The 114,101-nt window shown below is 72.6% G+C and carries 98 protein-coding genes, 1 pseudogene and 1 riboswitch (2 of these 100 cut by a window edge); of the genes and pseudogenes, 33 read left to right on the plus strand and 66 right to left on the minus strand.

The annotated features are described in order from the left end of the window. Positions 1-1,400, plus strand: the 3' portion of a protein-coding gene (gene purB / locus ACIPN7_RS00280; RefSeq protein WP_400536805.1) for an adenylosuccinate lyase. Its footprint begins 97 nt before the window's first position; 1,400 of the gene's 1,497 nt are visible here — the last part of the coding sequence; its start codon lies beyond the left edge, outside the window; its stop codon occupies positions 1,398-1,400. A 66-nt stretch (positions 1,401-1,466) separates the two neighbouring features. On the opposite strand, the gene ACIPN7_RS00285 is transcribed toward purB, so the two are convergent. Beyond that, complete coding sequence (locus ACIPN7_RS00285) at positions 1,467-3,092, minus strand: AbgT family transporter (protein ID WP_400536807.1); 1,626 nt, start codon at positions 3,090-3,092, stop codon at positions 1,467-1,469. 87 nt (positions 3,093-3,179) lie between these two features. On the opposite strand from ACIPN7_RS00285, the gene ACIPN7_RS00290 reads away from it, so the two are divergent. The 3 genes from ACIPN7_RS00290 (at position 3,180) to ACIPN7_RS00300 (ending at position 6,510) form a co-directional block, all read left to right on the plus strand. After that, a complete protein-coding gene (locus ACIPN7_RS00290) occupies positions 3,180-4,598 on the plus strand; it encodes a M20 family metallopeptidase (protein ID WP_400536809.1) in 1,419 nt (472 codons plus the stop codon). A gap of 104 nt (positions 4,599-4,702) precedes the next feature. Then, positions 4,703-6,088: an acetamidase/formamidase family protein gene (locus tag ACIPN7_RS00295; RefSeq protein ID WP_400536811.1), complete on the plus strand. Its 1,386-nt coding sequence runs from the start codon at positions 4,703-4,705 to the stop codon at positions 6,086-6,088. Positions 6,089-6,138: 50 nt separating this feature from the next. Continuing rightward, on the plus strand, positions 6,139-6,510 hold the full coding sequence (locus ACIPN7_RS00300) for a serine/threonine protein phosphatase (RefSeq protein WP_400536813.1): 372 nt from the start codon (positions 6,139-6,141) through the stop codon (positions 6,508-6,510). 65 nt (positions 6,511-6,575) lie between these two features. Here the strand turns inward: ACIPN7_RS00300 and ACIPN7_RS00305 are convergent, their stop codons facing one another. Together ACIPN7_RS00305 and ACIPN7_RS00310 are read right to left on the minus strand one after the other, a co-directional pair. Beyond that, entirely contained in the window at positions 6,576-8,900 is a 2,325-nt protein-coding gene (locus tag ACIPN7_RS00305) for a hypothetical protein (RefSeq protein WP_400536815.1), read from the minus strand. Then, entirely contained in the window at positions 8,897-11,725 is a 2,829-nt protein-coding gene (locus ACIPN7_RS00310; protein WP_400536817.1) for an MMPL family transporter, read from the minus strand. Before ACIPN7_RS00310 ends, ACIPN7_RS00305 begins: the two co-directional genes overlap by 4 nt. A 126-nt stretch (positions 11,726-11,851) precedes the next feature. Between ACIPN7_RS00310 and ACIPN7_RS00315 the strand changes: the two genes are divergently transcribed. Then, positions 11,852-12,547, plus strand: a complete 696-nt coding sequence (locus ACIPN7_RS00315) for a TetR/AcrR family transcriptional regulator (RefSeq protein ID WP_400536819.1) — start codon at positions 11,852-11,854, stop codon at positions 12,545-12,547. Position 12,548: 1 nt separating this feature from the next. Here ACIPN7_RS00315 and ACIPN7_RS00320 read toward each other — a convergent pair whose 3' ends face one another. Together ACIPN7_RS00320 and pgm are read right to left on the minus strand one after the other, a co-directional pair. Continuing rightward, positions 12,549-13,544, minus strand: coding sequence for a glycoside hydrolase family 6 protein (locus ACIPN7_RS00320; protein ID WP_400536821.1), 996 nt, complete (start codon positions 13,542-13,544; stop codon positions 12,549-12,551). 187 nt (positions 13,545-13,731) lie between these two features. Continuing rightward, complete coding sequence (gene pgm / locus ACIPN7_RS00325) at positions 13,732-15,417, minus strand: phosphoglucomutase (alpha-D-glucose-1,6-bisphosphate-dependent) (protein ID WP_400536823.1); 1,686 nt, start codon at positions 15,415-15,417, stop codon at positions 13,732-13,734. Between the two features lie 142 nt (positions 15,418-15,559). Here pgm and ACIPN7_RS00330 point away from each other — a divergent pair, with 142 nt between their 5' ends. Beyond that, positions 15,560-15,895, plus strand: a complete 336-nt coding sequence (locus tag ACIPN7_RS00330; protein ID WP_400536824.1) for a rhodanese-like domain-containing protein — start codon at positions 15,560-15,562, stop codon at positions 15,893-15,895. Between the two features lie 3 nt (positions 15,896-15,898). Here the strand turns inward: ACIPN7_RS00330 and ACIPN7_RS00335 are convergent, their stop codons facing one another. Both ACIPN7_RS00335 and ACIPN7_RS00340 read right to left on the minus strand, forming a co-directional pair. After that, positions 15,899-17,545, minus strand: coding sequence for a glycoside hydrolase family 10 protein (locus tag ACIPN7_RS00335; protein ID WP_400536826.1), 1,647 nt, complete (start codon positions 17,543-17,545; stop codon positions 15,899-15,901). A 249-nt stretch (positions 17,546-17,794) separates the two neighbouring features. After that, the gene (locus tag ACIPN7_RS00340; RefSeq protein ID WP_400536828.1) at positions 17,795-18,106 is read right to left on the minus strand and encodes a GNAT family N-acetyltransferase; all 312 of its coding nucleotides are present in this window, start codon (positions 18,104-18,106) and stop codon (positions 17,795-17,797) included. A gap of 118 nt (positions 18,107-18,224) precedes the next feature. Between ACIPN7_RS00340 and ACIPN7_RS00345 the strand changes: the two genes are divergently transcribed. The 3 genes from ACIPN7_RS00345 (at position 18,225) to ACIPN7_RS00355 (ending at position 21,590) form a co-directional block, all read left to right on the plus strand. Then, entirely contained in the window at positions 18,225-19,448 is a 1,224-nt protein-coding gene (locus tag ACIPN7_RS00345) for an MFS transporter (RefSeq protein WP_400536830.1), read from the plus strand. Between the two features lie 109 nt (positions 19,449-19,557). Next, on the plus strand, positions 19,558-20,019 hold the full coding sequence (locus tag ACIPN7_RS00350) for an NfeD family protein (RefSeq protein ID WP_400536832.1): 462 nt from the start codon (positions 19,558-19,560) through the stop codon (positions 20,017-20,019). Positions 20,020-20,117: 98 nt separating this feature from the next. Beyond that, a complete protein-coding gene (locus tag ACIPN7_RS00355; RefSeq protein WP_400536834.1) occupies positions 20,118-21,590 on the plus strand; it encodes a flotillin family protein in 1,473 nt (490 codons plus the stop codon). Positions 21,591-21,675: 85 nt separating this feature from the next. Here the strand turns inward: ACIPN7_RS00355 and ACIPN7_RS00360 are convergent, their stop codons facing one another. From ACIPN7_RS00360 to ACIPN7_RS00375, 4 genes are all read right to left on the minus strand, one after another. Further along, on the minus strand, positions 21,676-22,983 hold the full coding sequence (locus tag ACIPN7_RS00360) for an MFS transporter (RefSeq protein ID WP_400536836.1): 1,308 nt from the start codon (positions 22,981-22,983) through the stop codon (positions 21,676-21,678). Between the two features lie 296 nt (positions 22,984-23,279). After that, positions 23,280-24,368, minus strand: a complete 1,089-nt coding sequence (locus tag ACIPN7_RS00365; protein WP_400536838.1) for a hypothetical protein — start codon at positions 24,366-24,368, stop codon at positions 23,280-23,282. Between the two features lie 81 nt (positions 24,369-24,449). Further along, positions 24,450-25,958 (minus strand): hypothetical protein, encoded by a 1,509-nt coding sequence (locus ACIPN7_RS00370; protein WP_400536840.1) that lies wholly within the window; start codon positions 25,956-25,958, stop codon positions 24,450-24,452. Positions 25,959-26,183: 225 nt separating this feature from the next. Beyond that, positions 26,184-27,368 carry a VIT1/CCC1 family protein gene (locus tag ACIPN7_RS00375; protein WP_400536842.1) on the minus strand — a complete coding sequence of 395 codons (1,185 nt, stop codon included), beginning with the start codon at positions 27,366-27,368 and terminating at the stop codon, positions 26,184-26,186. A 130-nt stretch (positions 27,369-27,498) separates the two neighbouring features. On the opposite strand from ACIPN7_RS00375, the gene ACIPN7_RS00380 reads away from it, so the two are divergent. Continuing rightward, the gene (locus ACIPN7_RS00380) at positions 27,499-28,107 is read left to right on the plus strand and encodes a ribonuclease H (RefSeq protein WP_400536844.1); all 609 of its coding nucleotides are present in this window, start codon (positions 27,499-27,501) and stop codon (positions 28,105-28,107) included. A 14-nt stretch (positions 28,108-28,121) separates the two neighbouring features. Here ACIPN7_RS00380 and ACIPN7_RS00385 read toward each other — a convergent pair whose 3' ends face one another. The 10 genes from ACIPN7_RS00385 to ACIPN7_RS00430 form a co-directional block, all read right to left on the minus strand. Further along, entirely contained in the window at positions 28,122-29,648 is a 1,527-nt protein-coding gene (locus ACIPN7_RS00385; RefSeq protein WP_400536846.1) for an adenylosuccinate lyase family protein, read from the minus strand. 481 nt (positions 29,649-30,129) lie between these two features. Next, a complete protein-coding gene (locus ACIPN7_RS00390) occupies positions 30,130-30,270 on the minus strand; it encodes a hypothetical protein (protein WP_377228178.1) in 141 nt (46 codons plus the stop codon). A gap of 131 nt (positions 30,271-30,401) precedes the next feature. Then, on the minus strand, positions 30,402-31,385 hold the full coding sequence (locus ACIPN7_RS00395; RefSeq protein WP_400536848.1) for a branched-chain amino acid ABC transporter permease: 984 nt from the start codon (positions 31,383-31,385) through the stop codon (positions 30,402-30,404). Then, positions 31,382-32,287, minus strand: a complete 906-nt coding sequence (locus tag ACIPN7_RS00400) for a branched-chain amino acid ABC transporter permease (RefSeq protein WP_400536850.1) — start codon at positions 32,285-32,287, stop codon at positions 31,382-31,384. The genes ACIPN7_RS00395 and ACIPN7_RS00400 overlap by 4 nt, the downstream gene beginning before the upstream one ends. Further along, positions 32,287-33,036 carry an ABC transporter ATP-binding protein gene (locus tag ACIPN7_RS00405; protein WP_400536852.1) on the minus strand — a complete coding sequence of 250 codons (750 nt, stop codon included), beginning with the start codon at positions 33,034-33,036 and terminating at the stop codon, positions 32,287-32,289. Before ACIPN7_RS00405 ends, ACIPN7_RS00400 begins: the two co-directional genes overlap by 1 nt. Further along, a complete protein-coding gene (locus ACIPN7_RS00410; protein WP_400536854.1) occupies positions 33,033-33,830 on the minus strand; it encodes an ABC transporter ATP-binding protein in 798 nt (265 codons plus the stop codon). The genes ACIPN7_RS00405 and ACIPN7_RS00410 overlap by 4 nt, the downstream gene beginning before the upstream one ends. After that, a complete protein-coding gene (locus ACIPN7_RS00415; protein WP_400539124.1) occupies positions 33,827-35,131 on the minus strand; it encodes an ABC transporter substrate-binding protein in 1,305 nt (434 codons plus the stop codon). Before ACIPN7_RS00415 ends, ACIPN7_RS00410 begins: the two co-directional genes overlap by 4 nt. Positions 35,132-35,292: 161 nt before the next feature. After that, positions 35,293-36,174 (minus strand): dioxygenase, encoded by an 882-nt coding sequence (locus ACIPN7_RS00420; RefSeq protein WP_400536856.1) that lies wholly within the window; start codon positions 36,172-36,174, stop codon positions 35,293-35,295. Continuing rightward, a complete protein-coding gene (locus ACIPN7_RS00425; RefSeq protein ID WP_400536858.1) occupies positions 36,167-38,002 on the minus strand; it encodes an FAD-dependent oxidoreductase in 1,836 nt (611 codons plus the stop codon). Before ACIPN7_RS00425 ends, ACIPN7_RS00420 begins: the two co-directional genes overlap by 8 nt. A gap of 126 nt (positions 38,003-38,128) precedes the next feature. Beyond that, positions 38,129-39,118 (minus strand): helix-turn-helix domain-containing protein, encoded by a 990-nt coding sequence (locus ACIPN7_RS00430; RefSeq protein ID WP_400536860.1) that lies wholly within the window; start codon positions 39,116-39,118, stop codon positions 38,129-38,131. 145 nt (positions 39,119-39,263) lie between these two features. Here ACIPN7_RS00430 and ACIPN7_RS00435 point away from each other — a divergent pair, with 145 nt between their 5' ends. Continuing rightward, entirely contained in the window at positions 39,264-39,974 is a 711-nt protein-coding gene (locus tag ACIPN7_RS00435; RefSeq protein WP_400536862.1) for a histidine phosphatase family protein, read from the plus strand. Positions 39,975-40,007: 33 nt separating this feature from the next. After that, positions 40,008-40,499 carry a PH domain-containing protein gene (locus ACIPN7_RS00440; protein WP_400536864.1) on the plus strand — a complete coding sequence of 164 codons (492 nt, stop codon included), beginning with the start codon at positions 40,008-40,010 and terminating at the stop codon, positions 40,497-40,499. Positions 40,500-40,517: 18 nt separating this feature from the next. On the opposite strand, the gene ACIPN7_RS00445 is transcribed toward ACIPN7_RS00440, so the two are convergent. Then, positions 40,518-41,243: a MerR family transcriptional regulator gene (locus ACIPN7_RS00445; RefSeq protein ID WP_400536866.1), complete on the minus strand. Its 726-nt coding sequence runs from the start codon at positions 41,241-41,243 to the stop codon at positions 40,518-40,520. Positions 41,244-41,285: 42 nt separating this feature from the next. Here ACIPN7_RS00445 and ACIPN7_RS00450 point away from each other — a divergent pair, with 42 nt between their 5' ends. Beyond that, positions 41,286-41,768, plus strand: a complete 483-nt coding sequence (locus ACIPN7_RS00450; RefSeq protein WP_400536868.1) for a DUF6194 family protein — start codon at positions 41,286-41,288, stop codon at positions 41,766-41,768. A 136-nt stretch (positions 41,769-41,904) separates the two neighbouring features. Here ACIPN7_RS00450 and ACIPN7_RS00455 read toward each other — a convergent pair whose 3' ends face one another. From ACIPN7_RS00455 to ACIPN7_RS00465, 3 genes are all read right to left on the minus strand, one after another. Next, positions 41,905-42,627, minus strand: a complete 723-nt coding sequence (locus ACIPN7_RS00455) for an MOSC domain-containing protein (RefSeq protein WP_400536870.1) — start codon at positions 42,625-42,627, stop codon at positions 41,905-41,907. A gap of 89 nt (positions 42,628-42,716) precedes the next feature. Next, complete coding sequence (locus ACIPN7_RS00460) at positions 42,717-43,892, minus strand: metallophosphoesterase family protein (RefSeq protein WP_400536872.1); 1,176 nt, start codon at positions 43,890-43,892, stop codon at positions 42,717-42,719. A 75-nt stretch (positions 43,893-43,967) separates the two neighbouring features. Beyond that, positions 43,968-45,371 (minus strand): amino acid permease, encoded by a 1,404-nt coding sequence (locus ACIPN7_RS00465; RefSeq protein ID WP_400536874.1) that lies wholly within the window; start codon positions 45,369-45,371, stop codon positions 43,968-43,970. A 40-nt stretch (positions 45,372-45,411) separates the two neighbouring features. On the opposite strand from ACIPN7_RS00465, the gene ACIPN7_RS00470 reads away from it, so the two are divergent. Further along, positions 45,412-46,779 carry an NAD(P)/FAD-dependent oxidoreductase gene (locus ACIPN7_RS00470; RefSeq protein ID WP_400536876.1) on the plus strand — a complete coding sequence of 456 codons (1,368 nt, stop codon included), beginning with the start codon at positions 45,412-45,414 and terminating at the stop codon, positions 46,777-46,779. 146 nt (positions 46,780-46,925) lie between these two features. Continuing rightward, positions 46,926-48,116, plus strand: a complete 1,191-nt coding sequence (locus ACIPN7_RS00475) for a low molecular weight phosphatase family protein (RefSeq protein ID WP_400536878.1) — start codon at positions 46,926-46,928, stop codon at positions 48,114-48,116. On the opposite strand, the gene ACIPN7_RS00480 is transcribed toward ACIPN7_RS00475, so the two are convergent. After that, positions 48,098-49,192, minus strand: coding sequence for a hypothetical protein (locus tag ACIPN7_RS00480; RefSeq protein WP_400536880.1), 1,095 nt, complete (start codon positions 49,190-49,192; stop codon positions 48,098-48,100). The genes ACIPN7_RS00475 and ACIPN7_RS00480 overlap by 19 nt on opposite strands. 224 nt (positions 49,193-49,416) lie before the next feature. Here ACIPN7_RS00480 and ACIPN7_RS00485 point away from each other — a divergent pair, with 224 nt between their 5' ends. Together ACIPN7_RS00485 and ACIPN7_RS00490 are read left to right on the plus strand one after the other, a co-directional pair. Continuing rightward, on the plus strand, positions 49,417-50,169 hold the full coding sequence (locus tag ACIPN7_RS00485; RefSeq protein ID WP_400536882.1) for a VOC family protein: 753 nt from the start codon (positions 49,417-49,419) through the stop codon (positions 50,167-50,169). Between the two features lie 88 nt (positions 50,170-50,257). Beyond that, positions 50,258-51,220: a sulfotransferase family protein gene (locus ACIPN7_RS00490; RefSeq protein ID WP_400536884.1), complete on the plus strand. Its 963-nt coding sequence runs from the start codon at positions 50,258-50,260 to the stop codon at positions 51,218-51,220. A gap of 7 nt (positions 51,221-51,227) precedes the next feature. Here ACIPN7_RS00490 and ACIPN7_RS00495 read toward each other — a convergent pair whose 3' ends face one another. The 7 genes from ACIPN7_RS00495 to ACIPN7_RS00525 form a co-directional block, all read right to left on the minus strand. Then, the gene (locus tag ACIPN7_RS00495) at positions 51,228-51,833 is read right to left on the minus strand and encodes a uridine kinase (protein ID WP_400536886.1); all 606 of its coding nucleotides are present in this window, start codon (positions 51,831-51,833) and stop codon (positions 51,228-51,230) included. Positions 51,834-51,872: 39 nt separating this feature from the next. Continuing rightward, on the minus strand, positions 51,873-52,364 hold the full coding sequence (locus ACIPN7_RS00500; RefSeq protein WP_400536889.1) for a CoA-binding protein: 492 nt from the start codon (positions 52,362-52,364) through the stop codon (positions 51,873-51,875). Further along, a complete protein-coding gene (locus ACIPN7_RS00505) occupies positions 52,361-53,758 on the minus strand; it encodes an O-acetylhomoserine aminocarboxypropyltransferase/cysteine synthase family protein (protein WP_400536891.1) in 1,398 nt (465 codons plus the stop codon). Before ACIPN7_RS00505 ends, ACIPN7_RS00500 begins: the two co-directional genes overlap by 4 nt. Next, a complete protein-coding gene (gene acs, locus ACIPN7_RS00510) occupies positions 53,755-55,791 on the minus strand; it encodes an acetate--CoA ligase (protein WP_400536894.1) in 2,037 nt (678 codons plus the stop codon). Before acs ends, ACIPN7_RS00505 begins: the two co-directional genes overlap by 4 nt. Beyond that, a complete protein-coding gene (locus tag ACIPN7_RS00515; protein ID WP_400536896.1) occupies positions 55,788-56,624 on the minus strand; it encodes an ABC transporter permease in 837 nt (278 codons plus the stop codon). Before ACIPN7_RS00515 ends, acs begins: the two co-directional genes overlap by 4 nt. Further along, positions 56,617-57,645: an aliphatic sulfonate ABC transporter substrate-binding protein gene (locus ACIPN7_RS00520; RefSeq protein WP_400536898.1), complete on the minus strand. Its 1,029-nt coding sequence runs from the start codon at positions 57,643-57,645 to the stop codon at positions 56,617-56,619. The genes ACIPN7_RS00515 and ACIPN7_RS00520 overlap by 8 nt, the downstream gene beginning before the upstream one ends. A gap of 81 nt (positions 57,646-57,726) precedes the next feature. Next, a complete protein-coding gene (locus ACIPN7_RS00525; RefSeq protein WP_400536900.1) occupies positions 57,727-58,584 on the minus strand; it encodes an ABC transporter ATP-binding protein in 858 nt (285 codons plus the stop codon). A 329-nt stretch (positions 58,585-58,913) separates the two neighbouring features. Between ACIPN7_RS00525 and ACIPN7_RS00530 the strand changes: the two genes are divergently transcribed. Continuing rightward, the gene (locus ACIPN7_RS00530; RefSeq protein ID WP_400536902.1) at positions 58,914-62,327 is read left to right on the plus strand and encodes a S41 family peptidase; all 3,414 of its coding nucleotides are present in this window, start codon (positions 58,914-58,916) and stop codon (positions 62,325-62,327) included. A 36-nt stretch (positions 62,328-62,363) separates the two neighbouring features. Here the strand turns inward: ACIPN7_RS00530 and ACIPN7_RS00535 are convergent, their stop codons facing one another. Further along, the gene (locus ACIPN7_RS00535; protein WP_400536904.1) at positions 62,364-63,209 is read right to left on the minus strand and encodes a class I SAM-dependent methyltransferase; all 846 of its coding nucleotides are present in this window, start codon (positions 63,207-63,209) and stop codon (positions 62,364-62,366) included. Between the two features lie 182 nt (positions 63,210-63,391). On the opposite strand from ACIPN7_RS00535, the pseudogene ACIPN7_RS00540 reads away from it, so the two are divergent. From ACIPN7_RS00540 to ACIPN7_RS00560, 5 genes and pseudogenes are all read left to right on the plus strand, one after another. After that, positions 63,392-63,550, plus strand: a pseudogene (locus ACIPN7_RS00540) (cation transporter); the annotation flags it as partial. Positions 63,551-63,709: 159 nt separating this feature from the next. Further along, positions 63,710-64,666 (plus strand): AraC family transcriptional regulator, encoded by a 957-nt coding sequence (locus tag ACIPN7_RS00545; RefSeq protein ID WP_400536907.1) that lies wholly within the window; start codon positions 63,710-63,712, stop codon positions 64,664-64,666. 123 nt (positions 64,667-64,789) lie between these two features. Further along, complete coding sequence (locus ACIPN7_RS00550; protein WP_400536909.1) at positions 64,790-65,584, plus strand: amino acid ABC transporter substrate-binding protein; 795 nt, start codon at positions 64,790-64,792, stop codon at positions 65,582-65,584. A gap of 53 nt (positions 65,585-65,637) precedes the next feature. Further along, entirely contained in the window at positions 65,638-66,297 is a 660-nt protein-coding gene (locus tag ACIPN7_RS00555) for an amino acid ABC transporter permease (protein ID WP_400536911.1), read from the plus strand. Further along, complete coding sequence (locus ACIPN7_RS00560; RefSeq protein WP_400536913.1) at positions 66,284-67,237, plus strand: amino acid ABC transporter ATP-binding protein; 954 nt, start codon at positions 66,284-66,286, stop codon at positions 67,235-67,237. Before ACIPN7_RS00555 ends, ACIPN7_RS00560 begins: the two co-directional genes overlap by 14 nt. Before the next feature lie 93 nt (positions 67,238-67,330). Here ACIPN7_RS00560 and ACIPN7_RS00565 read toward each other — a convergent pair whose 3' ends face one another. Next, complete coding sequence (locus ACIPN7_RS00565; RefSeq protein WP_400536916.1) at positions 67,331-68,518, minus strand: MFS transporter; 1,188 nt, start codon at positions 68,516-68,518, stop codon at positions 67,331-67,333. Between the two features lie 68 nt (positions 68,519-68,586). Between ACIPN7_RS00565 and ACIPN7_RS00570 the strand changes: the two genes are divergently transcribed. Then, positions 68,587-68,892, plus strand: coding sequence for an ArsR/SmtB family transcription factor (locus ACIPN7_RS00570; RefSeq protein WP_400536918.1), 306 nt, complete (start codon positions 68,587-68,589; stop codon positions 68,890-68,892). 25 nt (positions 68,893-68,917) lie between these two features. On the opposite strand, the gene ACIPN7_RS00575 is transcribed toward ACIPN7_RS00570, so the two are convergent. The 6 genes from ACIPN7_RS00575 to ACIPN7_RS00600 all read right to left on the minus strand — a co-directional run bounded on the left by ACIPN7_RS00575 (position 68,918) and on the right by ACIPN7_RS00600 (position 75,602). Beyond that, on the minus strand, positions 68,918-69,700 hold the full coding sequence (locus ACIPN7_RS00575) for an ABC transporter ATP-binding protein (protein ID WP_400536920.1): 783 nt from the start codon (positions 69,698-69,700) through the stop codon (positions 68,918-68,920). Further along, positions 69,697-70,701 carry an ABC transporter substrate-binding protein gene (locus tag ACIPN7_RS00580; protein ID WP_400536922.1) on the minus strand — a complete coding sequence of 335 codons (1,005 nt, stop codon included), beginning with the start codon at positions 70,699-70,701 and terminating at the stop codon, positions 69,697-69,699. The genes ACIPN7_RS00575 and ACIPN7_RS00580 overlap by 4 nt, the downstream gene beginning before the upstream one ends. Continuing rightward, a complete protein-coding gene (locus ACIPN7_RS00585; protein ID WP_400536924.1) occupies positions 70,698-71,567 on the minus strand; it encodes an ABC transporter permease in 870 nt (289 codons plus the stop codon). Before ACIPN7_RS00585 ends, ACIPN7_RS00580 begins: the two co-directional genes overlap by 4 nt. Continuing rightward, a complete protein-coding gene (locus ACIPN7_RS00590) occupies positions 71,564-71,857 on the minus strand; it encodes an MTH1187 family thiamine-binding protein (RefSeq protein WP_400536926.1) in 294 nt (97 codons plus the stop codon). Before ACIPN7_RS00590 ends, ACIPN7_RS00585 begins: the two co-directional genes overlap by 4 nt. A 110-nt stretch (positions 71,858-71,967) precedes the next feature. Beyond that, a riboswitch (TPP riboswitch) is annotated at positions 71,968-72,070 on the minus strand. A gap of 134 nt (positions 72,071-72,204) precedes the next feature. Beyond that, positions 72,205-73,185, minus strand: coding sequence for a Gfo/Idh/MocA family protein (locus ACIPN7_RS00595; protein ID WP_400536928.1), 981 nt, complete (start codon positions 73,183-73,185; stop codon positions 72,205-72,207). Positions 73,186-73,295: 110 nt separating this feature from the next. After that, positions 73,296-75,602 (minus strand): immune inhibitor A domain-containing protein, encoded by a 2,307-nt coding sequence (locus ACIPN7_RS00600; RefSeq protein ID WP_400536930.1) that lies wholly within the window; start codon positions 75,600-75,602, stop codon positions 73,296-73,298. 257 nt (positions 75,603-75,859) lie between these two features. Between ACIPN7_RS00600 and ACIPN7_RS00605 the strand changes: the two genes are divergently transcribed. Continuing rightward, the gene (locus ACIPN7_RS00605; protein ID WP_400536932.1) at positions 75,860-77,107 is read left to right on the plus strand and encodes an MFS transporter; all 1,248 of its coding nucleotides are present in this window, start codon (positions 75,860-75,862) and stop codon (positions 77,105-77,107) included. Here the strand turns inward: ACIPN7_RS00605 and ACIPN7_RS00610 are convergent. Next, complete coding sequence (locus tag ACIPN7_RS00610; RefSeq protein ID WP_400536934.1) at positions 77,088-77,648, minus strand: septum formation family protein; 561 nt, start codon at positions 77,646-77,648, stop codon at positions 77,088-77,090. The two genes, ACIPN7_RS00605 and ACIPN7_RS00610, sit on opposite strands and share 20 nt — an antisense overlap. A 263-nt stretch (positions 77,649-77,911) precedes the next feature. Here ACIPN7_RS00610 and ACIPN7_RS00615 point away from each other — a divergent pair, with 263 nt between their 5' ends. Next, positions 77,912-79,219 carry an endonuclease/exonuclease/phosphatase family protein gene (locus ACIPN7_RS00615; RefSeq protein WP_400536936.1) on the plus strand — a complete coding sequence of 436 codons (1,308 nt, stop codon included), beginning with the start codon at positions 77,912-77,914 and terminating at the stop codon, positions 79,217-79,219. Positions 79,220-79,368: 149 nt separating this feature from the next. On the opposite strand, the gene ACIPN7_RS00620 is transcribed toward ACIPN7_RS00615, so the two are convergent. From ACIPN7_RS00620 to ACIPN7_RS00635, 4 genes are read right to left on the minus strand one after another with little or no spacing between them, the layout of a single operon-like run. Further along, positions 79,369-80,133 (minus strand): ABC transporter ATP-binding protein, encoded by a 765-nt coding sequence (locus ACIPN7_RS00620; protein ID WP_400536938.1) that lies wholly within the window; start codon positions 80,131-80,133, stop codon positions 79,369-79,371. Further along, a complete protein-coding gene (locus ACIPN7_RS00625; protein WP_400536941.1) occupies positions 80,130-81,152 on the minus strand; it encodes an ABC transporter ATP-binding protein in 1,023 nt (340 codons plus the stop codon). The genes ACIPN7_RS00620 and ACIPN7_RS00625 overlap by 4 nt, the downstream gene beginning before the upstream one ends. Beyond that, the gene (locus tag ACIPN7_RS00630) at positions 81,142-82,131 is read right to left on the minus strand and encodes a branched-chain amino acid ABC transporter permease (protein ID WP_400536943.1); all 990 of its coding nucleotides are present in this window, start codon (positions 82,129-82,131) and stop codon (positions 81,142-81,144) included. The genes ACIPN7_RS00625 and ACIPN7_RS00630 overlap by 11 nt, the downstream gene beginning before the upstream one ends. A gap of 13 nt (positions 82,132-82,144) precedes the next feature. Beyond that, a complete protein-coding gene (locus ACIPN7_RS00635; RefSeq protein WP_400536945.1) occupies positions 82,145-83,581 on the minus strand; it encodes a branched-chain amino acid ABC transporter permease in 1,437 nt (478 codons plus the stop codon). Between the two features lie 317 nt (positions 83,582-83,898). Between ACIPN7_RS00635 and ACIPN7_RS00640 the strand changes: the two genes are divergently transcribed. Further along, a complete protein-coding gene (locus tag ACIPN7_RS00640) occupies positions 83,899-86,088 on the plus strand; it encodes a S9 family peptidase (protein WP_400539126.1) in 2,190 nt (729 codons plus the stop codon). A 4-nt stretch (positions 86,089-86,092) separates the two neighbouring features. Here ACIPN7_RS00640 and ACIPN7_RS00645 read toward each other — a convergent pair whose 3' ends face one another. The 3 genes from ACIPN7_RS00645 to ACIPN7_RS00655 all read right to left on the minus strand — a co-directional run bounded on the left by ACIPN7_RS00645 (position 86,093) and on the right by ACIPN7_RS00655 (position 88,878). Then, a complete protein-coding gene (locus tag ACIPN7_RS00645) occupies positions 86,093-87,361 on the minus strand; it encodes a glycoside hydrolase family 3 N-terminal domain-containing protein (RefSeq protein ID WP_400536947.1) in 1,269 nt (422 codons plus the stop codon). Between the two features lie 55 nt (positions 87,362-87,416). Further along, complete coding sequence (locus ACIPN7_RS00650; protein ID WP_400536949.1) at positions 87,417-88,556, minus strand: threonine aldolase family protein; 1,140 nt, start codon at positions 88,554-88,556, stop codon at positions 87,417-87,419. A 118-nt stretch (positions 88,557-88,674) separates the two neighbouring features. Continuing rightward, the gene (locus ACIPN7_RS00655) at positions 88,675-88,878 is read right to left on the minus strand and encodes a cold-shock protein (RefSeq protein WP_036971009.1); all 204 of its coding nucleotides are present in this window, start codon (positions 88,876-88,878) and stop codon (positions 88,675-88,677) included. Between the two features lie 337 nt (positions 88,879-89,215). Between ACIPN7_RS00655 and ACIPN7_RS00660 the strand changes: the two genes are divergently transcribed. Both ACIPN7_RS00660 and ACIPN7_RS00665 read left to right on the plus strand, forming a co-directional pair. After that, on the plus strand, positions 89,216-90,493 hold the full coding sequence (locus ACIPN7_RS00660) for an ABC transporter substrate-binding protein (protein WP_400536952.1): 1,278 nt from the start codon (positions 89,216-89,218) through the stop codon (positions 90,491-90,493). Between the two features lie 163 nt (positions 90,494-90,656). Then, positions 90,657-91,406, plus strand: coding sequence for a hypothetical protein (locus tag ACIPN7_RS00665; RefSeq protein WP_400536954.1), 750 nt, complete (start codon positions 90,657-90,659; stop codon positions 91,404-91,406). 24 nt (positions 91,407-91,430) lie between these two features. Here the strand turns inward: ACIPN7_RS00665 and ACIPN7_RS00670 are convergent, their stop codons facing one another. Continuing rightward, entirely contained in the window at positions 91,431-95,495 is a 4,065-nt protein-coding gene (locus tag ACIPN7_RS00670) for a TM0106 family RecB-like putative nuclease (protein ID WP_400536957.1), read from the minus strand. A 408-nt stretch (positions 95,496-95,903) separates the two neighbouring features. Between ACIPN7_RS00670 and ACIPN7_RS00675 the strand changes: the two genes are divergently transcribed. Continuing rightward, positions 95,904-96,821 carry an excalibur calcium-binding domain-containing protein gene (locus ACIPN7_RS00675; RefSeq protein ID WP_400536959.1) on the plus strand — a complete coding sequence of 306 codons (918 nt, stop codon included), beginning with the start codon at positions 95,904-95,906 and terminating at the stop codon, positions 96,819-96,821. Positions 96,822-96,948: 127 nt separating this feature from the next. On the opposite strand, the gene ACIPN7_RS00680 is transcribed toward ACIPN7_RS00675, so the two are convergent. The 14 genes from ACIPN7_RS00680 to ACIPN7_RS00745 form a co-directional block, all read right to left on the minus strand. After that, positions 96,949-98,349, minus strand: coding sequence for a hypothetical protein (locus ACIPN7_RS00680; protein ID WP_400536961.1), 1,401 nt, complete (start codon positions 98,347-98,349; stop codon positions 96,949-96,951). A gap of 2 nt (positions 98,350-98,351) precedes the next feature. After that, the gene (locus ACIPN7_RS00685) at positions 98,352-98,969 is read right to left on the minus strand and encodes a SigE family RNA polymerase sigma factor (RefSeq protein WP_400539128.1); all 618 of its coding nucleotides are present in this window, start codon (positions 98,967-98,969) and stop codon (positions 98,352-98,354) included. A gap of 507 nt (positions 98,970-99,476) precedes the next feature. Beyond that, a complete protein-coding gene (locus ACIPN7_RS00690; RefSeq protein WP_400536963.1) occupies positions 99,477-100,877 on the minus strand; it encodes a hypothetical protein in 1,401 nt (466 codons plus the stop codon). Beyond that, the gene (locus ACIPN7_RS00695) at positions 100,874-101,449 is read right to left on the minus strand and encodes a SigE family RNA polymerase sigma factor (RefSeq protein ID WP_400536965.1); all 576 of its coding nucleotides are present in this window, start codon (positions 101,447-101,449) and stop codon (positions 100,874-100,876) included. The genes ACIPN7_RS00690 and ACIPN7_RS00695 overlap by 4 nt, the downstream gene beginning before the upstream one ends. 179 nt (positions 101,450-101,628) lie before the next feature. Continuing rightward, positions 101,629-102,444 (minus strand): amino acid ABC transporter ATP-binding protein, encoded by an 816-nt coding sequence (locus ACIPN7_RS00700; RefSeq protein ID WP_400536967.1) that lies wholly within the window; start codon positions 102,442-102,444, stop codon positions 101,629-101,631. After that, the gene (locus ACIPN7_RS00705; RefSeq protein WP_400536969.1) at positions 102,441-103,415 is read right to left on the minus strand and encodes an amino acid ABC transporter permease; all 975 of its coding nucleotides are present in this window, start codon (positions 103,413-103,415) and stop codon (positions 102,441-102,443) included. Before ACIPN7_RS00705 ends, ACIPN7_RS00700 begins: the two co-directional genes overlap by 4 nt. A gap of 90 nt (positions 103,416-103,505) precedes the next feature. Continuing rightward, the gene (locus ACIPN7_RS00710; protein ID WP_400536971.1) at positions 103,506-104,435 is read right to left on the minus strand and encodes an ABC transporter substrate-binding protein; all 930 of its coding nucleotides are present in this window, start codon (positions 104,433-104,435) and stop codon (positions 103,506-103,508) included. Positions 104,436-104,729: 294 nt separating this feature from the next. Next, entirely contained in the window at positions 104,730-104,906 is a 177-nt protein-coding gene (locus ACIPN7_RS00715; protein ID WP_400536973.1) for a methionine/alanine import family NSS transporter small subunit, read from the minus strand. Beyond that, on the minus strand, positions 104,903-106,465 hold the full coding sequence (locus ACIPN7_RS00720; protein WP_400536974.1) for a sodium-dependent transporter: 1,563 nt from the start codon (positions 106,463-106,465) through the stop codon (positions 104,903-104,905). Before ACIPN7_RS00720 ends, ACIPN7_RS00715 begins: the two co-directional genes overlap by 4 nt. A gap of 96 nt (positions 106,466-106,561) precedes the next feature. Then, a complete protein-coding gene (locus ACIPN7_RS00725) occupies positions 106,562-107,830 on the minus strand; it encodes an FAD-binding protein (RefSeq protein ID WP_400536977.1) in 1,269 nt (422 codons plus the stop codon). Positions 107,831-107,895: 65 nt separating this feature from the next. Continuing rightward, positions 107,896-108,186 (minus strand): STAS domain-containing protein, encoded by a 291-nt coding sequence (locus tag ACIPN7_RS00730; protein WP_377230302.1) that lies wholly within the window; start codon positions 108,184-108,186, stop codon positions 107,896-107,898. Positions 108,187-108,539: 353 nt separating this feature from the next. Then, on the minus strand, positions 108,540-109,007 hold the full coding sequence (locus ACIPN7_RS00735) for an aminoacyl-tRNA deacylase (protein WP_377230301.1): 468 nt from the start codon (positions 109,005-109,007) through the stop codon (positions 108,540-108,542). A gap of 74 nt (positions 109,008-109,081) precedes the next feature. Next, positions 109,082-109,402: a DUF2087 domain-containing protein gene (locus tag ACIPN7_RS00740; protein ID WP_400536981.1), complete on the minus strand. Its 321-nt coding sequence runs from the start codon at positions 109,400-109,402 to the stop codon at positions 109,082-109,084. 3 nt (positions 109,403-109,405) lie between these two features. Beyond that, positions 109,406-111,268 carry a M15 family metallopeptidase gene (locus tag ACIPN7_RS00745; protein WP_400536983.1) on the minus strand — a complete coding sequence of 621 codons (1,863 nt, stop codon included), beginning with the start codon at positions 111,266-111,268 and terminating at the stop codon, positions 109,406-109,408. A gap of 316 nt (positions 111,269-111,584) precedes the next feature. On the opposite strand from ACIPN7_RS00745, the gene ACIPN7_RS00750 reads away from it, so the two are divergent. The 3 genes from ACIPN7_RS00750 to ACIPN7_RS00760 all read left to right on the plus strand — a co-directional run bounded on the left by ACIPN7_RS00750 (position 111,585) and on the right by ACIPN7_RS00760 (position 113,505). Then, positions 111,585-111,863, plus strand: a complete 279-nt coding sequence (locus ACIPN7_RS00750; protein WP_400536986.1) for a hypothetical protein — start codon at positions 111,585-111,587, stop codon at positions 111,861-111,863. A gap of 189 nt (positions 111,864-112,052) precedes the next feature. Continuing rightward, positions 112,053-112,589, plus strand: coding sequence for a hypothetical protein (locus ACIPN7_RS00755; RefSeq protein WP_400536988.1), 537 nt, complete (start codon positions 112,053-112,055; stop codon positions 112,587-112,589). 238 nt (positions 112,590-112,827) lie between these two features. Beyond that, positions 112,828-113,505, plus strand: a complete 678-nt coding sequence (locus ACIPN7_RS00760; protein ID WP_400536990.1) for an HNH endonuclease family protein — start codon at positions 112,828-112,830, stop codon at positions 113,503-113,505. A 67-nt stretch (positions 113,506-113,572) separates the two neighbouring features. Here the strand turns inward: ACIPN7_RS00760 and ACIPN7_RS00765 are convergent, their stop codons facing one another. Further along, on the minus strand, positions 113,573-113,986 hold the full coding sequence (locus tag ACIPN7_RS00765; protein WP_400536993.1) for a hypothetical protein: 414 nt from the start codon (positions 113,984-113,986) through the stop codon (positions 113,573-113,575). Beyond that, on the minus strand, positions 113,983-114,101 hold the 3' end of the coding sequence (locus ACIPN7_RS00770; RefSeq protein ID WP_400536996.1) for a hypothetical protein. Its footprint extends 337 nt past the window's final position; only the last 119 of its 456 coding nucleotides appear in the window; the start codon falls outside the window, past its right edge; the stop codon is at positions 113,983-113,985. The genes ACIPN7_RS00765 and ACIPN7_RS00770 overlap by 4 nt, the downstream gene beginning before the upstream one ends.

Consider the following 114,101-nt stretch of genomic DNA (forward strand, 5'->3'; position numbering starts at 1 on the left):
GCCCCCTGGACGGCCGGTACCGCAAGGCCGTCGCACCGCTCGTGGACCACCTGAGCGAGGCCGCGCTGAACCGCGAGCGCATCCACGTCGAGGTGGAGTGGCTCATCACGCTGTGCAACGGTGCGCCCGGCGTCGACGCCCCGGTGGTGCCCGGTGCGCCCACGCTGACGCAGGCAGAGATCGAGTACCTGCGCGCGATCCCCGCGACGTTCGGCGCGGACGAGATCGCCGAGCTGGCCGAGATCGAGCGCGAGACCGTGCACGACGTCAAGGCGGTCGAGTACTTCATCAAGCGCCGCATCGCGGCCGCCCCCGAGGCGCTCGGCGAGACGAGCCTGCCCGCGGCCAGCGAGCTGGTGCACTTCGCCTGCACCAGCGAGGACATCAACAACCTGTCGTACGCGCTGATGGTGCGGGGCGCGGTGCGGGAGGTCTGGCTGCCGGCCGCGACCGCCGTCGTCAACCAGCTCGCGGACATGGCGCGCGAGCACGCCGCCGCCCCCCTCCTCAGCCGCACGCACGGCCAGCCCGCCACGCCGTCGACCCTGGGCAAGGAGCTCGCCGTGCTGGCGCACCGCCTGCGGCGTCAGCTCCGGCGCGTCGAGGGCGCCGAGTTCCTGGGCAAGCTGAACGGCGCCACCGGCACCTACGGCGCGCACACGGTCGCCGTCCCGTCGGCCGACTGGCCCGCGGTGTCGAAGGCGTTCGTCGAGGGTCTCGGGCTGGACTGGAACCCGCTGACCACGCAGATCGAGTCGCACGACTGGCAGGCCGAGGTCTACGCCGACGTCGCCCGCTTCAACCGGATCCTGCACAACCTCGCGACCGACGTGTGGACCTACATCTCGCTCGGGTTCTTCACGCAGATCCCGGTGGAGGGCGCCACGGGCTCGTCCACGATGCCGCACAAGGTGAACCCCATCCGGTTCGAGAACGCCGAGGCCAACCTCGAGATCTCGTGCGCGCTCCTGGACACGCTCTCGGCGACGCTCGTGACGAGCCGCCTGCAGCGCGACCTCACCGACTCCACGACGCAGCGCAACATCGGCCCGGCCTTCGGGCACGGCCTGCTCGCGATCGACAACGTGTCGCGCGGCCTGGACCGGCTCGCCGTGAACGAGACCCTGCTGCGCGAGGACCTCGACGCCAACTGGGAGGTGCTGGGCGAGCCCGTCCAGTCCGCGATGCGCGCGGCCTCGGTCGCGGGCGTGCCCGGCATGGAGAACCCGTACGAGCGCCTCAAGGACCTCACGCGGGGCCAGCGCGTGGACGGCGCACGGATGCGCGAGTTCGTCGCAGGCCTGGGCCTGCCCGGCGACGTCACGGCTCGCCTCACGGAGCTGACGCCTGCCACGTACACGGGCCTGGCGGAGCAGTTGGTCAAGGACTACCTGGACTGAGAAGGAGGTGCAGCGCCGGGTGGGGGCCGAGGAACGAGGCACCCGCCCCGGAGCGGAACCGCAGTCTCAGTCCGCAAGGGCAGAGCCTGTCTGGTCCAGGAAGATCCCGTTACCCGGCCCGATCGGCAGGTCGAGGAAGAAGAACACCGACAGGATCGCCGCCCACACCAGCCAGAAGGCCACGGTGAAGGGCAGCAGCCGCGCGATCACGGTGCCGAGGCCTGCCTTCGGCTCCCAGCGCCGCAGGAATGTGAGCAGCACGATCATGTACGGGTTCAGCGGCGTGATGATCTGCGTCGCGGAGTCGCCCACGCGGAAGGCCGCCTGCACGAACCCCGGCTCGTACCCGATGAGCGCGAACATCGGCACGAAGACGGCCGCCATGATGGTCCACAGCGACGAGCCCGAGATGATGAACAGGTTCAGCAGGGACGCGAGCAGCAGGAAGCCGACGATCGCGCCGTAGCCGGTCAGCCCGCTCGACTCCAGGCCCCCGGCCCCCGCGACGGCGATCCACTGGCCCACGCCGGACCAGTTGAACAGCGCGATGAACTGGCCCAGCACGAACGCCAGCACGAGGAACCCGGCCATGTCCTTGACGGACTGCTCCAGCAGGCGGGGGACGTCCTTCATCGAGGTGACGGTCCTGGTCACCACCCCGTAGACGATGCCGGGCACCATGAACAGCACGAAGATCACGAAGGTGATCGAGCCGAGCAGCGGCGACTCGGGCAGGAACCCGCCGTCCTCGTTGCGCCACGGCGAGCCGGGCAGCACGAACGCGACCGTGAGCACGGCGGCCACGAGCAGCAGCGAGCCGATCGCGAACGCCAGCCCGCGGCGCTCGGTCGTCGTGAGGTCGGCGATGACGACCGGCTCGTCGTGGGCGCCCGCGCCGGGCCGGCCGTCGTCGGGCACCACCGTGCCGGCGAACCGGGCCTCGCCGACCGGGACCCCCTGCCGCACCAGGCGCGGCTCCAGCACCTTGTCGATGAGCAGGCCGGCGAGCACGGACAGCAGCACCGCCGAGACCACGTTGAAGTACCAGTTCGACAGCGGGTTCACGGGGTCGCCGGGGTTCGGCAGGATCTCGGTCACCGCCGTCGTGATGCCGGAGAACAGCGCGTCCAGGCTGGTGACGGCGATGTTCGTGGAGTATCCGGCGCCCGCGGCCGCGAACCCGCCGAGCAGGCCCGCCACGGGATGGCGCCCGGCCGCCTGGAACACCATCGCGGCGAGCGGCGGGATGACGATGAAGGCGCTGTCGGACATGACGCTGCCCATGACGCCCACGAGACCCACGGCGTACGGGAGTGCCCAGCGAGGCGCCGAGCCGAAGACGGCGCGGACGCCGGCGGCGAGCAGGCCCGTCTTCTCTGCCACTCCGACCGCGAGCCAGATGGTCAGCACCGTGACGAGCGGCGGGAAGCCGATGTAGTTGGTGCCGATGTTCGTGGTGAACCAGGTCAGGCCCTCGGGAGTGAACAGCCCCTGGATCTCCGTGACCTCGTCGGCGCCCGGGACCTGCACGGTCACGTCGGCGAGCGCCATGAACGTGGAGACGAGCGCGATCACCAGGAACAGGATGAGGAAGAGCGTGAACGGTTCGGGCAGCCGGTTGCCGAGCCGTTCGACTACACCCAGGAACCTGTCCGCACGGGACGGTCGGACGGGCGATGCTGCGGTGCTCAATGCGGTCTCCCTTGATCTCCGGTGGTCAGGCAGCCTAGGTCCGTAATGTAAAGGGTGATTTTTCGGTCGTGTAACGCTTTCCATACGATGGACCGCATGAACCGCCCCACCCCGCCCAGCACCGCGTACCTCGACCACCTGGTCGCCGAGACCGCCGGGCGGCGGGCCGCCCTGGCCGGCGCGGCCCCGGCGGGGTCCAGTTCGGGCGGGACGGCTGGTGAGAGCGCGGCCCGGGCCGACGTCGGCGCGCCCGCCGACCTGGTCACCGCCGTCGAGCGGGCGGCGGACCGGCTCGAACCCGAGCTCGCGGAGATCGTCCGGCGGCTGCACGAGCACCCCGAGCCGGCCTTCGAGGAGCACCGCAGCGCCGCGACGCTGGTGGAGGTGCTCGCCCGGCACGGCGTCGAGGCGGAGCTGGGCTCCCACGGGGTGCCGACGGCGTTCCGGGCCGAGTTCGGCGACCCGGCCGGGCCGACCATCGCCATCTGCGCCGAGTACGACGCGCTGCCCGGCATCGGGCACGCCTGCGGCCACAACGTCATCGCGGCGTCCGGCGTGGGTGCGTTCCTCGCGCTGCACGAGGTCCTGACGTCGGGTGGTCCGGGCGGCGGCTCGGCCGGCTCCACGGCCGGTGCGGTCCCGGCGGGCCGCGTCGTCCTGCTCGGGACACCGGCGGAGGAGGGGCACTCCGGCAAGGAGGTCCTGGCCCGCAACGGGGCGCTGGAGGGCATCGACGCCGCGATCATGGTGCACCCGTACGGGCTCGACGTCGCCGACCAGGTCTGGCTCGGCCGCCGCCTGCTGACCTGGACCTTCACGGGTCGGCCTGCGCACGCCTCGGCCCAGCCGTACATGGGCCGCAACGCGCTGGACGCCGCGACCCTCGCCTACCAGGGCATCGGCCTGCTGCGGCAGCAGATGCCGCCCGTGGACCGCGTGCACGCGACGATCGCCGAGGGCGGCACGCGGCCCAGCATCATCACCGAGCGCGCGGTGGTGCACCTGTACGCGCGGTCCAAGTACCCCGACACCCTGCGCGACCTCTCGCGCCGCCTCGACGACATCGCCCGTGGTGCTGCCCTGATGACCGGTACCGAGGTAGAGATCACCTGGGACGACGGCGCGCACCCGAGCCTGCCCGTGCGGACCAACGAGGCGCTGACCGGTCGCTGGGTCGCGGCCCAGCGGCGTCGCGGGCGCGACCCGCTGCCCGCCGGAGTACTGTCCGAGACCCTCGCCGCGTCCACCGACTTCGGCAACGTCTCGTTCCGCATCCCGGGTATGCACCCGCTCGTCCAGGTCTCCGACCCCGGCATCGCGCTGCACACCGCCGAGTTCGCGGCCGCCGCCGCGACCCCGGCGGCGGTCTCGGCCGCCGTCGACAGCGCCGCCGGGCTGGCCGCGACGGCCCTCGACTACCTGGCCGACGCCGGGCTGCGGGCCGCCATCCACGAGGAGTTCGCCGCGCAGGGCGGTCCCGTGGACGTGGTGCGCTACTTCGACTGACGGTCGTCGCCGTAACGGCCCGCACATCCGGGCGAAATCTCCGCTTCCTAGCGTCAGGGGCGCGCGGTGCCCGACCGCGCGCCCGACCGAAGGAGCGTGGACCCGTGACACCTCGCGGACAGCATGACGGACGTACGGCTGCACAGACGCTGGTCTCGGCACTCGGCAGGCGCCGGTTCCTGCAGGCCGCACTCGGCGTGGGGGCGGGATCGGCGCTGGCCGCGGGCTCGGCTGCGCCGGCGTCGGCCACGACGGCCGCGGCGGGTGCCTCCGCCGCGCGGGGCGCGGACGGGCGGGACTCCGGGAAGTTCTCCGGGATCCTGCAGCCCGGCCGGGGCCGCATCCGTGGCGACGTCTACCTGAGCTCGGACACCGACGACGTCCTGTGGGGCTACGTCCCGTCGGTGCACGCCGACGCCGTGGCGCGCGTGCGCTCGGGACGGACCATCACCATCGACTCCGTGTCCCACGAAGGCATCCTCGAGGACCAGGGACGGGACCCGGTCGCCTGGTTCGCCGAGCACGGCGTCCACCGCCGCGAGGTGCTCGACGACGCCGCCGCGATCGCCGCCGGGTACTCCCGGACGACGCGGAACTTCGACGTCGACGGGCCGCACGTCGTGACCGGACCGGTGTTCGTGGAGGGGGCCGAGCCGGGCGACGTGCTGAAGATCGAGACGCTGGAGGCGACGCCCCGCGTGCCGTACGGCGTGGTCTCGTCACGCCACGGCAAGGGCGCGCTGGCCGCGACCGCCGCGGGCGCCCCCGCCGGGATCACGCTCGACGAGGTGATGCCGCCCATCGGGACCGACGGTCGCGGCTCCGGCGTCCCGACCGAGTACGGCAACGTGTCCGTGTTCGCCGAGGTGCACGGCGACCACGCGACCATGGGCTCCGGCCGGGGACGGGTGCGGTTCCCGCTCCGGACCTTCTTCGGGATGATGGGCGTCGCCTACGCCGAGACGACCAGCCTCACCGCGCCCGAGGCCAACTCGATCCCGCCGACGCTGGGCGGCGGCAACATCGACATCAGCCACCTCGGCGCCGGTTCCACCTTCTACCTGCCGGTCAGCGCCGAGGGCGCGCTCTTCTACGTCGGCGACCCGCACATGGCGATGGGCGACGGCGAGGTGGCGCTCACCGCCATGGAGGGCTCGCTGCGCGGGACGTTCCGGCTCACGGTCTGCAAGCCCGGTTCCGGGGACGCACCGTCGGTCGCGTACTCGTACCCCTTCGCCGAGACCGCGGACGCGTGGATCCCGATCGGTCTGTCCGACCCGGACGGCGCGGTGGGTGGCCAGCTCAGCGACCTCGACGTCGCGATGCGGCGGGCCGTCGTCAACGCGCTGGACTTCCTGGAGCACGACCACGGCCTGGACCGGGCGGTCGCCTACGCCTACCTCTCGGCGGCGGCCGACTTCGCCGTCTCGCAGGTCGTCGACCGGACGGTGGGCGTGCACGGGCTGATCCGGAAGTCCGACCTGGGCTGAGGCGACAAAACAGTGGGCGCCGGGGCAAGGGGCAACCATAGGGTCGAGCCATGACGATGCCGGAGACAGCCCCTGTCGACACCTGGCTCGCGGTCACGCGGGAGGACGGCGAGACCGTCGGTTACCTCGAACCGGTGACCGAGGACTACGCCGACGTGATCCCGCGCAACCGCCTCGGCCACGCCGTGGGCGACGTGTGCGACTACCACGCGGCCGAGGAGCTGGTGCTCGATCGCGGCCTCCGCGAGCTCGCGGAGCACTGGCTGCTCGACGGCGCGGGTGCCGAGCTCGCGATCAGCGAGCTCTCCCCCGCCGGCATCGTGCTGCGCGACGCCTACCTGGCGAAGGCGCTGGTCCCGCTGGAGGCAGTGCACGTGCCCTGGCCGGACACGACAGGCCGCCTGCGCCGCGTCAACGACTGAGTGCGGGATGTTCGCCCTTTCCAACCTTCTGGAAGGGCGAGCATCCCGCACTCGGCGGACGTGGGTCAGGCCGTGCGGAGCAGCTCCGCGACCCGGACGGTGCGTTCGCGCGCCACCATGAGTGTCGTGACGACCAGACCCGCGGCGGCCCAGAGGACCATCGCTGCGATCGCCATGCCGATGCCGCCCGTACCGGGCTCGATGAGCCGCACGAGGCCCACCTGGGCCGGACCCACCGGGAGGAACCCGGCCAGGCCGTCCAGCAGGCTCGGCACGGTCGACACGACACCCGTCGCGATGACGAGCACCGCGATCAGGAGGCTCACGCCCCGGCCGACGTGCCCGAGCGCTGCGGCGAGCGCCTGGTTGACCGCGACGAACGCGACCGACACGAGCGCGCCGAAGCCCATGGCGGCGAGCCAGCCGTCGACGTCAAGGCCCTCGATGCCGGCCAGGATCGCACCCGTCGCGAGGCCCGTGAACAGGCTGATCGCGGCCGGGATCGCGAACGTCCCGAGCATGAGCCGGAACGCGCCGCGCGTGGAGCCGCGAGCGTGCAGCGGCACCGGCGGGAACACGATCATCAGCGCGAGCGCGCCGAGCCAGAGCGCCAGCACCGCGAACATCGGGCCGGTCGCGCCGGTGTTGAGGTCGGTGACCTCGCCGTCGGTCGCGACCGGGTCGGCCACGACGGAGGCCAGGGACTTGCGCTCCTGCTCCGTGTACGACGGGATCTCCTCGGTCGCCTGACCCAGGCCGTCCGAGAGGTCGGACGCGCCGCCGGCCAGCTCGCCGACACCGTCGGCCAGGCCGTCCACACCGGTGGCGAGCTGGTCGGTGCCGGTGCCCAGCTCGGTGACGCCGCCGGCCAAACCATCGACGCCCGTGGCGAGCTGGCTCGACCCGGCCGCCAGCTGACCGGCACCGGTGGCGAGCTGCGACGCGCCGGACGAGATGCCGCCGGCGCCGGTGGAGAGCTCACGCGCACCGGCGGACAGTGCACTCACACCGCCGGCCGCCTGGTCGGCTCCCGCTGCCAGCTCGTCCAGGCCACCGGAGAGCTGATGCGCGCCACCGGCCAGTCCCGAGACACCGCCCGAGACCTTCTCGGTGCCGGCAGCGAGCTCCGCTCCGCCGCCCGCCAGCCCGGCGATGCCGGCGGACAGCTCATAGAGGCCTGTCGGGTTTGCACCGTCACCACCGGGGGTACCGGCGAGACCGGCCATGCCGACGGCAAGCTCGTCAAGGCTCGCCTGGTCTTCGCAGAGCGCCAGGAATCCGGGATTGACCGTTCCCAGATCGCACGACTGCTTGATGCCGTCGACCAGCTTCTGGACGCCGCCAGCCAGCTTGGTTGCGTTCGTGGGGAGCTGCTGCGTCTTCTGGGCCGTCTCCGCGAGGCCGCCGGCAAGATCCTTGGCTCCCTTGTTGGCACCCGCCGCACCGGTGGCGAGCAGGTCCGCGTTGTCGGCCAGTTCGCCCGCGCCCACGGCGGACTGGCCCGCACCCGCGGCCAGCTGGTCCACGCCCGCTGCCGCCTGGTCCGCGCCTGCCGCCCACTGCTCGGCGCCCGAGGCCCACTGCCCCGCACCGCCGGCCAGGCTGGAGACGCCGTTGCCGACGCCGGCCACGCCGGCCGCGGTCTGGTGTGCTCCGTCGGCGAGCTGCTGCGCGCCCTTGCCCGCCTCGGTCGCGCCGTCGGCGAGCTCACCCGCGCCGTCGGCGAGCTGCTGCGCGCCCTTGCCCGCCTCGGTCGCGCCGTCGGCGAGCTGGCCGGCGCCGTCGGCTGCCTTGCCCAGCTCCTCCGAGAGCGTGGAGAAGCCGACGAGCACGTTGTCCACGTACGTCTCGGTGAGGGTGCTGCCGAGCACGCCGGTGGCGGTCTGCGCCACGACCTGCGCGAGGGCGTCGTCGAGCACCCGGCCGTCCGGGGCGGTGGCGACGTCGATGGTCGCCTGCTCCGCCTTCTCCGGGTCGTCACCGCTGAACGACGTCGCCGCCGCGGAGAAGCCCTCCGGGATGGTGATGACCGCCGCGTAGGTGCCGTCGACCAGGCCGTCGGCCGCCGTCGCCGCGTCGGAGATCTCCCAGTCGTAGCTGGCGTCCGACGCCGGGATGGCCGCGGCCTCGCCGGCCGCGGCGTCGGCGGTCTCGCCGCCGCTCACCAGGCCGGCGGCGAGCTGACGGCCGAGCGGCACGGTCTGGCCGTCGATCTCCACCGGCTCGTCGAGGTTCACGATCGCGGCCTTGACGGTGTCGAGCCGGTCCTGCGGGTTCCACAGGGCCGAGATGAGCAGGCCCAGGATCATCAGGGGAAGGAGCGCCACTGCCACGGCGCGCCACGGGTTGCGGATGGGCTCGGGCCGGAGCCACCTCGTTGCGGTACTCATGCCCGCACCTCCTGCTCGGTCACGTCGGTGTTCTGGTCAACATGGGCACCGGCCGTCGCTCGGTCGCCCGGGGTCACGTCCAGCGCCTGGGCGCCGGCCGGGGCCAGGTCGGTCGCCGCGAAGCCGGTCGAGCCGAGCAGCACCGCGACGCCCGCCCTCTGGGCGGCGGCGACGGCCTGTGCCAGCTCGGCACGCGCCGCCAGGTCGCCCACCGTCTCGGTGGCGTCCACGACGAGCACCTTCGGCCTGTCGCCCAGGGCCCGCCGGACCGCCGCGGCGGGAGACCCGCCCTCGGCGGCCGCGTCGACAACCGCGACGCGGTGCCGCACGGACGAGGCCCGCTCGGGCAGCACCAGACCCCCGGTCTTCGCCACCCCGCCCGACACCTTGATCCGCCCGGCCACGGCCAGCAGGAATGCGCTGACCGGCGCCGTCGCGTCGCCGTGGACCAGCAGCGTGCCGCCGTCGGGCACCCGCACGCTCACCGGGCCGACGATCGTGCCGGACGGACCGTGCACCTCCAGGTCCCCGGCTGCGACCGCGTCGGTCGCCCCCGGCTCGGGCCAGTCCGCCAGCGACAGCTCGCGGGTCAGCCCCTCGCCCTCGACGTCGAACGAGGGCAGCACCCTGTCGAGCCACTTCGGCATGTACCAGGCCTTCTCGCCCAGCAGCGCGAGCACCGCGGGGACGAAGACCATGCGCACCACGAACGCGTCCACGGCCACGCCCACGGCGAGGCCCAGCGCGATCGGCTTGAGGTTCATGTCGCCGTGCGGCACGAACGCCACGAAGACCGCGATCATGATGATCGCCGCGGCGGTGACCACCTTGGCGGAGCCCTGGAACCCGGTGGTGATCGCGTGCTTGGCGCTGCCGCCGTGCACGTAGTCCTCGCGCATGCGGGACACGAGGAACACCTCGTAGTCCATGGCGAGGCCGAACAGGATGCCCATGAGCACGATCGGCATGAAGCTGATGACCGGCCCGGTTCTCGTCACGTTGAGCGCCTCGGCGAGGACACCGTGCTCGAAGACGAGCGAGACCACGCCGAACGCCGCGCCCACCGAGAACAGGTACCCGATCGTCGCCTTGATCGGAACGGCGATGGACCGGAAGACCATCGTGAGCAGGATCAGCGAGAGCCCCACGACGACCAGGGCGAAGGGCAGCAGCGCGTCGCCGAGCTTGTCCGACACGTCGATGCCGACCGCGGTGAAGCCGGTGACGGACAGGTCCACGCCGTACTCGTCGAGGAAGTGGTCGTGCAGCGAGCGGATCTCGCGCACCAGGTCCTCGGTCTGGGCAGAGGTCGGGCCGCCCTCGGGGACCACCTGGATGATGCCGGTGTCCGCCGTCTCGTTGGGCGTCGACAGCGGCACGTCGGCCACGCCGGGCAGGTCCGCGATCTCGTCGCCGATCTGGTCCATGAGCGCCACCGGGTCGGTGCTGGTGACGATGGACCCGGTCACGATCAGCGGACCGTTGAACCCGTCGCCGAAGTGCTCGGAGACCAGGTCGTACGTGACGCGCGCCGGGTCCTCCTTGGCCATCACGCCGGCGTCCGGCAGGGCGAGGCGGAGGTCCAGCGCGGGGTAGCTCAGCGCGCCCATGGCGGCGATGACGAGCACCACGGTCAGCGCCGGGATCTTGGTGACCACGCGCACCCAGCCGGTGAAGAACCGGTTGGGCCTCTGCTCGGGCAGTGCCACGGCCGCGGCGCGCGGGCGGGTCGCCTCGGGGTCGTCGTTCGCCGCCGCGGCCGCGGCGGCGCGGGCCGCCGCACGCCGCTCCTTGCGCGACGGCCGGGGCCGCAGCCGCTCCCCGGCGAAGCCGAGCAGCGCGGGCAGGAGGGTGAGCGACACCAGCACGGTGACGCCCACGGTGACGGCGGCGGCGACACCCATGATGGTGAGGAACGGGATGCCCGCGACGCCGAGGCCGACCAGCGCGATCATCACGGTGAGGCCCGCGAACACGACGGCGGAGCCGGCCGTGGCGGTCGCCCGCGCGATCGACTCGTGCACGTCGAGGCCCTTGCCGAGCTGCTCCCGGTGCCGCGAGACGATGAACAGGGCGTAGTCGATACCGACCGCCAGGCCCAGCATCACCGCCAGCATCGGGGTGGTCGAGTTGATCGGGCCGAGCACGGTGGCGGCGAACAGCAGGCCCATCGAGGCGCCGACGCCGAGCAGCGCGTTGAGCAGCGGGAGCCCCGCGGCCACGAGCGAGCCGAGGGTCAGCACGAGCACCACGAGCGCGACCAGCAGGCCGATGCCCTCGGTCAGCGTCATCTCGGGGAACTTGGACGAGAAGAGCTGGCCGCCGAGGTGCGCCTCGGCACCGGCGGGCAGGGCCTGCGCCAGCGCGTCGGTCTCGACGCCCAGCGCGTCCTTGGTCTCGTCGGTGATCGAACCCTGGTCGCCGTCGAGCTGGATCGTCAGGAGGGTGGCGCGCTCGTCGTCGGACACCGAGGCGGGCATCAGGTCGTCGTACGGCGAGGTGACCACCTCGACCTGCGAGACGTCCTCGAGATCCGCGACGCCGTCCTCGATGGCCGTGCGCATCGCGTCGTCGTTGATGGTCCCGCCGTCGGGCGCGACCACGATCACCTGCGCGGAAGCGCCGCTGACCTGCGGAAAGGTTGCAGCGAGGCGATCGAGCGCCTCCTGTGACTCGGTGCCGGGGATGGACACCTGGTTGTCGAGGCCCTGTTGCAGCAGGCCGGCCGCACCGCCCACGAGGACGAGTGCCACGACCCAGCCGGCTACGACGAGCCGACGGGCGCGGACGGCCCAGCGGCCGAGCGAGTAGAGAACGGAGGACACGCACACTCCTGGACGAGGCGGGGACCGATGTGGGGACGTTCGATGCACCACTGTATCCGATACACGAGTGCATCGGATACATGGATGTATTGATAGACTGGCCACTCGATACCCCGAGGAGCTGCTGTGACCACCGAGCCCGCCAGCGACGTCGGCTCAGGGTCGTCCGTCGAGCGCGCGTTCGCCACGGCCCTGACCCCGCGACGTGAACGAACCCGCGAACGCCTGCTCGACGCCGCCTTCGCGGTCTTCGCCCAGCACGGCATCCGCGGCGCGTCGATCGAGGCCGTCTGCGAGGCAGCCGGTTTCAGCCGTGGTGCCTTCTACTCGAACTTCTCCAGCAAGGAGGAGCTGTTCCTCGCGCTCGCCGAACGGGCGATGCGCCGGCAGCTCGTCTCGCTGGAGTCCATCGGCAAGGACCTGGAGCCGAACCTCGTCCGCTGCGGCGCCGTGGACCACGACGCGATCGGCACCATCCTCTCGGTGGTGGTCACGAATGTCGGGGACGCCCAGCAGTGGGCGCTGATGCGCGCCGAGCTGGAGCTCCTCGCCATGCGCGACCCGGCCGTCGGCCGGCCGTTCCTGGCACAGGAGGAGACCCTCCGCACCGAGCTGGGCGCCGCGATCGAGCGGATCCTCCAGGACTTCGGCCTGCGGTTCACGGTCGACCAGCGCACGGCGGTCGACCTGCTGCTCAGCGTGTACGAGTCGTCCGCACGGGCCGCCGTCGTCGCCAACCCCACGCACGAGGACGGCGATGCCGCACCCGGCACCGCCGTCCTGAGCCAGCTCGTCAACCTCCTGGTCACGGCCGCCGACTGAGCTACCAGCTCGCGTTGGCCGCCAGCTCCAGCGCGATCTCCTGCCACCACGCGCCGGCCGCCGGGCCGCCGTTGCACGCGCCGTCCGACTCGCCGGGGAGCTTGACCCACAGCAGCGCGTCGAGCGCCGTCGCGTCGTCGACGAACCGGGGCTGCTCGCCCAGCGCGCGACCGCGCGGGTTGCACCACTCGCCGTTGGAGCCGTTGCCGTTGCGCGACGTGTCGATCACGTAGGGGCGGCCGCCCACCTGGGACGACACCTGCTCCGCATAGGCCTGGGTGGCCGCGGTGGTCTGGTAGTTCGACGTGTTGAGCGCGAAGCCGACGGCGCCCGAGAAGCCGATCAGCTGCAGCCGCCGCGCGGCCTCCGCCGGGCTCAGCCAGCCCGAGTGCCCGGCGTCGACGTAGACCCGCGCGCCGGCGTCGGTCAGCGACGCGGCCGCGTACCGCAGGTACCCGACGCGGTCGCCCTGGCCGTCGCAGTCGCCGAGCTGGGCCAGGGCGTCCGGTTCGAGGACCACCACCGGGTTGCCCTCGATGCCGCTCGCCACCGTGTCGACCCACCGCGCGTACTCGCTCTCCGGTACCCCGCCGCCGGAGTGGTTGCCGCAGTCGCGGCCCGGGATCGCGTACACGGTCAGCACGCCGGTCGCGCCGGCGTCCGCGGCCCGGCCCGTGTAGTCCATTACCTCGTCGCGGGAGTGGTCGGCGTCGGCCCAGCTGCCGACCCAGTACGACTGCGGGGTCAGGGCGATCTTCGCCAGCAGGTCCTTGTCGGTCCCGCTCGCCGCCGCCCAGGCCGCGTACGCCTGGGTGTTCGTGTCCACGTAGAGGTCGGACGCCGCGGGCGCCGCCTCGAGGCTCGTCACCCCGAGGCTGGTCACCCCAAGGCTGGTCACCCCGGCGGTGGCGCTCTGCGCCGTCAGGGTCGCGGTGGTCACGAGGGCGAGTGCTGCGGCCAGGGCCGCCGTTCGGGTACGGCGTCGTGCACGGGACATGGCGCTCTCCGTTCGTCCGGGTCCACGCCCGGCCGGAACGGCCGAGGCGTGCCCGCGCGACGCTAGGAACACGGCACCGGCCGGGGAACCACACGAATCGTTTAAGCCGCCGAGCCAGGCCCGGTCGACAACCTGTCAGACGTACGGGTCACCGGGGTGACCCGTACGTCTGACACGTCGGAGCAGGTCAGGCCAGCGCCGCGTCGACCAGCGTCCGCGCGGCATCCTGCACCTGGGTGAGGTGCTCCGCGGACACGAACGACTCCGCGTAGATCTTGTACACGTCCTCGGTGCCGCTGGGCCGCGCGGCGAACCACGCGTCCCTCGTCTTGACCTTGAGCCCGCCAACCTTCGCGCCGTTGCCGGGCGCCTCGGTGAGCTTGGCCGTGATGGCCTGCCCCGCGAGCGTGGTGGACGAGACGTCGGACGGCGACAGCGCGCCGAGCCGGGCCTTCTGCTCCCGCGTGGCGGCGGCATCGACACGGGCGTACCAGCTCTCGCCGTACCGCCCGACCAGGTCGGCGTGGTGCTCCGAGGGCGACCTGCCCGTGGTCGCCAGGATCTCCGAGGCGAGCAGCGCGAGCAGCAGGCCGTCCTTGTCGGTGGACCAGACGCGGCCGTCCTTGCGCAGGAACGACGCGCCCGCCGACTCCTCCCCGCCGAAGCCGACGTCGCCCGAGAGCAGTCCCGGGACGAACCACTTGAAGCCGACCGGCACCTCCACGAGACGGCGGCCCAGCCCGCCCGCCACCTTGTCGATGAGCGCCGACGACACGAGCGTCTTGCCGATCGCCGCGTCGGCGGGCCAGCCGGGGCGCGCCCCGCCGTACAGGTACTCGATCGCCACGGCGAGGAAGTGGTTGGGGTTCATGAGGCCGTCGGCCGTGACGATGCCGTGCCGGTCGGAGTCCGCGTCGTTGCCGGTCGCGACGTCGAAGGGCGCGGGACCGTCGCCGGCGGTCATCCGCTGCACCAGCGACGCCATGGCGTACGGGGAGCTGCAGTCCATGCGGATCTTGCCGTCCCAGTCCAGCGTCATGAACGACCAGCGCGGGTCGACCTGCGGGTTGACGACGGTGAGATCGAGGTCGTACCGCTCGGCGATCGCGCCCCAGTACTCGACCGACGCCCCGCCCAGCGGGTCGGCCCCGATCCGCACCCCGGAGGTACGGATGGCCTCCAGGTCGAGCACGCTGGCGAGGTCGTCCACGTACGTCGACAGGAAGTCGTGCCGGTGCGTGGTCTCGGCGGCGAGCGCCTGGTCGAGCTGCACCCGCTTCACCTGCCCGACGCCGGTGCGGAGGATCTCGTTCGCCCGGTCGGCGATCCACCCGGTCGCGTCGGAGTCGGCGGGCCCGCCGTGCGGCGGGTTGTACTTGAAGCCACCGTCGCGCGGCGGGTTGTGCGACGGCGTCACCACGATGCCGTCCGCGAGGCCCAGGCCCGGAGCGGCCTGGCCCGGGGTCCCCTCGGCGAACCGCGTCTGGTTGTGCAGCAGGATCGACTGGCTGACGGCGGGCGTCGGGGTCCACGAGTCGCGCGCGTCGACCATGACGTCGACGTCGGCCGCGGCGAGCACCTCCAGCGCCGTCCGCCACGCCGGGTAGGACAGCGCGTGCGTGTCCCGGCCGATGAACAGGGGTCCGTCGGTGCCCTGACCGCGCCGGTACTCCACGATCGCGGCGGTGATCGCCACGATGTGGTCCTCGTTGAAGGCATGGTCGAGGCTCGACCCGCGGTGCCCGGACGTACCGAAGGCCACCTGCTGGCCAGGGTCGCCCGGGTCCGGGGAGAGGTCGTAGTAGGCCCCGACCACCCGGTCGACGTCGATCAGGTCGCTGGGCTGGGCGGGAGTTCCGGCACGCGCATCCATACGCCCGATACTGCCAGGTCCGGGCGGGTCCGTCGTCGCCCACGCCCGCGTTCGCCCCCTGGCCCCGCGTCCCCCCGCGTTCCGCGTTCGCCCTGAGGAGACGGCGGCCCGGCGCCGCCAGCCGCCGTCGTAGGCTGGCGACATGTTCCCGCCGATGCAGCCCGAGATCCCCTCGCTCCACCCCAGCGAGCTCGACCCGTCCGCCCCCGTCCCCGCCGGCTCCGTCCTGCTGGACGTGCGCGAGCAGGACGAGTGGGACGCCGGGCACGCCCCGGGCGCCGTGCACATCCCGCTGGGCGACCTGCCCGTGCGGTACGGCGAGCTCGACGCCGACGCGCCGGTCCTGGTCATCTGCCACTCCGGCGGCCGGTCCGCCCGCGCCACCCAGTGGCTCAACGAGGCGGTCGGCCTCGAAGCGACCAACCTCGACGGCGGCATCGTCGCCTGGGCAGGCGCGGGCCTGCCGGTCGAGCGCTGACGCCTACTCGCCGACGCGCGGCTGGCTCGGGTCGGTCTCGTTCCAGACCCGGTCCAGCGCGGTGACGACGTAGGTGTACGTCCTGCCGCGCTCCGCCGAGGTGTCGAGCCACGACTGGACGCGCCCGCTCACCGCGCGGAACGTGCCCACGAGGTTCGCCGGATCGTTCGTGTCGACCGACTCGGCGGCGCCGTCCACCCGGTAGACGGCGAACGACGTCGCGCGCGCGTCCTTGTTGCCGATGTCGGCCAGGTGGATCCGCACGCCGTCGCTCACGCGGCGGGCCTTGGTGAGCACCGGGGTGACCACCGGGTCGGCGGGCAGGTGCGGCATCGGCGGCACGAGGGCCGGGTGCTGGTAGTGGTCGGCGACGACCTTGGTCATCGCGCCCTGCGGGTCGGCCGGCACGTGCACGGCCGAGTAGTAGACGTTGCCGTGGATCGGCCCGACGTCGCGGCTGACCTCCCGGCAGAGGTCGAGGTGGTTGGTGAGCTCGTCGGGGTCGGTGAAGACCCCGCTCGTCACCTTGTAGAGCGCCTCGCCCACGTAGAGCTGCGTGCCCGACTGCGCGGCGACCTCGGCCCACCACGGCACGAGCTTCGCGTAGTCGGCGACGGCCAGCCCGATCTGCCAGTAGATCTGCGGGTTGACGTAGTCGAGCCAGCCCTCGAGCACCCACTTGCGGGTGTCGGCGTAGAGGTCGTCGTACGACTCCTGCCCGCCGGTGTCCGAACCCAGCGGGTCAGTCGTGGAGTTGCGCCAGATCCCGAACGGGCTGATCCCGAACTTGACCCAGGGCTTGGTCTCCTTGATGCGGACGCTCATCGTCTCGACGAAGTGGTCGACGTTGTTCCGCCGCCAGTCCTCGATCGTGTCGAAGCCCGCGCCGTACTGCTCGTACGTGCCGATGTCGGGCAGCACGTGGCCGTCCACCGGGTACGGGTAGAAGTAGTCGTCGAAGTGCACGCCGTCGACGTCGTAGTTCTCCACCGCGTGCAGGATCGACTGCTGGATGTGCTCCTGCGCCGCGGGGATGCCCGGGTCGAAGTAGAGCCGGCCGTTGTACTCCCAGACCCAGTCGGCGTGCTGCCGGGCGGGGTGCTCGGGGACGAGCTGCGACAGGTCGGTGTCGATCGAGACGCGGTACGGGTTGAACCAGGCGTGCAGCTCGATGTTGCGCCGGTGCGCCTCCTCGACCATGAACGCGAGCGGGTCGTACCCCGGGTCCTGCCCCTGCGTGCCCGTCAGGTACTTGGACCAGGGCTCGTACGGGCTGTCGTAGAACGCGTCGGCCGTGGGGCGCACCTGCACGAACACGGCATTCAGCCGGTGCTCCTCGGCCACGTCGAGCCAGTGCAGGAACTCCGCCTTCTGGGCGTCCGCGTCGAGGCCGCTCGTCGACGGCCAGTCGATGTTGGCCACGGTGGCGATCCACATGGCGCGCAGCTCGCGCTTGAGACCGAGGGCCGACGACGGCTCCGGCGTCGCGTTGCCCGTCATGGCCGGGGCGCCGAGCGCCGTGGCCGGGTCGAGGGCCGCGATCGTGACACCGATCGCGGCGGCCGCCGTGCCCGTCGCCGCCATGGTGAGGAACTCACGGCGTCCGATCCCCGACATCACCCCCGCCTGCCGTTCCTTCAGGAGCGACATGGTGCGCGCATAGGCTGGCAGATCGGTCGCCTCACGGCGGGCGGGGTGCCTCACGTGCTTGACCTCCGGTGCTGGCTGCTGGGGGTTGGTGCCGTGGTGCTCGGTGATGTGGTTTTGCTAGGTTGGCCGGCGTCGATCGGCCACACTGAGGTGACGAACAATGCCACCGGGCGACGCCGTGGGGAAACTCTCGCACATGTCGCGTCGGATGTGAAGTTTGCACAGTGAACAGGATTGTGAAACTTACTTTCACACCTCCGGGACCGGCGCTCCCAGCAGGTCGTCGTACTCGGGCGAGTGTTTGCGCACGTAGGCCTTGATGTACGGGCACAGCGGCACGATCTTGTCGCCCGCCTCGCGCACCATGCCGAGCGCCGCCTGCGCGAGCCGGCCCGCCAGGCCCTGCCCCGCGAACTCCTCGAAGACCTCGGTGTGCACGAAGTACACGACACCCGGATCCGTCTCGTAGACCGCGAAGCCGGCCAGGGTGCCGTCGACGCGCACCTCGAACCGGGACTCGTCGGGGTTGTCGACCACTGTCACCTGGGGCTCGTCCGTCATGGGGCCCATCGTGCGGCACCGGCCCGCCGGTTGCCAGCCCCGTCCGGCCGATCGCGCCGTGAGCCGGGTCACCAGGAGACGCGGGGCCGGTGTCAGTGGTCGGTGCGAGACTCGACCCGTGCCCCAGACCGCCGCCTCACCCCGCTCCAACCCCTACGCGGCGGTGCTCCGCACCCCGGGCGCGCTCAAGTTCTCCGCGGCCGGCGCGCTGGCCCGGCTCCCGATGTCGATGGTCGGCATCGGCGCCGTGCTCATGGTCCAGGGTCTGTACGACAGCTACGCCATGGCGGGCCGCGTCGCGGCGGTGCTGGGCCTGGCACAGGCGTTCCTCGCACCGCAGATCGCCCGCTGGGTGGACCGGCGCGGTCAGCGGAAGGTGCTGCTGCCCGCGCTGCTGGTCTCCGTCACCGGGCTGGGCGGGCTCGTCACGGCCGCCGTGCTCGGCGCCCCGGAGTGGGTGCTGTGGCCGCTCGCCGCGATCGCCGGCGGGAGCCAGGGCTCGTACGGCTCCATGGTCCGGGCCCGCTGGAACGGGGTGCTGGACGACCCCCGCGGTCTGCACACCGCGTACTCGCTGGAGTCGTCGATCGACGAGCTGGTCTACATCGTGGGCCCGGTGCTGGCCACGACGCTGGCGACGGCGGTGGCCGCGCCGTCCGCCCTGGTGGTCGCCGGGATCGCGGCGCTGGTCGGCGGCCTGCTGTTCCTGGTGCAGCGGTCCACGGAGCCGGCCGTCGTGGCCGCCGACGCCGAGGTGCGGCGACGGCCGGTGGTCCTCGTGCCGGGGATGCCCGTGCTGGTGCTCGTCTTCGTGGCCATGGGCATGATCTTCGGCTCCATGGAGGTCGTCACCGTCGCGTTCGCGGAGGAGCAGGGCAGCAAGGGTGCCTCCGGCCTCGTGCTCGCAGTCTTCGCGCTGGGCTCCATGGTCGCGGGACTCGTCTACGGCGCCCGGCACTTCACGAGCCCGGCGGTCCGGCGGTTCGTGATCGGCATGGCCGCGCTCGGACCGGGCGTGTCCCTCTTTCTCCTCGCGCACACGCTCTGGGCGCTGGCGGCCGCGATGTTCGTGGCCGGCCTGGCCATCGCACCCACCGTCATCACCGGCAACGGCCTGGTGCAGGAGATGGTCGGCAAGCACCAGCTCACCGAGGCCCTGACGTGGGTGGGCACGTCGATCGGCATCGGCGCGTCGCTCGGCGCGTCCGTCGCCGGGCTGCGCGTGGACGACGCCGGGGCGACCGCGGGCCTTCTGGTGCCCGTCGCCGCGGCCTGGTTCGCCACCCTGCTGACGCTGGCCGCGGCCCGCACGCTGCGGCGCCAGTCCGCGGCGCGGGAGTAGCGCCCGCGCACCGCGGACGGAGCGGAAGTTCACCCCTTTTATCAGGAGATGACATTTCATTTCCTGATAACTTGCGGGCGACTCCCAGAATCTTCACGAACGGACGCGCATGATCGTCTTCATCGTCATCGGTCTCCTCGGACTCGCCCTCGCGCTCGCCTCACTGCTGCTCGGCGACTTCTTCGACCTGGCCGACGGCGCCATCTCGGGCACGTCGCTCGGCGCGGGCGCCCTGCTCTTCGGCGCGACCGGCACGGTGATCCTGTCCAACGGGCTGCCCGTCTGGGTGGCCTACCCAGCGGGCCTCGTGGTCGCCGTCCTGGTGATCGTCCTGGTCAACGTGCTGATCAAGCGCCTCAAGGCCGGCGAGGACGGCGGCCCGGTCTCCCTGGTCGGCGCGCAGGGCAGCGTGACCTCCGACGTCGACCGCGGGCACGGTGAGGTCTCGCTGGACGCCGCCACGGAGCTGGAGACCCGGCTCGCGTTCTCGGACGAGCCGATCGAGCAGGGCACGCGCGTCGTCGTCGTCGAGCAGCACGGTGCCCGCGTCAAGGTCGAGCCCGTGCGCTGAGGCCCCCCGGCACCACCGTCCCCCGCCCCTCCCCCGAACGCACCCTCGGCCGGGACCGCTTGACGGCTCGGCCGGCACACCCCACCCCAGGAGCCGAAATGACCGGTCAACTCATAGGTGTCATCGCCGTCGCCGCGGGCGTCCTCGCGATCTTCCTCGTCCTCGCGTTCGTCGCGAGCCGGATCCGGCGGGTGCCGCCGAACGAGGCGCTGATCGTCGTGGGCCGCGGCGCGGGCAAGTCCGAGGCCCAGACGGCGAGCCAGCGGGTGGTGGTCGGGGGCCGGGCCTTCGTGTGGCCGGTGCTGCAGCAGGGCTTCTCGATCTCCCTCGAGCAGCGGCAGATCGGCATCACCGTCGAGGGCGTCGACAAGAACCGCATCAAGATCGCGATCAAGGCGTCGATCAACTTCAAGGTGCGCGGCGACGAGGAGGGGGTGCGGCGTGCCGCACAGCGCTTCCTGTCCCAGCAGCACCTGCTGACCGAGATCATCAAGGAGTCCCTGGAGGGCTCGCTGCGGTCGATCGTCGGCGACATGACGATCGAGCAGATCATCTCGGACCGCAAGGGCCTGTCCGACCGCGTGGTGCAGTCGACCAAGACGGACCTCTCGGAGCAGGGCCTCCAGGTCGATCTGCTGAACATCTCCGACATCTCGACGCCGGGCTCGGACTACCTCGCGAACCTCGGCCGCGCCGAGGCCGCCAACGCCCGTCAGCTCGCCGAGGTGTCCGAGGCCGAGGCGAACCGTGCGTCCGAGTTTGCCGTGATCGAGGCCGCCGAGCAGATCGCCGAACGTCAGAAGGCGCTCGACCTCAAGAAGGCCGCCATCAAGGCGGAGACCGACAAGGCGAACGCCGAGGCGGAGGCCGCCGGCCAGCTCGCCCGGGCCGAGCAGGACCGGCTCGTGGCCCAGCAGGAGCGCGAGGCCATGGCCGAGAAGGCGCGCGTGGAGCAGGAGCGCCTCGACATCGAGGTCCGCAAGCCCGCGGAGGCCAAGGCGTACGCCGAGGTCCAGGGTGCGAACGCCCGCCGCGACGCCAACAACGCGGCCACCGAGGCCGAGGCGTTCAAGCGCACCACGATCGCCCAGGCGAACAAGACGGCGGCGCTGCAGGACGCCGAGGCGTCCGCCGAGTCGGTCCGCCGCGCCGGTGAGGCCGAGCGCGACCGGCAGGTCGCTCTCGCCGCCGGTATCGAGGCCGAGGGCCGGGCGCGCGCCGCCGCGGTGGAGGCCGAAGGCCTCGCGGAGGCGACGGCCACCGACGCCAAGGCCGAGGCCCTGCGCAAGTACGGCGAGGCCGCGCTGGTGCAGGAGCTCATCGAGCGCCTCCCGGACATCGTCCGGGCCGCCGCCGAGCCGATCGCCTCGATCCAGGGCATGACCGTGGTCTCGACCGACGGGGCCTCCGCGCTCACCAAGAACGTGGCCGCGGTGCTCAGCGAGGGCCAGGGCGTCATCAAGCAGCTCACGGGCGTGGACATCAACAGGCTGATCTCGGGCCTGGCCGGTCCGATCAACGGCAACGGGGCGGGTACCGTCGACGGCGGGAGCGTCGCCGACCAGAACTGACCCACCCCGCAGGAGTTGTCAGACCCCCAGGTCCCTCGAGGGACCTGGGGGTCTGACACGTCAGGAGCACTGTGGGTCAGGAGCGTCAGGGCTCCGGGTGTCGCGCGTCGTAGCGCCAGAACCGCGGCGTCAGGCGGACGATCAACCAGAGCAGCACCACGCACGTGAGCCCGCCGGCCACGGCCGCCCAGCCCTCGCCGAACCAGGTCGCCTCGGCGCCGAGCACCATCTCCCCGAGACGCGGGCCGCCGGCCACCACCACGATGAACACGCCCTGCAGCCGCCCGCGCATGTGGTCCGGGGTGGCGGTCTGCAGGATGCTCTGGCGGAACACGGACGAGATGCTGTCCGAACCCCCGGCGAACGCGAGCGCGATCCCGGCAGCCACCACGGCCCAGACGATCGTCCCGTCGGGTGACCCGCGGCCCACCAGCACCAGCACCAGCCCGAACGCGGCGATCGACACGCCCCACGCCGTGATGGCCCAGACGATGATCTGCCCCTGCTTGCGCAGGCGCGTCAGCCCGCCGGAGAACACGCTCGCCAGGATGCCGCCGACGGCGAAGGCCGCGGCGAGCACACCCGTCGTCGTCTCGCCGCCCCCCAGGTAGATGACACCGGCCGCGGGCCACAGCACCCGCGGGAACGACAGCACCATGGCGCAGATGTCGACGAGGAACGTGGTGCGCACGTTGGGCTGGGTGGCAAGGTAGCGCAGACCGTCCAGGACCGAACGCAGCCCGACGGCGCCCACCCGGCTGCGGCCGTTCCCGCTCCCGCCCTCGTCCATGCCCTCCGGCAGTACCGGCGGCAGGCGGAACACGGCCCAGAGCGCCGCCAGGAACAGCACCATGTCCAGCGTGTACGCCCAGGCGTAGCCGAGCTGCGCGACGAGGAGCGCGCCGATGAGCGGCCCGCCGGTCAGCGCGACGTTCATCGAGAGCGACGCCAGGGCATTGGCCGCGGGCATGAGCTCCTTGGGCAGCAGCCGCGGGATGATCGCCGAGCGCGCGGGGTTGTTGATCGCGAACGCCGCGCTCTGCACCGCGACCAGGCCGTACAGCAGCTCCACGGACTCCAGGTCGAGCCAGGCCTGCGCGGCGATGCCGGCCACGACCAGCCACAGGACCGCCGAGGAGATGAGCGAGACCTTGCGCCGGTCGTAGTGGTCCACCAGCGCCCCGCCGTACAGGCCCAGCGCTACCAGCGGGACCAGCGAGAACAGCCCCAGGACGCCGACGGCGAGGGTGGACCCGGTCAGGGCGTAGACCTGCAGGCCCACCGCGACGATGGTCACCTGCGTGCCGATGTTCGAGATCGACAGGCCGAACCAGAGGCGCCGGTAGTCCGGCGACACCTTCAGGGGCGTGGTGTCGGCGAGCAGATGGCGCATGGTGGTCCGATCGTATGCCCGGGCAACGCCGTCGGGCGGCGTCGTCCGTATGACGTTCACCGCACCGCGCGCCCGGCTGTCGAGCCCGGACATGACAGAGCGGGCGCCCAGGTCACCCCCCGATGCCCTGAGCTCCCGCTCTGTTCTGTCCGGTCCGTGGGCCGGGGCGCCCCCCAGCGGCGCCCCGACCTCACGAACCTCCCCGACCCGGGCTGAACCGGTCCCGCCTCACGAGCCCCTTGACAAGCTCATCGGCAGGACCGCGCCCGGGCCGTTGCCGCCCGTCGCTCCGTGGTTCACACCACGTAACGACGGCGACGTATACGGAGCACCACGATGCCCAGCCCCAGAAGGAGCGAGACCAGCGCGAGCTGCCCCGTGATCATGGGGCCCGTCCGGGCAAGGGTTTCGCCGGGAACGTCCACCGGCACCACCTGCCCGTCGGGCCTGTTCGATGTGCCGATGAGGTAGCCCTCGTGCGCGCCGCCCGCCAGGAGCGGCCGGTCGTAGGCCGTCGGCACGACGGCCGCCTTGTCACCCCAACTGAGGTCGACGCCGGCGTCCTCGGCGCCGGCGTCCCGGACCGGGTCGCCGGACGACGCATCGGCGTCGGCCGCGTCGGCGGTACCGGGCGCGGCGTCGGCCGCGGCGGTGCCGGGCGCATCGACGGCGCCAGGAGCCGCGGTGCCGAACCAGTCCCCGGCGGGGTGGGTGATCCCGGGGACGTCCGCCCCGGGAAGTCCTGTCTCGTGCCCGGGCCGCGAACCACCGGTCCCGAGCGGGTCGCGGCCAGGTCGGCCGGGTCCGGGCGCGCCCGGCTCGTGCGTGCCGGGCCCACCGGTCGTGGACTCACCGATACCGGGCTCACCGATACCGGGCTCACCGATACCGGGCTCGACGACGTCGGGGTCACCCGCGTCGGGGTCGAGGATGCCGGGGCCGTCGATGCCGGGATCGGTGCCCGGGTTGTCGATGCCGGGCTCCTCCGTGCCGGGCCCCTCCGTACCGGGCTCCTCCGTACCGGGCTCACCCGCACCCGGCTCGGCGCCGGGCACCTCGGTCTCGACCGGCAGAAGACCCTCCAGGATCCCGTCGACCAGGCCGTCCTCACCGAGCGTCCCGTCGAGGACCTCCTCGACGACGCCGGAGACGTCGGCGTGCACGACGGACTCCGCGGCGTCGTCCGCCGGAGCAACCTCCGCGGCGCCGTCGGCCGACCCCTCGGGCGCAGCAGCAGGCGAGGCAGCACCCTCGATCGTCTCGGGGGCTCCCTGAGCAGCATCCGGCAGAGCGTCGCCCACGGCGTAGGCCGAGGCGGCGCCGACGACCACGAGGCCGCCCGTCACGAGCGCGGTGTACAGCGCCCGTCGGAAGTTCTTGTGCATGGGTCTCTCCTTGCCTGGCGTGGAGCCGACGGCACGTGCGCCGTCGGGTGGTGCCGCACACGCGTGCGCGGACCAGCCAGGTCAGGCAGGAGAGACGGGGATGTCCGTGTAGCTGCTCGCCAGCTTGGCGCGCGACTCGTCGGTCGACACGCGCCAGGAGCGCGCCCGGAAGACCAGCAGGGCGGAGAGCACCGCCAGGGCGTCGCCGCCCGGCACCTTGAGCTGCGGGGCGCCGCCCAGGGCGCCACCGGCACTCCCGGCGGACGCCGCGGTCCCCACGCCGCCGGCGGCGAGCGGGAGGCCCGCGCCCAGCAGACCGGGGCCGCCCGTCTCCACGACGCCCGCCGTCACGACGCTCAGCGCGTCGACGGCGTCCGCAGGGGCGGGCGCACTCATCAGGTCGAGCATCGCGTGCTGGACCCCGGCTGAGGTCCAGACCACGACACCCGCGGCGTCACCGGGGGTCTGCAGCGCCCCCGGGTACGTCGGCTCTGTGGGGTCGTCGGCCCGCTGGGTCGGGACCACCGTCGTCGGCCCGCCCGCCGCAGGCGCGCTCGTGGCCGGCTCGGTCGGCAGCACGCCCGGCGCCGGGACGAGCGGCTCCACGATCGGGTTCAGCGGCTCGACGACCGGGGCGAGCACCTCGCCGACGGGGGCGACCGCCTCGCCGACCGGCGTCAGCACGGGCGCCAGGGCGTCCGTGACCGGAGCGGTCACCGGCTCGAGCACCTGCGTGATCGGGGCGGTCACGCCGCCCACCACGCCGGTCACCGGGGCGAGCACGTCGACCACGGGAGTCAGGAGGCCGCCCGTCACGGGCGCCAGCGGCTCGGTCACGGCGTCGAGCACCGGAGCGAGCGGCGAGACGATCTGCCCGACGACGCCTGTCACCGGGGCGAGCACCTCGCCGACCGGCTCGGTCACCGGGGTCAGGACGTTGCCGACCTGCTCCGTGACGGGCTTGAGGACCGGGTCGGAGACCTGCTCGACAACCTCGGCGACCTGCTCCACGGGCTGCTCCGTGACACCGGCGACGATCTGGCCCACGGGCTCCGTCACCGCGGTGACCGGCGTCGTCACCGGCTCCAGCACGCTCCCGGAGACCGCCGCGACGACGTCGTCGACGGCCTGGGTGACGGGTTCCGCCGCCTCCCCCGCCGACGACGGCGCGGCCGGCGTCGGCTTCCCCGCCGACGACGGCGCGGGCTCGGCGGGAGCCTGCTCGGGAGCGGTGGCCGCAGGCTCGGCCGGCTCCGGCGCGGGCGCAGCGGCGGGCGCGGAATTCTCCGGCGCGGGGGTCGCGGACCCCGGCGCGGCCGGCTTGGTCGCCGACGCGGTGCCGCCCGTCGCGGCCTGGTCGATCTTCGTGACCGACCCGAGCGCCTCGGTGGTCTGCACGACGGTCTGGACCGTCGCCTCCACCGTGTCGCCGAGCACCGAGCCGAGCGACGGGCGCTCGGCGGCGCTCGACGGGGCTGCGAGGCCGACGCCGAGCGCGACACCTGCGGCGCCGAGCGCGAGGCTGCCGACGGCGCGCACGACGACGCGACGGAGGTGGTCCCCCGTGCTCGTCAGCGCGTCCTTCGACATCGGTCTCCCGCTCTCCGACCCGAGACGGGCCGCTCAGCAGACATGCATACACATCAAATCTGCGGGGCGTTCCGAGGTTCAGCAACTACATACCTGCGGTTTGCGGATCGAGAATATTGTGCATGGGTACCGGCGTATGTCGGAAGAGGCACGATATCCCAGTCATTCCGGTGCATCCCGGGCTACCGGCCGGGCGACGGAGCAGGGCGGGTGAACTCGCCGGGATCACCCGACGGTGGCCCCGAACACCAGCCCGAGGACGTACGTGGCGGCGGCCGCACCGAGCCCGATCGCGAGCTGCCGCAGCGCCCGGGTGAGCGGGGAGGTACCCGACAGCAGACCCACGACAGCGCCCGTCACCAGCAGCGCGATCCCGACCAGCGCGGTCGCGACGACGACCGCCGCCAGCCCGTCGAGGCCGAAGAGGTAGGGCAGCACCGGGACGACCGCACCCGACGCGAAGAACAGGAAGGACGACACCGCCGCACCCCACGCCGTCCCGTGCGTCTCCAGGTCGTCGACGTCGGCGGCGGCGCCGCTCTCCGCGGCGGGCTCCAGGAGCAGCCCGCCCGTCGAGGGCGCCACCGCGAGCCGCGCGAGCACGGCGTCGGCACGCGCCGTCGCCTCCTCGCTCGCCATGCCCCGCGCCCGGTACACGAGCGCGAGCTCGTTCGCGTCGACGTCGAGGTGCGGCAGCGCGTCGTCGGCCGTGGGCGACGGCGACGACGCCTCGAGCAGCTCGCGCTGAGAGCGCACCGACACGAACTCGCCGGCGCCCATCGACAGCGCGCCCGCGAGGAGGCCCGCGAGCCCGGTGAGCAGCACGGTGCTCGTCGCGACCCCGGAGGCACCGATGCCGAGCACGAGCGCGAGGTTGGACACGAGCCCGTCGTTCGCGCCGAAGACCGCGGCGCGGAACGTGCCCGACAGACGGTTGCGGCCCCGGGTGGCCAGCGCCCGCACCACCTCCTCGTGGATCTGCTCGTCGGCCGCCATGGTCTCGGTGGCGTCCGCGTCGTGCGCGTACGAGGACCGGGCCTCGGCCCGCTGGGCGAGCGCCAGCACGAAGACGCCGCCGAACCGGCGGGCCAGGAAGCCGAGGCCGCGGGTCCGCAGGTCGCCGCGCACGGGCGCGCCGACGTCGGGACCCAGGAGGTCGAGCCAGTGCGACTCGTGCCGCTTCTCCGCCCGCGCGAGCGCGAGCAGGATCTCCCGCTCCTCGCCCGTGCGCCGGCCCGCCAGGTCGCGGTAGACCGCGGCCTCGGCCCGCTCGTCGGCGAGCAGCCGGCGCCACCGCCGGATGTCGGCGGGGGTCCGGGGGCGCGAGGGGTGCAGCCCCTGCGCGCGCTGTTCGGGCGTGGGTGTGCTGCCGGACGAGCGACGGGCGGGGTCGGAAGGTACGTGAGGCACACAGCCATCATGCCCGTGGATCGCCGGTCATGGGTTTCGTAGGCCCTTGGCCTCGGTTTCGCCGCGCCGAACTCTCGAACGGCGTCCACCCCCGGCCAGGCGTCCGGATTCTCGGGCAGAAGGATGCACAATGGACGCCGTGATCATCGTCAGCACGCACGGGTCGGCCGCGCCGGGCGGCGCGATCGGATGGGCGTGGATCAACCACGCGGGCGGGCAGTTCGACTCGGGCGGCGCGGCCCAGGGCAACGATCAGGTCGCCGCACTCTCAGCTCTGCTCCGCGCCATCGACGCGCACCCCGGCAGCGAGCCGCTGCTCGTGGAGTCCGGCTCGCAGTACGCCGTGCGGTCCGTGTCCGAGTGGTCCGAGGGGTGGAAGCGCAACGGCTGGCGCTCCCCCGCCGGCGAGCCCGTGCGGAACGTCGGCCTGGTGCAGGACATCGACCGTGCCGTCACCGAGCGCACCGGCCCCGTGCGGTTCCACTGGGTGCGTGGTCACGTGGGCAACCCGTACAACGAGCGGGTCGACCAGCTCGCGGGGTTCGCCGCGGAGGAGTGGGCCGCGGGACGCGGCGGCGTCGGCGAGATGCTGGTGCCGGACGCCGGGATGATCCCCGACGCCGAGCTGCGGGACGGGGGCCTCACCGTCGAGACCCGCGAGAGCGCGCCGCCCGTGACACGGCCGACGCCGGTGGTGACCGGCGCCGGCCGTACCTGGGAGTCAGGCACTCTCTTCTAGCAGGCGAGCAGGACCTACAGGCCGACGAGCAGGAGCTCCTCCGGGGTCCGCGCCGCCGTGGCGACCCTGGTGTCGTCGACCGGGCGGACGGCGTCGTCCCCGGTGCCCGCCTCGTCGGCGGGCTCGTGGGCCGCCGCACGGACGAACAGCGGGACCGGCTTGGCGGTCCGGGCGCTGAACTCCAGCCGGTCGGCGACCGCACGGGCGTGCTGCGCCATGTCGTGCGCGATGGTGACGCTCTCGCCGAGGTACGCGCTCGGGTCGATCAGGCGGCAGATCTCGTCCCGGTCGAAGTACGCGCTGACGGTCGCGTTCCGCACCAGCAGGTCGAGGAACTGCGCGTCGCCCACGGCCGACTCCTGCGCCACCTCGTACACGACCTCGTGCGCCTTCTGCCGGCCGATGCGCTCGCCGAGCTCCATCATGAGCGACTCCGAGCCGATGAGGCCCTCGCTCAGCGCCAGGTTGGCGCGCATCCGCTGCTCGTCCAGCTCGAGGCCGTCGAGGATCACGTCCAGGCGGGTCAGGATGTCGCCGGCCAGGACGGCGGCGCGGGAGACCGTCGACTCCAGGAGGTCGGTCATGCCGCCGTTCGCCTCGTGGTCGTGCTGCATCGACTCGAGCGCGGGCGCCGCGAGGGCACGCAGCTGGGCGCTCATCGACAGCAGGTCGAGCGCGAGCTGCGGGTTGCGTTTGTGGGGCATCGTCGAGCTGCCGACCGTGCCCTCCGGGATGGGCTCGAACGCCTCGCCGAACTCCGGCTGCATCATCGAGTAGATGTCCTTGCCGATCTTTCCGGCCGTGCCGGCGACCTGGCCGAGGACGAGCACCAGCTCGACGATGCCGTCGTTGATCGCGCGCGACGGCACGGGCATGGTGCCGAGCCCGAGGTGGTTGGCGACCCGGCGCTCGACCTCGCGCCCCGCGGGACCGAACGACGCGAACGTGCCGACGGCGCCACCCATGAGCACCCGGAAGAGCCGGTCCTCGAGGCGCTCGAGCCGGTCGGTGTGCGCGGTGAGCTCGTCGATCCAGACGGCGACCTTGAAGCCGAACGTGACCGGCACCGCGTGCTGGCTGTGCGTGCGGCCCGCCATCGGAACCGCCGCGGAGGCCTCCGCCAGCTTGGACATGCCGCGCAGCACCTTGGCGAGCAGGTCCTTGACCGCCCGGTGCGCGTCGCGCAGCACGAGCACGTCCGCCGTCTGCGTGATGTTCTGCGTCGTGGCGCCCCAGTGCACCCAGCCGCCGTACTGGCGCCCGACCACGCGGGCGAACTCCTCGATGAGCGGCATCAGGGGGTGGCTGGCGGACGCCGTCTCCGCCGCCACGCGGTCGAGGTCCAGCTTCTCGATCTGCGCGGCCCGGGCGATCGTCTCGCCGGCCGGCTCCGGGATCAGGCCGATCTCGGCCTCGGCGAGCGCGAGTGCGGCCTCGACGTCGAGGCGCGCCTGGAATCGGTTCTCGACGCTGAAGAGGTGCGCGATCCCGGCGTCGGGAACGCGGCCGTCCGTGAAGTGTCGAATCGATTCGCCATTCATTCCTGGTAACCCCACTCGGTTCTTGTGTCGTACGTGACTGGACGTGCTCTGCTGGGCTCGTACCCCGTCTCGGGGTCGGGCCGCCGGCGAGTTCCCTGTTCCACGTCGTACCGGCCGCCGCGGGACCTAGCCCGCCTGCTCACCGTGCCGAACTCGCTGTGCTTCATGCGCCTGCATCGACTCGCCGTACCGTCTTGCTCCACCGAATTGTGGGAGAGGATGCGCACCCCAGGCTAGCGGAAGTGTTTCCAGAATGTAACGGGAGTGAGGTCCGTCACATGAATTTAGGGTGACATCCGGCCCGGGACCAGGCCTTCTGGTGGGTGCGGGTGAACTTTGCCGCGTCTCGTATCGCGGGACGACGGCGACCGGACATCGGCCGCCCGGACGACGCAGAGGGCCCGGCCGCATGCGCCACGACGTGGCGTGCGGCCGGGCCCCCTGTCGTGGGCACCAGCTCTCGGCGCGAGCCGCTGCGCGGTCAGCCCGCCGCGGCGTCGTCGGCCGGCGTCTCGCGTTCCTCGTGTTGGGACCCGTACGTGTCGGTCACGCTCCGGTGCATGAGCGTGGTCCGGCGAGGGTTGGCGATGGAGTGGTACTGGGCGTCGTCGGCGTCCGTCATGGGTCCTCCTCCGGTGCAGGCTTACGGCTACGCTGCACGTGGTTCACCCGCTGGTCTGCGGATCATCCATCCTCGTTGATACCGAGTCGCGCGTCGACTGAAGAGGCTGTGACGTCGGCCTCACCGCGCCGTCAGATCCGTACCCGGTACGTCGTGGGGAAGAGCTCGAGCCGCCCCGCCACCAGGCCCCACAGCCCGCGCGGCGCGAGGAGCACGACGGCCACCGCCACCACGCCGAGCACCACCAGGTACCAGGTGCCCAGCGGCGCGAGGGCCTGCTGCAGCGCCCAGTAGAGGACGGCCCCCACGATCGGCCCCTCGATGGTGCCGATGCCACCGACGACGACGATGAAGATCATCGCCGCCGTCCAGTTCACGGAGTAGATCGACCCCGGGGTGACGCCGAGCGTGCTCAGCGCGATCAGCGCGCCCGCGAGGGCGGCGCCGGCCGATCCCGCGACGTAGACGATGCGGCGGCCCCGGTCCACGGCCACGCCCAGGCTGCTCGCCGCGACGCGGTCGTCGCGGATCGCCGTGAGCCCGAGTCCCACCCGGGACCGCATGAGCAGGGAGGTCCCGAGCACGACGGCGACCACGAGCGCCAAGGCGAACCAGTAGACGAAGGCCACGCGGTCGACCCGGTCAGTACCGCGGAAGGCGCTCAGGGACAGCCCGCCGCCACCGCCGAGGCCGTCGATCTGCATCGTGACGAGGCGGAACACCTCGGCCACCACCCACGTACCGATCGCGAAGTACCCGCCGGCGAGGCGGAACACCAGGTAGCTCGTCGGCAGGGCGAGCGCGGCGCCCACGAGGCCGGCCGCGAGGACGGCGGCCCACGGCGGGGCGCCGACGGCGTCGGCGAGCTGGATCAGGGCGTACCCGCCCACGCCGACGTACGCCTGCTGGCCCACGCTCACCATGCCGCCGTACCCGGCGAGCAGGTTCCAGGTGGTACCGAGTATCACGAGGGCGAAGAGCATGACCAGGCTGGACAGCGCGCCGAGGGTCACGACGTAGGGGACGACGGCGGCGAGGAGCACGACGACGAGCAGGAGCACCCCGCTCCCGATGAGGGAGCCGCGGCCGCCCCGGGTGATCGTCGGGACGCTCATGCCGGCACGCTCCTCGGCAGCAGGCCGCCGGGCCGGACCACCAGCACGGCGAGGAAGACGAGGTGCCCGGCGAGCACCCCGGACTGCGGGTCGATCTGGGCGCCGACCGTCTGGGCGAGGCCCAGCACGATGCCGCCCAGGAGCGTGCCCCACAGCGACCCGAGCCCGCCGATGATCACGGCCTCGAACGCGAACAGCAGCACGAGGTCGCCGTAGCCGGGCGAGAACTGCGTGCTCATGCCGACGAACACGCCCGCGAGCGCCAGCGTGGCGAACGCGAGGGCCGTCGCCACGGCGTAGGTGTGCTTCGGGTCGACGCCGTACATCGCGGCGGCCCCGGCGTCGTCGGCGACGGCGCGCATGGCGCGGCCCGTGGCCGTGCGCGCCAGGAAGACCTGGACCCCCGCGATCACCGCGGTGGCCACGACCAGGGTGATCAGCGGCAGCAGACCCACGGAGAGCGGGCCGAGCGGCACGCCCGCAGAGGCGAGGTCACCCGTGGGGATCTTGCGGGTGTCCGCGCTGAACACCTCCTGGAGCAGGCTGGTCAGGGCCACGGCGACGCCGAACGACACCAGCAGCGGCGCGAGCTCGCCCGCGCCCGGTGCGCCCGGACGGCCGGCGCCGTCCCCGCGCACCTGCGCGAGGGCCGGGTTGAACAGGCCGCGCTGCATCGCGTACCCGAGCGCCGCGAACACGGGCACCACCACGACGACCGCGAGCCACAGGGGCAGGCCCTGCTGGACCAGGACCAGCGACAGGTAGGCGGCGAGCACCGCGAGCACGCCGTGCGCCAGGTTGACGATGCGCATCACGCCGAAGATCAGCGACAGGCCGCAGGCCAGCAGGGCGTACTGCCCGCCGAGCAGCACGCCCTGCACGCCGGCGTTGAGCCAGTCCATCAGGCCTCCGTGGGTCTCGGGGCGGGGGCGGGGGCGGGGGCCGGGGTGGGGGCGATGCCGAAGTAGGCGTCCGCCACGGCCTCGCGGTCCAGGCCCGCGGCGGGGGCCTCCAGCACGGTGCGCCCGCCCAGGAGGCACTGAACGCGGTCGGCGACGCGCAGCGCCTGGTCCAGGTCCTGCTCGACGACGAGCGCCGTGGTGCCCTCCGCCGTGATGCGGCGGACGGCGTCGTAGATCCGGGTGACGACGGACGGCGCGAGCCCGAGCGACACCTCGTCGAGCAGCAGCACGCGCGGGTTGGTCAGGAGGGCCCGGCCGATCGCGACGGCCTGCTGCTGGCCGCCCGACAACACGCTGCCGCGCCGGTCCCGCAGCTCGGCGACGTGCGGGAACACGTCGTACACGGCACGCAGGTCCCACGGCCCGGGCCGCCCCGGGTAGCGGCCCATGAGCAGGTTCTCCTCGACGGTGAGCGAGGGGAAGAGGCGGCGTCCCTCCGGCACGAGCGCGACGCCGCGCCGCACCCGCCGGTGCGCGGGTACCCGGGTGACCGGTGCGGCGTCGAGCAGCACGGTGCCCGCCGTGGGCAGGTGGGTGCCCGCGAGCGCCGCGAGCAGCGTGGACTTGCCGGCGCCGTTGGCGCCGAGCACCGCGAGGGTCTCCCCCTCGGCGAGGGTCAGCCCGACGCCGTCGACCGCGAGCAGGTCGCCGTACCGGACCTCCAGGCCGGCCACCTCCAGGACGCTCATGCCGGCTCCCCCGGTACGGAGTCGGGCACGGAGTCGGGCACGGAGTCGACGGTGGCTCCCAGGTACACCTCGACCACCTGCGGGCTGCGGATCACCTCGTGCGGGTCGCCCTGCGCGATCACCTCGCCGGCGGCGAGGCACAGCAGGCGGTCCACGACGTCGAGCAGGGCGTGCAGCACGTGCTCGATCCAGACCACGGCGACCCCGTCGTCCCGCAGGCGGCGCACCAGGTCCACGACCTGCGGCAGCTCGCGGTCGGTGAGGCCGCCCGCGATCTCGTCCAGCAGGAGCAGGCGCGGCCCGGTCGCGAGCGCCCGCGCGACCTCCAGCCGCTTGCGGTCCAGCAGGCGCAGGCTGCCCGACAGCGTGTTCGCCGCTCCGGTCAGGTCCGTCGTCTCGAGCGCGTGCCAGGCCCGGTCCCGGGCGTCCCGGGCCGTGCCGCGCGAGCCGGCACCGCCGTGCCGCCGTCCGGCGAAAGACGCCCCGACCAGCACGTTCTCGTAGACGGTGAGGCCGCTGAAGGGGCGCGGCACCTGGTACGAGCGCGCGACACCCCGGTCGGCGCGGGCGGCCGCGCCGAGCCGGGTGACGTCCTGGCCGTCCAGCGTCACGGTCCCGGCATCGGCCCGGAGGGTGCCCGCGACGACGTCGAGCAGGGTGGTCTTGCCCGCGCCGTTCGGGCCGACGAGGCCCAGGGCCTCGCCGGCGGACACCTCGAACGACACGTCGCGGGCCGTGACCACCCGGCCGAAGCGCTTGGCGACGCCGGTCACCCGCAGCAGGGGTTCGGTCACCGGAGCGGCTCGACCTCGCCGCCCGTCGGGATCTCCGGGGCCAGCGTGTTGGAGACCACCACGAGCTCGTAGGGGTTCTGGCCCTCGTCCGCGCCGTCGTCCAGGCGCCACTGGCCACCGACCAGCGGGGTCTTGGCCACGTACGGGGGCACGCTGTCGTCGACGCCCCAGGCGATGTCGCCCACGACGGTCGAGACCTCCAGCGTGGACAGGGCCTCGGTGATCGCCTCCGGCTCGGTGGAGCCGGCCTCCTGGACGGCCGCGACCGTGATCTCGAACAGGGCCTCGGCGAAGCCGAGGGGCTGCGTCCACTGCTTGCCCGTGTCCGCCTCGTACTGGTCGGCCAGCTCCTGCGCGGTCTGCCCGGTCAGCGAGGAGGCGAACGGCGCCGTGGGGTGCCACCAGACCTCGGAGGTGAGGCCGTCGCCCGCGTTGCCCAGCGCCTCGACCGACGACGGGAAGAGCAGGGCCTTGCCGATCGTCGCGACCTTGGGCCGGTAGCCCTGCTGGCCGGCCTGCTGCCAGAACGTGGTGAAGTCCGGCGGGATCGGCACGCCGACCAGGATGTCGTGGCCCTCGAACGCGGAGAGCTGCGCCGAGAAGTCCTGGGTGCCGTTCGGGTACAGGCCCGGGTCGTCGATCGTGACGCCGGTGTCCTTCGTGAGGGCCGGGAAGTTGGCGCTCCACGCCTGCCCGTCCGGGTCGTTCGGGAACAGGCCGGCCGCCTTCTGGTTGGTGTCCACCTGGCTCCAGATGTCCGCGTACACCGCGGACACGTCCTCCAGGCCCCAGAACGCGTGGTAGCTGTACTTCAGGTCGGCGGGCTCGTCGCCCTCCCGGATCGCGAACGGCTGCCACGGCGCGACCGTCGAGATGCACGGGACCGAGTTGGCCTCGCACTGCTCCGAGACGGGGTTGGTGATGTCCGGCGTGGACGACGTCAGCACCAGGTCGACGCCGTCGCCGTTGATCAGCTCGGCCGCCACCTCGCCCGCGCGGGCGGAGTCGGACTGCGAGTCCTTCACGATGATCTCGACGGTCTGCTCGGTGCCGTCGACGGTGACCGGGTTGTCCGCGAACCACTTCTCCATGGACTCGATCACGTAGGTGTTGGCCTCGCCGAACGGCGCCGACGAGCCCGTCTCGGTCGAGACGAAGCCGATCTTCAGGACGTCGTCGTCCCCGCCGCCGACCGTGCCGCCGCCCACGTCACCGCAGCCCGTCAGGGTGGCCGCCAGCGCTGCCGTCGACGCGCAGACCACCAGCGCCCGCGTGTTCAGGGGCCGTCCGTTGCCAACCATCGTCGTCACTCCAAGTCTGTCGTCGAGCCTCTGGCTGTCAGACCCACAGGTCACTCGGTGACCTGTGGGTCTGACACGGGGATTGCGACTTGCCGGTAGTGCGTGGTGCGGGTGGTTCGGGTGGTGCAGGTCTCTCGGGTGCGCCGGGTGGGCCCGGTGGGTCAGTCGGCCGGGGCGAGGACGACGTCGAAGCGGGTGCGGGCCCACGTGCCCTCGACCGCGCGGCCGTCGGGCGTCGGCGTGCCCGCGGGCAGCTCCTCGAAGTCCATGACGAGCGAGTCCTTGACGCCGAACACCGAGTCCGACGCGAGCAGCTCGTCGCCGCGCACGAAGATGTGGGTCACGAGCGTGCGCAGCCCGGGCGCCGTCACCATGAAGTGCAGGTGCGCGGCGCGCAGGGGCGAGCGGCCCGACGCCGCGAGCAGCGCGCCGACCGGCCCGTCGTGCGGGATCGGGTACGGCGTGGGCGTGACGCCCCAGAAGCGGTACCCGCCGTCGTCGGCCGAGTAGAGGTGCGCGCGGCCCGCGGTGCGCGCGTCGCCGTACTGGACGTCGTAGAAGCCGTCCTCGTCCGCCTCCCACACCTCGATGCGCGCACCGGGCACGGGGTTGCCCGAGGTGTCGGTGACCGTGCCCTCGACCCAGCAGGGCTGCCCGGTCGCGCCGCCCGCGATGTCGCCGCCGTTCTCGATGCGCGGCGCGTCGTCCACGAAGAACGGGCCGAAGACCGTGGCCTCCGTCGCGTTCTCGTACGCCGCGTTGTTGATTGCGATGGTCTGCATGGAGGCGCCCAGCACGTCGGACAGCAGGATGAACTCCTGCCGCTTGTCGTCGGTGACGTGCCCCGCGGCGGTGAGGAACTCGATGCCCCGGTTCCACTCGTCCTCGGTGAGCCGCACCTCGCACAGGAACGCGTGCAGGTGCCGGGTCAGCGACTGCATGACGGTCGCCAGCCGCGCGTCGCCGGCACCCGCGAAGGACGCCGCCACCCGGTCGGTGAGCTCCTGCTCGCGGGCCGCCTGCTCGGCGTCGGGCTCAGCCATCCTGCCCGCCCCGTCCGAGCACCGACCGCAGGGCGTCGCCCAGCGCCCCCGCCGGGTCGTCGGCCAGGCTCTGGGCGCGCCAGGCCACGTGCGCGTCCGGGCGGACCAGGATCGCGCCCGACTCCTCGACGCCGCGCATCTTCGCCCAGTCGTAGTAGGTGTCGATGACCTCGCGGCCCGGCCCGATGACGACCGCCTCCAGCGGCACGCCGAGCTCCTCGGCGACCTTCGCGGCGGCGTCGGCCCAGGCCTCGCCCGCGATGCCGGTCACCAGCGTGAACTGCCCGTACGGGACCAGGTCGTGCGTCGAGCGCTTGTGCCCGTCGACGTCGGCCACCCACACGTGCGGGAACCGCGCGCCCGGAACCGTGGACTGCTGGTAGTAGAGCTCCGGGTCGCGCTCGTCCACAGGCTGGGGAGAACCGTCGGGGACGATCGCGGCCGACGTGTAGAACTGGCCCATGTCCACGCCGTGCGCGTTGAACTCGTAGTGCTTGAGGTCCATCGCCTCCACGAGCGCCGCGCGCTTGGCCGCGCCGGCCGGGGTGTTCGCCTTGCGCTCGTCGATGGCGGCCTGCATCGCCTCCGGCGTCTCGGCGTCCAGGACCCCGAGCACCTCCATGAACCGGAACTCGCCGCCCGACTTGTTGGCGCGCAGCACGATCTGCTCGGCGACCGGCGCGCGCTCGGCCGAGTAGGTCTCCAGCAGCGACGGTGCCGCCTGCCCGTTCAGCACGGCCGCGATCTTCCAGGCCAGGTTGTACGAGTCCTGGACCGAGGTGTTGGAGCCGAGTCCGTTGCTCGGCGGGTGCCGGTGCACGGCGTCGCCCGCACAGAAGACGCGGCCCTGCTGGAGGTGCGTGGCGTACATCTGGTTGTTGCCCCACAGCGAGTAGCCCGTGATCTCGACGTCCAGGTCCTCGACGCCCACGAGCTGGCGCACGATCTCGGTCGCCGCCGCGTCGTCGAGCTGCGGCGGCTCGCCGGCGATGTCGTAGCCCCAGACGATGAGCCACTCGTTCCACGGCCGGACCATGCGGACCAGGCCGGCGCCGATGCCGCCGACGTCGGAGCCGGGCTGCAGCACCCAGTACAGGACCGAGGGGCGGTGGCCCACGAGGTGCGTGAGGTCGGCCTTGAACGTGATGTTCATGGAGCCTGCGATGTCCATCGCGCCCTCCATCGGCAGGCCGATGTCCGCGGCCACCTGGGAGCGGGCGCCGTCGCCGCCGATCAGGTACTTCGAGCGGATCGTGTACTCGGTGCCGGTGACGCGGTCGAGCACGCGGGTGCTCACACCGTCGGCGTCCTGCGTGTGGCCCAGGTACTCCGTGGAGAACCGCGACTGGGTGCCCCGCTGGGTCGCGTTCTTCACCAGGATCGGCTCGAGGTAGGTCTGCGGGATGTCGACGGTGAGCGACGGCGAGGCCAGCCGCGCGTCCGCCTCGCGGGCCGGGTGGGTCTCCCAGGTGAGGATGCGGCCGATCTCCTCGCCCGCGATCGTCGTGCAGAACACCGTGTCGCCCACCAGCTCGTGCGGCGTCGCGTCCGCGAGCACCTGGTCCTCGATGCCCAGGTCGCGGAAGATCTCCATGGTCCGCTGGTTGGTGATGTGCGCGCGGGGCGTGTTCGCGGTCCAGCGGTACTTGGTGATCATGATGTTGCCGATCCCCAGGCTGGACAGGAAGAGCGCCGCGGACGCGCCGGCCGGGCCGGAGCCCACGACCAGCACGTCGGTCTCGACCACCGTGCCGCGTCCCTCCGGGGTCGGGCCGGCGGCGGTGCTGGGCAGTGCGGTCTCGGTCTGACCGTCGTCGAACTCAGGCATGCGCACAGGGTGCCGCGTGCCCCGACCTGGGAAAAGGGCGGGCCATGAAAGTCGGCGGAAATCATCAAGGCAGGGTGTTCGCCGGCCCCTCGTGCGCGGCCGCGCACCGCGCGGCCCGGTGCGTGCTCAGCGCCGCGTGGCGAGCGCGTACCTGCGGGCCTCGGACGGCGACATGCCCGCCTGCTCGCGGAAGACGCGCGAGAACTGCGCGGCCGACGAGAAGCCGCAGCGCCGGCCGATCGCCTCGACGGTCTGCTCCGCGTACGACGGCATGCGCAGCATCCGGCTCGCCATCTCCACGCGCCGACGGGCGACCAGCCGCGGCACGCTCGTGCCGTGCTCGGCGAGCACGCGCGAGAGCTGCCGCTCGCTCAGGCCGATCGCGTCGGCGATACGGCGGGCCGACATGGTCGGGTCGCGCAGCCACTGGCGCACGTACCGCTCGGCCGCGGCGAAGTGCGCGCCCGCGGCCTGCGCCCCGGACACCTCCGGCCGGACCAGCACGGCCGTGACGAGATCGAGCACGGCGGCCTCGTCGGCCGCGCCGTCGCCGTCGGGGCCCACCGCACGGGCGACCAGCTCGGCGAGTGCCGCGGCGTGGGCGCTACCGCCCGCCGCCGGGGACGGCGCGCCGAACTCGATCACCTGGGCGGTGCGCGGCATGGTGCCGCCCGCGGAGCGGAACACGTCGTACGGCACCTTGACCGCCAGCTCCTCCAGCCCCTGGGAAAAGCCGCGCAGGAACGGCCGGTCGGCGTCGCACACCAGGAGCTGGCCGGGCCGCAGCCTGCGGACGCCGTCGTCGTGGTGGAAGAACGCCTCGCCCCGGAGCGTGAAGTAGAGGGCCACGGACTCGGTGGGGCGGGTGCGGACCGTGCGCGCCGTGCGTTCCACGGCGTGGGGGTTGGCCTCGACGTGCGCCAGGTGCAGCCGGTCGAGCTGGAGGTTCGCCTCGGAGGCCTCCAGCGCCGAGTCGTCCTCGAGCATGCGGCACTGCAACGCGACGAGGGCGTCGGCGTTGTGCTCCTCCCACAGCTCGATCCGCCGCGCCGCGGGCAGGCCTCGCGTGGAGAAGCGGTCGACGGCGCCGCGCGACGCCGGTGTGGCACGACTCACGAGCCCCACAGTAGGTGCAGCGCCCGGCCCGCACCAGGATTCGTCGCCCTCGACCGGCGTGTTGTCCGTGGCGTGTTCGCCCAGGTCAGGGCCGCTGGCGGCGACCAGGGGTGCGCTCGGCCGCCGGACGCAGGATGCTCGTGCCATGCCCGACGAGACGTTGCCGCCCCAGCCCACCGCGCCCCAGCCCACCGCGGCCCGGCCCCCGGCCCTGCGGCCCACGCGCGACCCGCAGCTCGTGCTGCTCCGGCACGGCCAGACCGAGTGGAGCGCGAGCGGGCAGCACACCGGGCGTACCGACCTGCCGCTCACGACGGCGGGCGAGGCGCAGGCCCGGTCCGCGGGGGCGACGCTGGCCGCCTACGAGTTCGCGGCCGTCTACACGTCCCCGCGGACCCGGGCCCGGCGGACGGCGGAGCTCGCGGGACACCCCGGCGCCGTCGTCGACGAGGACCTCGCCGAGTGGGACTACGGGCCGGTCGACGGCCGCACCTCGCGCGACGTCTCGGAGATCCTGGGGCGCGACTTCCAGATCTTCGAGGACGGCGTCCAGGTGCTGCCGCCGTCCGCCGAGCACGGCGAGGGCCGGCCGGGCGAGACGCTGGACCAGGTTGCCGTGCGCGCCGCCCGGGTCATCGCCCGGGCGGAGCTCGTGCTGGCGGGGTCCGGGCCGGGGGGCGGCGGCGACGTGCTGCTCGTTGCGCACGGGCACCTGCTGCGGGTGCTCGCCACGGTGTGGCTCGGCGTCGACCCGCGGCTCGGGGCCCGGTTCGAGCTCGGCACCGCCGCCGTCTGCCTGCTGGGGTACGGGCACAGCCTGCGCACGATCGAGGGATGGAACCTGGCCGCACAGTAGATCCAGTTGGCGCAGTAAGGCAGTATTCGCGGCATGAGGGAAGAGCACCTCGCCGAGGGCGAGACCATCGTGTTGCAGCTCCGCACTCACCCGAAGAAGATCGTCAAGCCGATCCTGCTGCTCCTGGTGCTGGTCGTGATCCTGATCGCCATCTGGGTGCTGCCGCTGCCGGTCGACCCGATCGTGCTGTGGTTCGCGACGGCGATCCTCGTGGTGCTCGGCCTGGTCGCGTCCGCAGGTCCGTTCCTGCGCTGGCGCACCACGCGCTACATCATCACCAACCAGCGGGTCGCGCTGCGCACGGGCATCCTGACGCAGACCGGCCGGGACATCCCGCTCTACCGGATCAACAACGTCACCTTCGAGAAGCAGCTCAGCGACCGGATCTTTGGCTGCGGCACCCTCGTGATCTCCGACGGCACGGACCAGCCGGGCATGGTGCTCGACGACGTGCCCGACGTCGAGCAGGTGCAGCGCACCCTCCAGGACCTGGTCCGCCAGGGCAAGCTGCTCAGCGACGACTGACCGGCCCGGGCCCGGCCGTCAGGTGCCGGCCGGGTCGAGGACCGCGGCCAGGTCCGCGCCCGCGCGGAGCAGCGCGACCGTACGGGTGGCGATCTGGTCGAGGCGCCGGTCCAGGATCAAGCGGGCCTCGGCGATCCCCTCGTCGACGCCCGGAAGACGGCGCAGACTCCCGACGACGTCGCGCACGGCCGGGATCCCGTACCCGCTGCTGCGCAGTGCGGCCACGATGCGCGCCTCCCGGATCGCGGCCGGCCCGTACTGCCGGGCACGCAGGGTCGTCACGCGCTCCGGGACCGCCAGCCCCTCCTGCTCCCAGAACCGGAGCGTGGACGTGCGCACCCCGAGGGCCGCGGCGAGCTGGGTGATGGTCATGACGTCGGCGTCGGGCCCGGACTCCTCGCCCTCGATGGCGCCGAGCGCCGCCCGCGCCCGCAAGGCCTCGTCGCGTTCGCCGGCGAGCCGGACGTGCACGGCACCGATCGCGGCGGCGACGTCGGTCAGGGTTCCGGTCATCGCCTCGGCGAGCAGACGACGCGCGACCACCGGTCCGGCGGCGCTCGCCAACCCCCGGTACGCGCGCAGCGCCCGGACGTGCTCCGGCCCGTACGAGCGGTAGCCGTTGGCCGAGCGCGCGGCCGGCGGGAGCACGCCCAGCCGCTCCAGGTCGCGGACCTGTTGCACGGACCAGCCGGACTCCCGCGCGACGTCGGCGGTGCGGAGCGGCCGGGAGGCCTGAGGTGTCATGCGCTCAACCCCACAGAAGCACTTGAAGGTGATGCTTGAACCATGACATCACGAGCAGGCCTGACCATCGAGCAGATCATCGGCGCGGTACGCGAGCTCGACGGCGCACTCGTCGTCGCGCCCGCCGTCGGCGACGCCTCCGTCCCGGAGCTGGCCTGGGGCGACGCGTTCTTCTACTACGCCCCCGACGGCGAGATGCCCCGGAACGTCCAGCCGTACGGGACGATCGTCACCAAGAACTACCCGGACGACACCACCTCGGACCTCGACCCCGCCGGGCGCTGGCGCGTGAACGTCCACGTCGGACGCACGCGGCTGGCCGAGCTCATCGGAACCGTCGAGCCCGGGCAGGGTGGGCCGGCACCGAGTCCGGACACGGCCGACGTCGTCCAGCCGCACCCGGTGTACGGGACGGTCGGCTGGGTGTCCGTCGTCAACCCCGGACCCGCGACCGCCGACACCGTGCGCCAGCTCCTGCGCGACGCGCACGACGCCGCGCGTGCCCGCTTCGAGCGCCGTCACTGACGGCCGCGGACGGGGAGATGCTTGCGCCCCCGGGTGGGTAACGGAGAGGTAGCAGTGCTACGTCTCCGTTACCCACCTGGCTGCGTATCTCTTCCGCCGGAGGATCGGGCGGGGCAGACGAGCCGACCGGTACCCGTCAGTCGACGACGGCGCGGCTCGCGGCCTGCTCGCTGCGGCGGTGCATGTCGACGCTGAGCCGGATCTCGCCCGCGGCGTGCGCGTTGAGCAGCCGCTGCGCCAGCGCCTCAAGGCTCTCCGGGGCGGGCTCGTCCGTCTCGTCGGAGCCGGCGGCGTCCCGCACGCCCGCAGCGCGCGCCAGGCCGTACTGCGCGCCGAACCAGTCCGCGACGGTCACCCCGTGCAGGGGGTGGTGCACGACGTCGACGGTGTCGCCCGCGCCGAGCTCGCCGTTCTCGATCACACGCAGGTAGGCACCCGTGCGGTTGGCCTGCGTGAACCGGCGCACCCAGCGCTGCTCGCCGAGCCGCCGTCCGAAGGTCTGGCAGGGCGTGCGCGGCTGCGTGACCTCCAGCAGCGCCGAGCCGACCTGCCACCGCTCGCCGATCACCGCGGCGTTCACGTCCAGGCCGCTGACGCGCAGGTTCTCGCCGAAGAGCCCGGGCGTGACCTCCCGGCCCAGCTCGGCGGACCAGTGGTCGGCGTCCTCCTGGGCGTAGGCGTAGACCGCCTGGTCGAGGCCGCCGTGGTTGGCGCGGTCGGCCTGCACGTCCGCGTAGAGGCCGTAGGGCCGCACCTTGACCCGGCCCTCCACGGGACGCTTGTCGATCGCCGTGACCCCGACCGTGCCCGGGTCGGGATGCAGGACGTACACGCGACAGACCGCGAGGAGCTCAGCCATGCGCACATTTTCTCATCCGCGCACCACCCCACCGACCTGTCACACCCACAGGTCACCCGGGTGACCTGTGGGTGTGACACGTGCGGGGGTCACGGCAGCGGGAGCGGCTCCATCCACTGGTCGTTGGCCGTCAGGTCGATGCCGTACTCGCCGGCGAACCGCATCCGGGTCCCGGCCAGCACGCCGTCGACCGACTCGTCGAGGTCGTAGACCCGTGCGCCGCGCAGGCGGTTGCGCTCGGCGCCGCCCAGCCCGTACGTCCCGAACCCGGTGTTCCCCGCGTACCCGAGCAGCACGCCGTAGTAGTCACCCGAGTAGGTGTTCACGTGGTCGTGGCCGCAGAACACGCCGCGGACGTCGCCCCGGTGCTGGATCGCCGAGAACATGCCGGAGTTGAAGGGGCCCGGGCACTCGTCCTCGTTGCGCTCCCCCTCGATGCGGTGCCGTGCCTTGCCACGCTCGTGGTCGGCGTCCGTGCGCCCGTCCACCGAGCCGAACCACATGAACCGGTACTCCCACAGGGGGATGTGGATGAACATGAGGGCCGGCACCACGTACCCCGCACGGCGCTCCACCTCCACCGACGTGTCGTAGTACCACTTCACCTGGTCCATGCGCAGCCAGTCCCAGTGGGGGTAGCCGTCGAAGTCCTGACCCGCGAGGGTGTCGGGCGCGTACCGCCCGGAGTCGAGCAGCCAGACGTTGAACGCGGGACGCCCGCCCCGGCCCTCGATCAGCAGGTTCGAGTTGCCCTGCCCGGTGACGCCGCGCGCCGTCGGGCCGTTCACGTTGTAGCGGTAGGACCGGTAGAAGGCCAGCATGTCGGCCTCGTCCAGGCCGCTGTTCGGCGTCGAGTCCTCGTCGTGGTTGCCGAAGGTGATGGCCCAGGGGACGGCGCGCTCCTCCATGGGCTGCACCACGTTGTTCATCGCCTGGTGCATCTCCAGCGGGGTGTCGCAGCCGCCGGTGATGTTGTCGCCGTTGAGGATCACGAGGTCCGGCCGCTCGTCGTCGAGCACCGCACGCATGAGCTCCAGGGTGCGGCGGTCGATCTTCTCGTCGTCCTGCGTGTCGTTGAACTGGACGATCTTGAACTTCCCGTCCCGCCCGAACCGCAGCGACCGCTGCGGGTGCCGGCTCAGCTCCGCGGCCTCCGCCGGGGTCGCTCCGCCGGCAGCCGCCACGGTCGCGACGCCCGCCGCGCCGAGGCTGCTCAGGGACAGGAAGGTCCGGCGGTCGACGCCGTCGGCAGTGTGCTCAGTCATGCCGACGACGATCGAGGGCCCCGCTGGCGGGCGCCCGACCACCGGGTGGACCCCCGGTGACGGTCTGCTGAACGCCTACCGCACGCGGCGCAGCGCCCGCGCGATCACGTAGACCACCAGGATCAGCACCACGAGGCCGGCGGTCGCGGCGATCTGCGGCCGGGCGGCGGCGTCGGACAGCATGAGGCCCACCACCGCGACGAGCGCCACGAGCGTGGCCCACGACAGCCACGGGTAACCCCAGGCCCGCAGGCGCAGTATCTCGCCGCGCTCGGCCGCCGCGGCCTCCAGCCGCGGGCGCAGCCGGAGCTGCGAGACGACGACCAGCAGCCACACCACGAGCAGCGCCGAACCGACGGCGTTCAGCAGCACCCCGAGCAGCGACTCCGGCAGCAGGTAGTTGAGCAGCACCGCGACGACGCCGAAGAACACCGAGACCAGCACCGCGACCCACGGCACGTCGCGGCGGGAGACCCGGGTCGCGAGCGCCGGGGCGTCCCCGCGCCCGCCGAGCGAGAACAGCATGCGGGACGTCGCGTAAACGTTGGCGTTGAACGCGCTCAGCAGCGCGAGCACCACGACGACCTCCATGAGCCGCGCGGCGCCGTCGAACCCGGCCATCTGCAGCACCGACACGAACGGGGACTCGAGACGGGCGGCGTCGGTCCACGGGATCAGGGCGACCATGATCGCCACCGAGCCGACGTAGAAGAACAGGATGCGCCACAGGATGGTGCGGGTGGCGCTCGCGACGGCAGACTGCGGGTCGCGCGCCTCGGCGGCCGCGATGGTGACGATCTCGATGCCGCCGAAGGCGAAGACGACGGTGAGCAGCCCGGCCGCGATGCCGGGCAGGCCGGCCGGGGCGAACCCGCCGTAGGAAACCCACTCCCCCAGGACGCTGCCGCTCACGGGCACGACGCCGACCACGATCAGCACCCCGAGCACCAGGAAGCCGACGATCGCCAGGACCTTGACGGTGGCGAACCAGAACTCGGCCTCGCCGAACTGGCGCACGCCCACCAGGTTGATCGCCCCGAACACCGCGACGACCGCGGCCGCGACCGCCCACTGCGGCACCGCCGGCCACCAGCCGTGCACGATCCCCGCGACGCCGGTCACCTCGACGCCGAGCACCATGACGATCGTGAACCAGTACAGCCAGCCCAGCAGGAACCCGGCCCAGCGGCCGAGCGCGGCCTCCGCGTAGACGGAGAACGAACCGCTCGACGGGAGCGCCGACGCCATCTCCGCGAGCATCCGCATGACGAGCACCACGATCGCGCCCGCTATGGCATAGCTCACGAGGACGGCGGGGCCCGCCGCGGCGATGCCGAGGCCTGAGCCGAGGAACAGGCCCGCACCGATCGCGGAACCCAGACCCATCATGGTCAGGTGGCGCGTGCGCAGGCCATGGGCCAGCTGCTCGCTGCGGGCGGTGGTTTTGGCGGGGTCGCTCTGGTGGTCGGTGGTGCTCACGACCGACCACGGTAACCCGGGCGGTGAGAGACTCGTGCTCGTGACCGAATCTGCACACACCCCCGTGCACGACCCTGAGGACGACGAGGACTACGGCCTCGAGAAGACCCTGAGCGAGGACCCCGATCCGCTGCCGCACGTGGTCGTGGTGGGCGGCGGGTTCGCCGGCATGGCCGCGGTCCGGGCGCTGAAGGACGCACCCGTGCGGATCACGCTGATCGACCGCCGCGTCTACAACACCTTCCAGCCGCTGCTGTACCAGGTCGCGACCGGCGGCCTGAACCCGGGCGACGTCACCTACTTCCTCCGCGGCCTGCGGCTCAGGCAGAAGAACGTGCACGTGGTCCACGAGCACCTGGTGGAGGCCGACCACGCCGCGAAGAAGATCCGCCTGCTCAACGACCACTGGATCAGCTACGACTACCTCGTGGTCACCGCGGGCGTCACCACCAACTTCTTCGGCACGCCGGGCGCCAAGGAGTTCGCGTTCCCGATGTACTCGCGCTCGCAGGCGATGCGGATCCGCGACAACCTCTTCATCCGCCTGGAGAAGGCCGCGAAGTCGAAGCGCGCCGACGACGGCCTGCGCGTCGTGGTCGTCGGCGGCGGCGCCACCGGGGTCGAGGTGGCGGGCGCGCTCGCCGAGCTGCGCACCGCGGGCCTCGCGCCCGCCTACCCGGAGATCCACGGCGACGCGTTCGAGGTCAAGGTGGTGCAGCGCGGCGGCGAGATCCTCAAGTCGTTCGCGCCCAAGCTGCGTTCGTACGCGGCCCAGGAGCTGCGGCACCGCGGGGTCTCGCTGCACCTGGGCGCCGGGGTGGCGGCCGTGGAGCGCGAGGCCGTGGTGCTCACCGACGGCACCCGGATCCACGCCGACCTCACCGTCTGGTCCGCCGGCGTGCGCGTGCACGACGAGGTGACCGACTGGGGCCTGCCGCAGGACGAGGGCGGCCGCATCAAGATCGGCGACGACATGCAGGTCGTGGGCCTGCCGGGCGTGTTCGCCGCGGGCGACATCGCGATCTCGCCGTCGGACCTGCCGCAGCTCGCCCAGCCCGCGATCCAGGGCGGCCTCATCGCAGGCCGGAACATCCGCGCCCTGCTCGACGGCGAGCCCCTGCAGGAGCTGCGCTACGTGGACAAGGGCACGATGGCGGTGATCGGCCGCCGCGCCGCGATCGCCGAGATCAACCTGCCCGGGGGCCGGTCGCTGCGCATCACCAAGGGCCTGGCGTGGATGGTGTGGCTGTTCGTGCACATCATGTCGCTCGTCGGACCCCGCAACCGGGTCACGACGCTCGCGGGCCTGGTCACGCGGTACGGGTTCCCGTTCCACCGGCGCCCCGTCCCGATCGTGGGCGACGTGCCGACCGTGCGGCCGCCCCGGTCGGGGAGCCGGCGGCCCTGAGCGTTTCACCCCGTACGCCCCGCCGCAGTGCCCGCTGCCCGGACATCGCCCGCTCACGTGACAGACTCGGCGCGCTGCCCGGCGAAACGGCGCGGTAGCCTCACTCCTGGCGCTCGGCCACAACGCCGTCGGCCAAGGAGAAACCCATGACCCCGGACGAGCTGCGCTCGGCACAAAAACTCACCATGGCGAACCCCGAGCGGTTGCGTCTGCTGGCCCGGCTGCTCACGCACCCCGAGGGCCGCTGCACCGCCGAGGACCTGGTGCTGCGTGCCGCGCCGGAGGACCCGCGCCCGGGCGGGCCGGAGGCCGGTGACCTGCCGCAGGGCGTCGCCGCCGCACGGGCCGCCGCGGACGTGGAGGAGCACCTCGAGGCGCTGGTCGCGGTGGGGCTGGTCGCCGTCGTCGGGCCCATGCCCTCGGACGCGGCGCTGTACCGCGTCTCGTCCCGCGGGATCGCGCGGTTCGGGTCCGCGGCCCTCGCGGCCCCGCGGTACCCCGGCGAGGCGACGCTCGACGCGCGCGACCACGACGCGCTCCTCGACCGCCTGGTCGACACGCTCGCCGTCACCTTCGCCGCCAACGCGGGCGCCGGGACCGTGGACCGGCTGGTCCGGGAGTCCTACTCCGCGCTGAACAGGCAGGTGCAGTCGTCCGAGCAGGTGCCGGCGCTCACCGCGTGGCTCGCGACGGACCGGCTCGCCGCCATGACCGAGGTGACGCACGGTTCGCCGCGGGACGTGCTGTTCGTCTGCGTGCACAACACCGGCCGGTCCCAGATCGCTGCGGCGGTCACTCGGCGCCTCGCGGGCGACCGCATCCGCGTGCGCACCGCGGGCACCCGGCCGGTGGCCGAGCCCGACACGATGACGGAGACGGTGCTCGCCCGCCGCGGCCTCGACGGGCTCATCGAGTTCCCGCGCGAGCTCACGGACGACATCGTGCGCACCTCCGGGGTGATCGTGACGATGGGCTGCGGCGACGCGTGCCCCGTCTTCCCCGGGCGCCGCTATCTCGACTGGCCCCTGGACGACCCGGCGGGCCGGCCCATCGAGGAGGTCGAGCGGATCGTCGACGACATCACCGCGCGGGTGCGGGCGCTCGTCGCGGAGATCGACGCGGCGGACGAGCCGGCGGCCGCGGCCGGGGTCGCCGCCGGGTTCGCGATCGCGGCGTCCGGCGTCGCGTCGTCCGACATCGCGCCGGCGGAGCCGGTGGCCGCCGACGGCACGTTCGGGGCGGAGCAGCAGCGCGGCTGGCTCCCCCGGCTGGCCCGGCGGCCGTGGACCGTCGTCACGACAGCGCTCGGCGCCAGGGGTCAGCGGAAGGCGCGGTAGCCGGTCGGCTCGACCTCGGGTCCCCAGGTGTCCAGCGCCCAGGCCGCGGCGTCGCCGAACGCGGCCGCCAGCGCCGGGAGGTCGTCGCGCAGGTTGAGCGCGCCCCAGCGCCAGCGGGACACCATGAGCTGCCGGTAGGACGGCGACCTGCCCGCCGGGCCGACCAGCTCGCGCCCCGCGACGGTGCTCTTCCACAGCCAGCCCGTGACGAGGACCAGGTAGATCGCGCACGCCTGCCGCACGGAGGTGGCCCAGCCGGGTCCGGACACGATGTCGGGCGCATGCTCGGCCAGGCCTGCGGTGAGCTCGTCGAGGAGCATGTCCGTGAGGCCGGGCGGCGGGTCGAACACGCACCAGCAGGTGGCGAAGGGCAGCAGCCCGTACGCGGCGACGAACGCGGCGTGCTGGACGTCGGTGCCCTCCAGGTCGAGGAAGCGCCAGCCGTCCGGGCCGAGCACCGCGTTGTCGGGGCAGGTGTCCGTGGGCGAGACGATCGCGGCGGCATCGGGGGTGCGCAGGTGCTGGGCTGCGGCGAGCTCGGCCTCGATCGCGGCCCGGCGCGCCGCCGTGCCCGGCACGTCGAGCAGGCGGTCGAGCCCGGCCCGGAGGTCGGCGTCGGCGTCCCACGGCTCGGCGGCGGCCAGACGGCTCCGCGCCTCGTCGACCCGGCCGCGGGAGCCTCCGGTCGTGCGGCCGAGCGCGCGGGCCCAGGTCCGGGCACCGTCCCACGCCGCGTCGCGGTCGTCGCCGACGAGCAGGTCGGCAAGGGTGGGCAGGTCGCCGAGGTCGGACATGACGACGAGGTGGTGCTCCGGGTCCTGCGCGAGCAGGGTCGGGGTGCCGGGACACAGGTCCAGGCCGACGGCCTCGCGGACGAACGCGCCGTCGTCGGACAGGAAGCGCTTGACGATCACCGTGGCCGGGGCGCCCTGGTCCGTCCCGTCGACCCGGCAGCGGAGCACCTGCGAGCGGGCGGAGCCGCCCAGGTCGACCGGGTCGGTCAGGCGGACGCCGCCCGACGGCGGGAGTGCCGCCTGGGTCAGTGCTGCCTCGGCGAGGGCGACGGTGTCGTTCACCGGGACAGTGTGTCCGCTGCTCACCGGGCAGGACCACACAATTCACAGGACTGTGGACAACATCTGTGGATAACTCCGCGGGGGTGCCCGTCACCAGTGGTGTGCGCTGTGGATAACCCGGTGGACAGCGCGGCGCAACTTATTCCGCTGGGGAGTGTCGGTGACCGGGTGCAAGGTAGGAGTCCGAAGCGTTCCTCGTGCGACGACCTCCCGAAGGGCTGGCCATGACCGAATCGACCTCCACCGGAGCAGAGACCGACCGACCCACGCCCGAGGGGGTGGGCGTCCTGCGCTCGGTGGTCCTCGACGTCCCCGACCTCGGCACCGAGGCCGACTTCTGGACGGCCCTGACCGGCGGGACCGTGAAGTTCACGGACCACGACTGGATCACGGTCAGGACCCCCGACCAGTGGGACGTCGCGTTCCAGCTCGCACCCGACCACGTTCCGCCGCAGTGGCCGGGACAGGAGCACCCCCAGCAGGCGCACATCGACCTGTACGTGCCCGACCTGGCCGCCGCGAGCGCCCGCGCGGTGGAGCTCGGGGCCACCGTGCTGCGGGAGAACGAGCGGTGGATCACGCTGTCCGACCTCGCGGGGCACACCTTCGACCTGTGCCTCAAGGAGGAGTCCGACGGCGTGACCGTCATGGGTCCCACCTTCGACTGCGCGGACGCGTCCGCCCTCGCTCTGTTCTGGTCCCGGATCCTGGGCACCCCCGTGGCGTACGACGCGGACGGTGTCGCGATGCTCGGCGGCCCCCGGCCGGTGCTGTTCCAGTCGGTGGAGAACTACAACGCACCGCAGTGGCCGGACCCCGCGCACCCGCAGCAGGTGCACCTGGACATCGGCGTGCCCGACCTCGACGCGGGCGAGGCCGCGGTGCTGGCGCTCGGGGCGACCCGGCTGCCGGGCGAGGGCTCGGGCTTCCGGGTGTTCGCCGACCCGGCGAACCACCCGTTCTGCCTGGTGCTCTGACCGGGAGGGTCAATGTGCGGCTCCGGGAAGCGCAGGGCCACCCGCCGTGCCACGGTGGGTGGCGGTAGGCCGCGCGAACGGAGTCGGGATGCTCACGGTGCGAGGGACGGGCACGCAGCTCGCCCGCCGCTGCGCCACCGCGCTGGAGAAGCACGCGGGGCTTCGGGTCACACGCGTGCCGCGCGCCCGCGACCACGGGAGAGGTGCGGACGGCGCGGCGACGGGAGGAGCGGGGACGAACGGAGCGGGCCGGCCCGGGAAGGGCCGGATCCGCCCGCCACGGGACCCGGCCGACCGTCTGCTGGTGGCCCCCGTGTTCGTGCTCTCCGCACCCCGGTCCGGGTCGACGCTGCTGCGGGTGGTGCTGGACAGCCACTCCCGGGTGCACGCGCCCATCGAGACACACGTCCGGCGGCTGTCCGTCGATCCCACGACGCCGCTGGTCCGCAGGGCGATGGAGGCCCTGGGGCACAACACCGCCGACGTCGAGCACATCCTGTGGGACCGGATCCTCCACCGGGAGCTGCTGCGCAGCGGCAAGGACGTCATCGTGGAGAAGACGCCCAGCAACGTGTTCGCTGCCGACCGGTTCGCGACCTGCTGGCCCGACGCACGCTTCCTCTTCCTGCTGCGCCATCCCGTGTCGATCGCCCGGTCGTGGCACGACGCCGACCCGGCGCGGCGGCCCATGAACCGCGCCGTCCTGCACACACTGGAGTACATGCGGGCGCTGGACGACGTCCGGCAGCGGCTCCCCGGGCTCACCGTGCGCTACGAGGACGTCACCGAGGACCCGGCGGCCGAGTTCCACCGGATCTGCGACTTCCTCGACCTGCCGTGGGAGCCGGGCATGATCGCCTACGGCGAGCAGGACCACGGCGACTTCCACAAGGGTATCGGCGACTGGCGGGACAAGATCCGCAGCGGCACCGTCCAGCCCGGGCGCAGCATCCCGCGCCCCGGTGCGATCCCGCGCGAGCTGCGCCCGATGTGCGAGAGCTGGGGCTACGTCGAGGCGAACGCCGCGAGCGACGACCGAGGTCAGGAGTGAGCGAGCGTCAGGCGTGCACCAGCGCCGGGTGCTCGGGATGGTCGACCCGGACCAGCAGGTCGGGCACGCCTGCGATCTCCCGGTCGTACCGCTCGTAGGCCGGGATCGCCCACTCCTCGTCCGGCGGTGTCCGGCGCCGGAGCGTCGCGGGCTTGATCGCGAGGTGCACGGCGACGTCCACGTCGAGCCCGCGGCCGATCGCGAGCGCGCCGTCGAGCACCAGGACGGCGCCAGGACCCGCGCCGACGTACCCCGCCCGCGTGGCCCGGTCGGTCTCGGGGTCGCGCAGGCTGGGCAGGTACTCGCCCCGCTCGACGACGCGCGTCAGCACCTCGCGGTTGAGCGCGGCGACGTCGATCCAGCCGTCGAGCAGGCTGTCCGGGTCCTCCCGCCCGTGCTCGAGCCGCAGGGACCGCGGGCGGAGGAAACCGCCCACCCCGACCCGCGCGACGGGCCGGCCGAGGGCTTCCAGGGGTGCGACGAGCGCGTCGGCCAGCCGTTCCGGGCGCGTGGACGGGTGCCCGTCGACCAGCAGCCGGACCGGGGTGCCGGTAGGGGCACCCCGGCCCAGCACCAGGTCGACGAGCCGCTCGACGAGGAGCGGCTCGCTCACGGGTTCGACGCGTGCGCTCATCGTCCGGCGGGCGGAGCCCTAGCGCTCCGCCCGGCGGGAGCTGATCACGCCCGTGTCGAAGCCAGCCAGGTGCAGCCCGCCGTGGAACCGCGCGTGCTCGATCTTGACGCACCGGTCCATCACGACGTTCAGCCCGCCGGCCTCGGCCTTGCGCGCCACGTCCTCGTGCCACGACCCGAGCTGCAGCCACAGGGTCTTCGCCCCGACGGCCAGCGTCTCGTCCAGCACGGTCGGCAGGTCCTCGTGCCGCCGGAAGGCGTCGACGAGGTCGGGCACGACGGGCAGGTCGGCGAGGCTCGGGTACACGGGGTGCCCCAGGATCTCCGTGGCCCGCGGGTTCACGAAGTACACGTCGTACGGCGACGAGGAGAGCAGGTAGGTGGCCACGAAGTAGCTCGCGCGCGCCGGGTTGGCGGACGCCCCGACGATCGCGATCGACTGTGTCGAGCGCAGGATCCGCAGGCGTTCCGGGGCGCTCGGGCCCTGCCAGGTCCGCGTGGTCTCGCTCATCGGTTCACTCCGGTCGCCTTGGTCAGTGCCTGGTCGAGGTCCCAGAGGATGTCCTCGACGTCCTCCAGGCCCACCGAGATGCGGATGAGGTCCTCGGGCACGCCCGCCGCCTCGAGCTGCTCGGCGCTCAGCTGCTGGTGCGTGGTCGACGCCGGGTGGATCACCAGGGTGCGCGCGTCGCCGACGTTCGCCAGGTGCGACGCGAGCTGCAGCGACTCGATGAACAGCCGGCCCGCCTCGCGGCCGTCCGGGAGCGGCAGGTGCTCCTCGACGGGCACCACGGCGCCGACCGGGGCGTCCGTGGCGAGGGCCAGGCTCTCGGCGTCGGGCCCGGCGCCCGGCGAGGGGACCTGCAGGCCGAACGCGAAGACCGAGCCCGGCCCGAGCGGCAGGTACTTCTGCGCCCGCTCGTGGTGCGGGTGCGTCGGCAGCCCGGCCCAGAGCACGTAGGAGACGCGGGGGTCGGTGTCCAGCCACTCGGCCACGGCGCGAGCGTTCGCCAGGTGCGCGTCCAGGCGGTGCGGGAGCGTCTCGACGCCCTGCAGGAGCTGGAAGGCCGACTGCGCGGACAGCGCCGGGCCGATGTCGCGGAGCTGCTCGGAGCGCAGCTTGGTGAGGAAGCCGTACTCGCCGAAGTTGCCCCACCAGCGCACGTCCCCGTAGGACGGCACGGGCTCGGTCATCTGCGGGAACTTGCCGTTGCCCCAGTCGAACCGCCCGGACTCCACGACGACGCCGCCGAGCGTCGTACCGTGCCCGCCGAGGAACTTGGTCACGGAGTGGATCACGATGTCCGCGCCGTGCTCGATCGGCCGCACCAGGTACGGCGTGGCGAGGGTCGCGTCGACGACGAGCGGGATGCCCGCGGCGTGCGCCACCTCGGCGAGCCCCTCCAGGTCGGCGATCTCGCCCGACGGGTTGGCCACGACCTCGGTGTAGAGCACCTTGGTCTCGGGGGTGATCGCCGCGGCGTAGTCCGCGGGGTCGGTCCCGGGCACGAACGTGGTCTCGACGCCGAACCGGCGCAGCGTCACGTCGAGCTGCGTCACCGTGCCGCCGTAGAGCTGGGCCGAGGCGACCACGTGGTCCCCCGCCCCGACGAGCGCGGCGAAGGTGATGAACTCGGCCGACATGCCGGACGCCGTCGCCACCGCGCCGATGCCGCCCTCCAGCGAGGCGATGCGCTCCTCGAGCGCCGCCACCGTCGGGTTGCCGATGCGCGAGTAGATGTTGCCGTACTTCTGCAGCGCGAAGAGGTTCGCGGCGTCGTCCGTGTCCTGGAACACGAACGACGTGGTCTGGTAGATCGGCACCGCCCGCGCCCCGGTGGCCGCGTCGGGGATGCCCCCGGCGTGAAGGGCCCGCGTGCGGAACCCGAAGGTGTGCTCGGTCATCGTCCTGCCTTCCTCTCCGCGACTCCTGCTGCCAGGACGGCGCGGATGTCCTCGACGGCCCACGGGTTCTGCAGCGACGTGACGTCGCCCAGCTCCTCGCCCTGCCACAGCTGCGCCAGGAGGCGCCGCATGATCTTGCCCGACCGCGTCTTCGGCAGCTCGGGCACCGCGATCACGTGCCGCGGCTTCGCCACCGGGCCGATCTCGCGCGCGACCTGCGACCTCAGCTCGGCGGCCGCGGCGTCCGCCACCTCCGGCGACGTCGTGCCCGCCCAACCTACGCCCACGCCGGACGGCACCACGAACGCGGCCACCGCCTGACCGGTCACCGGGTCCGGCACGCCCGCGACGCCCGCCTCGCCGACCGCCGGGTGCGCCACCAGCGCGGACTCGATCTCGATGGTGGACAACCGGTGCCCGGACACGTTCACGACGTCGTCCAGGCGGCCCAGCAGATGCACGTTGCCGTGCTCGTCCAGCACCGCGCCGTCGCCCGCCACGTAGTACGCACCTGCCGGGCCGTGGCCCGCGAACCGGCGCCAGTACGAGTCGAGGAGCCGCCCCGGGTCGCGCCAGACGGTGCGTGCCATGCCCGGCCAGGGCCGGGTCACCACCAGGATGCCGGGCTCGCCGGGCCCGAGGCGGCGGCCGTCGTCGTCCACCACGGCGACCTCGATGCCCGGGAGCGCGCGTGTCGCCGAGCCGGGGACGAGCCTCGTCACGCCCGGGAGCGGCGCCACCATGGCGGCGCCCGTCTCGGACTGCCACCAGGTGTCGACGACGGGCAGCTCGCCGCGGCCGAACGTCGCCCGGAACCACTCCCACGCGGCGGGGTTGATCGCCTCGCCGACCGTGCCGAGGATGCGCAGCGACGACAGGTCGTGCGCCGGCAGCGTCTCGCCGAACCACGTCATGAAGGTCCGGATCAGCGTGGGCGCCGTGTAGTACACGGTGACGCCGTACCGCTCGATGATCTCCAGGTGCCGCTCGCGGGACGGCGTGTCCGGCGTGCCCTCGTAGATGACCTGCGTGAGCCCGTTGGAGAGCGGGCCGTAGATCTCGTAGGTGTGCGCCGTGACCCAGGCCAGGTCGGCCGTGCACCAGTGCACGTCGTCGGGCTTCGCGTCGAAGTGCGCCCAGTGGGCCCAGCTCGCGTGCGTGAGGTACCCGCCCGACGTGTGGACCAGGCCCTTCGGCTTCCCGGTGGTGCCGCTGGTGTAGATGATGAAGAGCGGGTGCTCGGCGTCGAACGCCTGCGCCTCGTGCACCTCCGGCGCCGTGTCGACGGCCTCGTGCCACCAGACGTCGCGGTCCGTCCAGGCGACGTCGGAGCCCGTGCGGCGGATGACCAGCACGTGCTCCACGTGGTCGAGCCCGGCCACGGCCTCGTCGGCGGTCGCCTTGACCGGCGTCGCGACGCCGCGGCGGAACTGCCCGTCGGTGGTGACCAGGAGCTTGGCGGACGTGTCCGCGAGGCGGAAGCGCAGCGCCTCCGCGCTGAACCCGCCGAACACCAGGCTGTGCACCGCGCCGATCCGCGCGCAGGCGAGGGCCACGACCACGGTCTCGACCAGCACCGGCAGGTAGACGACCACGCGGTCGCCGGGGCCGACGCCGAGGGCGGTCAGCGCGTGCGCCGCCTGTGCGACGCGCCGCTGCAGGTCGGCGTAGGTGACCGTGGTGCGGTCGCCGTTCTCGCTCTCCCAGTGCAGCGCGACCTGGGCGCCCCGGCCCGCGGCGACGTGCCGGTCCGCGCAGTTCACCGCGACGTTCAGCCGGCCGCCGACGAACCAGGCGGCCTCGGGGACGCTCAGGTCGTCGGGGTCGCCCGGGTCCGGCGCGCCTGCGCCGCCGTCACCGCGGCGCTCCGGCGGCGACCACGTGTGCGCGGTGTGCCACAGCGTCGTCCAGTCGAGGCGGCGGGCCGCCTCCTCCCAGAACGCGACCGGGTCCGCGGCGGCCCGGTCGTAGGCCTCGGCGGTGACGTTCGGCGCGGTGACGTCCGGCACGGCCGTGCGCGGCGCCGCCGTCACGTCCACCTCCGCAGCAGACGCCGCTCGCCCAGCCCGATCAGCGCGTCGGTCAGCTTGCCCAGCACCGCGAGCAGCACGATCGCGAGCAGGATGCGGTCCACCCGGCCGTTCTGCTGGGAGTCGTTGAGCAGGAACCCGAGGCCCATCGACGACGCGATGAGCTCGGCGGCCACGAGGAACAACCACGACTGCGCGAGCGCGAGCCGGAGCCCGGCCACCAGCGAGGGCAGCACCGCGGGGAGCTGCACCACCGACAGGAGCCGCAGCCCGCGCAGGCCGAACGCCCGGCCGGCCTCGACCAGGTGCGGGTCGACGTGCCGCAGGGCCGCCGCGATGGTCGTGTAGACGGGGAAGAACGCGCCGATCGCGATGAGCGTGATCTTGGACTCCTCGCCGATCTTGAGCCACAGGATCAGCAGCGGCACCCAGGCGAGCGACGGCACGGCGCGGATCGCGCCGAGCGTCGGCGCGAGCAGCAGGTCGCCGAGCTTCGACAGCCCCACGAGGGAGCCGACGGCGAGGCCCGCCGCCGCGCCCAGCGCGAACCCGATGAGCACGCGCTGCGTGGAGATCGCCACGTGGCGCCAGAGCTGGCCGCGCTGGACCAGGTCGACGGCGGCGTCCCACACGGCCACCGGGCCCGGGAGCTGGTACGGCGGGACGAGGCCGGCGGCCGTGGCGCCCCACCAGACCGCGAGAAGCACCACGGGTACGAGCAGCCCCAGCGCGATCCGCCCGGCCCGGCCGGCGGCACGCCCCGGGCGGCCGGACGCCGGGGCGGCATCGCCGGCACCGGCCGCCCGGCCGGCACCGACCGCTCGTTGGTCAGCCATCCGAGGCCACCGCCTCCTGCGCGAACTCGGGGGCGAATAGCTCGTCCAGCGCGGTGTCGACGTTCTTCTGCGCGGCCACGTCGCCCGACTCGACGAAGATCGGCCCGACGACCGCCAGCACGTCGCGCTGCTTGTCGCCCGGGACCGGGTCGAGGTCGAGCACCGTGCGCTCCTCGATCACCGTGGACGCGACCTCGGGGTCGATCGAGGCGACCTCCGCCAGCAGCGCGGACAGCTCCTCCGGGTTCTCCAGCGCCCAGGCACGGGCCTGCTCGTAGGCGTCGACGACGGCCTGCGTGACGTCCGGGTGCTCGTCCACGAACTCCTCGCGCGCGTTGAGGAACCCGTACGTGTTGAAGTCGATGTTGCGGTAGATCAGCTTGTCGCCGGCCTCCGCCTCGGCCGCCGCCATGATCGGGTCCAGGCCCGACCACGCGTCGACGGAGCCGTTGTCGAGCGCGGCCCGGCCGTCGGCGTGCTGCAGGTTCTGCACCTCGACCTCGTCGAGCGGGATGCCCGCCTCGTCCAGGGTCTGGAGCAGGAAGAAGTAGGGGTCGGTGCCCTTGGTGGCAGCGATGGACGCCCCCTTCAGATCCGCCACGTCCTTGATCTTCGAGTCGCCCGGGACCACGATCGCGGCCCACTCCGGCTGGCTGTAGATGTCGACCGTGCGGATCGGGGACCCGTTCGCGCGCGCCAGGAGCGCGGCGGACCCGGCCGTCGAGCCGAAGTCGATCGCCTCGGCGCGGAGGTTCTCGTTCGCCGTGTTCGAGCCGTCCGACTGGACCCAGGTGACCTCGACGCCGTCGAGCTCCTCCTCCAGCCAGCCCTGCTCGCGGACCACGAGGCTGAGCGGGTTGTACGTCGCGAAGTCGATGTTCAGGGTGTCGGTGCTCCACTCGCCCGCGCCCTCGCCGCCGCCGGCGGCGGCCGACCCCTCACCGGCCACGCAGCCGCTCATCGCCATCGCCGAGACGAGGGCCAGGCCGGACGCCAGAACGGTGTGCCTACGGTTACGCATGGGTTCTTCCTCTCGCTGCCCGACGGCGGTCGGCGGGCTGGGTGGTTCGGTGCGGTGGGTCTCGGGTCCAGCGGTGGTGGTTCAGCGATCGTGATGGGTCGGCACGCCGAGCCCGTCGAGCAGCTCCGCGCGGAGCTCGGCCAGGTCGCGCGCGGCGCGGTCCCGGGGCCGGTCGCCCGGCACGTCGACGATCCGCGCGACGCTCGGCGCCCCGCCGTCCGCCACCGTGCGCAGCAGGACCACGCGGTCGGCGAGGTAGAGAGCCTCCTCGACGTCGTGCGTGACCAGCAGGATCGTCGCGGGCTGCGCCGCGTGGACGTCGAGCAGCAGGTCCTGCATGCGCAGCCGGGTCAGGGCGTCGAGCGCGCCGAAGGGCTCGTCGAGCAGCAGCACACCGGGGTTGCGGGCCAGCGCCCGGGCGAGCGAGGCGCGCTGCGCCATGCCGCCCGACACCTGGCGCGGCCGCAGCCCGGCTGACGCGGCCAGCCCGACCAGGTCGAGCAGCCGCGCCACGCGCGCCCGTCCGGCGTCCTTCGCGGTGCCCGGCGGGAGGCCCAGCGCGACGTTCTGCGTGAGCGTGCGCCAGGGCAGCAGGCGGGGCTCCTGGAAGGCGACGGCGGTGCGCGGGTCCGCCCCGACCACGGGCGCCCCGTCGATCGTGACGCTGCCCGACGTCGGCGCGTCCAGGCCGCTGACCTGGCGCAGCAGGGTCGACTTGCCGCAGCCGGACGGGCCGAGCACGGCGACGATCTCGCCCGGCGCGACCTGGAGGTCGACGTCGCTCAGCACGGTGCGGCCGGTGCGGTCGGCACGCCCGGGCACCGCGAACGTGCGCGAGACGCCGTCGAGGAGGACGGGCAGTGCGGGGGACGCGGCGGCGCCCACCGCGCCGGCGGGCGAGGCTGTGGACAGGGCTGTGGACGGTGCTGTGGGAACCATGGGTGTCATCCCTTGCGATCGGTCCGTGCGGTAGGGCAGTCGCTGTGCACCGACCTGGCCCGGACCGGTCCGGGCGGCAGGCTCGACGGGAGCGTCACGTGCCGGCGCGTCGTGACGTCATCCGGCTTTCCTCTCCCATGGGGCGTTCAGTCATCTTTTGTCAGGCAATGTCGATGAACCCCATAGAACCGGATGATGCAACGCGCACACCAGGCCGTTTCATGATGTGAGACCACGATGTGGACCGCGCGGGCACCGATGCGTTCGCATGCTCCTCGCTGTCAGCGATTTCCGGTGACGGCGCCAGGTGCCGCGAGTACGTTGAGCCGGTGACCCAGCCCTATCTTCGGTACCCCCACATCCATGGTGACCAGGTCGCGTTCGTGGCCGACGACGACGTCTGGCTCGCCCCCGTCTCCGGCGGCCGCGCCTGGCGCCTGACCAGCGACCACGTGCCCGCGACGACTCCCCGCTTCTCCCCCGACGGCGCGCGCCTCGCCTACGTGTCCCACAAGGACGGCCACCCCGAGGCCTACGTGGTCGAGCTGGCCGACGGCGCCACGCGACGCCTCACCTGGTTCGGCGGCACGGCCACGACGGTCCTCGGCTGGGACGACGCCGGCCGGGTGCTCGTCTCGTCCAACGCCGGCTCGTACGAGCGCTCCCTGACCGTGGTGCGTGCGGTCGGCCTCGACGGGTCCGTCGAGACCCCGCGCTACGGGGCCGCGTGGGGTGTCGCCGAGCACCAGGGCCCGGACGGCGGGCGCACGACCGCCCTCGTCTCGGCGGGCTACCGCACGCCCGCCTACTGGAAGCGGTACCGGGGCGGCACGGCCTCCGTGCTCTGGCTCGACCGGGGCACGGGCGAGTGGGAGCGCCCGCTGCCCGACGACGAGGCCGGCGTCTACGACCCGATCTGGGTCGGGGACGCGCTGGTGTTCACGTCGGACCGTGCGGCGACGTTCCCCGACCACGCCGACGAGCAGGCGAACCTCTGGGTCTGGGACGGCCTGGCGACGGGCACGGCGGCCGGACCCCGGCTGCTCACCACCCAGACCGAGGCCGAGGGCTACGTCCGCGACGCGACGTCCGACGGCGCGCGCATCGTGTGGCACAGCCGCGGCGACCTCTGGCTGCTCGACGCGCTGGACGGTACGCCGCGCCGCCTGGACATCACTCTCACCGGTGCGCTCCCGGAGCCGTACTCGACCGACCCGGACTCGGCGGCGCGGGGGGTCGACGGGCTCGCCGTCGACACGAGCGGTGACGCGAGCGTCGTGGGCTGGCTCGGAACCGCGTTCTGGGTGACCCACCGTGCGGGGCCGGCCCGGGCGCTCGTGGCCGACCCGTCGGTCCGCGTTCGGGAACCCGTGCTGCTCGGCGACACCGGCCGCGCCGTCGTCGTCACGGACGCGCCGCACGCCACCGCTGACGGTGAGAGCAGGGAGGACGCACTGGAGGTGCACACGCTGCCCGGCACCGACGGGGTGGACCCGGACGCCGCACCCCAGCGCTTCGCGTCCGGCGAGCTCGGCCGGGTGCTGCACCTGGCCGCGAGCCCTGCCGGCGACAAGGTGGCGGCGATCTCGCACGACGGCCGGGTCAGCGTGGTCGCGCTGCCCGCCCCCGCGACGGACGGCGACGCCGCCGCGGACGACGGCGCGGCGGAGCCGGGCACCGTGATCCCGCTCGGCCGGTCGGCGAACGGCGAGGCGGAGTCCCCGACGTTCTCGCCGGACGGGCGGTACCTCGCCTGGTCCAGCCCGACCGGCACCGAGGGCGACCACCACCAGGTGCTCGTCGCCGACCTGCACGCGAAGACGCCGACGGCGACGGCGCTGACGTCGGGCCGGTTCCACGACTTCTCGCCGGCGTTCAGCGACGACGGCAAGTACGTCGTGTTCCTGTCGAACCGCACGTTCGACCCGTCCTACGACTCCCACGAGTTCGCCCTGTCGTTCAGCGCGGCGACCCGGCCGTGGCTCATCCCGCTGGCCGCGACCGAGCCGGCGCCGTTCGGCCCGAGCGCCGACGGCTGGCGCCTGAGCACCCCGGACGACAAGAAGGGCGGCACGGACGACGGCGCGGCGGGCGACGAGAAGCAGGACGAGGACACCCACGCGGCCTCGCCCGACATCGACTTCGACGGCGCCGAGGAGCGCGTGGTGCCGTTCCCGGTGACGTCGGGTCGCTACCGTGACCTGCTCGCGGCCAAGGGCGGTGTGCTCTGGGTGCACGAGACCGACGACGCGGGCGTGCTCGGCGCGCGGCACGCCGGCACCGACGGCGACCCGGCACCCGACGTGCTCCAGTTCTGGTCCTTCGAGGCACGCAAGGCCACGGACATCGCGGAGAAGGTGACCGCGTACGCGGTGTCGGGTGACGGCGAGCGGGTGGTGATCCGGTCCGGGTCGGGGCTCAGCGCGCAGTCGGCCACCAGCAAGCCCGGCGACGACGACCCGAGCGCCTTCGACATCGACCTGTCCCGCGTCCGCCACGAGGTGGACCCCCGCGCCCAGTGGCACCAGATGTTCGACGAGAACGCCCGCATCATGCGCGACCACTACTGGCGTGCGGACATGAACGGCGTCGACTGGGCCGGAACGGTGGCGCGCTGGCGTCCCTTGATCGACCGGGTCGCGACGCACGACGACCTGGAGGACGTGCTCTGGGAGACCGTCGCCGAGCTCAACACGTCGCACGCCTACGTGCGGTCGCCCCACGCCCGCGGCGACTCGGCCCGCAAGCTCGGGCTGCTCGGCGCGGACCTCACGCGGACCCCCGAGGGCTGGCGGATCGACCGGGTGCTGCCGAGCGAGTCGTCCGACCCGGGAGCGCGGTCCCCGCTGCGCGCCGCGGGCGTCGACGCGCGGCCGGGCGACCTGATCGTCGCGGTGGACGGCCGGCCGGTGGACCCGGTGGCCGGTCCGGCGGCGAACCTGGTCGGCGCGGCCGAGATCCCGGTCGAGCTGACCCTGCGGCGGACGCCGGCCCCGGCGGACGGGGAGACCGGCCCGGCCGCGAGCAGGGACCGGCGCGTCGTCGTCGTGCCGCTCGCCAACGAGTCCGACCTGCGCTACCAGGACTGGGTGCGGTCGCGCCGCGAGTACGTCGCCGAGAAGTCGGGCGGCCGGCTCGGCTACGTGCACGTCCCCGACATGGTGAGCACCGGGTGGGCCCAGCTGCACCGTGACCTGCGGCTCGCCGCGGACCGCGAGGGCATCGTCGTGGACGTGCGCTTCAACGGCGGCGGGCACACGTCGCAGCTCGTGATCGCCCGTCTCGCGGCGCGCGTCGCGGGCTGGGGGCTGAACCGGCACTACGACCGCCCCAACTCCTACCCGGACCGCGCGCCGCGCGGCCCCGTCGTCCTCGTCACCAACGAGTACGCGGGGTCCGACGGCGACATCGTGAACGCGGCCGCGCAGGCGCTCGGCGTCGGCCCGGTCGTCGGTGTGCGCACCTGGGGCGGCGTGATCGGGATCGACGGCCGCTTCGACCTCGTGGACGGCACCGGGATCACGCAGCCCCGGTACGGCCTCTGGCTCGAGGGCAAGGGCTTCGACGTCGAGAACTACGGCGTGGACCCCGACATCGAGGTGCGGCACACGCCGGCGGACTACTTCTCCGACGTCGACCCGCAGCTCGAGGCGGGCATGGCCGAGGCGTTCCGGCTGCTGGAGGAGACCCCGGCGGCCGCGCCGCCGGCTCTGCCGGAGCCGCGGGTGCGCCCCCGCTCGTGACGCGCGCCGCTCGGCCGTGTCGCGGGGGCGCGCCGCTCAGCGGCGCGTCGCCTGCACGAACGTGATCGGGCCGTAGCGGTGCTCCACGTGCGCCGCCTCGCGGGCGTCGGCGAACCCGCCGTCCGCGAGGAGGCGCAGCAGGCCGCCCTCCAGGTTCCGGGCGGTGTGCGGGTTCCCGGCGACGGCGGCGTGCCCGCGGCCGTGCCCCCGCACCCGGCCGTCCGCGCCCGTGCTGCCGGGGCCGCGCCGGGACCCGCGGCCGTGGCCATGGCCGTGCTCATGTCCGTGCTCGCCGCCCGAACCGTCCGCGCTGCCGAAGTCGACGATCGTCACCTGCCCGCCCGGCCGGAGCGCGCGGAACGCCTCGTGCGCGAACCGCACCCGCGCGTCGTCGGGCACGTGGTGCAGGGCGAGGGCGGAGACCACGTGGTCGAGCGAGCCGTCGTCGACGGGGAGCCGGTCGGCGAAGCCCTGGACGAGCGTGAGCGGGACGCGGCGGCGGGACGCCTTGCGGGCCGCGATGCGCAGCGCGGCGGCGTCCGGGTCCAGGCCGGTGACCCGGGCGGCCGGCTGCGCACGGAGCACGGCGAGCGACAGGTTCGCGGTGCCGCAGCCGAGGTCGAGCACGGACTCTCCCGGGGCGACGTCCGCGAGCGCCGCCGCTCGGTCGTGCAGGGGCCGCACGCGGGAGAACCGGGTGAACGCGTCGTAGAGCGGGAGCAGCCAGGGCCTGCCCATGCCGGGCAGGAACTCGCGCCCGCGCTCCTCCGGGGTGCGGTGGTCGAGGATCCGCACGGTGCTGTCGTTCATCCGGGTGCCTTCCGTCGTGGTGCCCGCGCCGGTGAGGCGCCGGGCCGGCCGCGCCGGCCGCTCGTCTAGCATCGGACATCCTGCGGGCCGCGGACAGGACGGAAGTCGGTGCCGATCGCACGATCCTCGGTCGGGTGGTGCGCGGAGCGTGCCGGGTGCGCGTCCGGCGCGGCGGGCGGAACGTCGGTACCGTCGGGGGCGTCACGACGGAGGGGGACGCATGGCACGGGAGCGGAGCGGCTCAGCGCTGACGGGGTCGGCCCTCGATGGTGGCCGAGGCCGCCCACTCCTGGGCCGACACGGGCAACGAGGTGTTCCTGCTGGTCGCCGAGCGCAAGGCGGCGCGGCCGCCGGACCAGGACCGGCCGCTCGGCTACGGCCGGGAGGCGTACGTGTGGTCGATGCTGGTCGCCAGCATCGACCTGCCGGGCGACGAGTCCGAGTCGCACGTCGCCGTCCGCCTGCGCGCCCTGGGGCGGCAGCTCGAGCGCGCGCCGCAGATCGTCGACGCCGTGCTCACCCTCGCGGTCCCGGGCGACCGGTGAGGTGCGACCAGTGACGGGCGACCGGTGATGGTGCCCCGGCCCCCGGACGACGCCCCGCCCTCGCTGCGCACCCCGTCCAGCATCCGCACCGTACGGCCGGACGGCACCCCGGTGTACCGGTACCAGCCGCGCCTCGGCATGCCGCCGGTGAACGTCAACCTGCACGACGGCGCGGACGAGCACCCGCACCTCCCGCCGGAGCACCGGCACGCCCACGACTTCTACGTGCTCGTCCTCATCGAGCGCGGCTCCGGGCCGGAGGACGGCGTACCGCACGACGGCGACCTGTACGCCGTCCCGCCCGGCCGGACGATCGACCCGGGCACGGTCCGGGGCTTCGCCGGCTCGCGGGCCTGGACGCTGGCCTTCACGCCCGACGCCGTCCCCTCGCTCGCCTCCGTCTCGCCGCTGGCCTGGGCGCACCACCCGCTCCTGGCGCCGTTCGAGGCCGAACCCGCAGGGCCAGGGACGGCCGACCGCCCGCCGGCCCTGACCACGAACGTCCCGGCGGGCGAGCGCCCGCGCTGGTCGGCGTCGCTCACGGAGCTGGCCGAGGAGCTGGCGGCACCCGGCCGGCTCGGCGCGCGGGACGCGGCGTCGGCCCTGCTGACGCGGATCCTGATCGCGACGGCGCGCCTGGCGCCGTCGGCCCCCGCGCCGCCCGACCCGCTCGTGACGCGCGTCTTCGACGAGATCGAGGCGACGTTCCGCGACCCGGTCTCCGCGGCCGACGTCGCCCGCGCGCTGGGCTACACGCCCGGCTACCTGACCACGGCGGTCCGCGAGCGCACGGGGCGCACCCTGCTGGAGTGGATCACCGAGCGCCGCATGACCGAGGTGCGGCGGATGCTGCGGGACACCGACCTGCCGCTCGCCGTCGTCGCCGCGCGCACGGGCCTGCGTGACGCCACGTACCTGGTCCGCCGGTTCAAGGACCGGTACGGGATCACACCGGACCGGTGGCGGCGGAACGAACGGTCCTAGAGCGGACCGTCGCAGAACGAACCGGCTCTGGACTCGTGCGTGAGTTCGGTCCTGCCATCGGCTAGTTTTGGGGCACGCATCGGCACGACTGATGTGTGCCACTCATCGAACGGAGCCCTCACCATGTCTCGCAACCGCGCCCTCCTCACGGTCACCGCGGCCTCGGCTGCCCTGCTGGCCCTGACCGCCTGCGGCAGCTCGGACGAGTCGGGTGGCGCGGGCGACGAGCTCGGCCTGTCCGGGGGCAAGCTGGTCGTCGCGACCGAGGGCACGTACCGGCCGTTCAGCTACCACGACGAGACGGACGAGCTGGTCGGGTACGACGTCGAGGTCGCCGAGGCGGTCGCCGAGAACCTGGGCGTGGAGATCGAGTTCCAGGAGACCCAGTGGGACGCGATCTTCGCGGGCCTGGACGCGGGTCGCTTCGACACCATCGCGAACCAGGTGACCATCACCCCGGAGCGCGAGGCCGACTACGTCTTCTCGACGCCGTACACCGTGTCGACCGGTGTGCTCGTGGTGGCCGCGGACAACAACGACATCACCAGCTTCGCCGACCTGGACGGCAAGACCAGCGCCCAGTCGCTCACGAGCAACTGGAACGACCTCGCCAAGGAGAGCGGCGCCACCGTCGAGGCCGTCGAGGGCTGGGCGCAGGCCGTGGCGCTGCTGGAGCAGGGCCGCGTGGACGCCACGATCAACGACAGCCTCACCTACCTCGACTACGCGAACACCGAGGACGCCTCCGGTATCAAGGTCGCCGCGGAGACGGACGAGGAGTCGCAGTCCGCGTTCGTCGTGACGCCGGAGAACGAGGCGCTGGCCACGGCGATCACCGGTGCCCTGGAGGACCTGCGGGCCGACGGCACGCTCGCGGAGCTCGGCAAGAAGTACTTCGGCGAGGACGTCTCGGAGTGACGTACCGCGCGACGCTCCCCGCCGGGCACCGCTGACGGCGCCGAGAGGGAGACATGGACTGGCAGCTCGTCGCCGACTCGTTCTGGCCGCTCCTGCAGGGCGGCCTCACCGGCACCATCCCGCTCGCCCTGGCGTCGTTCGCGATCGGTCTGGTGCTCGCCCTGGTCGTGGCGCTCCTGCGGCTCTCGCCGAACCCGGTGCTGTCCTGGATCGGCCGGGCGTACGTCTCGGTGATCCGCGGCACCCCGCTGCTGGTGCAGCTCTTCGTGATCTTCTACGGCATGCCGGAGATCGGCATCCGCCTGGACCCGTGGCCGAGCGCCATCATCGCGTTCTCCCTGAACGTGGGCGGCTACGCGGCCGAGGTGGTGCGTGCGGCGATCCTGTCCGTGCCCAAGGGCCAGTGGGAGGCAGCCTGGACCGTGGGCATGTCGCCGGTCCGGTCGCTGAGCCGGATCATCCTGCCGCAGGCCGCGCGGGTGTCGGTGCCGCCGCTGTCGAACACCTTCATCTCGCTGGTCAAGGACACGTCGCTCGCGTCGCTCATCCTGGTGACCGAGATGTTCCGCAAGGCGCAGGAGATCGCGGCGTTCTCGAGCGAGTTCCTGACCATCTACATCGAGGCGGCCTTCATCTACTGGTTGTTCTGCACGGTGCTGTCCGCGGGGCAGAACGCGCTCGAGAAGAGGCTGGACCGGTATGTCGCACACTGAGGACCGCCCCGCCGGCAACCTGCTGACCGCCCGGGGCATCGAGAAGTCGTTCGGCACCAACCACGTGCTGCGCGGCGTCGACCTGGACGTGCGGCGCGGCGAGGTGGTCGCGCTGATCGGCGCCTCCGGCAGCGGCAAGACGACGGTGCTCCGCTCGCTCAACGGCCTGGAGACCCCCGACGCCGGGGTGCTGGAGTTCGACGGCGGCCCCGCCGTCGACTTCGGCGCCCGGGCGGCGGCGCTCGGACGCCGGACGGGCGCCGTCGACGCCCGGACCGAGGACGCGCCGGCCGAGGACGCGCCGGCCGAGGACGCGCCGGCCGACGACGGGTCGGCCGACGACGTCCCGGCCGAGCCGGCCGCCGCCCGGTCCGGGTGGTCGGGGCGCCGCGCCGCGCGGCGTCGGGCCAAGGCCGACCGCGCCGCCCTGCGGGACCGGTCCGCGATGGTGTTCCAGCACCACAACCTGTTCCCGCACCGCACGGTGCTGGAGAACGTGATCGAGGGCCCCACCCAGGTGCAGCGGGTCCCCCGGGAGACGGCGGTCGCCCGCGCCGAGGAGCTGCTGGCCCGCGTCGGGCTGGCCGAGAAGCGCGACGCGTACCCGCACGAGCTGTCCGGCGGCCAGCAGCAGCGGGTCGGCATCGTGCGCGCGCTCGCGCTCCAGCCGGACCTGCTGCTCTTCGACGAGCCGACGTCGGCCCTCGACCCCGAGCTGGTCGGCGAGGTGCTGACGGTGATGAAGGAGCTCGCCGAGGAGGGCTGGACCATGGTGGTGGTCACCCACGAGCTGCAGTTCGCGCGCCAGGTCGCGTCCCAGGTGCTGTTCCTCGACGGCGGTGTGGTGGTCGAGCGCGGCGCGCCCGCGCAGATCTTCACGAACCCGGCCGAGGAGCGCACCCGCCAGTTCCTCAACCGGGTCCTGCACCCCCTGGACTGACCCAGCTATCCCCTTCGAGGCCCGGCTTTCTTCGCTTTGAGCAGCCTCAAAGCGAAGAAAGCCGGGCCTCGAAGGGGATGAGAGGGGCGCCTTCTAGGCGAGGGCGACCCGGCGAGGCAGCGCGTAGCCCAGGGCGAAGACGGCGAGCGCCGCCGCGGCCGCACCGGCACCGAGCAGGTCCAGCCACGCCGCGCCGAACGGCAGCACCGACGCGCCGACGACGGGCGCGACCGCGATCCCGATGTACATCGCCGTCGAGTACCAGGACAGGGACACCCCGGCGACGGCTGGGTCGACGTCGACCAGGCGGTGCTGGATGGGCACGAGTGCCGTGGCGGTGCCCAGGCCCCAGACCCCGAACAGCACGGCGGTACCCAGGTACGAGTCCTCCGCCGCGAACAGCGCGCCGAGGGAGACGACCACCAGGGCGAGGGCACCGACCGCGGTGGGCCGCGCCCCGATCCGGTCGGTGAGGGAGCCGCCCAACCAGTTGCCGACGAGCCCGGCGGCGCCGAAGACCAGCAGGAGCGTCGCGAGCGCCGTCCCGCTGCCGCCGGTGACGCCGCGCGTCACGGCCGAGCTGAAGATGTAGACCATGTTGAACGCGGCGGTGAAGAGCAGGGCCGTCATCAGGGCCAGGCCGATCCGGACGTCGCGCAGCACCGCGAACCGGGCGGCGAGGCCGGGCACCGACCCGGTCGGCACGGTGCGCGTGAGCAGCGCGACGACGACGGCGAGCACCGCCGCGAGCGCAGCCAGGATGCCGAGGGCGAGCCGCCAGCTCCCGAGGGCCGCGAGCGCCGTGCCCAGCGGGGAGCCTACAGCGGTCGCGAGCATGAACCCGAGGCCGACGACGCCGAGCGCGCGCCCCCGCTGCTCCGGGGGCACGAGCGTGGGAGCGGCCGCCATCGCGGCGGGCATGAGCGCGGCCCCGCCGAACGCGGCGACGACGCGACCGGCGGTGAAGACGGTGAGGTCACCGGCGATGGCCGAGAGGGCGATGCCCGCGGCGATGAGGCCCATGCCCGCGCCCATCAGGGCGGCGCGGGACGCGCGGGCGAACAGCACGGAGACCACCGGCGCGACGACCGCGACGATGATCGCGTACCAGGAGATGGAGTAGCTGACGGAGCTGGTGCTCGCACCGATCCCGTCGGCGATCTGCGGGAGCACGCCCGCGATGACGAAGGCGTTCGTGCCGACCACGAACAGCGCCGCCGCGATCGCCGAGATCCGGAGATAGGCGCCCCGCAGCGAGTATGATTGTTCGATGAACGTCATACCATCGAGCGTACGTGATAGTTCGATGGTTGTCGAACTATTTTGCCGGACCGATGTCGAGGTGAGCCATGGGTGACTACCCCAGCCCGGACATGGCCGAGGTCGAGCTCGTCGACGTGCTCAAGGCCCTCGGCGATCCGGTGCGCCTGCAGATCGTGCACCACCTGGCCGACGGCGAGCCCAAGCCCAAGACCCTTGACGCCTGGGGCCTGGACCTCACGAAGTCGACCATGTCGTACCACTTCCGGACGCTGCGCGAGGCCGGCCTCACGCGCACGATCGTGCACGGCCGCACGCATGCCATCCAGCTCCGCCGCGACGAGCTCGACGACAAGTTCCCGGGCCTGATCGCCGCCGTGCTCGCCGAGCGCTGACCGCCACGCCCGGACGCGGTCGCCGCTAGCGCGGTCGCGGCTGGCGCGGCAGCGGTTCGAGCGCGGCCAGCACCTCTTCCCTGCTCGGAGCGGCGGCGTCCAGCACCACCCGGCCCGGCCGGGCGCCGAGCACCACCACGCGGTCGGCCAGGGCGAGGGCCTCGTCCACGTCGTGCGTCACGAGCACCACGGCCCGCTGCCCGACGCCGGCGGCCGGCCCGCCCGCGGTCGCCTCTCCCCCGGACGCCCCGCCCGGACGGCCGGCCTCGGCGAGCCCGACCCCCGCCAGCCACTCGTTCATCCGCCTGCGCGTGATCGGGTCCAGCGCGCCGAACGGCTCGTCGAGCAGCAGCACGGGCCGCCCGGCCAGGCAGGTGCGGAGCAGCGCGAGCCGCTGCCGCATCCCGCCCGACAGCTCGTGGGGCCAGGCCCGCTCGAAGCCCGCCAGGCCGAACGTCTCGAACAGCTCGGCGGCGCGCGCCTCGGCGTCGGCCCGCGGCACCCGCGCGATCCGGGCGCCGAGCAGGGCGTTGGACCACGCTCGGCGCCACGGCAGCAGCCCGTCGCGCTGCGGCATCCACGCGGTGGCGGCACCGCCGTCCGGCAGCGTGGGCAGCGTGAGCTCCCCCGACACCGCCGCGCCCGGCGGCAGCATGCCGCCGAGCGCGCGCAGCAGCGTCGACTTGCCGCACCCCGAGGGGCCGACGACGGCGACGAACTCGCCGTCGGCCACCGCGAGGTCCACGCCGTCCAGGGCCAGGACGTCGCCGAACCGGACGCTCAGCCCGTGCGCAGCGAGCACCGTCACGGCAGGTACTCGTCGGTCCACGCGGCGTCCGTGTCGAACCCCGGCTCGGTCAGCCCTTCCTCCTCGAGGAACCGGACGAACCCGTCCCACACCTCCGCGCGCTGCGCGCCCCAGTCGCCGGACGCGTACTGCGGGCCGAGCCACCGCGCGCTCGCCCCGACCAGCTCCGGGTCGAGCTCGGGCGCGGCCTCCAGCAGCACCTGCGCCGCGCGGTCGGGGTCGGCCGCCGCTTCCTCGTACCCGCGCGAGAGCGCGGCCAGGAACCCGCGGGCGACGTCCGGCTCCTCGTCCAGCAGCGACCGGGACGTCGCCACGAGCGGCGTGTACCAGTCGGGGATGCAGTCGAGATGGTCGCGGAACGCGATGGTGTCGACGTCGAGCCCGTCCACCTCGCCCAGCCGGATCGTGTCCCAGGCGTCGAACACCCAGGCGGTGTCGAACTGGTCCTCGGTCAGGCCGATGCGGAAGTCGTCGCTGACGAGCGGCGCGAACTCGACCCGCGCGGGATCGCCGCCGTCGCACTCCACGAGCTTGCTGATCAGAGCCTTCTCGAGGTCGGACTCGTAGGACCCGTACCGCTTGCCCTCCAGGTCCCGGGGCCGGGTGATCCCGTCGTCCGCGAGGCTGATCAGCGACGACGTGTTGTGCTCGATCACGGTCGCGACGGAGACGACGTCGGCGCCCGCCGCGCGCGCCGGGACCAGGCCCTCCGCCACGGAGTAGGCGAAGTCGGCCTGGCCGGCCGCGACGAGCTGCAGGCCGGAGGTCTCGCCGGGCTCGACGATCTCGACGTCGAGCCCCTCCTCCTCGAACCAGCCCTCCGCCTGGGCCAGGTAGAGGCCGGAGTGGTTGGTGTTGGGCGTCCAGTCGAGCACGACGGTGACCTCGCGCAGGCCGCCGTCGGACGCCGCGTCGGCGGTGCCCGCGGCGGTGCCGCAGCCCGCGAGCGCCAGCGGCGCGAGCGCGGCGAGGACCAGGGCGGGGGTACGGGACAGGTTCATGATTTTCCTCTCTGCCACGGCGTCGCGACGCGGGTGAGCGCGGCGACGAGGGCGAAGAACAGGCCGGACAGGAGGGCGATCAGGACGACGCCCACGAAGATCTGGTCCACGGCGTACGCCTTGCGGGACCGCTGCACGAACACGCCGAGGCCGGACTGCCCGGCGAGGTACTCGGCGACCACCGCCGCGCCCACGGCATAGGTCGCGGCGACCCGCAGGCCCGCGAGCGCGCCCGGGACCGACGCCGGCAGGCGGACCAGCAGGAACTGGTCCAGGCGGGTACCGCCCAGGCCGGCGACCATGTCGGAGTGCTCGGCGTCGACAGCGCGCATCGCGCCCACCGCCGAGACCAGGACGGGGAAGAAGACGGTGAGCGACACCAGGATCACCTTGGGCAGCAGGCCGAAACCCGCCCACAGGATCATCAGCGGCGCGAGCACGACCACCGGCACCGTCTGCGTGAGCACGACGAGCGGGTACACCGCGTCGCCGGTCACGCGGGAGGCCGTGACCACGATGCTCAGCAGCAGGCCGGCGACCGCGCCGAGCGCGAGCCCGGCGGCGGCCTCGGTCAGAGTGGTCACGACGTGCGGTCCGAGCAGCGGCGCCACCTCGACGGCGGTCCGGGCCACCTGCGACGGCGCGGGCAGCACGAACTCGGGCACGCCCGCGAGGCGCACCCAGGCCTCCCACACCGCGAGCAGCGCCGCGACGGTCAGGAGCGGGGCGAGGACCCGCCCGGCCCGGCGTCCGACCCGATGTGCGAGGCCTCGCTCGCGCCTGGCCGGACGCCGTCCGGACTGCCGCCACCCGGCAGCCTCGCCCTGCCCCGCCGCCCGCCGCCGCGCGACGGCGCGCGTGCTCACGCCCGGAACTTGGTGACGAGGTCCGCGATGGTGGGGCCGGCGTCGTCGGCGCCCTGGCTGACCTTGATGTTGGACTGGACGCCGTCCGCGCCGGCGGCGAGCGTCGCCTCGTGGACGGCGCGCAGCAGCGCCCACACCTCGTCGGGGCTGCCCTGGACGAACGTGCCCATGGCGCCCACCTCATGAGTGAGCCCGGACGCCTGGATGACGGCGATGGCGGCATCCACGTGCGCGTACCTCGCGTCGGGCGTGCCGCTGGGGCGGGGAGAGACCTGGATCTCGGCAAGCATGTGCGACCTCCGTGCACGGGCATGCCAGAGGTCGCCGGTTCCCGACAGGGGGCGCGCGACCACGTCCCCGCGCAGGGGACGGCCTCGACCGAACGCCCGTGCCGTCAGGCACGTCCTTCCGCTGGCATTACCCAGTTCAAGTGATCGGGTCGACGGCGTCGGGCGTGGTGCCCAGGCCTTCCTCTCAGCCCGGCTACCCCGAGCTCCCCGCGTTGGCGGGGCCACCGTACCGCTGGTCGCGGCAGGTCCGGAAGCCTGCTCACCTTCGAGGCCCGACTTTCTTCGCTTTCAGCAGCGTGAAAGCGAAGAAACTCGGGCCTCGAAGGTGAAGGGGAGGACCAGCCGGATCACTCGCCCGGGTAGACCAGGCCGATCTGCTCGCGGATCGTGTCCAGGGTGGCCATGATCGCCACCGTCTCCTCACGCGGGAGCAGCGGGCTGTCCAGCTCGCCGGCCGCCACCAGGCGCTCGGCCTCGGCCGCCTGGAAGTGCATGCCGCGCCCCGTCACCTCGGCGGTGAAGGTCTCGGTCTCGGTGCCCGAGGCGTCGTAGACGTGCACCGTGGACGGGTTGTACCAGGTCGCGTCGATCTCGATGCGACCCTCGGTGCCCAGGATCGAGGCCCGGTTGGGCCCGCGGGTGTCCGACGCCGACACGGTCGTGGCGACCCGGGCGCCGTCGTACCCGAAGATCGTGGCGACGGTGGCGTCCGCGCCCGTCTCCTTGAACGTGGCGTGCGACTGCACGGTGAGCGGCTCGCCGAACAGGTCCCAGGCGAACGAGACCGGGTAGATGCCCAGGTCCAGCAGGGAGCCGCCGCCCAGGGCGAGGTCGTTGATGCGGTGGCCCGGGTCGTCGGGCAGGTCCTGGGTGTGGTCGACCATCAGGGTGCGCACCTCGCCCAGCGCGCCCGACGCGATGATCTCGCGCACACGCGCCATGTGCGGCAGGAACCGGGTCCACATGGCCTCCAGGACCACGAGCCCCTTCGACTCCGCCAGGTCCACGATCTCGCGCGCCTCGGCGGCGTTGAGCGTGAACGGCTTCTCGACCAGCACGTGCTTGCCGGCCTCGAGCACCAGCTTCGCGGCCTCCGCGTGCATCGGGTGCGGCGTGGCCACGTAGACGATGTCGACCTCGGGGTCGGCCACGAGGTTCTCGTAGGAGCCGTGCGCCGTCGGGATGCCGAAGCGGTCGGCGAACGTCCGGGCCTTCTCCAGGGAGCGGGACCCCACCGCCTGCACGGTGAAGCCGTTGTCGTTCAGGTCTGATGTGAAGCTCGCGGCGATCCCGCCGGCCGCCAGGATGCCCCATCGCAGGTGTGTCATGCGTTCGAGCGTAGTGCCCCCGCCGAGGTAGAACTGTGGCCCAACCCCGGGTCAGGGGTTGGGCCACAGTTCTATCTCGCCACAGTTCTACCTCGGCGGGATGGAGGGGGTCAGTTGACCTGGATGGTCATGTGACCTGTCTGGGTGTCCTGCGTGAGCACCTTGATGGTGGTGCCCGTGCCGCCGACCTTCACCGAGTGACGCGGGTTGTCCTTGTTCCAGTACGCCTCAGGGTTGGTGTCGTCGAACTTCCACACCGGAGCCTGCTTGCCGAGCTTCAGCGTGGTCAGCGAGGTGGCCGACACCTCACGGTGCAGCGAGATCGGGTCCGTCTTCTGCAGGCCGAACGTGGCGTCGAAGGACTGGATGCGGTTGCGGGCGATCGTGCCGTCCGACCACTTCAGGGCCTTGGGCCGCGCGTCGACCGGGAGAGCCTGGCCGCCACCCACGTGCTGCGAGGTGTTGTTGTCGCCGTACAGGCTGTTCACGTACCAGATCAGCAGGCCGTCCTGGTAGGGGTAGTGCTCCACGAGGTTGCCGTTGGAGAAGCCCCAGCCGAAGTTGTACGGGCCGGTCTGCAGCGTCGCGTCGTAGCCGCCGTACACGCGGTTCTCGGCGACGTAGTAGTGCGAGTACTCGACCTGGTAGGTGCCGTCGGCGCCGACCTTCTGGAAGCCGTCGACGGTCCAGTCGGCCACGTCGGTGAAGTCCTCCGTGAGCGCGGTGCCCACGGCGACGTCGTCGAGCATGAAGCCGATGTCGTTGGTGCCACCGTCGCTCGAGTACCGGAACCGGACCGACGCGGTCTGGCCGGCGTAGTCCGCCAGGTCGGCGGTCAGGTCCACCCAGGCGCCGTCCGAGCTGCCGGTGATGCCGGAGCCCGGGTTGGTGCCGTTCGGGTCCTCGTCCGTCGACAGGTTGTTCGGCAGGGCGGTCCAGGTGGAGCCGCCGTCCGTCGAGACCTCGGCGAACGCGTAGTCGAAGTCCAGCTCGATGCCGTACTGGACCTTGGCGGTCAGCGACGCGCCGGCCGGCACGGTGAACGACGGCGAGGTGATCGTGTTGTTCAGGTCGTTGCCCGTGTTGGAGTAGACGAACTCGCCGTCGAACGGCGCAGCGTCCAGCGGCAGGTCGGCGACGCCGTCGGGCAGGTCGACGATCGCCGCCTGCTCACGCGTGGTGGCGTGGAACGACGGGCCGAGCTTGATGCGCTCGGTCTCGCCGGGCTCCACGACCTCGTAGTCCAGCCAGCCCAGGAACAGCTTCTCGGTGGCGCCCATGTGGTTGGGCGTGGTGCCGATGGTGCCGTCGCCGTGGCCCATCCACGAGCCGGAGCTCATGAGGTTCCAGTAGCCCGTGCCGTTCTCGCCACCAGCGGTGTCGTAGTAGTCCGGCAGGCCGAGGTCGTGGCCGAACTCGTGCGCGAACACGCCCAGGCCACCGTTCTCCGGCTCGGTGGTGTAGTCGCGGATCCAGATGTCGGAGTCACCGATCTTGATACCGCCGACCTTGGGGAAGCCGGCCGGGCCGTCCGAGCCGAGGCCGCCCTGGTTGACCGCCCAGCGGTGCGACCAGATGGCCGACTCGGGTGCGCCGGCCTCCTCGCCCTCGCCGGCGTGGATCGCCTGGAAGTGGTCGATGTAGCCGTCGGGCTCGGCCGTGATGCCGTCGCCGTCCATGTCGTAGCGGTCCCAGACGTCGAACGACTGGAGGTACGCGTCGATCTCCTCGGCGGTCTTGCCCGCGGCGACCTGCTGCTCGTACCAGGCGTCCGCGCTGTCCTGGACGAACCGCGTCATGTCCGTGCCGGACTCCGTGGTGCCGTAGGAGGCCGTGCTGTAGGGCACGGTCACCCAGTCGGACACGTCGCCCTGCAGGTCGAACCGGCCCGACGACATCTCGTCGTAGACCCCGGCGAACGACTCGCCGTCCTGGTCCTCCAGGCCGGTGAAGAACATCTCCTGGAAGTGCTCGCGCGAGAAGTCGGACTCCCAGTAGGTGGAGTTGTCGTCCGCGGCCGGCTCCGGGATCTCGTTGTGTGCCGGCCCCGCGGCAGCGTCCGGGAAGCGTTCGTCGGCCTGGTCGCCGAAGTCGACGAGGATGCTGAAGAGCTGCGCCGTCTCCTCGACCCCGTACTCGACGTACTCGCGCGGAGAGATCTCCACGACCTTGGACGCGTGCTCGCCCTTGCCGCGGGTCTCGACCTTCGCCTGTCCGGTCGCGACCATGTCGACGGCGAGCTGCCGCTTCTCGGTCTGCTTCTCCGCGAGGGCGTCCGGACGGTTGTCCTCCTTCGCGGGCGCCGCCTGCTGCGGCGGCTCCTCGACCGGCGGCGCCGCGGAAGCGGTGATCGGCACGACGGCGGCCGAGAGCAGCAGGGCTGCTCCCGCACCGACCGCACAGAGACGTGAGTTCATGTTTCCTCCGTGAAGAGAGCTGCGTCCGGGACGAGGAGGTGGTGCGTACGGGCCCCGGACCTGCTGGACACCTTTGTCCACGGAGGAGGAAACCAGGGAAATATTACGACAATGTTGCCTAGGACACAGTTCTGGTACACGACATATGCCGGGAATGGGCTCGTAGAATCGTTTCGAGGCCGCGTACCTTGGTCGATGTCCGCCGGGCCGGCTCGTCGTCCGGGTGAGCCCACGCCCGTCGACCAGCCGGAGACCCCATGACCGCGAACAGTCCTGCCGCCGCGGCGGCCTTTGCCGCACCCCCGGTGGACCAGCGCCGCGCGGCCATCGCGCTGATCGCGCTCTCGGTGAGCGCCTTCACCTTCGTGACGGCGGAGAACCTGCCGGGCGGGCTGCTCACCCTCATCGCCCCCGACCTGGACCGCAGCACGTCCGAGGTGGGGCTGCTGGTCACGGCGTACGCCGCCGTCGTCGTGCTCGCGTCCCTGCCGCTCTCGCGCCTGACCCGCCGGTTCCCGCGCCGCTGGGTGCTGGCGGCGACCACCGCCGTCTGCACCGTCGGGACCCTGTGGTCGGCCGTCGCCGCCGGCTACGTGGACCTGATGGCCGCGCGCATGGTCACCGCGCTGGGCCAGGCGCTGTTCTGGTCGGTCGTCACCCCGGCCGCCGCCAGCCTGTTCGCCCCCGCCGTCCGCGGCAAGATGATCGCGCGCCTCGCCATCGGCAACTCGCTCGCCCCGCTGCTCGGCGTGCCGCTCGGCACCTGGGTGGGCCAGCAGGCGGGCTGGCGCACGGCGTTCCTCGTGTTCTCCGTGGTGAGCCTGCTGGCGTGCCTCGCGATGGCGATCGCCATGCCGGACGTCGACGCCGAGCAGAGCGGCACCGCCACCGGCACGCACCCCAGCATGCGCCGCTTCGTGGTGCTCATGGTGGTCACGGTGCTGCTCGTGACGGGCGGCTTCATGATGATCACGTTCGTGACCCAGTTCCTGCTGGAGACGGCGGGGTTCCCCGACCGCTACCTGAGCGCGCTGCTGCTGGCCCAGGGCGCCGCGGGCCTGGCGGGGACCCTGCTGATCGGCCAGGTGCTCGACCGGCGGCCGTGGCAGACGGTGCTCGTGGCGCTCGGCCTGCTCACCGGCGCGCTGGTGCTGCTGTGGGCGCTGGGCCACGTCCCGGCCGTCGCCCTGGCCGGCCTGGCCCTGTTCGGCCTGGCGTTCAGCGCGATCCCGCCGGCCCTGTCGTTCCTGTCCATGCAGGTCGCCCCGGGCGCCACCGAGTCGGCGACCGCGATCTCGAGCTCGGTGTTCAACATCGGGATCGGCGGCGGGGCGGCGCTCGGGGCGCTGGTCGTGGCCACGGTGGGCATCGACACGGTGCCCCTGGTCGGGGCCTTCTTCGTGCTCGCCGCGCTCGTGGTCGTCGCGGTCGACGTGCGGATCGCGGCCCGGCGGACCGCGATGCCGCACGCCGACGTGCCGGGAGTTACTCCGCGACGCCCTTGAGGCTGCCCGTGAACGGCTCCTCGGAGCTGATGATGCACTGCAGGGAGCGGTCGTTCAGCTGGTCCCAGGTGGCCTGGGTCGGGTAGAAGCCGGTGTAGCCGTAGACGGACTCGTCGTAGGAGACGCCCACGAACTTCTCGAACTCGGCGTAGCACCACTCGTCGAACTTCTTGGACATGGCCTCGTCGCCCGGGTACTCGGCGTCATCCATGATGAGCTCGGCGTAGACCTCGCCGGTGTGCTCCTCGGCGCACGGCACCACGGGCACCGACTCGACCTCGAAGTCCTCGCCCTCCGCGGACTCGCCGTAGCCGTCGAGGGCCTCCAGGTCGATGCAGTCGCCCTTCAGGATCTCGAAGGCGTCCGCGTCGGCGGAGGCAGTGATCTCGCCACCCGGCTCATCACGCGGGGCCTCGCCGCTCGACATGATGTCGTCGAGGAACGAGCCGCAACCGGTGAGCAGGGTCAGCGAGACGGTCACGGCGGCCGCGACAGCCAGCAGCCGGGCCGGACGGCGGGCGGAGCGGAGGGTGCGGTTCATCAAGTTCTTCCTTTGGTTCGGCACGACGGCGGGTGCCCTCGCCGCGGCCACCTCCGGCCGCCCCGGAAAACTACCGTCTCGAACGTCCGTACTGGTGGCGAGCGCACAACGATTCGATCACGGCCCGCCGAGCGACCCGCGCCGCGGCACCCGGCGCCCCGCCGGCGGGGCTGTTCACGCGCCGTTCACCCGTACGAGCGGGCGCCGTCCTACGGTGTCTGACGCGGACCACCCGCGCACGACACCCCGACGAAGGAGCAGTCATGCGAGCCAGCACCCCCTCGCGCCTGACCGGCGCGGCCGCGGCAGCGGCCCTGCTGGCCGGGGCCTTCCTCGCCTCGGCGAGCACGGCCTCGGCAGGTACGACGCCGGACGGCGCCCCGGCGGCGACGTCCGCCGGGCACGACCGGAACCACGCCACGCCCCGGACCCTGCGCGCCGCGACCTACAACCTGTCGCTCAACCGCGCGACGGAGGGCGAGCTCGTCGCCGACCTGTCCACGGGCGACGACGCCCAGGCGGCGACGGTGGCCGAGGTGATCCAGCACGCGAACCCGGACGTCGTGCTACTCAACGAGTTCGACTACTCGGGCGACGCCGACCCGTACGCCGCGGCCGACCTGTTCCGCGAGAACTACCTGGAGGTGCCGCAGGGCACGGGCAGGCCGGTGGAGTACCCGTACGCGTTCGTCGCGCCGTCGAACACCGGCATCGCGAGCGGGTTCGACCTGAACAACGACGGGACCGTCGGGGGCGGCGACGACGCGCTCGGCTTCGGCCTGTTCCCGGGCCAGTACGGCATGGTCGTGCTGTCCAAGTACCCGATCCAGCACCGCGACGTCCGCACGTTCCAGGACTTCAGGTGGGCGGACATGCCGGGCGCGCTCCTGCCGGACAACCCTGCCACCGACGCCCCGGCCGACTGGTACTCGGCCGAGGAGCTGGCGGTCCTGCCGCTATCGTCGAAGTCGCACTGGGACGTGCCGGTCCGTGTGGGTCGCGAGACGGTGCACGTGCTGGCGGCGCACCCGACCCCGCCGTCGTTCGACGGAGCCGAGGACCGCAACGGCCTGCGCAACCACGACGAGATCCGGTTCTGGGCGGACTACGTGCGCGGCGGCCGCGCGGCGCGCTACGTGTACGACGACGAGGGCCGGCGCGGCGGGCTGCGGCCCGGCTCGTCGTTCGTGATCGTGGGCGACTACAACGCCGACCCGCTCGACGGCGACTCCGCCACGGGTGCCGACGGCGTCCCGGCGATCGACCAGCTCCTGGAGAACCCCCGCATCACCGACCCGCGGCCGACGTCGGCGGGCGCCCCGGAGGCCTCGGCGCTCCAGGCCGGCGCGAACCTGACCCACGAGGGCGACCCGGCGCTCGACACGGCCGACTTCGCCGACACGACGCCGGGCAACCTCCGCGTCGACTACGTGCTCCCGTCCCGCGACCTGCGCGTCCAGGGCGCCGGCGTCTTCTGGCCGGCCGCGGCCGACCCGCTGTCCCGGCTCACGGGCGTCTACCCGTTCCCGAGCAGCGACCACCGCCTCACCTGGACCGACGTCAAGCTCTGAGAGACAGCAGGACCCGGTCGACAGCTCCCCGTGCCCACCCCACCCCTCGACAGGGTGACCGTGGGCACGAGGAACGGGACGGGGGATGGTGCGGCCGGCCGGCCGCACCATCCCCCGTCCCGTTCCGGAGGTGAGCAGATCCCGACGGATCAGGACGCTTTGTCGACGTCCTCCGCCAGGGTGCCCAGGTAGAGCGAGATGACCTTCGGGTCGGACTGCAGCTCCTTGCCCGTCCCCGTGTACGCGTCCTTGCCCTGGTCCAGCACGTACCCCCGGTCGCAGATCTGCAGGCAGCGCCGGGCGTTCTGCTCGACCATGACCACGGAGACGCCGGCCTTGTTGATCATCCGGGTGCGCAGGAACGTCTCGTCCTGACGCACCGGCGACAGCCCGGCGGACGGCTCGTCGAGGAGCAGGACCGACGGGTTCATCATGAGCGCACGGGCCATGGCCACCATCTGGCGCTCACCGCCCGACATGGCGCCCGCACGCTGCGCGCGCCGCTCCCCCAGGGTGGGGAACAGGTCGGTGATGAACTCGAACCGCTCGGCGAACACCTTCGGCCGCAGGTACACGCCCATCCGCATGTTCTCCTCGACGGTGAGCGAGGGGAACACGTTGTTGTTCTGCGGCACGAACCCGACACCCTGCGACACGAGGCTGTTCGCCTTGTGGTTGGTGATGTCCTCGCCGGCCAGGGTCACGCTGCCGGAGCGCACGTGGACCAGCCCGAACAGGGACTTCAGCAGTGTCGACTTGCCGGCGCCGTTGGGGCCGATGATGCCCACGAGCTCGCCCTTGGCGACCTCCAGGTTGCACCCGTTCAGGATGTTCACACCCGGCAGGTACCCGGCCACGATGTCGGTCGCCTTGAGCAGGATCTCCCGCTTCTCGGTCTTGGCCGCGTCGTTCATCGCTTCTCCTCCTCGGCCTCGAGCCGGGCCAGCACTGCGGGGTCGAGCAGCGAGTCGTCCCCGAGGTCGGTGTCGTGGTGCGCACCCAGGTAGGCGTCGACGACGGCCTGGTCCTGCATGACGGACTTGGGCGGCCCCTCGGCGACGATCTTGCCCTCGGCCATGACCACCACCCAGTCGGAGATGTGCCGCACGGCGTGCATGTCGTGCTCCACGAAAAGCACGGTCATGCCGTCGTCGCGCAGGGCCTGGATGTGGTGCAGCAGCGACTGCACCAGCGCCGGGTTCACGCCGGCCATGGGCTCGTCGAGCATGATCATGGTCGGGTCCGTCATCAGGGCCCGCGCCATCTCCAGGAGCTTGCGCTGACCGCCGGACAGCGAGCCCGCGAAGTCGTCCTTCTTGGCGTCGAGCTTGAACCGCGCCAGGATCTCGAGCGCCTTCTCGGTGTTGCGCTTCTCGGTGCCCGCCCACAGCGGCTTCACCAGCGAGCCGAACAGGTTCTCGCCCGGGTTGTCCATCGCGGCGAGCAGCATGTTCTGCAGCACCGTCAGGCGCGACAGCGCCTTGGTGAGCTGGAACGTGCGGACCATGCCGTTGCGCGCCACCTTGGCGGCGTTGACGCCGCCCAGCGACCGGCCCTCGAAGGACCACGTGCCCTGGTTGGGCTTGTCGAAGCCCGTGAGCAGGTTGAAGAAGGTCGTCTTGCCGGCGCCGTTCGGGCCGATGAGGGCCGTGATGACCCCGCGCTGGACCTCCAGGTGGTCGACGTCGACGGCGGTCATGCCGCCGAACCGGCGCTGCACGTCGTCGACGAGCAGGATCGGGTCCGGCTTGCTCACGCCGACCTTCGGCTCGACCCCGGCCAGGACGTGCTCCGCGGCCTTGGCGGCCTCGGTGTCGCTGCGCTCGACGGTGTCGAGCGCCTCGACGGTGCTCGCGGGCACGTCCGTCGCCTCGGCCGCCTCCGGCACGTCGGTCACCTCGGCCACCTTGTTCTCTGTCGTCTCATCGGACATCGAAGGCGAGCTCCTTCTTGTTCCCCAGGATTCCTTGTGGGCGGAAGATGACGAGCAGCATCAGGGTCACGCCGACGAGCAGACCACCGATCTGCTCCACCATCGTGGCCGTCACCACGCCTTCCAGACCCTCGCGCATACCCGCGCGGAGCAACATGTAGACCGCATAAAAGAGCATGGACCCCAGGACCGGACCGAACAAGGTGGCAGCGCCGCCGAGCAGCAGGACCGTCCACGCGAAGAACGTCAGCGAACGACCCATGGCATCGGGCGCGACCGACCTGGGCAGCACATACAGCATGCCCGCGAGCGATCCGCACATGCCGCCGAGCACCAGCGCCTGCATCTTGTAGGAGAAGACGTTCTTGCCCAGTGCGCGGACGGCGTCCTCGTCCTCACGGATGCCCTTGAGCACGCGGCCCCACGGGCTGCGCGTGAGGAGCCAGACGAAGAGGACGGCGATGAGCACCACGGCCCACGAGAACAGGCGGGTCCACCACGAGTCGGAACCGGTGAACACGTACTCGAGCGGGCCGAACGCACCGCGCTCGGGCGGCGCCGGCAGGAACGAGAGCTCCTGGAACGTCGCCTTGAAGGAGCCACCCGTGAGACCCGCCGCGCCACCGGTCCATTCACCGAACACCGTGGCACGGCCGAGCATTCGGATGATCTCCGCGGCCGAGATGGTCACGATGGCCAGATAGTCACCGCGTAGCTGGAGCGTTGGTGCGCCGAGGATGAGTGCGAACAGCGCTCCCGCGGCGAGCGAGATGAGCAGGGCCAGCCAGAACGGGGCGCCCGAGATCGTGGCGATGCCGAAGCCGTAGGCGCCCAGCAGCATGAAGCCTGCCTGCCCCATGTTGAGGAGGCCGGTGAACCCGAAGTGCAGGTTGAGGCCGATGGCGGCCAGCGCGATGGCGGCCGTGGTCGGAGCGATGAGCTCGGCGAGCGCCTGGGTGAGGATGCGGCTCAGTTCCATGATGGTTCTCCTTTCAGCCGATCCGCTCGGCGCGGCCGAGCAGGCCCTGCGGCCTGAACAGCAGCACGAGGATGAGGATCACGAGTGCCGAGGCATAGCGCAGGTCGCTCGGCATTCCGGGGATGAGGGTGGACATCTCGACGACGAGGCCGATCACGAGGGAGCCGAGCAGGGCGCCGTAGGCCGTGCCCAGGCCACCGAGGGTGACGGCGGCGAACATCAGCAGCAGCAGCAGCATGCCGAGCGACCAGTTGAACGAGCCGAACGAGATGGCCAGCAGCATGCCCGCCAGGCCGGCGAAGCCCGTGGACATGGTCCAGACGACGCGGATGATGCGGTCCGGGTTGATGCCGGTCGCCGCGGCGAGCGCCGTGTTGTCCGAGACGGCGCGGGTGGCGCGGCCGGTCCGGGTGCGGGTGAGGAACCACGCGATGAAGAAGATCACGACGACGGCCACCCCCATCGAGATCCACGAGGCGGTGCTGAGCGTGATGCCCGCGATCTCCAGGGGCTTCGGGTTCTGCGGCAGGACGCGGTGCGACCGGCCGCCGATGACCATCTGGATGGCGTACTGCAGCGCGAGCGACAGGCCGATGGTCACGATCATCATCTGCGTGACGGGGGTACCGCGCCGGCGCAACGGACCCCAGATGGCGGCGTCCTGCAGCCAGCCGGTGGCGGCGCAGACCACGATCACGCCGATCACGGTGAGCCAGACCGGCATGTGCAGCCAGTTGATGCCGATGAAGCCGAACATGGCGCCCAGCGTCACCTGCTCGCCGTGCGAGAAGCTCGACAGGCCGGTCGTGCCGTAGATGAGGCTGATGCCCACCGAGGCCAGGGCGAGCAGCAGGCCGAACCGGATGCCGGAGCCGAACTGCTGCCAGATCTGCTGGAGGGAGGGGCCGCCGCCCTCGGTGGTGGTGGTGCCGGATCCGCCGAGGCCCTCGTCCCCGGCGGCAGGGCCGGAGGCCGCGTCCGTGGGCTCGCCCTCGCTCGGGGCGGTGGTGGCGCCCCCGCTGGGTTCGGTGCTCTCGGGGGGCGTGGTGCCCAGCCGGAACGCCGCGCGCGCGGAGCTACCGGTCTGTGCCGTGACCTGCAGCTCGGTGGCGTCCGGGAAGAGCCCGTCGGGGACGGTCTCCTCGTCGAGGGTCAGCGTGTAGGTGCCGACCTGCGGCACCTCCACGGACGCCGGCCCCTCCTGGGTGCTGGTCACATCTGTCTCGAACCCCGCGCCGGAGATGGTCACGCCCACGTCGGGGACGGGGTTGTTCTCCGCGTCCAGGACGATCGCCACGACGCAGGCGGTCGTGTCGTCGGGTGTGCAGTCGGCGGGCGCAGTGGCAGCCATCGCAGGTGCCGCGGCGATCACGGCCGGGATGGCCGCGGCCGCGAGCGTGGCCAGCAGCCTGCGCGCGGCCGTCGCGAGGTTCGGTCGGTCGGCTGTCATCTGCCGGGTCCTCCGTCGGTTCTGGTGTGTGGTGCTCCGAGGTCTCGGTGCCGCACGACACCAGCATGATTCAGTCCTGCTTAACCAGGCCTGCATCAAACTGATGCCATCGGCGTGCGGCGAGTGTAGCCGTGCCATGTGTCACTCGTTACACCCCGGGGGTCACACCAAGGTCACGGAGTGCCATCGCACAGGGCAGGAGGAGGGTGTGGAAGGCCCTCTCGCCGAGGCGTCGTCACGGTTAGGCTGACGCGGTGTCCGACGACGCCCTGACTCCCCCAGCGGCCGCCCCCGCGGCCGATCGACCGACCGGTTCGGTGCGGGTCCTCCCGCCGTCCGAACCACCCTTCACCGTGCGTCGCCCCCGGGAGCGCACCTTCCACGGCGACACCTTCACCGACGACTACGAGTGGCTCCGCGACAAGGAGGATCCCGAGGTCGTCGCGCACCTGGAGGCGCAGAACGCCTGGACCCTCGACCGTCAGGAGCACCTGGCGCCGCTGCGGCAGACCCTGTTCGACGAGATCAAGGGCCGCACCCTCGAGACCGACCTCTCGGTTCCCGCGCGCGACGGCGACTGGTGGTACTACGCCCGCACGGTCGAGGGCCAGCAGTACCCGATCCACGCGCGGTACCCCGTCGCCGGACCGGACGACTGGACTCCCCGCGTGCTCGAACCCGGGCAGCCCGTGCCGGGCGAACAGGTCATGCTGGACCAGAACGCCGAGGCCGAGGGGCACGAGTTCTTCGCCCTGGGTTCGCTCGACGTCTCCGACGACGGCACCCGCCTGCTGTACGCGACCGACACCGCGGGCGACGAGCGCTACACGCTGCGTGTCCGCGACCTGGCCACCGGCGAGGACCTCCGCGACGAGGTGCGCGACACGGCGCCCGGCGCCATGTTCACCCCCGACGGCGAGCACGTCTTCTACCTGACCGTGGACGACGCCTGGCGGCCCTGGCGCGTCTGGCGGCACCGGCTCGGTGCCCCCGGGTCCGACGACGTGCTGGTCTTCGAGGAGCCCGACGAGCGGTACTGGGTGGGCGTGGGGCTGTCCCGGTCCAAGAAGTACCTGCAGATCGAGCTCGGCTCCAAGGTGACGAGCGAGTCGTGGCTGCTGGAGGCCGACGACCCGACGGGCGAGTTCCGCGTCGTCTGGCCGCGCCGGGAGGGCGTCGAGTACTCGGTGGAGCACGCCGTGCTGCCGGGCTCGGCCGGCGAGCCCGAGGACGCCCTGCTGATCCTGCACAACAAGGACGCTCTGAACTTCGAGCTGGTCGCCTCGCCCGTCCCGGCGCGCGGTCAGACGGTCGCCCCGGAGGCGGCGGCCGTCGTCGTGCCGCACGACCCGGAGGTGCGGCTGGAGGGCGTGAGCGCGAGCGAGCGCTACGCGGTGCTCTACTACCGCCGCGGGGCGATCTCCCGCTCGGCCGTGCTCCAGCTCCCCGCGCGCGGCCCGGTCACCTGGGACTTCCAGGAGATCTCGTTCGGCCAGCCGCTGGAGTCCGTCGGTGCGGGCGTGGGCGTGTGGGAGCAGCCCAACCTCAAGGTGGGCTACACGTCGTTCGTCACGCCGTCGTCGCTCTACCTGTACGACGTCGCCTCCGGCGAGCGCACCCTGCTCAAGCAGCAGCCCGTGCTCGGCGGCTACGACGCCGGCGACTACGACCAGCGCCGGGAGTGGGCCGTCGCCGAGGACGGCACGCGCGTGCCGATCTCGCTCGTCTGGCGCAAGGACAAGGTGCGGTTCGGCGGCGCGGCCGGCTCGGGCGACCCCGCCCCCGCCGAACCCGCCGCCCTGCTCCTGTACGGGTACGGCGCGTACGAGTACTCGATTGACCCGTACTTCTCGATCGCCCGCCTGAGCCTGCTCGACCGCGGCGTCGTCTTCGCTGTCGCGCACGTCCGGGGCGGCGGCGAGATGGGCCGCTCCTGGTACGACGACGGCAAGCTGGCCGCCAAGCGCAACACGTTCACCGACTTCGTGGCGTGCGGCCGGCACCTCGTCGCCACCGGCTGGACGGCGTCCGACCGCATGGTGGCCGACGGCGGCAGCGCCGGCGGCCTGCTCGTCGGCGCCGCCACCAACCTGGCGCCCGAGCTGTTCGCCGGGGTGCTGGCCGGGGTGCCGTTCGTCGACGCGCTGACATCGATGCTCGACCCGACGCTGCCGCTGACCGTCACCGAGCGCGACGAGTGGGGCGACCCGCTGAACGACCCCGAGGTGTACGCGTACATGCGCTCGTACACGCCGTACGAGAACGTGGCCGACGACGCCTCGCACTACCCGCGCGTGCTCGCCACCACGAGCTTCAACGACACCCGCGTGCTGTACGTGGAGCCGGCCAAGTGGGTGGCCCGGCTGCAGGCCGCGGGGGCGCCGGCGATGCTCAAGATCGAGATGTCGGCCGGGCACGGCGGCGTCTCGGGACGCTACTCCGCCTGGGAGCAGGTGGCGTTCGAGCACGCCTGGACGCTGGACGTGCTGGGCCTGGCCGGCCTCTGAGACCTCAGAGGCCGGCCTTGGCCGCGACGACCCGGGCCGCGGCAGCGTCGATCTTGGCGGCGAACGCCGGGTCGGCCTGCGCGGCCTGGACCAGCGCGTCCACCATCGCCGGGGCCACGGCCGGCTTCGCGGACGCGAGCACCACGTCCACCCCGGCGTCGACGGCGCGGACCGCTCGCTCCCCCGGGGGCACGCTCGCGACCTGCACGGCCGCCGACAGGTCGTCGGTGATGATCACGCCGTCGAACCCGTGCTCGCGGACCAGGCCCACCACGGTGGGGCTGAACACCGCGGGCGCGTCAGGGTCGATCCGCGCGTAGATCGCGGACGACATCATGACCAGGCCGGAGCCGTCCTGGATGCCTGCGTCGAACACCGCCACCGACGGGTCGTCGGGCCCGGTCACGGTGTCGGTCACGCCGGCGGTGGTGTCGGTGTTCCCGGTGACCCGGCCCAGCCCCGGGAAGTGCTTGACCGACGTCTGCACGCCGGCGTCCCGCTGGCCCTCCGCGAACGCGTTGCCGTGCGCGATCACGGACTCCGGCGTGTAGCCGTAGTTGCGCCCGAGGACGCCGATCGGCGCGTTCGACGCCGCGCTCTGCTGCGGTACGAGGTCCATGACCGGCGCGAGGTTGAGGTTCACGCCCGCGGCGGCCAGCTCCTGGCCCCACGTCCGGGACCGGGCGCGCAGGTCGGGTGCGGAGAGCGCGGCCTGGTCGAGCGCGCTGGGCATGTCGCTGAAGCCCTGCCCGCGCAGCACCTGCACCTCGCCACCCTCCTGGTCCGTGGAGACGAAGAGGGGCACCGGAGAGGTCGCCGCCGCGATCGCGGCGTCGACCAGGTTCTTCACCGGCTGGCGGCCGGCCTGGGTACGGCCGTGCAGGAAGACTCCGCCGATCTTGAGGTCCCGCAGCATGTCGAACGTCGGCTTGAACGGGCCCTTGACGGGCAGGCCGACCATCACGACCTGGCCCACCTTCTGCTCCAGGCTCCAGCCGGCCACGAGCGACAGGTCGGGCTCGCCGGGCGTCGGCTCCGGCGTGGGCCGCGTGGACGGCGTCGCGCTGGGCGTCGGCGACACCGCGCCGTCCGACGGCGACGGGTCGCCGGACGGCGACGGGCTCGGCGACGGGCTCGGCCGCGCGCTCGACCGGGAGGGTCCGGGCAGGGAGGTCGGTCCGGGTTCGCCGGCCGGCCCGGAACAACCCGCGGCCAGCGCGGCGACCGTGAGCACGGTCGCGGCGAGCAGGCCGACGGGGCGAAAACGGGTCATGAAGATCAGTGTCACCCCATCGTGGTCCCGACGTGCAATCGGCTCACCCGCGGGATCAGAGCGCCGCGCCGACCACCCGCACGAACGCGTCGACGTCCGCCTCCGTGGTGTCCCACGCGCACATCCAGCGCACCTCGACACGGTCGGCGGTCTCCCCCGGCGCCCAGTCGTAGAACCGGGCGTGCTCGCGCACCCGGTCCGCCGCCGCGCGGGGCAGCGTCGCGAACACGACGTTCGCCTCGGTCGGGTACCGCAGGACGATCCCGGAGCCGGGCTGCAGCAGCCCCGCCCCCTCGATACCCGCGCGCAGGCGCGCGGCCATCGCGTTGGAGTGCGCCGCGTTGCGGAGCCACAGCGGCCCGGCCTCGGCGGCAGATGCCGTCGTGCCGGACGGGGTTGTGCCGGACGTCGGCGTGCCCGGCTCGCCGAGCAGCGCCAGGAGCTGGGCCGACACGAACCGGGTCTTGGACGCGAGCTGCATCGTCGCCTTGCGCAGGTACGGCACCGCCTCGGACAGCGCCGTCGCAGCGCCGGCAGCGGCGTCGCCGTCGGGCAGGACCACCACGGCCTCGCCCAGCATGCCGCCGTTCTTCGCCGCGCCGAGCGACACGATGTCCACGCCGACGTCGGTGGTGATCTCCCGCAGCCCGACGCCGAGGGTCGCCGCCGCGTTCGCGAGACGCGAGCCGTCCACGTGCACGCGCAGGCCGGCCGCGTGGGCGGTGTCCGCGAGCAGCTTGAGGTCGGCCACGGAGTAGACCGTGCCGAGCTCGGTCACCTGGGTGAGGCTCAGCACCGCGGGCTGTGCGCGGTGCACGTCGCCGAGGTCGCCGGCGTAGCGGTCCACGGCGTCGGGTCCGATGCGGCCGTGCCTGCTCGGGACGGCGAGGATCTTGAGGCCACCCACCCGCTCGGGCGCCCCGTTCTCGTCGGTGTGGACGTGCGCGACGTCGCTGGTGATCACCGCGCCCCAGCGCGGGGCGGCGGCCATGAGGCTGATGACGTTCGCGCCCGTGCCGTTCAGGACGGGGAAGATGCGGGCCCGCTCGCCGAACACCTCCGCGGCGCGGTGCTGCAGGCGGGCCGAGACGGGGTCGTCGCCGTACGCGACGGCCGCGCCGTCGTTCGCCGCGGCGACCGCGGCCATGACCTCGGGGTGGACGGGGGCGTAGTTGTCGGAGGCGAAGTGCTGCACCCGCCCATTCTCCCGCCCCGGCGCCGGGCAGGGCGAAGGCCCGGCCACCTCGAAAGGTGACCGGGCCTCCGGGTACAACCGGGCGAACTCAGGAGCCCGCCATGCCGGCTGTCAGAGATCAGATCGGGCGGATGTTCTCCGCCTGGAGGCCCTTCGGGCCCTGCTTCACGTCGAACTCGACGCGCTGGTTCTCCTCGAGCGAGCGGTAGCCGCTCGACTGGATCGCGCTGAAGTGGGCGAACACGTCCTGCCCACCGTCCTCGGGTGCGATGAACCCGAAGCCCTTCTCGGCGTTGAACCACTTGACGGTTCCGAAAGCCATGTACTGCTCCTTGCAAGATGCGACGACCCCGGCCTTCGGGATCGCTGTAATCACGGTGTCGTCGTCATCTCTTGGAAGAACGATCGAGGCACTGCAACACGCCAAGCGTACCTGCCCGTGCCCAGGAAAGCCCGATCAATCTCCGTGAGGTGCGTCCGGTGGGCGACTGGATGAACTTTCCTTGGGTCTAGGGTGATGTGGGTCACGTCCTCGTAACAATCTCGGTCGGGGTGGGGGATTCGTGACACAGGCGTCACACAAGGTGACTACTTTCAGCGACCACGACGGAGCAAAGTGCGCCGTCAGATCCACTCCCGCTTGAAGGGGAACAGCAGACATGATTCGACGTTCCACGGCTGCGCGCGGGCTCGCGCTAGCGGCAGTCCTCAGCGTGGGCTTGGCAGCCTGCTCCACCTCGGGTTCTGACGATGGAGAGGGCGGGGGCTCTGCCGAGCCGCTCGTCGTCGGCACCATCCTCCCGATCACCGGCTCTCTTGCCTACCTCGGTCCGCCCGAGGTCGCGGGCGTCGGACTTGCGATCGACGACATCAACGCGGCCGGGGGTGTCCTCGGCGAGGACGTGACCCTCGAGGGCGGTGACTCGGGCGACTCGACCGACATGAGCGTGTCGACGAACACGGCGACCGACCTCATCGGCAAGGGCGTCCAGGTGGCCATCGGCGCCGCGTCCTCGTCCGTCTCCCAGAACGTGGTGGACCAGTTCACCGAGGCCGGGGTTCTCCAGATCTCGCCCGCGAACACCGCCACGGAGCTCTCCGGCGTGAGCGACCTGTTCACCCGTACCGCTCCGCCGGACACCGTGCAGGGTGCGGCGCTCGGCTCGCTCGTGCTCGACGGCGGCCACCAGAAGGTCGCCTTCCTCGTGCAGAACGAGACCTACGGCACCGGTCTGCGCGACAACGTGCAGAAGTCCATCGAGGCCGGCGGTGCCGAGGCCGTCTACGGCGCCACCGGCTCCGGCGAGGAGTTCGCCCCGGGCGAGACCAACTTCTCGTCGATCGTCACCGACGCCCTGGCCGCCAAGCCGGACGCCATCGTCATCCTCGCGTTCGAGGAGACCAAGGCCGCCATCGCCGAGCTCGTCTCGCAGGGCTGGGACTTCGACGGCACCACGTACCTCTGCGACGGCAACACCGCCGACTACTCCAAGGACTTCGACCCGGGGACGCTCAACGGCGTCGTCGGCACCATCCCCGGTGCCGACCCCGCGCAGGAGTTCAAGGACGCGGCGAGCGGCTGGTACGAGGAGAACGAGGGCGAGCCGCTGACCGACTACGCCTACGCCGCTGAGTCGTACGACGCCGTGATCCTCGCCGCGCTCGCCGCGGTGAAGGCCGAGTCGACCACCGGTACCGACATCGCCGCCCAGATCCGTTCCGTGTCCGGTGCGGACGGCGGCACCGAGGTGTCCACCTTCGAGGAGGGCGTCGCCGCGCTCGAGGCCGGCGACGACATCCACTACACGGGTGTCTCGGGCATCGGCCCGATCAACGAGGACAACGACCCGTCGTCCGCGTTCATCGGTGTCTACAACTACGCCGACGACAACACGCTCGAGTTCGACCGTGCGATCGAGGGCTCCGTCGAGGGCTGACGCTCCCGGCTGACACAGCACGAAGGCCCGGTCACCTCGGTGGCCGGGCCTTCGTCATGTCCCGTTCGTGTCGCGGAGGGACGATGGCCGGGAACCCTGGACCACGGCACGCCGTTGACCGGGGTGGACCGTCAGGACCGAACCTCACGAAGGACTGAGATCAATGGGCTTCCTCGACCGACTGCTCGGCCGCGAGCCGCGCGAGCAGACACCCGGCATGTACCAGGGCGGCGGCACGCCGCGGCCGCAGTACCAGCAGGCTCCGGGTCAGACCCCGGCCTACGGCACCGCTCCGGTCTACGGTTCCGCCGCGAGCACGGGACGCAGCGAGGACGAGGTGGCGATCGAGCGCTACCGCTACCTGCTGCGCACCGCACCGCCGGACCGGGTCGAGGAGGCACACGCCGAGGCGTTCGCCCAGCTCACGCCCGAGCAGCGCAACCAGGTGCTCGCCCAGCTCAGCGAGACCGTGCCGCCCAACGAGCGCGCGACGTCGGACGACCCGCGCGACCTGGCCCGCATGGCCACCCGCGCCGAGATGCGCAACCCCGGCACTCTCGAGCGGAACTTCGGCGCGAGCCGTGGCCCGGGCTTCGGCTCGATGCTCGGCGCGAGCATGCTCGGCACCATCGGTGGCATGGTCATCGGCTCGGCCGTGGCGGACATGATGTTCGGCAGCTCCTTCGGCGACCCGGCGCAGGACTTCGCCGGCGAGGAGGGCGGCGGCGAGGGCGGCGGCGAGGAGGCCGGCGGCGAGTCCGTCGAGGCGGCCGGTGCCGAGGGCGGCGACGCGGGAGGCGATGCCGGGGCGGACGCCGGTGGCGGCGGCGGCGGGTTCTTCGGCGACATGTTCGGTGGCGGGGACGGCGGCGGCGGCGACTTCGGAGGCGACTTCGGCGGCGGCGAGTTCTGACCCGTCCCGCCCGGGCCGGGCGGCTCAGGTGCCGATGAGGCGCAGGAAGCCGCCCAGCTCCATGAGGTGGCGGACGCCGTCGGCCTCCAGGTCGCCGGGCAGGTAGTCGGTGAGGCGGGGCGACGAGATCACGACGGCCCGCCACTGCGCGCGCGACACCCCCACGTTGATCCGGTTGCGCGAGAGCAGGAAGCCCATCCCCCGGGAGACGTTCTCGGGCGCCGAGGCGGCGAGCGTCAGGATCGCGACCGGCGCCTCCCGGCCCTGGAACATGTCGACGGTCCCGACGGGCACCCCGCCGAGGCCCGCGGCGTGCAGGGCCTGGCGCACCGTGTGCACCTGCGCGTTGTACGCCGCGACCACCACGACGTCGTCGGGACCCAGGGGCCGGGCCGGGCGCCCGGCCCCTGGGTCCCAGGTGCGGCCGACGACGCCCTGCACCTGGCGCACCACCTCGTCGGCCTCCTCCCGGGACGACGTCGAGCGCCCCTCGTGGGCCACCGGTACGTGCACCACGCCGGGGGCCACGCCGTCGAGCGAGCGTTCCGTCGTGACGGGGTGCGCCGAGAGCCGGCCGGCGTAGGAGAGCTGGGACACGGCCGCGCAGACCTCGGGGTGCATGCGCCACGACTCGGGCAGCAGGTAGCCGAGGCCGTCGGGCAGCACGGAGCTGCCGGCCGCGAGCCAGGCGAGCGCCGACTCGTCCACCGGCTCGGGGTGCCGGCCCTGGCTCACCTGTGGAAGCTGCTGCGGGTCGCCGAGCAGCAGCAGACGCTGGGCGGCCCGGCCGACGGCGACGGTGTCGGCGAGCGAGAACTGCCCCGCCTCGTCGATCACGAGCAGGTCCAGCCCTTCGTCGGGCCAGCGCTCGTGGGCGAAGTCCCAGGCTGTGCCGCCCACCACGCAGCCGCCGGGGCTGCCCGCGGCGAACTCCGCGAGCTGGCTGCCCGTCAGCTCCTGCCACGGGCCGGCCGGCTCCCGCTCGACGCCCTTCGCCCGCTGCTTCTTGGCGACCACGTCGACGGGTACCCCCGCCTTGTCGACGAGGCAGCTCAGCAGGTTCTCGACCGCCGAGTGCGACTGCGCGACCACACCCACCCGCCAGCCGGCGTCGACGAGCCGGGCGACCACACGCGAGCCGACGTGCGTCTTGCCGGTTCCGGGCGGGCCCTGCACCGCGAGGTAGGAGTGGTCGAGCCGCTCGACGGCGGCGAGCACGGCGGCCTCGAGGCGGAGCCCGCCGGCGTCTCCCCCGCTGGTCGCGCCGGTGAGCTCCGGCAGGTCCCCGCCGCGCTGTCCCGTGGTGGGATCGACGAGCCGGGGCGGACGGCGGCACAACAGGTCCACAGCGGCGCCGTCGGGCAGGGTGCGGTCCGCGTCCCACGCGGTGAGCGCCGTGCGGGCGGCGTCCTCGGTCGCCCGCTCCTGCGCGTCGTGCGCCGGTCCGCGCTGCGGGGCGAGCGCCACGGGCGCCTGGTCGTGCGGGTCGGCACCCCCGGAGAGTCGCTCGCGCAGGACGATGACGTCGCGGCCCCGGGGCGCGTCGTCGCTCCCGGGCTCCTCGCGGAGCTCCAGGACCACGCCGCCGGAGTGCTCGCCGCGCACGGCCCGCGCCTCCAGCTCGCCGACCACCGGGGGCACGGGCTGGTCGTACAGCACGTGCACGACGTCGCCGAGGCCCAGGTCGGACCCGTCGATGCGGGACCCGTCGAGCATGCGGCCCACCAGCTCGACCTCGCGCGAGGGAAGCCTGTCCCGCCCCACGACGCTCCAGTCCCGCAGCACACGCGAACGTTCCACGTGGAACGTCGACCGCCGGCCGGGCCACTCGTCCAGGGGCAGCTCGAGCCGTGCGAAGTGCTCCTGCCAGAACGGCTTCTCCTCCCGCTGGTAGTACCCGACGGCCGCGCCCAGCAGCGCGAGCGCCTGCACCTCCAGCGACCGCTCCCCCCGGTTCTCCCCGACCCGCTCGGCGATCTCCGCCGCCAGAGCCAGCCGCCGCTCCCGCCCGACCCGCCGAGCCAACCCCCGCCCCGCCCCGACTTCCCCGTTCCCCCCACCGGCAGGAGTCACCCCGCCGCCGCCAGGGACCACCCCGGAACCGAGCCCCCCTCGCTCAACAGCACTCCCCCCGTACCCCCCACCCGGGGATCCGGGCACCCCACCCCCACCACCGTCCGAGGACCCACCCCCCGCGGAAGGCGACCCGACAGCGAAGGCCGTGGGAAGCGAGACCCCGCGCGCGGATGTATCTGTTCCCGAAGTGGAGGGCCCCCTGGGGCCCGTGAACGCATCCGCGCGCGGGGTCTCGCTTCCCACGGCCGCCCCGGCCGAAACCGACCCGACCACCCCCCGAGCCCAACGCAACCAGTCCAACAACCGCAACGTCGACCGACAGTCGTACTCGTTGTAGTCCAAGATCCGCTGCCGCAGCTCCGCAGCCCGCGAGTCCCCCTCAACCGCCAGCTTCGCGTACTCCGCGTACTCCGTGACCGACGCCGTGGCGCTCGTGACGCCCTCCCGCGCCGGATCGTCCTGCATGTAGAGCGGTTCGAGCTTCTTGATCGACTTGGACCGGTTGGAGATGCGCAGGCACGACCGGACCACGGCGTAGAGGTCGACGAGCACGCCGTCGCGCAGGAGCTGGTCCACCTCGTCCTCGTAGACGCCGTGGCGTGCCGCGATCGAGAGCAGATGCGTCCGCTCGTAGGCGGCGTAGTGATAGACGTGCAGGTCGGGATGCTCCGCGAGCCGTGCGTGGAGCTGATCCACGAACCGCACGAGCGCGTCGCGCTCACCCGCCAGGTCGTCGGCCCACAGCCCGTGGAAGGGCGGGTTGCCGCCGTCCGGCCCGGGTCGCTCGACCCAGCCGAAGAGGTAGTCGAGGCCCATGGCCGGCGCCTGGTCGTCGCCGGGCAGCCGCGCCTCCTCCCACAGGGGGTCCCCCTCGAAGTCGAAGAACACGTCGCCCGGGCTCGGCGGCGGGAGGCGGTCGATCGCCTCGGTCGCCACGAGCTGCCAGCGCAGCCGCGCGTCGGGGCCGTCCGGGTCGACACCGTCGGGCAGGTGGTCGAGCGCGACCGAGCCGTCGCCGTCGTCCAGCCCGAGCTGGAGGCGCGCCTGGGCGCGCAGGCCCTCGAAGCGGCCGGCAGCCATGCCGTCCGGAGGGGCCTCGGCGGCCGCGAGCGCGTCGATCGTGGTGAGGCCCGACGCGGACAGCCGGGCCCGCTGCGCCCCGTACACCCCGCCGACGAGCAGGACGTCCCGGCTCTCCTGGGCGGCCTCGGCGCAGTCCGGGCAGTCGCGCAGCCGGCCGCAGGCCAGGTAGCGCTCGTCGTGCCAGCGCACGGAACCCTCGTCGGCGACGTGCTCGTCCAGGACCTCGATCAGCCGGGCGCGCCGCTTGCGGAAGACCGGCAGCAGGTCGGCGAGCCGGTGGGACGTGGTCTCGCCGGTGCCGAGCACCAGGTGCACCTCGTCGGTCGGGTCGATCCGCGCCGCCATGAGCTGGTCCGCGTACGCGGCGAGCTGCAGCAGGGCACGCACCTTGGTGCGGCGGGCGAGCTTGGAGTCGTGCACGGCGTACCGCGGCCGGGCAACGTGCGCCTCGGCGTGCCGGGGCCACCGCTCCGGCGGCACGACCCCCTCGGAGCTGCCCAGGCGGACCGTCTCCCCCAGCAGGTCACGCACGAGGAAGTCGGCCCGGCCGTGGAACCGCCCGTCGAAGAACGAGGCCTGGTAGACGACGTCCGCGCCCTGCTCCAGGGCGGCCAGGGTGCGGTCGTGCGCGTCGACCAGCTCGTCCCGCGCCATGCGGCGGGCAGGCGCGACCTCGAGCACCCCGCCGGGCCGGTCGCCGTCGGCCGGACCGAAGGCGCGCAGGTGCCCGGCGAGCACGCGCCGTTCGTGGTCCTCTCCGAGGGCCGCCGTGCGCGCGAGCATCTCGTCCTCCTCCCGCACCCTGCGCGGGCTGCGGCCCAGGAGCTCGTCGAGGCGGCGCAGCAGGCGGAACTCGCACTCGCCCGCGACCACGAGGTCGCTGGCCGAGTGCACGAGCGTGCTGGCGTCGTCGCGCTCCAGGAGGAACATGCCCCCAGGTCTACCAGTGACCTCTGACACGAGCGCGCTACTGTCGCTCCCACACGCGGGAGAAATGTCCGGCATGGCCAGTGCTTCTGGCGCCGACCCGCCTGCATGGCCGATAGTGGGGCCGACCGTATCGAAGGAGCAACCATGCCCGTGCGCTTCAACCCGCCTCCGGGTTGGCAGGTGCCCCCGGGATTCCGACCCGACTCCACCTGGGCTCCCGACCCGTCGTGGCCTCCGGCCCCGCCCGGTTGGGACTACTGGGTGGACCGCCCCGACGCCCCCCGGCCCGATTCCGGACCCACCGGTGCCGCACCGCCGACACCCCCCGCACCACCAGCTCCCCCGGCACCGCCCGCTCCCGTCAGCGGCCCGGACGGGGGCGCCGACACGAGGACCGTCGCGATCCAGGTGATCGACGCTCCTGGCCGCCGTCCGGCGCCCGCGCCGTCCGCGCCCCCCGCCATGGTCCCCGCGGACGCGATGGGCTCGACCATGACGATGGCGCCCATCGGCGCCCCGCCCGCCGCGGGACCGCCCCGGCCGGGTTCCGGGCCGCAGCCCGTCTACCCGCCGCAGTCCGGGATGGCGCCGCCGCCCCCGCCGCCCGAGGCCAAGGGCCCGGCGTCGGGCATGCTCGCCGCCCTCAAGGGACTCGGCGGCCGGAAGGCGACGACGCCTGCCGCCGCGGGCTCCGAGCCCCATCCGGGCGCCAACGGCCCCGGCCCGCTCAGCATCGACGACGTGAACCGCCGCCCCGGCGGCCCCGTCCCTGTCGGCACCCTGGCGCCCGCGCCTCTGGAGGCCGGCCGGCGCCCCGGCGGCCCGTCCCGCCAGAACGGCTCGCGCACTCCGGGTGCCGGGCTCATGGTCGCCATCGGCGTGGCCGGGCTCGCGCTGGGCGTGATCATCGGCGTGGTCGTCACGGCCGGCCAGCAGGCCGACGCGAACCAGGCCATCTCCGACGCCCAGAACGTCCAGTCGGAGGTGGACGAGGCCCGCGCCGAGATCGAGGCCGACCAGGCGCAGGTCGACAAGCGACGCGACGAGGTGGCCGAGCGCGAGAAGGCGCTGAGCGACCGCGAGGCGCAGGTCAAGGAGCAGGAGGCCGCGCTCAAGCAGCAGCAGGAACAGCAGCAGCAGCAGGAGCAGCAACAGCAGGAGCAGCAAGAGGAGGAGAACGGCAACGGCGGCAACGGGACCGTCTTCTACTGGAACTGTGACGCCGTCCGCGCCGCGGGCGCCGCGCCCCTGCCCAACACGGCGCCGGGTTACCTGCCGCACCTCGACCGGAACGGCAACGGCATCGCCTGCGAGGACGGCGAGTAGGCCGAACCGCTCGATCGGGTCAGGACAGAAGTGAACGGGCCGAGGCAGATCCCCAGATTCTGCCTCGGCCCGCTCGGTTGTTCCCGGCCCACGCCATCTCCCCAGACGAGACGCGGACCGGGAAGTCTTAACCCCCGAAGAGTCCCTCCAGGAGTTCACCGAGACCGAGGGGATCCTCGTTCTCGGGAGCTTGGGTCGGCTCCTCGCTCGGAGCCGGGGTGGGCGACACACCGCCGTCGGGCAGGACCTCGCCCGTCGCGGCGAGCTGCGACGCCTCGCTGATGTCGATCAGGCACAGCCGCCAGACGTCGGCGTCCACGCCCTTCGGGGCCTGCCAGAACGCCTTGCCGGTGAGGCCCGGCGGGGCGGTCCAGGCCGTGCCCGTGCGCTGCGCCACGCAGGACTCCATCGCGGGCACCTCGTTCGCCTGCGGGTCCTCGACCAGCAGTGGGGCGAGCTCCGCGACGAGCGGCGACGGCTGCGCCGCCTGCGGTGTGGCCACGGCCTTGCCCGCGACGTCGTGGATCACGGCGCACTCGGCCGACGTGCTGCGGCACCAGGACGCGCTCCAGGTGTCCTGGCTCGCGTAGACGAAGCCGCGCGGCTCCGCCGTCGAGCGGTCCACCTGCAGCACGCGCATCCACACGCTGCCGTCGCCGAGCACGTCGAACGGCGTGACCGGGAGCGATGCGCCCGCCTGGGGCGCACCCGCCCTGCCGCCGTCCGAGCCGGCGTCAGCCGACCCGGCGTCGTCCGAGCCGGCACCCTGCGTGCCGGCCTCGGACCCCGGTGACGCGGACGCCCCCTGCGCGTCCGCGGCACCATCGGTCCGCGGGTCGTCGAAGACCAGGAACTGGTCTCCCTCCTCGGCACCGGAGGAGAAGCCGAACACGAGGGCCGGGCCGCCGTCGGACGGCAGGACCATCGCGTCGGACGTGACGCCGCGCCAGAGCAGGGTTCCACCGAGGTTCCCCGCGCGGAGGTTCTGCAGGGCGGTGTCGCCGCCCGCGAGGACCTCCAGGTCTGTGGCGCTGTGCCGGCCGTCGATCTTCGCCAGGGTCACGACCGCCAGGTAGCGGTCGCCCCCTCCGGCGGGGAGGCCGAGGTCGAGCACAGCGGTGTCCGCGTCGACGCGGTACGCCGCGGGCCGCGCCACGGAGGTCACTCCGGGCGCGAGCTCAGCCAGCTTCGTCACCGGGTCCGGCGTCGGTATCGCGGTGGCCGACGGCGGCGCGGGGTCGACCTCGACCGTCGCCATCGGCTCCGCGGACTCGACGGGTGAGACCTCTACCGGGGCGCTGCTCCAGAGTCCCGGGATCCCCGGGAGCGCGCCCGCCACACCGGCGCCGGCCGTGGCCAGCACCAGCGTCGAGGCCAGCGAGACGCCGGCCCGGCGCACGGCGTGCTTGCGCCGGCTCGACCGCAGGACGCCGTCCAGGTCGAGCGTCGACGCGGGCACCGACGCGTGCGCCGACGCGCGGAGCCGGGCGACGAAGTCGTCGTCGGGAGCGCCGTGGGAGAGGTTCATGTTCATCGCGTTCCGCCCAGCGAGTCGAGATCGAGGATCGCGCGCAGGTGGGCGAGGCCGCGCGAGGCCGTGGACTTCACGGTGCCGAGAGGAATGCCGAGCTCGGTCGAGACCTCGGACTCCGAGAGGTCCAGGAGATGGCGCAGCACCACGACACGGCGCTGCTTGAGCGGGAGGCGCAGGAGGGCGCGCACGACGGTGTCGCGGTCGTCCACGGTGCGCGTGGGCATCCGGCTCGACGCGCGGGCCACGCGGACGTCGTCCTGCGGCAGCTCGTCGGGTCCGGTCAGCACCTCGCGCCGCGTACGGCGCCAGGCGTCGATGCGCAGGTTCGCCAGGACCCGGCGCGCGTACACCAGCGGGTCGCCCTGGCGGGCCTTGTGCCAGTGCCGGTAGCAGCGCTCGAAGGTCTGCTGCGTGAGCTCCTCCGCGCGGTGGGCGTCACCGCTGAGGAGGAAGGCCATCCGGTGCAGTGGATCCTTGGCCTCTCGCATGAACGCGGTGAACTCTTCGTTCTTCGAGTTCTGTGCGTTCCTGCGCGCGTGAGTGGCCCTCGGCCGGTCTGTACGCACGGGGAGCGAGGGTACGTCATCCGGGTCCCCCGACCCACCTCGAACCACCGTGAGCGGTCGGGTGGCGGGGACCGGTTCGGCCGAGCCCTTGCGTGGTCTGTCCTTGGTCCTGCCGAGGGTGCCGTTCGACGTGGCGGCGGGCCCGGGCTCCGGGTCGCGCTCTGTCGTGGCTGCCGGGTCGGCGTCTCCGTCGTCCGCGACCGGCACGATCGCGAGCTCCGCCGCCGACCTCGGCGTCGAGGTGGATGAGGAATCTGGGGTGTTCTGCTGGGTTGTCACGGTCTCCAGGTCGTCCGCAGAGCTGGAGTCGGCGCGCACGACGCGCAGGACCACGGGCTTGGGGGCCCGGGACTCTGGCGCTCGAACACGCGGACTCGTGACTGTCACGAACGGAACACGGCCTCACCGGGACGAAGGTTCCATTTTGGTTCAGAGAAATTTTCCGGGCCGAGCGTGGCCCGGGCCGCCGCGCCGTCCGCCACACGACGAGGCACGTGTCGGACACACAGGTCACGGGGGGACCTGTACGTCTGACACGTGCCTCGTCGGGGTGGGTCAGCGGCGGAAGTCCAGCGTCCCCAGGAACGTGTGGAGGTCCCGCAGGCCCTGCTCACCGCCGTCGAACTCGACCACGAGGAACAGGTTCTCGCCCTGGTCCTCCTGGTGGATGTAGATGTCGACCCAGTAGTAGTCGGTCTCCCCGTCGACGTTGTGCGCGGTCGGGATCACCTCGGCGTAGTCGGCGCCGGGGACGTCGATCATCTGCGACCCCGGGTTCCCGGACGGCGTCCACCAGTTGCCGCCGGGCTTGCCGCCCTGGACGTAGACGCGCTCGGGGACGTCCTTGTCCTCGGCGGCATACGCCTTCTCCTCGGCGGTGGCGTCGGTCCACAGCTTCAGCGTCTCCTGGTCGATGCCGGGATCCACGTGCGTGACCCCGGTCCCGGTCCACTCCACGCCCGGCGAGAACTCGCCCTCCGTCTCCTTCGAGGTCCAGCCCTCCGGCACCGCGAACCGCAGGCCGTTGTGCTCGGTCGGGACCCAGTCGGCCGGAACCCCGCGCTCGATGGCGTCGAGCACCGGAGCCGAGAACTCCGGCAGGTACCAGTCGGGCTCGCCCGCCTCCTTGAGCCAGAGGTTCCCGACGAAGTTCCGCAGCATCTCGTCGCCCTGCGCGTTCGCCGCGAACCGGGTGTCGATGATCCAGCCCTCGTCGCCGCTGCGGATGGTGATGGTCGCGGGCCGCACCTTCCCCTCGCGGGCGTGCTGCTCGATGACCACGAGGTCGGCGCCCTCGATGTCGAGCGTCGTCGCGCCCGAGTCCTTCGCCGGTGCGGTCCAGCCCGCGACGTCGAACACGTTGCGCAGCTCGATCGTGGCGTCCATGTCGTCGATGGTGCCGGTCTCGCCCATGCCGGAGGCCTCCGGGTGGTCCGGCGCGAGCCAGCCGGCCACACCACCCGCGTTGACGTCGCCGACGGCGATCCAGCCGCCCGGCGGGACCTCGTACCAGAGTCCGCCGAGGATGTACGGGGCGGCACCCGCGCCCTCGACCACGCCGTGCTCGACGCCGGGGAGCACGGGCAGGGTCCCGCCGCCGGTCTCCAGGTAGGTGGTGGGCACGTCGCTCGGCGTCGGCTCGGGCGCCGACGGCTCCGGCGACGGCGCGTCGGTGGACGGGGCCGACTCGCTGGTCGTCTTCACCGTGCCGGGCAGGGGCCCCCGCCGGTCGGCGTAGATCGCCCCGGCGACGCCGATGCCGGCGCCCGTCAGCACCACCGCGGCGACTCCGGCCGTCACCGTGGTCACGATCCGGCGCCGGCGCACGGTCCGCACGGCCCGGGTCGCCATGGCCACCGGGTCGAGGCCCTCGGGCGGCTCGACCGTCGAGCTGGCGGCCCGCAGGTCGGCGAGCACCGCGGCGTCCTTCTTGGCGTGGATGTCGTGCACGTTCACGATCGGCTCCCTTCGCGACCGGGCACCACGAGGGTGCGGAGGCGCTCCAGAGCGCGTGAGGCGGTGGACTTGACCGTCCCGGTGGAGATGCCGAGCTCCGCGGCCGTCTCGGCCTCGGAGCGGTCGAGCAGGTAGCGCAGCACCACCACCCGGCGCTGCTTGACGGAGAGCGCCAGGAGGGCGCGGACCAGGCGGTCGCGGTCGGCCAGCCCGGCGTCCGACGCCGGGGCGCTCGTCTCGCGCAGGCCGAGCGCCGGTTCGTCGGTGAGCACCTCGCGGCGGGTGCGGCGCCACGTGTCGATGCGGGCCGTCGCCAGGACCCGGCGTGCGTAGGCGAACGGGTCGCCCTCGCCCACCTTCCGCCAGGCCTTGAACGTGCGCTCGAGGGCGAGCTGCACCAGGTCCTTCGCCCGGTGCTCGTCGCCGCTCAGCAGGTACGCGATGCGGTACAGCGCGGGGGTGTTCGCCTGCGCGAACGCCGTGAAGTCGGCGACCGGGTCGAGGCTGCTCCGGACGACGGGGATCTCGCCGGTGCCCTGCTCGGGTTCCAGGCTCACCGCCACCTCGCTCATCCGGTACACCAGGTGGTGTGGCCGGCGTGCCCCGGCGTTCGTTCACGGCGCCCTGCGCGCCGCATCGTGTGCGTCATGCACCTTAGACGCAGGCGGGGCCCACCGGGGTTCCGTCCTTTCGGAACGGATCCGTGTCAGACGTACAGGTCACCCAGGGGACCGGTACGTCTGACACGGGCTCAGAGCACGTGCGCCAGGAAGTCCTTGGTGCGCTGCTCCTGCGGGTCGTCCAGCACCTTGCTCGGCGGCCCCGACTCGACGATCACGCCGTCGTCCATGAACACGACGTGGTCGGCGACCTCCCGGGCGAACCCGATCTCGTGCGTCACCACGATCATCGTCATGCCGGACCGCGCCAGGTCCTGCATCACCGACAGCACCTCGCCCACGAGCTCGGGGTCGAGGGCCGACGTCGGCTCGTCGAACAGCATGAGCTCGGGGTCCATGGCGAGCGCCCGGGCGATGGCCACGCGCTGCTGCTGCCCGCCGGAGAGCTGCGCCGGGTAGTGGTCCATCCGGTCGGACAGCCCCACGCGGTCGATCAGCTCGACCGCGCGCTGCCGCGCCGCCTTCTTGGAGAGCCCCCGCACCTGCACGGGCGCCTCCATGATGTTCTCGACCGCCGTCATGTGCGGGAACAGGTGGAACCGCTGGAACACCATGCCGATGCGCGAGCGCTGCTTCGCGACCACCTTGGGGTGCAGCCGGTGCAGCACGCCCTTGGCGTCCTCGCGGTAGCCCATGAGGTCGCCGCCGACGACGACGGAGCCGCCGGTGATCTCCTCCAGCTCGTTGATGCAGCGCAGGAGGGTGGACTTGCCGGAACCGGACGGACCGAGGATCACGGTGACCTCGCCGCGCGCGACGTCGAGGTCCACGCCCTTCAGCACGTGCACGGCGTCGCCCCCGTGGCCGAAGACCTTGTGCACGGCGCGGACGGACACCATGTCCCTGGAGCCCGCCGGGACGGCCGCGGCGTCGGTGATGGCGCTCATGGTGTCACGTCCTTGTTCACGTCTTCCTGCACGGTCCCGGCTGCGGCGATCGCCGCCTGCCTGCCACCGGCCGGGCCCTTGCTCCGGCCCCGCCGGCGGGTGGTCGTCCCGAACCCGCGTCCGTAGTACTGCTCCAGGTAGTGCTGGCCCACCATCAGGATCGAGGTGATGAGCAGGTACCAGAGCGCCGCGATGACCAGCAGCGGGATGGGCAGGAAGTTGCGGTTGCCGATCGCGCTGGTGGCGTAGGTGAGCTCGAGCGTGAACGGCACCGCCACCACGAGCGAGGTGGTCTTGAGCATCGAGATGGTCTCGTTGCCCGTCGGCGGCACGATCACGCGCATGGCCTGCGGCAGCACGACGCGCCGCATGATCTTGCCATCCTTCATGCCGAGGGCCTTCGCCGCCTCGGTCTGTCCCGGGTCCACGGAGGTCAGGCCGGCGCGCACGATCTCGGCGAGGTAGGCCGCCTCGTTGAGCGCCAGTCCGAGAAGCGCCGCCCAGAAGGCGGTGATCACGTCGTCGGTGCGGAACGAGAAGAACTCCGGCCCGAAGGGGATGCCCAGCGACAGCCGCGGGTACAGCACCGCGATGAGGCCCCAGAAGATGAGCTGCGTGTAGATCGGTGTGCCGCGGAAGAACCAGATGTAGACCCAACTCACCCAGCGCATGACCGGGTTGTCCGAGCGGCGCATCATCGCGAGCACGACGGCCAGGACCACGGCGATCGCCATGGAGGCGAACGTGAGCACCAGGGTCCACATCACGCCCCGGATCACCACGATGTCACGCAGGTAGAGCCAGACCACGTCCCAGCGGAAGTTCTCGTTCGTGATCAGCGCGTTGGCCACCATGGCGGCCAGGATCAGCACGACCACCGCTGCGACGAGGCGGCCGGGGCGCGGCACGGGCCGCGCGTGGATGCGGTTGGGCACAGGGTCGCTGCCCGACGCGGATGTCTGCGTCGTCACGTCACCCTTCCTTCCCTTGAAAAGTTGAGTGCACGGTACCCGGGGTCCGCGCAGGGCGCGGACCACGGGTGCCGTGCACCGGCGGACGGGTCACTCGGCGGGGTTGAGCTCCGCCTCGTCCACCACGGCGTCCGCGCTGCCCCAGGCAGCGAAGATCTCGCCCAGGGTGCCGTCGTCGATGAGCTTCTGCACCGCGGCCTGCACGGCCTCGGTCAGGTCCTCGTCGTCCTGGGAGACGACGATGCCGTAGGGCGCCGCGTCCAGGACGTCGCCGATGGTCTCGATCTCGCCGGAGGTCTGCTCCACGGCGTACGCGGTGATCGGCGAGTCGGCGTACATGGCCTGGAGCTTGCCGCCCACGAGGTTGGTCGTGACGTCGGCCTGCGACTCGTAGCGCACGACGTCGATCGGGTCCTCGCCGTCCTTCTCGCACTGCTCGGTGGCCGCGGTGAGCTCGTCGTCCTGGATGGTCGAGGTCTGCACGCCGATGGTGGTGCCGCACAGGGCCTCGGGGTCGAACTCCTCGGGGTTGCCGGCGGCGACGCCGTACTGCGAGCCGGCCATGGCGTAGCTGATCATGTTCGCCTCGGCGGTGCGCTCGTCCGTGATGGTGAACGCCGAGATGCCCACGTCGTACTTGGAGCCGATGGCGGGGATGATCCCGTCGAACGCGGCCGACTGGACCTCAGCGTCCAGGCCGAGCACGGCCGCGACGGCGGTGATGGTGTCGACGTCGAAGCCGACCGGCGTCTTGCCGTCGACGTCGATGAACTCCGCGGGCGCGTACGCGGTGTCGGAACCCACGGTCAGGGTGCCCTTGTCCGCGATCTCCTTCGGGAGGAGCGCGGCGATCTCGTCGTCGACCTCGACGGACGACGGGTCGAACGACGCCTCGGCGCTGGCCTCGTCGGAGGCTCCGTCGGAGCCGGCGGGCTGCTGCGACGCGTCGGTGCATGCAGTCAGCACGAGGGTGGCGGCGGCAAGTGCGGCCGCGGCGGTCAGGGCGGGAAGCCTGCGCATCAGGGGTCTCCTGGTCGGGTTTTTTGATCGTCTCGCGAGGCCCCGGCGACCCGACAGATCTCTGTCATCAGGGGAGCAGAGAACCCGACGGCGCACGTGGCGCCTCGACTCGAGTCTCACCCAACCGTGACTGGTCCCTGGCGTAAACCCGCAAGTTAGAGACCATTGTCACACTGTGATGAAGGGCATGTTTCTGCTACATTTCGCCCAGCTCACAATGCCTGACCTGCAAAGACGCTCGTTCGACGCCGTTCGTCATCTTGACCGTCGTCCGCCCGTGCGGGAGGCGACGGGTCAGGTGTCGTGCTCGACGGGCTCGTCCGGCCGGTCCTCCGGGCCGCCCTCGCGCTCCCAGCCCTCCGGCCAGTCCGTCCGGTCGGGCCGCCGCACGATCGCGACGATGCTGGCCGCGAGCCCGCCCCAGAGCACGACGATCGAGATGACCATCAGGATGATGGCTGCGCCGCTCATGACCTACCTCCGTAGCTGGGCCAGACGTCGTACACGTCCGGCTCGACCCGCCACCGCATCCGGGTGAGCACGAAGGCCGCCACGAACAGCACGACCACCGTGCCCCAGCCCACGACCAGCAGGTACCACCCGGCGTAACCCTCGTAGCCGTCCTGGACCAGGCTGACGATCCGGTTGACCAGCATCGCCGCGAGCACCACGGGGCCGAGGACCACGATGCAGAAGGACCACCAGCGGCCCACCGCGATGGTGGAGACCGCGTTCAGGTGGAACCGCATCTCCTCCGTGCGGCGCAGCACCCAGCCCAGCAGCACGCACATCGCGATGGCGGAGACCACGATGCCGATGTTGTTCGCCCACTGGTCGACCGTGTCGAGCGCGATCAGGCCGGTGGTGGTCGAGAAGGCCAGCACCGACAGCACCCCCGACACCAGGCCGATGCGCACCGAGGCCTGCCGGCGGGTCCAGCCGAACTTCTCCTGGAACGACGCCAGGACCACCTGGACGATGGATAGCAGCGACATGAAGCCCGCCATGACCAACGAACCGAAGAACAGCGCCCCGAAGAGCGGGCCCGCCGGCATCTGGGAGACCAGGGCGGGGAACGTCATGAACGCGAGGGTCGGCCCGCTGATCCCCTCGAGCTCCGCCAGCCCCACCCCCTGCTGGTGCGCGAGGAAGCCCAGGCCGGCGAACACCCCGATACCCGCGAAGATCTCGAAGGCCGAGTTGGAGAACGCGACGACCAGCCCGGGCGACGTCAGGTTGGCGCGGCGCCTGCGGTAGGACGCGTAGGTGATCATGATGCCGAACCCGACAGACAGCGTGAAGAAGGTCTGGCTGTAGGCCGCGATCCACACGTTCGGGTCGGCCATCACCGCCCAGTCCGGCGTGAACAGCGCGTTCAGCCCGTCGGTCGCGCCGGGCAGGAACAGCGCCCGCACCACGAGCGTCCCGAACGCCAGGATCAGCAGGGGCATGAAGACGAGGTTGATCTTCTCCAGCCCCTTGGCCACCCCTGCGGCCAGGACCACGACGGTCGCCACCCAGACGAGCGCCAGCGGGATCAGCACTGCGGGCACGAAGTCGAGCGTGAACCACGGGTCCGCGCCCCCGACGTCGGCCAGCCGGAGGTAGTCACCGGTGAAGAAGGCCACCGTGTCGTCACCCCAGCGCAGGTCGAAGGAGTACACGAAGAAGCTGAGCGCCCACGCGATGATCACCGCGTAGTAGACGGCGATGACGAAGCAGATGGCCACCTGGAACCAGCCGAGCCCCTCCAGCCAGTGCTTCACCCGCCGGAAGGCCAACGGTGCCCCACCGCGGAACCGGTGCCCGATCGCGTAGTCCAGGAAGAGGATCGGGATGCCCGCCGTGAGCAGCGCAACGAGGTAGGGCACGATGAACGCGCCCCCGCCGTTCTCGTAGGCCACCCCCGGGAACCGCCAGATGTTCCCCAGTCCGACGGCGGACCCGACGGCGGACAGGATGAACCCCAGCTGCCCGCTGAACTCCTCGCGCTTCTCGGGCGCCGCTGCCGTGCTCTGCGCGTCGCTCATACCCCGATCCTGCGAGACAAACGCCGAGAGCGCGAAACAAGACGCTCCGGGCAACATTTCACCCGGCCCGGGATCTTGCCGCGCTCCCGGCGAAGGTCACCGGCTGAGCAGCTCCTCCACGTAGCCGCCGCGGAACTTCCCGGCCGGGTCGAGGCGCGCGGTCAGCGCGGCGAAGTCGCCGAACCGCGGGTACAGGCCCGGGAGGTCCGACACGGGCACGGTGAACAGCTTGCCCCAGTGCGGCCGCGCGCCGAGCGGCAGCAGGGCCGCCTCCAGCTCGGGCAGCGCGGCACGCACGGCGGGCCAGTCCTGCTTCCACGTGAAGTGGAGCGCCAGGCTGTCCCCCGGCGCGGTGCTCAGCCACAGGTCGTCGCCCGCGACGGTGCGGATCTCGGACGTGAGCAGCAGCGGGCCCAGCCGGTCCCCGAGCGCCCGCACGGCGCGGACGGCGTCGGACCCCGCCGCACGCGGCAGCAGGTACTCCGACTGGAGCTCCTCGCCCAGGGACGGCGTGAAGTCCAGGCGGAAGTGCGGCAGCCGCTCGAACCACGGCCCGGGCACCCCGCCCTGCTCGGTGCAGGCGACGGCGGCGACGTCGGGCAGGGGGTGCATCGCGCGGGTGGCGGGCGCGGCGCCCAGCCCGGTCAGCAGGTCCGCCGCGGGGGCGGGCCCGGACGCGCCGGCGTCGTCCACCCGGGACTTGCACCAGACCATGCGGACGTCGGGCTCGAACCAGCTCGTGAAGACGCTGACGGAGTACGCGCTGCCCATGACGGCGTCGAGGTTCTCGGTCAGCGCGTCCCAGGGCAGGCCGGTGAAGACGTCCTGGCGCACGTCGAAGGCCGGCACGGTCGCGAGCTCGACCCGGGTCGCGACGCCGAGGGCACCCAGCGCCACCACGGATCCAGGAAAGTCGGCGTCGCCACGGCGCAGCGTCAGCGGTTCCCCCGAGGCGGTCACGAGCTCCAGCCCGACGACGTCGCCGGCGAGCGAGCGCGTCCCGTCACCGGAGCCATGGGTGCCCGTGGCGACCGCACCGGCGATCGAGATGTGCGGGAGGGAGGCCATGGCGGTCAGGGCCCGGCCGCTCGCGTGCAGGTCGGCGACGACGTCGCCGTAGCGCAGGCCGGCGCGCACGGATGCCACGCCCGTGGCGGGGTCGACCTCGAGGGCCGGGCGGCCGTCGTCGAGCTGGTCGAGCTGGACGTGCACGCCCGTGGTGTCGGCGACGTCCGAGAACGAGTGGCGCGAGCCGAGGGCCCGGACGCGGGGCTCGCCGGCGACGATGCCGGCAAGCTCCGCGAGGGTCCGGGGGCGCTCGGTGCGCGCGGAGGAGTACGTGAGGTTCGCTGCCCAGTTCTTCACCGGACCAGGGTGCCACCCCCGCGTCCGATCGGACGCGGTCGTTCACATGGCGTTCGGTTCAGGACTCAGGCGCTGGCGCCGGCGTTGCGGACCACCGGGATCCGCTGACTGATACCGACCATGTCCAGGACCTCCATCACGACAGACGACGGCTCGCGGAGCTGGACGGGCGAACCCGTCTCCTCGCCGAGCACGAACACCTGGAGGATGAAGGCGACCCCGGAGGAGTCGATGAACGTGACGTCCCGGGCGTCGACGATGACGGGATCGGGATCGGGTCGTGCGGCGAGCATGGCCATGGCCTCGCTCGCGTTCTCGCGCAGCAGCGCGTCGATGTCACCCCAGAGGGTCAGCACCGTGCCCTCGTAGGTGTTCCGGCAGGCGATACCGGATCCCAGGCGTCCGGGAACCACGTCCTGCGCTGAGTCTGACGGGAGAGGGTCCATGGGGTCATTCGCTCCGTCCTGCATTGGTCGGGCCTCGACTTCGTTGACACTTGCTTCGGTACTACTGACGTCGACGTCAACTTGGACACTTCTTGGTACTGTCTGACCGGTCCTTGCCCCAGCAGGGCAAGAATTGCCTAGGGCGAGTGTTCACCCGACACCCGGCTTACGTCCACCCCCCAGGCGTTACGGTCACGTTGCACGGAGGAGAATTGCCGTGCCTCCCGTGGTGCGGGCCTGTTCGACCCCGCCCGAGACATGGCTCAGGCGGGGTCGGTCACGTCCGCGACCGTGGCGTCGAGCGCCGACGTGAGGTCGACGGCATCGACCGTGGCACCCACACCGTGGGCACCTCCGCCGATCGACACGGGTCCCGGCTCTGCGAGCCGTGAGTCCGCGACGACGGGCCACCTGTGGAACGACCCAAATGGGGTGATGGTTCCCCGCTCATAGCCCGTGACCTCGAAAGCCACGTCCTTGCTCGGCATCGACAGCCGCGAGACGCCGAGCAGCGCGCGCAGCTTGGGCCAGGAGATCTGCCGGTCGCCCGGGACGAGCACGAACAGGAAGTCGTCGTCCGCACGGCGCACGACGATCGTCTTGATCAGCTTCGCGGGATCCACCCCGCGCGCGGCCGCGGCCTCGGCGAGGCTCGCCACCTGACCGTGCCGGGTGATCTCGAACGGGATGCCCGCCGCCTCGAGCGCGGTGACAGCACGTTCTTCGCTCATGAAATTTCCTATCCTGAAAAGGCGAGTCTTCGTTGTCTCGCAATATGGTCAAGGTTCTCCTGCGAGGCGCCTGCTCAGGCGTCGTACTCGGTGCGCTCCGTACGCCAGTACTCGGCTCCGTCGCGCGTGCGCTGCACCAGTCCGTGGTCAACCATCGCACGGCGGACGCCCGCGGGGTCGTAGGAGAGCTCCCGCAGCCGGTCCGTCAGCTCACGTTCGGTCACCGGCTCCAGGAGCGTGGGCAGCGCCTGCACCGCCAGGTACCGCGTCACCGCGACCTTGTCCCGCCAGCGCCGCGGCATGGTCTCCAGCCGCCCCGAGCGCAGGAACCGCCGCGGATCGCCGGCCGTCTCCGCGCCCGGTGTCGCCCCCCGCTCCATCGGCTCCGCCGCCATCCGTCAGCTCAGCTCCGGCCGACGGGGGCGGCGGCCCGACCGGACCACGGTCGCCTTCGAGAGGGTCCCGAGCAGGCTGGACGACGTCGTGGTCGACCCCGTGCCGTCCGGGTTCTCGTCCGGCGTGGCGCACGGGTCCTCGTCGGTGGCGCCGTCGTCCGTGCCGTCGTCGGCGGTGGTGTCGTCCGTGGCCGTCGTGTCGGAGCTCGGAGCGGCCGACTCAGCCGTCCCGGGCTCGGTCTCCGGGCACTCCTCGGACGGGTCCGGGTCGGGCGATGGGCTCGGCGAGGGGTCCGGATCCGGAGTCGGCTCCTCGGTCGGCTCCTGCGACGGCTCCTCGCTCGGCTGCTCCGACGGCTCCTCGCTCGGCTCCGTCGGGTCCGGGCTTGGCGTGGGCTTCGTCGTCGGAGTCGTCGGCTTGGGCGTCGGCTCGTCCGGCGTGGGCTTCGGGGTCGGCTTCGGCGGCTTCTGCGACGGCGGGTTGTCGCTCGGACCATCCGACGGCTTGGTGGACGGCTTGTCCTGGCCGTCGCTCGGCTTCGGGTCGAGCGACGGCTTGTAGCGCGGGCTGGTGGAGTCGGTGGGCGTCCAGGTGCCGACGTCGGACGCGTCGATGGCGCGGTTCGGGATGGAGCCCGCCGCGAAGAACTCGAAGTGCCACGGCTCCGGCTTGGCGCCGCCGAGCTGCGCCCAGGACGGGTTGTCCCAGCCGTAGTCGGGCCCGTGGAGGCGCAGCCAGACGTACTCGGGGGAGCCGCCGCCGGCGATCGGGTTGCCCAGGTCAACGGCGAGACCCCAGCCGTGGTTCGACGTGCCCGGGATCGCCGCGAGGTGCGGCTTGGTGTGCGCCACCGCGACCTGGAGCTCGTAGGACCGGTAGGAGTCCGTGATCGGGATCGGGTAGCCGAACTCCTGCTCGAACTCCGCGTTCAGCGCCGTGAACCGCTCGGCGGCGTCGCAGCGCAGCATGTGGCCGGGCGCGAACTCCAGCGGGCACAGCACGTCGGCGGGGATGCGCCCGTTGGCGTAGCCCAGGGTGGACCCACCGAACATGGTCACGACGTCGAGCAGGCTCTCCCGGAGCGAGACCTCGGCGCGCTCGCCGATCCCCTCGACCTCGACCAGCGCGTTGGGCACCGACGGGTCGAGCATGTTCGCCAGCCGGACGGCGGCGATGACCACCTGGTCGTAGGTGACATAACCAGCCTGCGGGTCGGTGGCGTCCGGCTCGATCACGGAGGCGCGGTCGTTCGACACCTGGACGGCGGGCGGGGTGTCCTCGTCGGACGGCGTCCGGGTGTCGTCCTGGCCGGAGTCGCCGCTCTTCTCGCCGTCCTGGCCGGCGGTGCCGTCCTTGTCGACGCCGTCCTTGTCCGCGCCGTCGTCCGCGCCGTCCTGGCCGGGACCCGACGGCGGGACGTCGGCGTCCTGCGACCCGCGGGCGACCGGGGCGTCCTCGACGCGGAGGCCCTCGTTGTTCTCGCCGAAGGCGAGCTGCTGCATCTGGTAGGTCGTGTAGAGCATGCCGAGCTCGGCCGCGGCCTGGGCGACCGTCGGGCTGAAGTCCGGGCCCTGGTCACGCGCCTCCTGCTCGGCACGCTCGAGGACCGCGACGATCTGGCTGAGGGTCACGCCCTCGGGGGCGGTCTCGGTCTCGCCGACGGTCACGCTCTGGAGCAGCCCGTAGAGCCGGATCGGCAGGTCGCCGCCGTCGCGGGCCTCCTGCGCACCAGGGGCGCTCGCCGCTGCCGTCACCAGCACGCCCGCGGCGAGCACGGTCGCGACCGCGCCGGTCCACGCGGTGCGGAGGTACTTGCGCAGTGCCGCACGGGGAATGTGCGGAACGAGCGTCTTCGCTGGGTTCACGCGTCTCCCCCTCGGTCGGTGCGCTGCCTCGTCGTGCACAGTGCATGCCGTTCGGATCCTTACACAGCAGTATCACGATCTGGTGAACTCAGGTGGGGTAATTATCGGCGCGCAGGTGAACCACCCTCTCGGAGGGAAGACGCTCTACGCCGACGCCGATGACGCCCACGATCGACAAGAGTAACGATTCGGGCGTACAACGCAATGAAGTCTTCCTGGTACATCTCCGGATGCTTCACACTGACCCGGGTCCGTACGGGCGCGCTCGCGCCCGCAACCGAGCGGCCGGAAGTGTGGCCGTGAAAGGAAGTCCCCCATGACCGAGACTCCCAACGCACCCGCAGTCGAGGGCACCGTCCAGGACCCGCAGTCGAACGTTCTCGCGATCGTCGGCTTCGTGCTCGCGTTCGTCGCGCCCCCGATCGGGATCATCCTCTCGGCGATCGCCGTGTCGAAGGCCGGCAAGACGGGTATCGACAGCAAGCTCGCGAAGTGGGGTCTGGCCCTCTCGATCATCTTCACCGTGCTGTACCTGGTCTTCGTCACTCTCGGCGTCGTCGCGGCCCTGTCGCTCCCGGCCGGCTCGTCCATGTGACCTGAGGTCGCCTCGGGCGCCCGCGTGCGCGCCCGGCAGCACCGTCCACAGCACAGAGGCTGTCGCTCCTGCGGGGCGGCGGCCTCTGTCGCTCCTGAGGCCTGATACCGGTCTATCCAAGACCATTGGGATACTCCACAATATGGCCTGACATTTCCGACTACCTGCAACCAGGGGAGCACTTCCACCATGACCACGCCCGACACCACGACCCCCGAGGCCACGACCGAAGAGAGCGCGGCCGCGGCTGCCACGGAGGTCGTGGAGACCGAGCCTGCCGAGCCGGCGGCGACGTCCGAGGCGAAGGCAGAGACCGCGGCCCCCGCCGCCGAGCCGGCCGCCGAGCCGGCCACCGAGGCGCCCGCCGCCGAGGCCGTCGCCGCCGAGACCGCTCCCGCAGCTCCCGCCGCCGAGGCTGCGGTCGCCACCGCGACCGAGGTCGCCGCCCCGGCCGCCGCGACCGCCGTCGTCGCGCCCGCACCCGCCGTCGTCGAGGAGGAGGACCCCCAGACCACCGTCTTCAGCCTCGTCACCTTCTTCCTCGCGGCCCTGCCGATCATCGGCGTCATCCTGAACGCCATCGCGGTCGCCCGTGCCGGCAAGGAGGGCTTCGACCTGTGGCTCGCCCGCTGGGGCCTCGCGCTCGCCATCGTCGAGACCGTCGGCGCCCTGATCCTCGTCGGCATCGGCTACTACTTCGGCATGCTCACCGCCGGCGCCATCTGAGCAGCTCGCAGACCCTCCGAGGTCCGCTCCCACCGAGCCTTCCCCGCACGGCCTCTCCCCGGACGCCGCGCCGGGCCGCCCGGCCGGAGCGGACCTCGTGCCGTACGCCGGACCTGACCACCCCGTAACCGACCAGACCGGGTGAAATTTCGCTAACCTACACATGGTGGTCATTTGGGTGTCATCGGGCGCCTCGACCATGAACGGGCCCAGGTCGGTCTCGAGAAAGGTCTGTCCCATGTCGCAGCTCGTCGTCCACCCGGACCCCCGCCGCAGGTCTCGCGTCCGTCATCTGATCGCGTCGGTCACGACCATGGCGCTCGTCGCGCTCCTCGTGACGGTGCAGCCCCAGGCCGCGAGCGCCTACCCGCCCGGCCTCCCGTCCAAGGCGGTGGCGCAGTCGGAGCTCGACGCGCTGACGGTGCGGGCCGAGAGCGCGTCCGCGCCGTACGACCGGGACCTCTTCCCGCACTGGATCACGGTGAACGGGTGCACCACCCGGGAGACGGTCCTGAAGCGGGACGGCGACGGCGTGGTGGTGGGCAGCGACTGCTACCCGACGTCGGGCAGCTGGTACAGCGAGTACGACGGCCAGACCCGTACCGCGCCGGCCGACATCTCGATCGACCACGTCGTGGCGCTGGCGGAGGCCTGGTACTCGGGGGCGAGCACGTGGACGACCGCCCGGCGGCAGGACTTCGCGAACGACCTCACCGGGCCGCAGCTCATCGCGGTCACGGCCGAGGTGAACAGCTCGAAGAGCGACAAGGACCCCGCCGAGTGGGTCCCGCCGCTCGCGAGCAAGCGCTGCGCCTACTCGAAGATGTGGATCCACACGAAGTCACGGTGGGGCCTGAGCGTCGACGCGGCCGAGAAGGCCGCGCTCCAGCCGCTCCTGGACTCCTGCTCGTACTGACCGCGGCCTTTTCGCTGACCCCGCCGTCCGTACCTACCGCGCCGTCCCGTGCTGCCGGGCGCCCACGTCACCGCGTGACCTGGGCGCCCGGCAGGTGGGCGAGGGCCCGGCGCAGCACCTCCTCGGCGTCGAGCACGGCCTGGTAGGCGTCCCGGCAGGCGGCGTACCCGGCACACGCGGCGTCGACGACGGCGATGGCCGACCGGGACAGCGCGTCGACCTCGCGCCCGCGCAGGGCGGTGCCCATGGTCCGCAGGCTCGTCGCGGCGTCCCGGACGGCCCGCGCGCGGCCACGGACCTCCGCGGGGCTCCCGCCGGGCAGGTGGCCGGCGGCCACCTGCCAGTCGGACGCCGCGGCCCGCAGGTCGCCGACCAGGATCTCGACGTACTCCGGGACGTCGAGGTGCTCGAAGCCCTGGCGCCGGCGACTCAGCTCGTCGATCCGGCTCTCGCACAGGTCGACGAGGTCGCTGAGGCTCACGCCGGCCCTTCGGCAGAGGACGGCGCCTGGTCGGTCGTGCGCACCGGGCGGACCGGCAGTGGACGTGGCCCCGTGGGCCCGTCGAGGGCGGGGGCATCGACCGGTTCCTCGGTAC

It is taken from the genome of Promicromonospora sp. NPDC090134 (assembly GCF_044746965.1).
In the GTDB taxonomy this organism is placed as follows: Bacteria; Actinomycetota; Actinomycetes; order Actinomycetales; family Cellulomonadaceae; genus Promicromonospora.

What these genes read in the sequence shown, in the direction of transcription:
- ACIPN7_RS00415 (WP_400539124.1), bottom strand. Translation starts at nt 35,131, where the DNA reads ATGGTTGGCAACGGACGGCCCCTGAACACGCGGGCGCTGGTGGTCTGC.
- ACIPN7_RS00335 (WP_400536826.1), bottom strand. Translation starts at nt 17,545, where the DNA reads ATGTCGCTCCTGAAGGAACGGCAGGCGGGGGTGATGTCGGGGATCGGA.
- ACIPN7_RS00360 (WP_400536836.1), bottom strand. Translation starts at nt 22,983, where the DNA reads ATGCGCCATCTGCTCGCCGACACCACGCCCCTGAAGGTGTCGCCGGAC.
- pgm (WP_400536823.1), bottom strand. Translation starts at nt 15,417, where the DNA reads ATGGATGCGCGTGCCGGAACTCCCGCCCAGCCCAGCGACCTGATCGAC.
- ACIPN7_RS00485 (WP_400536882.1), top strand. Translation starts at nt 49,417, where the DNA reads ATGACCGAATCGACCTCCACCGGAGCAGAGACCGACCGACCCACGCCC.
- ACIPN7_RS00565 (WP_400536916.1), bottom strand. Translation starts at nt 68,518, where the DNA reads ATGACGTTCATCGAACAATCATACTCGCTGCGGGGCGCCTATCTCCGG.
- ACIPN7_RS00460 (WP_400536872.1), bottom strand. Translation starts at nt 43,892, where the DNA reads ATGACTGAGCACACTGCCGACGGCGTCGACCGCCGGACCTTCCTGTCC.
- ACIPN7_RS00560 (WP_400536913.1), top strand. Translation starts at nt 66,284, where the DNA reads ATGTCGCACACTGAGGACCGCCCCGCCGGCAACCTGCTGACCGCCCGG.
- ACIPN7_RS00445 (WP_400536866.1), bottom strand. Translation starts at nt 41,243, where the DNA reads ATGACACCTCAGGCCTCCCGGCCGCTCCGCACCGCCGACGTCGCGCGG.
- ACIPN7_RS00420 (WP_400536856.1), bottom strand. Translation starts at nt 36,174, where the DNA reads ATGGCTGAGCCCGACGCCGAGCAGGCGGCCCGCGAGCAGGAGCTCACC.
- ACIPN7_RS00320 (WP_400536821.1), bottom strand. Translation starts at nt 13,544, where the DNA reads ATGTCCCGTGCACGACGCCGTACCCGAACGGCGGCCCTGGCCGCAGCA.
- ACIPN7_RS00355 (WP_400536834.1), top strand. Translation starts at nt 20,118, where the DNA reads ATGACCGGTCAACTCATAGGTGTCATCGCCGTCGCCGCGGGCGTCCTC.
- ACIPN7_RS00620 (WP_400536938.1), bottom strand. Translation starts at nt 80,133, where the DNA reads ATGAACGACGCGGCCAAGACCGAGAAGCGGGAGATCCTGCTCAAGGCG.
- ACIPN7_RS00380 (WP_400536844.1), top strand. Translation starts at nt 27,499, where the DNA reads ATGGACGCCGTGATCATCGTCAGCACGCACGGGTCGGCCGCGCCGGGC.
- ACIPN7_RS00550 (WP_400536909.1), top strand. Translation starts at nt 64,790, where the DNA reads ATGTCTCGCAACCGCGCCCTCCTCACGGTCACCGCGGCCTCGGCTGCC.
- ACIPN7_RS00635 (WP_400536945.1), bottom strand. Translation starts at nt 83,581, where the DNA reads ATGACAGCCGACCGACCGAACCTCGCGACGGCCGCGCGCAGGCTGCTG.
- ACIPN7_RS00610 (WP_400536934.1), bottom strand. Translation starts at nt 77,648, where the DNA reads ATGAACCGCACCCTCCGCTCCGCCCGCCGTCCGGCCCGGCTGCTGGCT.
- ACIPN7_RS00615 (WP_400536936.1), top strand. Translation starts at nt 77,912, where the DNA reads ATGCGAGCCAGCACCCCCTCGCGCCTGACCGGCGCGGCCGCGGCAGCG.
- ACIPN7_RS00660 (WP_400536952.1), top strand. Translation starts at nt 89,216, where the DNA reads ATGATTCGACGTTCCACGGCTGCGCGCGGGCTCGCGCTAGCGGCAGTC.
- ACIPN7_RS00440 (WP_400536864.1), top strand. Translation starts at nt 40,008, where the DNA reads ATGAGGGAAGAGCACCTCGCCGAGGGCGAGACCATCGTGTTGCAGCTC.
- ACIPN7_RS00700 (WP_400536967.1), bottom strand. Translation starts at nt 102,444, where the DNA reads ATGAGCGCCATCACCGACGCCGCGGCCGTCCCGGCGGGCTCCAGGGAC.
- ACIPN7_RS00590 (WP_400536926.1), bottom strand. Translation starts at nt 71,857, where the DNA reads ATGCTTGCCGAGATCCAGGTCTCTCCCCGCCCCAGCGGCACGCCCGAC.
- ACIPN7_RS00755 (WP_400536988.1), top strand. Translation starts at nt 112,053, where the DNA reads ATGACCACGCCCGACACCACGACCCCCGAGGCCACGACCGAAGAGAGC.
- ACIPN7_RS00665 (WP_400536954.1), top strand. Translation starts at nt 90,657, where the DNA reads ATGGGCTTCCTCGACCGACTGCTCGGCCGCGAGCCGCGCGAGCAGACA.
- ACIPN7_RS00350 (WP_400536832.1), top strand. Translation starts at nt 19,558, where the DNA reads ATGATCGTCTTCATCGTCATCGGTCTCCTCGGACTCGCCCTCGCGCTC.
- ACIPN7_RS00365 (WP_400536838.1), bottom strand. Translation starts at nt 24,368, where the DNA reads ATGCACAAGAACTTCCGACGGGCGCTGTACACCGCGCTCGTGACGGGC.
- ACIPN7_RS00720 (WP_400536974.1), bottom strand. Translation starts at nt 106,465, where the DNA reads ATGAGCGACGCGCAGAGCACGGCAGCGGCGCCCGAGAAGCGCGAGGAG.
- ACIPN7_RS00455 (WP_400536870.1), bottom strand. Translation starts at nt 42,627, where the DNA reads ATGGCTGAGCTCCTCGCGGTCTGTCGCGTGTACGTCCTGCATCCCGAC.
- ACIPN7_RS00515 (WP_400536896.1), bottom strand. Translation starts at nt 56,624, where the DNA reads ATGGCTGACCAACGAGCGGTCGGTGCCGGCCGGGCGGCCGGTGCCGGC.
- ACIPN7_RS00715 (WP_400536973.1), bottom strand. Translation starts at nt 104,906, where the DNA reads ATGAGCGGCGCAGCCATCATCCTGATGGTCATCTCGATCGTCGTGCTC.
- ACIPN7_RS00300 (WP_400536813.1), top strand. Translation starts at nt 6,139, where the DNA reads ATGACGATGCCGGAGACAGCCCCTGTCGACACCTGGCTCGCGGTCACG.
- ACIPN7_RS00390 (WP_377228178.1), bottom strand. Translation starts at nt 30,270, where the DNA reads ATGACGGACGCCGACGACGCCCAGTACCACTCCATCGCCAACCCTCGC.
- ACIPN7_RS00525 (WP_400536900.1), bottom strand. Translation starts at nt 58,584, where the DNA reads ATGGTTCCCACAGCACCGTCCACAGCCCTGTCCACAGCCTCGCCCGCC.
- ACIPN7_RS00655 (WP_036971009.1), bottom strand. Translation starts at nt 88,878, where the DNA reads ATGGCTTTCGGAACCGTCAAGTGGTTCAACGCCGAGAAGGGCTTCGGG.
- ACIPN7_RS00400 (WP_400536850.1), bottom strand. Translation starts at nt 32,287, where the DNA reads ATGGACTGGCTCAACGCCGGCGTGCAGGGCGTGCTGCTCGGCGGGCAG.
- ACIPN7_RS00680 (WP_400536961.1), bottom strand. Translation starts at nt 98,349, where the DNA reads ATGAACCTCTCCCACGGCGCTCCCGACGACGACTTCGTCGCCCGGCTC.
- ACIPN7_RS00450 (WP_400536868.1), top strand. Translation starts at nt 41,286, where the DNA reads ATGACATCACGAGCAGGCCTGACCATCGAGCAGATCATCGGCGCGGTA.
- ACIPN7_RS00740 (WP_400536981.1), bottom strand. Translation starts at nt 109,402, where the DNA reads ATGGCGGCGGAGCCGATGGAGCGGGGGGCGACACCGGGCGCGGAGACG.
- ACIPN7_RS00490 (WP_400536884.1), top strand. Translation starts at nt 50,258, where the DNA reads ATGCTCACGGTGCGAGGGACGGGCACGCAGCTCGCCCGCCGCTGCGCC.
- ACIPN7_RS00330 (WP_400536824.1), top strand. Translation starts at nt 15,560, where the DNA reads ATGTTCCCGCCGATGCAGCCCGAGATCCCCTCGCTCCACCCCAGCGAG.
- ACIPN7_RS00580 (WP_400536922.1), bottom strand. Translation starts at nt 70,701, where the DNA reads ATGAACCTGTCCCGTACCCCCGCCCTGGTCCTCGCCGCGCTCGCGCCG.
- ACIPN7_RS00710 (WP_400536971.1), bottom strand. Translation starts at nt 104,435, where the DNA reads ATGCGCAGGCTTCCCGCCCTGACCGCCGCGGCCGCACTTGCCGCCGCC.
- ACIPN7_RS00535 (WP_400536904.1), bottom strand. Translation starts at nt 63,209, where the DNA reads ATGCTAGACGAGCGGCCGGCGCGGCCGGCCCGGCGCCTCACCGGCGCG.
- ACIPN7_RS00305 (WP_400536815.1), bottom strand. Translation starts at nt 8,900, where the DNA reads ATGAGTACCGCAACGAGGTGGCTCCGGCCCGAGCCCATCCGCAACCCG.
- ACIPN7_RS00570 (WP_400536918.1), top strand. Translation starts at nt 68,587, where the DNA reads ATGGGTGACTACCCCAGCCCGGACATGGCCGAGGTCGAGCTCGTCGAC.
- ACIPN7_RS00505 (WP_400536891.1), bottom strand. Translation starts at nt 53,758, where the DNA reads ATGACCGAGCACACCTTCGGGTTCCGCACGCGGGCCCTTCACGCCGGG.
- ACIPN7_RS00645 (WP_400536947.1), bottom strand. Translation starts at nt 87,361, where the DNA reads ATGACCCGTTTTCGCCCCGTCGGCCTGCTCGCCGCGACCGTGCTCACG.
- ACIPN7_RS00425 (WP_400536858.1), bottom strand. Translation starts at nt 38,002, where the DNA reads ATGCCTGAGTTCGACGACGGTCAGACCGAGACCGCACTGCCCAGCACC.
- ACIPN7_RS00385 (WP_400536846.1), bottom strand. Translation starts at nt 29,648, where the DNA reads ATGAATGGCGAATCGATTCGACACTTCACGGACGGCCGCGTTCCCGAC.
- ACIPN7_RS00290 (WP_400536809.1), top strand. Translation starts at nt 3,180, where the DNA reads ATGGACCGCATGAACCGCCCCACCCCGCCCAGCACCGCGTACCTCGAC.
- ACIPN7_RS00595 (WP_400536928.1), bottom strand. Translation starts at nt 73,185, where the DNA reads ATGACACACCTGCGATGGGGCATCCTGGCGGCCGGCGGGATCGCCGCG.
- ACIPN7_RS00760 (WP_400536990.1), top strand. Translation starts at nt 112,828, where the DNA reads ATGTCGCAGCTCGTCGTCCACCCGGACCCCCGCCGCAGGTCTCGCGTC.
- ACIPN7_RS00405 (WP_400536852.1), bottom strand. Translation starts at nt 33,036, where the DNA reads ATGAGCGTCCTGGAGGTGGCCGGCCTGGAGGTCCGGTACGGCGACCTG.
- ACIPN7_RS00630 (WP_400536943.1), bottom strand. Translation starts at nt 82,131, where the DNA reads ATGGAACTGAGCCGCATCCTCACCCAGGCGCTCGCCGAGCTCATCGCT.
- ACIPN7_RS00695 (WP_400536965.1), bottom strand. Translation starts at nt 101,449, where the DNA reads ATGAGCGAGGTGGCGGTGAGCCTGGAACCCGAGCAGGGCACCGGCGAG.
- ACIPN7_RS00605 (WP_400536932.1), top strand. Translation starts at nt 75,860, where the DNA reads ATGACCGCGAACAGTCCTGCCGCCGCGGCGGCCTTTGCCGCACCCCCG.
- ACIPN7_RS00670 (WP_400536957.1), bottom strand. Translation starts at nt 95,495, where the DNA reads ATGTTCCTCCTGGAGCGCGACGACGCCAGCACGCTCGTGCACTCGGCC.
- ACIPN7_RS00340 (WP_400536828.1), bottom strand. Translation starts at nt 18,106, where the DNA reads ATGACGGACGAGCCCCAGGTGACAGTGGTCGACAACCCCGACGAGTCC.
- ACIPN7_RS00545 (WP_400536907.1), top strand. Translation starts at nt 63,710, where the DNA reads ATGGTGCCCCGGCCCCCGGACGACGCCCCGCCCTCGCTGCGCACCCCG.
- ACIPN7_RS00600 (WP_400536930.1), bottom strand. Translation starts at nt 75,602, where the DNA reads ATGAACTCACGTCTCTGTGCGGTCGGTGCGGGAGCAGCCCTGCTGCTC.
- ACIPN7_RS00625 (WP_400536941.1), bottom strand. Translation starts at nt 81,152, where the DNA reads ATGTCCGATGAGACGACAGAGAACAAGGTGGCCGAGGTGACCGACGTG.
- ACIPN7_RS00500 (WP_400536889.1), bottom strand. Translation starts at nt 52,364, where the DNA reads ATGAGCGAGACCACGCGGACCTGGCAGGGCCCGAGCGCCCCGGAACGC.
- ACIPN7_RS00750 (WP_400536986.1), top strand. Translation starts at nt 111,585, where the DNA reads ATGACCGAGACTCCCAACGCACCCGCAGTCGAGGGCACCGTCCAGGAC.
- ACIPN7_RS00735 (WP_377230301.1), bottom strand. Translation starts at nt 109,007, where the DNA reads ATGAGCGAAGAACGTGCTGTCACCGCGCTCGAGGCGGCGGGCATCCCG.
- ACIPN7_RS00555 (WP_400536911.1), top strand. Translation starts at nt 65,638, where the DNA reads ATGGACTGGCAGCTCGTCGCCGACTCGTTCTGGCCGCTCCTGCAGGGC.
- ACIPN7_RS00475 (WP_400536878.1), top strand. Translation starts at nt 46,926, where the DNA reads ATGACCCCGGACGAGCTGCGCTCGGCACAAAAACTCACCATGGCGAAC.
- ACIPN7_RS00370 (WP_400536840.1), bottom strand. Translation starts at nt 25,958, where the DNA reads ATGTCGAAGGACGCGCTGACGAGCACGGGGGACCACCTCCGTCGCGTC.
- ACIPN7_RS00520 (WP_400536898.1), bottom strand. Translation starts at nt 57,645, where the DNA reads ATGCGTAACCGTAGGCACACCGTTCTGGCGTCCGGCCTGGCCCTCGTC.
- ACIPN7_RS00435 (WP_400536862.1), top strand. Translation starts at nt 39,264, where the DNA reads ATGCCCGACGAGACGTTGCCGCCCCAGCCCACCGCGCCCCAGCCCACC.
- ACIPN7_RS00395 (WP_400536848.1), bottom strand. Translation starts at nt 31,385, where the DNA reads ATGAGCGTCCCGACGATCACCCGGGGCGGCCGCGGCTCCCTCATCGGG.